Raw genomic sequence first — 114346 nt, forward strand, 5'->3', positions numbered from 1 at the left:
ATTGCAAAAAACTTTTCAAGCGTTCAAATAATCACCAAAAACGGCTTTTTAGGATATTTATTAGTCAAAAAATACCGGTTCTAGCACAGTAATAGCGGCAAACCCTGTAAATAGGGGCAAACGAAGATAAAGAAAAGGGAGCGGTCACCCGCTCCCTTTCATCTTTATTACGCTTAACTGTCGTTATTGGCGTGCAACGATATGGTCGTTTTCCACATCCAGCGTTACCAGCTTGCCGGGGATCAGCTTGCCAGACAGGATTTGCTGCGCCAGCGGGTTCTCGATCTCCTGCTGAATAGCACGTTTCAACGGACGCGCACCATACACAGGGTCGTAACCGGTTTTGCTCAACAGTGCCAGGGCCGGTTCGGTCATGGTCACTTCGTAACCGCGCTCTTCCAAACGTTTGTACAGACGCGACAGCTGAATCTTGGCGATCGCAGCGATGTGTTTCTCGCCCAGCGGATGGAACACCACCACTTCGTCGATACGGTTGATGAACTCCGGACGGAAGTGGTGACTCACCATCTCCATCACCGACTCTTTCATCTGCGCGTAGTTCATCTGACCGAAATGCTCCTGGATCAGATCGGACCCCAGGTTGGACGTCATGATCACCACAGTATTGCGGAAATCGACGGTGCGGCCTTGACCATCGGTCAGGCGGCCATCATCCAACACCTGCAACAGAATATTGAATACGTCCGGGTGCGCTTTCTCGACTTCATCCAGCAGAATCACCGAGTAAGGCCGGCGGCGCACGGCTTCCGTCAGGTAGCCGCCCTCTTCATAACCGACATAACCCGGAGGCGCGCCGACCAGACGCGAAACGGAGTGTTTCTCCATAAACTCGGACATGTCGATACGCACCATGGCGTCGTCGCTGTCGAACAGGAACGAAGCCAGTGCCTTGCAGAGCTCGGTTTTCCCCACCCCGGTCGGGCCAAGGAACAGGAACGAACCGATCGGCCGGTTAGGATCGGACAACCCGGCGCGGCTGCGGCGGATAGCGTTAGAGACCGCGCTGACCGCTTCGTCCTGGCCAATCACTCGCGAATGCAGCTCTTGCTCCAGACGCAGCAGCTTGTCGCGCTCGCCTTCCAGCATTCTGGCCACCGGGATCCCTGTGGCGCGCGCCAGCACTTCAGCAATCTCCGCATCGGTCACCCGGTTGCGCAGCAGCTTCATGCTCTTGCCTTCGGCCTGCGTGGCGGCGGCGAGCTGTTTCTCCAGCTCAGGGATCTTGCCGTACTGCAGTTCCGACATCCGCCCCAGATCGCCGACGCGGCGCGCCTGCTCCAGGGTGATTTTGGCCTGCTCGAGTTCCGCCTTGATGTTCTGAGTACCGGAGAGCGACGCTTTTTCCGCTTTCCACTCTTCTTCCAGCTCCGAATATTCGCGTTCTTTCTGCCCCAGCTCATCGCTGAGCATGTCCAGGCGTTTCTTACTGGCGTCGTCCGACTCTTTATTCAGCGCCTGCTGTTCCAGCTTCAACTGAATGATGCGGCGCTCAAGCCGATCGAGCGATTCAGGCTTGGAGTCCATCTGCATGCGAATGCTGGACGCCGCTTCGTCGATCAGGTCGATAGCCTTGTCCGGCAATTGACGATCGGCGATATAACGGTGCGAAAGCGTTGCCGCCGCCACGATGGCCGGATCGGTGATCTGCACGTGGTGGTGCAGTTCGTAACGCTCTTTCAGGCCGCGCAGAATAGCGATAGTGTCTTCCACGCTCGGCTCCGCCACATACACTTTCTGGAAACGACGCTCGAGCGCCGCATCCTTCTCTATATATTGACGATACTCATCCAGCGTGGTGGCACCGACGCAGTGCAGCTCGCCGCGCGCCAGCGCCGGCTTGAGCATATTACCCGCATCCATCGCGCCATCCGCCTTACCGGCGCCAACCATGGTGTGCAGTTCGTCGATAAACAGGATAACGCTGCCTTCCTGCTTGGCCAGATCGTTGAGCACGCCTTTCAGACGCTCTTCAAACTCGCCGCGGTATTTGGCGCCGGCGATCAAGGCGCCCATATCGAGGGACAATACGCGCTTGTGCTTCAGCCCTTCCGGCACTTCGCCGTTGATGATGCGCTGCGCCAGGCCTTCGACGATGGCGGTTTTACCTACGCCAGGTTCACCGATCAGCACCGGGTTGTTTTTGGTGCGGCGTTGCAGCACCTGAATGGTGCGACGGATCTCTTCGTCACGGCCGATCACCGGGTCAAGCTTGCCCTGCTCGGCGCGTTCGGTCAGATCGATCGTGTATTTCTTCAATGCCTGCCGTTGGTCTTCGGCGCCTTGGTCTTCCACGCTGTCACCGCCTCTCATTTGTTCAATGGCTTTGCTGATTTTGTCGGCCGTCGCGCCGGCCGCTTTCAACAAGTCGGTCAACGAGCCGCGGTCTTCCAGCACCGCAAGCACAAACAGCTCGGAAGAAATGAATTTGTCCGCGCGCTTCTGCGCCAGCTTGTCGCACAGGTTCAAAACGCGCACCAGCTCATGGGACGGTTGAACGTCGCCACCGGTGCCTTCTACCTGCGGTAAACGGGACAGCGCCTGTTCGATTTCGGTGCGCACGCGCCCGGCATCGATACCTGCGGAAGTTAATAGTGGACGAACCGTGCCCCCTTCCTGATTGAGCAGGGCGCTCATCAGATGTAGCGGTTCAATAAACTGGTTGTCGTGCCCAAGGGCTAGTGACTGGGCATCGGCGAGGGCAAGCTGGAATTTGTTGGTAAGACGATCCAGACGCATAACACCTCCAAGATGGGTCGAAATTGCTACTGGAGATTAAATGAGGTCATCCCTCAAATTTTCAAGGTTATCTCGACGCTAAATTTTCGGTACAACGCCATGCGTCGTTGGATCGTCCTAATTCAATAGGTTATATCAGCCAGATTAAACTTGCCAGACGTCCGGTTATTCCGTCGCGCCGATAGGAGAAAAAATGGCTCATTTCGTTAACCGTACAGCGGTCGCCGCCGTAGATGGCCTGAACGCCCGCACGCAACAAGCGTTGGCGAGCCAGCAAGTAGATATTAGCCAAAAACTTATCGCCGTGCGGGGTAAATGCCGCTGCGGCCTCAGCGTCTTCCGCCATGAAAGCGGCGCGCACCTCCGGCCCGACCTCAAACTGCTGCGGGCCGATCGCCGGCCCCAGCCAGGCGCTAATTTGGCCCGGCGCGGCGCTGAACGCCGCCACGGTTTGCTCCAGCACGCCGTGGCATAGCCCACGCCAGCCGGCGTGAGCGGCGGCCACTTCGTCGCCGTGCTGCGAGCAGAACAGCACCGGCAGACAATCCGCCGTCATCACGGCACACACCTGCCCCGGCACGTTGCTGTACACCGCATCCGCCCGCAGATCGGCGGGCGCTTGTCCCGTCAACGTCACCACGCGAGTGCCGTGCACCTGCTCGAGCCACACCGGCATCTGCGGCAAGCCGGCGGCGATAACCAATCGTTCCCGATTGCGCTTCACCGCTTGCTCCTCGTCACCGACGTGAGCGCCGAGGTTCAGCGAGTCATAAGGCGGCAGGCTGACGCCGCCGTGACGCGTGGTGCTGCAGGCCTTAACGCCGGCAGGCAACGGCCAGTCAGGCAGAATGAGCGAGCTCATTACCAGTCCATCTGATCTTTGAATTCTTCGGTGTCCGCCTTCAGCGCGTTGATCAGATCGACCATGTCCTGCGGCAGCGGCGCATGCCACTCCATCTGAATACCGCTAATCGGATGATACAAACGCAGCATAGTGGCGTGCAGCGCCTGACGGTCAAAACCGCGCAGCGTATTGATGAAGGCTTCCGAAGCGCCTTTCGGCGGACGCGGACGACCGCCGTACAGCGGATCGCCCACCAGCGGATGGCTGATATAGGCCATGTGCACGCGGATCTGGTGAGTACGGCCGGTTTCCAGGCGCAGGCGCAGGCGGGTGTGTGCGCGGAAGTGTTCCATGATGCGGTAGTGCGTTACCGCCGGTTTACCCATCGGGTGCACGGCCATATGGGTACGCTTGGTGGAATGACGCGCGATAGGCTCTTCTACCGTGCCGCCGGCGGTCATGGTGCCGATCGCCACTGCTTCGTATTCACGGGTGATTTCACGCGCCTGCAGCGCTTCCACCAGCCGGGTTTGGGCCGGCACGGTTTTCGCCACCACCATCAGGCCGGTGGTGTCTTTGTCCAGACGGTGCACGATGCCGGCGCGCGGCACGTCGGCGATTTCCGGGTAATGATACAGCAGCGCATTGAGCACCGTGCCGTCCGGGTTACCGGCGCCAGGGTGCACCACCAAATCGCGCGGTTTGTTGATCACCAGGATGTCGCTGTCTTCATAGACGATATCCAGCGCGATATCCTGTGGCTCCCAACGCGCCTCTTCTTCAATCTGTGCATCGATGGCGACGGTCTCTCCGCCCAGCACCTTCTCTTTCGGTTTGTTTGACGTTTTGCCATTGACCTTCACCCGATCGCCCAGGATCCACTCTTTTATGCGAGATCGTGAATAATCAGGGAACAATTCGGCCAAAGCCTGATCTAAACGTTGTCCGAGTTGAGATTCGGCCACCGTTGCGGTGAGTTGTACTTGTTGTGCCATATGCAGCTTCTTCGTTAACGTTGGGTTTTCACGGCGATGCCGTTTAATATAATGTGCTATTGTACCTGGTCTTTGTCGGGAGCTTAACGGACAGTCTCCCGGAATAACACCCTGAGGATAATCAAAACGTCATGACGCGTATGAAATATCTGGTGGCGGCAGCCACGTTGAGCCTGGCGCTGGCAGGTTGCTCCACATCCAAGGATGCGGTTCCCGACAACCCACCTTCGGAAATCTATGCTACCGCGCAGCAAAAACTGCAGGACGGTAACTTCAAGGGCGCGATTACGCAACTCGAAGCGTTAGATAACCGCTATCCTTTCGGGCCGTATTCCCAGCAGGTCCAGCTGGATTTGATTTACGCCTACTATAAGGCCGCCGACTTGCCGATGGCTCAGGCATCCATCGATCGCTTCATGCGTCTGAACCCGACGCACCCGAACATCGATTACGTGATGTACATGCGCGGCCTGACCGACATGGCGCTTGATGACAGCGCGCTGCAGGGCTTCTTCGGGGTTGACCGTTCTGACCGCGATCCTCAGCACGCTCGCGCTGCGTTCCGCGACTTCAGCCAGTTGATTCAGCAATACCCGAACAGCCAATACGCGACCGACGCCAACAAGCGTTTGGTGTATCTGAAAGACCGCTTGGCCAAGTATGAGCTTTCGGTGGCGGAATACTACACTAAACGCGGTGCTTACGTCGCGGTCGTTAATCGCGCCGAGCAGATGTTGCGTGAATTCCCGGATACCAAAGCGACGCACGACGTGTTGCCGCTGATGGAAAATGCCTACAAGCAGCTGCAGCTGAACGGCCAGGCAGACAAAGTGGCCAAAGTGATCGCCGCCAACCCGCAATAAGCGCGCGTCGGCAACGGCAGAAAAGCAAAACGGCAGCCTCGGCTGCCGTTTTCATTGGCGTCGACCTGGTTTTCACTGGAAAAATACACAAGTAAAAACACGGTGTTAGCTAGTGCTCCTCACCGGTCAACTCATCAATAATGCGCCATCCGGCGACAACTCTCAAGCATTAGATAGCCAATTCAAATGCTGAATCACAGATTGAACTAACTTTGCAAAAAGTGACAAAAAATCGTGATTTACATCACGCATTTAAACAAAAAGCGGGGTATGCTGAATTCACCAAGACGGAAAGACAGAGAGGTAAGTTATATGACATTGAACATTACCAGCAAACAAATGGATATCACTCCCGCAATCCGCAATCACGTCGAAGACCGTCTCACCAAACTGGAAAAATGGCAGACCCAGCTGATTAACCCGCATATTGTCTTATCCAAAGAACCGCAAGGGTTTGTCGCCGATGCTACCATTACCACGCCTAACGGCCCGCTGGTCGCCAGCGCCAAACATGATGACATGTATACCGCCGTTAATGAGCTGATCGCCAAGCTGGAGCGCCAGCTGAACAAGGTGCAGCACAAAGGCGAAGCGCGCCGCTGCAATGCCAGCGTGAAAGACATCGTGCCGGAAGTCACGCAAGAGCAGGAATAACCGTCCGAATGCGGTTGCCGCATCAAACGCGCCCGAGGGCGCGTTTTTTGTCGGGTATTTTTGTTGACGGGGTAAAAGCCAGCGGTTACTTTAAAACCTGTTCGCATTAACCTTAGGTAGACCATGCCACGCACACCGTTTTTCTTCGCATTCTTTTTTACCTTCCCCTGACTGGGAGGCGTTTCGTCGTGTAAGAAAGAATGCGAAGACGAACAACAAGGCCTCCTGGAAACAGGAGGCTTTTTTTATGGCTGTTTTACAACGAATAAGAATTGAAGGCGGAAGCTGATTATGACTGACAACCCGTTATTGGTGCTGCGCGAGCGCATCAGCGCACTGGACTTGAAACTGTTGGCCCTGCTGGCGGAACGCCGTGAACTGGCGATCGAAGTCGGCAAGACCAAGCTGCACTCTCACCGTCCGATCCGCGACAAAGAGCGCGAACGCGATCTGCTGGATGCGCTGATCGCCGCCGCCAAACCCTACGACCTGGACGGCTTCTACGTCACCCGCCTGTTCCAACTGATTATCGAAGATTCCGTCCTGACCCAGCAGGCGCTGCTGCAGCACCAGCTCAACCCTGTCAGCCAACACGCCGCACGCATCGCCTTCCTCGGCCCGAAAGGCTCTTATTCACATCTGGCGGCACGCCAATATGCCGCCCGCCATTTCGATCGGCTGATCGAATGCGGTTGCCAGAAGTTTCAGGATATCTTCGCCCAGGTGGAAACCGGCCAGGCGGACTACGCAATTTTGCCGATCGAGAATACCAGTTCCGGTTCGATTAACGAGGTGTACGATCTGCTGCAGCACACCAGCCTGTCGATCGTCGGCGAACTGACCAACCCGATCGACCACTGTGTTCTGGTGGCCGGCGATAGCGACCTGAGCCAGATTGAAACCGTCTACAGCCATCCGCAGCCGTTCCAACAGTGCAGCCAGTTCCTTAACCGCTTCCCGCACTGGAAAATCGAGTACACCGAAAGCACCGCCGCGGCGATGGAGAAAGTCGCCAAGCTGAATTCGCCGAAGGTGGCGGCGCTGGGCAGCGAGGCCGGCGGCGCGTTGTACGGGCTGCAGGTGCTGGAACACAACCTCGCCAACCAGCAGCAGAACATCACTCGCTTCATCGTCCTAGCGCGCAAAGCGATCGACGTATCTGAACAGGTGCCGGCCAAAACCACGCTGATTATGGCGACCGGCCAGCAATCCGGCGCATTGGTCGAAGCGCTGCTGGTTCTGCGCGACAACGGCATCATCATGACCAAACTGGAATCACGCCCGATCAACGGCAATCCGTGGGAAGAGATGTTTTATATCGATGTGCAAGCCAATCTGCGTGCCGACGCGATGCAAAAAGCGCTGCGCGATCTGGCGCCAATCACCCGCTCGCTGAAGGTACTGGGCTGTTACCCAAGCGACACCGTGGTGCCGGTCAACCCATCCTGAAACCATAAAAAAGGTTCGGCCAAGCCGAACCCTTTACGTTTACCGCCCGCGTTTTACTGTCGGCTGTCGTTAGCCTGCCGCAACAGCGTGCGGCTCTCCACCAGGAAGCGTTGGGCGTAATCGCCGAACCAGTGCTCCACCTTGCGGAAACTGTCGATAAACGCCTGTTTGTCGCCATGCTCCAACAGCTTGATCGCCTCGCCGAAGCGCTGGTAGTAACGCTTAATCAGCGCCACGTTTTCTTCCGACGACATGATGATATCGGCGTAAAGTTGCGGATCCTGCGCAAACAGGCGGCCAACCATCGCCAGCTCCAACCGGTAGATCGGCGAGGAGAGCGCCAGCAACTTCTCCAGTTGCACGTTCTCTTCCGCCAGATGCAACCCGTAGGCGAAGGTGGCGAAGTGCCGCAGCGCCTGAATAAACGCCATGTTCTGATCGTGTTCGACCGCGCTGATGCGATGCAGCCGCGCGCCCCACACCTGCAGCTGCTCAAGCAACCATTGGTAAGCCTCCGGCTGGCGGCCGTCGCAGTAAACCACTACCTGCTTCGCCACGCTGCCCACGTCCGGGCCGAACATCGGGTGCAGACCGACCACCGGGCCGCTGTGCGCCGCCAACATCGCATGCAGCGGACGGTTCTTCACCGACGCCAAATCCACCAGAATACAGTCGGCAGGCAGCGTCGGCAGGCGGCTTATCACCTGCTCGGTCACATGGATCGGCACGCTGACGATCACCATGCCGGCGTCTGCCAGCAGCTGTTCCGCCTGCGGCCAATCTTCCTGATCCAATACCCTGACCTGATAACCCGACAGCGTCAGCAAGCGGTTGAACAGCCGGCCCATCTGGCCGTTGCCGCCGATGATGACGATCGGCCGCAGCTGCGGACACAGAGTTTTAAAGCCTTTATCATTCTCGCTGACGTACGATTCGCGCATCACGCGGCGCAAGACGTCCTCGATCAGATCCGGCGGCACCCCGAGGTTTTCCGCCTCCTGGCGACGCGAGGCCAGCATCGCGGCTTCGCGCTCCGGTACGTAAACCGGCAGGCCATGACGGCTTTTGACTTCGCCCACTTCCGCTACCAGATGCAGGCGTTTCGCCAGCAGATCCAGCAGCGCTTTATCCACCTCATCGATTTGATCGCGCAGCGCGGTCAGTTCAGCCACCATAACTTACTTTTCTCCCGTGCGAGCCGTCAGCGCAGCGCCGAGTTCCTGATGCATATGACGCAGCAGAGTTTCCGTGCTCTCCCAGTTGATGCAGGCATCGGTGACGGACACCCCGTAACGCATGTCTGCACGCGGCTGTTCGGAAGACTGGTTGCCCTCATGCAGATGGCTCTCCAGCATGATGCCGGTGATCGAACGGTTACCCGCCTTGATCTGCTCCACCACGGACTCGGCAACCGCCGGCTGACGGCGATAGTCTTTATTCGAGTTGCCATGGCTGCAATCTATCATCAAGGACGGATGGAGTCCCGCCTCAAGCATCTGTTTTTCACAGGCCGCAACGTGCTCAGCGCTGTAGTTCGGGGTTTTGCCGCCGCGCAGGATCACGTGTCCGTCCGGGTTGCCCTGCGTCTGCAGCAGGCAAACCTGGCCTGCCTGGTTGATGCCGACGAAGCGGTGCGGCATAGCGGCGGCGCGCATGGCGTTGATGGCGGTACCCAAGCTGCCGTCGGTGCCGTTTTTGAAGCCGACCGGCATCGACAGGCCGGAGGCCATTTCGCGGTGCGTCTGAGATTCGGTGGTGCGCGCACCGATCGCCGACCAGCTGAACAAGTCCCCCAGGTACTGCGGGCTGTTCGGATCCAACGCTTCGGTAGCCAACGGCAAGCCCATGCCCACTAAATCCAGCAACAGGCGACGCGCGATATGCAAGCCTGCTTCAACGTCAAACGAACCGTCCATGTACGGATCATTGATCAAACCTTTCCAGCCGACAGTGGTTCTGGGTTTTTCAAAGTAGACGCGCATAACGATATACAGCTGATCGCTCAAGTCAGCCGCCAGGGTTTTCAAACGACGGGCGTAGTCCAGCGCCGCGTCCGGATCGTGGATCGAACAAGGCCCGCATACCACCAACAGGCGATGATCGCGCCCCTGCAAAATGTTGGCGATAGTGTTGCGCGCAGTGGCGATCTCATTTTCGTCGTCGGCGCTGAGCGGGAATTGGTTCTTCAGCTCCTCCGGCGTGATGAGAATCTGTTCTGCACTGATGTGTACGTTATTGAGCGCGTCTTTTTGCATGATGCTATTCCTGTCGTTTGGCGTTATGCGTTGAAATGGAACATTGAGCGTTTCAGGGCTCTACCCTATCACGATATGTAAAGTTTTCAATCCATTTTCCGTAAATAAAAAATTACCGCAATTATCCTGATTAAATCACCTTTGAAAAAGAGTTGGGAAAACCAATTAAAATACAATAAATACATGAACTTAATAAATCAAAAAAACCTTCACCACACCTTAACCATCCGGTCTAAGAAAAATGAATATATGTAAATTTATTTGTACACATGATTTTACAGCGAAGATACGCCCCCGATCTCGGCACCGACGCCTGTGCGAAGCAGGATCAGCACGAAATGCCGCCAAAAGCGATGATTTTAAGTAGAAGAAAAGCGAATAAATGAGGGATAAAAATTAAAAACTTAAGCTAATGGCGGCTATTTTTGTCGCCGAAATGAACCGATATAATGTGATCGTCATCAACAATAATTCCCCTTAACAACTGGATCCAAGATGCTCTCTTCTCGCGCTCGTCGCGCTTTTCCGCTGTATATTTGCTGCTTAACGACTTTCACCAGTGTTTCAGCCCTTGCCGACAATACGCTTTTCACCGCGATGGACGATCCGGCCACCGCCAAGAAACCGTTCGAAGGCAACGTGCAGGCGGGCTACAACGCCCAGTCAGGCAACTCGCAGAGCTCCACCCTGTTGGCCAACACCAACATGACCTGGTTCAATAGCGACGCGGCGTACAGCCTGTGGGGGGCGGCCAACAACACCACCTCCTCCAACGTGCGCTCGTCCGAAAAATACCAGGCCGGTGGCCGTACGCGCTATAACCTGACCGATCGCAACTACCTGTTCGGTCAGGCCAGCTGGCTGAGTGACCGTTTCAACGGTTACGACTCACGCTCCACGCTGACCGGCGGCTACGGCCGTCAACTCCTTAACGGGCCGCTCAGTGACCTGCGGGTGGAATTCGGTCCCGGCGTGCGCCATGACGAGTACCATGGCGGCGGCCGTGCGACCAAGGGGCTAGCCTATGGTGCGGCCAACTATTCCTATCAGTTGACCGATAACACCAAGTTCATTCAGGGCGTTTCCGCGCTGGCGAACGAAGAAACCACGCTGAACTCGGAAAGCGCGTTGAACGTGGCGATCAACGATCGCTTCTCATTGCGCGTGGCTTACACCGTGACCTACAACAGCAAACCGCCGGCCTCGGCGCCGAAGAACACCGACACGACGACCTCGGTCACGCTGGTCTACGGCCTGTAATCTCCCCCCATTATTTCTCGAAGCCCATCATCGATGGGCTTTTTTTATGCCGGCCGCCCTCTTTTGCACAATCTGCTAAAAATATTCATCCCACCCATTGACGACTTTAGCAAATAGCTTAATACTGTATGCATATACAGTAATTATCATACAGACCAGGAGCATGATGGATATCGATAGCGAGCTCTCACGCATCGATGCCTCCGGCTCCCGAGATTCTGTAAACGAAGCGAGCATAAGGCTATGGAGAAAATCACCTCATTCATCACCTACGCCATGGCGCTGTTTCTCGCCTGGCTCGGCAAGCTGTCTCCGCAGGACATTGCCTTTTTAGTCGGTGCGGCGGTAGGCATCGGCACGTTTCTGGTGAACTGGTACTACCGACGTAAAAGCCTGCAGATCTTGAAGGCCATTGAGCGCAATGCGACATCTCGGAGGAACATTTACGATGAGTGCAACCGTTAAGCGCTGCAGCGTCGCCGCCGTTTTGGCCAGCGCCGTGCTGTTGCCGTCATTTGGCGAGCTGCAAACCTCAGAAGCCGGCCTCAGGCTGATCGCCGATCTCGAAGGTTGCCGCCTATCGCCTTACCAGTGCAGCGCCGGGGTGTGGACGCAGGGCATTGGGCACACCGCTGGCGTCATCCCTGGTAAAGCGATCGATGAACGCAAAGCCGCGATGGATTTGGTCGACGATGTTCGCCGCACCGAGCGCGGCATGGCCGCCTGCCTGCCGGATACGCTCTCGCAACAAACCTATGATGCGGTGATCGCTTTCGCCTTCAATGTGGGCGTCAGCGCAGCCTGCCGCTCTACGCTGGTCGCGCTGCTGCAACAGCGCCAGTGGCGGCAGGCCTGCGATCAGCTGCCACGCTGGGTTTACGTAAACGGAAAGAAAAACAAAGGGCTGGAACAGCGACGCGCCATGGAACGCGCACTGTGCTTGCAAGGCATTGCCTCATCATGACGGGCTCGCTCGCCTAAGTGGTGATGCCACACCAATTTCACTTAATTTGTTCAAGGGGGTTCTTATGATGCACTGTCCATTATGCGGTCACGTGGCCCACACTCGCTCCAGCCGCTATTTGAGCGAGTCGACCAAAGAGCGTTACCATCAATGCCGCAACATCAATTGCAGCTGCACGTTCGCCACGCACGAATCCGTCGCACGGGTGATCGTCAAACCTGGCGATGACATTATCCCGGCGCAGCCTCACCCGCCGGAGAGTCAGCAGAAACACAGCGCCGTAGCGCTGTAATGCAAAAAGCCTGCTTATGCAGGCTTTATTATGTTGGCGGTGCGCAGACGAAATCTCGCAAATGCAACCTGTCGAGGTTTTAAGATAAAAAAAGGGGTTGGCATAGGCCAACCCCTGATAACTATTAACTTTTGGATGCAGCGTTAGTTAACGCGGTTCAGACGCTCTTTGATACGAGCAGCCTTACCAGTACGTTCACGCAGGTAGTACAGTTTAGCTTTACGAACGGCACCACGACGTTTAACAGTAATGCTGTCGATTACTGGGGAGTGAGTCTGGAATACGCGCTCAACACCTTCGCCGTTGGAAATCTTACGAACAGTGAATGCAGAGTGCAGACCGCGGTTACGGATAGCGATAACCACGCCCTCGAATGCCTGCAGACGTTTTTTGCTACCTTCAACGACCCATACCTTCACTTCCACGGAATCACCCGGACGGAATGCAGGTACGTCTTGTTTCATCTGCTCTTGTTCAAGTTGCTTAATAATGTTGCTCATAATATGTCTCTTACCCTAGGTAAACTGATATATCGGTCCCGTCTGATGTCAGACGTTTCCTTCATAGTCCTGTTGCCTGGCCTGATGTTCCCGTTGGAACTCAGCCAGCAACACCGCTTGCTCGTCAGTCAGAGCTAGGCTTTCTAGAAGTTCAGGTCTTCTAAGCCAGGTTCGGCCCAGCGACTGCTTTAAGCGCCAGCGACGTATCTCGGCATGGTTGCCCGACAGCAGAACCGGCGGTACCTCCATCCCTTCCAACACCTCGGGGCGGGTATAGTGCGGGCAGTCCAGCAATCCGTCGGCGAAGGAGTCTTCCTCCGCTGAGGCCTGATGGCCCAGCACACCCGGTATGAAACGGGCGACTGAATCAATCAGGGTCATCGCCGGCAGTTCCCCGCCGCTGAGAACGTAATCGCCGATTGACCATTCTTCGTCAATTTCGGTTTGGATTACGCGCTCGTCTACCCCTTCGTAACGGCCGCACACCAGAATCATCTTCTGATTGGCCGCCAGTTCGCACACGCCGGTTTGATCCAGCTTGCGCCCCTGAGGTGACAGATAAATCACCTTTGCTCCCTCGCCTGCCGCTGCTTTCGCCGCATGAATGGCTTCCCGTAAAGGTTGCACCATCATCAGCATTCCCGGGCCGCCGCCGTAAGGGCGATCGTCCACGGTGCGATGCCGGTCGTAGGTGAAGTCGCGAGGACTCCAACACTGCACGCTCAGCAGGCCATTTTTTACTGCCCGGCCAGTCACCCCGTAATCGGTGATAGCGCGGAACATCTCAGGAAACAGGCTTACAATACCGATGAACACAAGCCAATCCCCTTACCGTTATTCCACTTGCTTCGACCGTTTGATCCGGGGGTCAAAAACCAGGATCCCAATCTGCCTCAATCACGCGGGCAGTGAGATCGACTTTCTTGATAACCTGCCCATGAAGAAACGGAATCAACCGCTCCTTCATGCCGAACGCATCTTTCAGGTTCGCTTTCACAACCATCACATCGTTCGAGCCGGTTTCCATCATATCGATGACTTTACCCAGCTCGTAGCCGGCGGTGGTGACTACCTGGCAGCCCATCAGGTCTTTCCAGTAGTAATCGTCACCCTCCAGCGGAGGAAGTTGCTCAGAATCCACCATAATCTCGCGATTAGTCAGCAGATTCGCCGCGTCCCGATCGTCAATGCCTTTGACCTTGATGATCAGATCCTGACTGTGGCGCTTCCAGTCTTCCAACTCGATATGCTGCCACTGACCCGCCTGCTGGATAAACCACGGCTGATAGTCAAAAATGCTTTCGGCGTTCTCGGTGGATGAAAACACTCTGAGCCAACCACGAATGCCGTAAGCGGACCCCATTTTACCGAGTACAATCGGCTGCTTAGGCGCTACCGGTTTGAGTTGCTTGCTCATTGCCACCACCGCGACAGATTAAGCTGCTTTCTTAGCGTCTTTGATCAGCGCGTGAACGCGATCAGAAACGGTTGCACCCAGACCAACCCAGTGCTCGATGCGGTCCAGGTCCAGACGCAGTGCTTCAGCCTGACCGGAAGCGATCGGGTTGAAGAAGCCTACGCGCTCGATGAAACGACCATCACGAGCGTTGCGGCTGTCGGTCACTACTACTTGATAGAACGGACGCTTTTTAGCGCCGCCACGTGCCAAACGAATTGTTACCATAACATCCTCTTTAGTTAATAAAACAGCCGGGCCCCATTGAGGGACGGGGCCCGGTTGCAATATAAAAAGCCCGAAAATTTTACTCATTTTGGCGCAAAAAGCAATCTAAAGCGTCGATCGCAGGGGACAACTTTTGCAGCCTGTCAAATTCCGGGCGGTTTTCACCGCGAACGGCGAATGCTGAAAGCGCCCGCACTCAGCGTGCGGGGGCCCGTCAGCGGCCTGGGAAGCCCGGCGGCATCATGCCTTTCATGCCGCGCATCATCTTCGCCATACCGCCTTTCTTCATCTTCTTCATCATACGCTGCATTTCGTCGAACTGCTTCAGCAAGCGGTTGACGTCCTGCACCTGCATGCCGGCCCCCATCGCGATGCGGCGCTTGCGCGAGCCCTTGATGATTTCCGGTTTGGCGCGCTCTTTCAGCGTCATCGAGTTGATGATCGCCTCCATGCGCACCAGCACTTTGTCGTCCATCTGCGATTTGACGTTGTCCGGCAGTTGGCCGGCGCCCGGCAGCTTGCTCAGCATGTTGGCCATGCCGCCCATGTTGCGCATCTGCTTGAGCTGCTCCAGGAAGTCGGTCAGATCGAAACCGTCGCCCTTCTTCAGCTTGTTGGCCAGCTTCTCCGCCTGCTCGCGGTCGACCTTGCTTTCGATATCTTCGATCAGCGACAGCACGTCGCCCATGCCCAGGATGCGCGATGCCACGCGATCCGGGTAAAACGGCTCCAGCGCTTCGGTCTTCTCGCCGACGCCGAGGAACTTGATCGGCTTGCCGGTGATATGGCGGATGGACAACGCGGCACCGCCGCGCGCATCGCCGTCGACCTTGGTCAGCACCACGCCGGTCAGCGGCAGCGCTTCGTTAAACGCCTTGGCGGTATTGGCGGCGTCCTGGCCGGTCATGGCGTCGACCACGAACAGGGTTTCCACCGGCTTGATCGCCGCGTGCACCTGTTTGATCTCGTCCATCATCGCTTCGTCAACGTGCAAGCGGCCGGCGGTATCGACAATAAGGACATCGTAGAACTTCAGCTTGGCCTGTTGCAGCGCGCGATTGACGATGTCGATCGGTTTTTCTTTGACGTCAGACGGGAAGAAGTCGATGCCGACGCCTTCCGCCAGCGTTTCCAGCTGTTTGATCGCCGCCGGGCGATAAACGTCCGCGGAAACCACCAACACTTTCTTCTTCTGTTTTTCTTTCAGGAACTTGCCGAGCTTACCGACGCTGGTGGTTTTACCGGCGCCCTGCAGGCCCGCCATCAGCACCACCGCCGGCGGCTGAGCCGCCAGATTCAGCTCGGTGTTGACTTCGCCCATCGCGGCGATCAGCTCGCCTTTGACGATCTTGACGAACTCCTGCCCCGGCGTCAGGCTCTTGTTGACTTCATGGCCAACCGCGCTCTCTTTGACGCGGTTGATGAAGTCGCGCACCACCGGCAGCGCGACGTCCGCTTCCAGCAATGCCATACGCACTTCACGCAGGGTTTCCTTGATATTCTCTTCGGTCAGCCGCCCGCGGCCGCTGATATTGCGCAACGTGCGCGACAATCGATCGGTTAAATTTTCAAACATCGTCTCATGCTCAACGTGTAATGACAGGCCGCTCCGGCGACACAATTGCGCCGATGATAACACGAAGCGCGCAGGATCTCTGCCTCAGCGTTGGAGATAGGTTGGAGTGAAACGCGCGCAACGCTATACTGACACTCCAATTAACCACGCCGAAGCAAAATTAAACGTTATGCCAGTTTTCTCCATTGTGGCTTTGATGGCCTACCTGCTCAGCCTTGGACTGATCATTCCCAGCTTGTTGCGGAAGAACAGCGCATACCGTCGGCTCGCCCTCGTCTCGGCGGTGGTGGCGTTGATTTGCCACGCCATCGCGCTGCAGCAGCGCATCTTTGACGTCAGCGCTGGGCAGAATCTCAGCCTGCTGAACATTGGTTCTATCGTCAGCCTGATCATCTGTTCGGTGATGACCTTCGTCGCTTCACGCGATCGCGGCTGGTTCCTGCTGCCGATCGTCTACAGCTTCGCGATGATCAATCTGGCCTTCGCCAGCTTCATGCCCGGCGAGTTCATCACTCACCTGGAAGCCAGCCCGGAATTGATGGTGCATATCGGCCTGGCGCTATTCTCTTACGCCACCCTGATCATCGCCGCGCTCTACGCCTTACAGCTCGCCTGGCTCGACTACCTGTTGAAAAACAAGAAGCTGACCTTCAGCGCCGACATGCCGCCGCTGATGAGCATCGAGCGCAAGATGTTCCATATCACCCAGATCGGCGTGGTGCTGCTGACGCTCACCCTGTGCACCGGCCTGCTGTACATGGATAATCTGTTCAGCAAAGAAAACGTGCATAAAGCCGTGTTGTCGATCATGGCCTGGTTCGTGTATATCGTGTTGCTGTGGGGCCATTACCATGAAGGCTGGCGCGGCCGCCGCGTCGTCTGGTTCAGCTTCGCCGGCGCCTTCCTGCTGACGCTCGCCTACTTCGGCAGCCGTCTGATTCAACAGGTGATGGTGCGCTGAGCCAGCCCGGTTCAACTTTCCCTCTCTATAAGGAATACTGCATTGGAGCATGTGTCGACGGGGACTCTCATCATTATCCTGGTGATCATGATCGTGGTCTCCGCTTACTTCTCCGCTTCCGAAACCGGCATGATGACGCTCAACCGTTATCGCCTGCGTCACCTGTCCAAACAGGGCAACCGCTCGGCGCGCCGGGTGGAGAAGCTGCTGCAAAAACCGGATCGGCTGATCGGCCTGGTGCTGATCGGCAACAACCTGGTCAACATCCTTGCCTCGGCGCTGGCGACCATCGTCGGCATGCGGCTGTATGGCGATCTGGGCGTGGCGATTGCGACCGGCATACTGACTTTCGCCGTGCTGCTGTTCGCCGAAGTGCTGCCGAAAACCTTCGCCGCGCTCTATCCGGAACGCATCGCCTTCCCCAGCAGCGTCTTGCTGGCGCCGTTGCAAAAGGTGATGTTCCCGCTGGTCTGGCTGCTCAACGGCATCACCAGCCTGACCTTGCGCCTGTTCGGCATTCGCACCAACGTGCGCATCAGCGACGCCGTCAGCAAGGATGAGCTGCGCACCATCGTGCGTGAATCCCAGTCGCAGATCTCCCGCCGCAATCAGGACATGCTGATCTCGGTGCTGGATCTGGAAAAGGTGACGGTCAACGACATCATGGTGCCGCGCACCGAGATCGTCGGCATCGACGTCAACGACGACTGGAAGTCGATCATGCGCCAGCTGACCCACTCGCCACACGGCCGCATCGTGCTGTATCGCAGCTCGTTGGACGATGCGATCGGCATGCTGCGCGTGCGCGAAGCCTATCGCCTGATGACCGAGAAAAAAGAGTTCAACAAAGAGAACCTGCTGCGCGCCGCCGATGAGATCTACTTCGTACCGGAAGGCACGCCGCTCAACGTGCAGTTGGTGAAGTTCCAGCGCAATAAAGAGAAGGTCGGCATCGTGGTCGACGAGTACGGCGACATTCAGGGCCTGGTCACGGTGGAAGACATTCTCGAAGAGATCGTCGGCGATTTCACCACCTCGATGTCGCCGACGCTGGCGGAAGAAGTCACGCCGCAGAGCGACGGTTCGGTCTTGATCGACGGCACCGCCAACGTGCGGGAGCTGAACAAAGCCTTCAACTGGACCTTGCCAGCCAATGAAGCCCGTACCGTCAACGGTATGCTGCTGGAAGAACTGGAAGAGATCCCCGAAATCGGCACACGGGTGCGTATCGGCCATTACGATATCGACATCCTCGACGTGCAGGGCAACATGATCAAACAGGTGCGAGTCACGCCGATCACCTCGCTGCAGTCCAGCGTCGGCCATCACTGACCGCCGGCCAGAACGTAAAAAAGACGCGAAATCGCGTCTTTTTTGTTTCTGCGGGAAACGTACGGTCAGATATGCAGCTCCTGCAGCTTCTCTTTCGGCAGCGCCAGCTCGTCGTTGTGGTTCACCACCACGCCGTTATCCAGAATGTGCTTGGCGATTTCCTGCGCTTCTTCCAGCGAGTGCATGTGGTAGGTACCACACTGGTACTCGTTCAGCTCAGGGATCTTGCGCTGGTCGGTCACTTTCAGCACGTCGGCCATCGCCGCTTTCCAGGCATCGGCAACGCGCTGCTCTTCCGGCACGCCGATCAGGCTCATGTAGAAACCGGTGCGGCAGCCCATTGGGGAGATGTCGATAATCTCCACGCCCTGGCCGTTCAGGTGGTCGCGCATAAAGCCGGCGAACAGGTGTTCCAGCGTGTGAATGCCGCGTTCGGGCATCACTTCCAGGTTCGGGCGGCAAAAGCGCAGATCAAATACCGTGATGGTATCGCCATGAGGCGTTTTCATGGTTTTCGCAACGCGGACAGCCGGGGCTGCCATACGGGTATGATCGACGGTAAAGCTATCCAGCAATGGCATTTCGCTACCTCCTCGTAAAAGAGCATTTATTTCGAAACTTTTTTTCCTAACCGGGAAACCTTTTCCAACCCTGCGAGTCTGAGTATGTGAAAGACGCGCATTTGTTATCATCATCCCTGTCATCAGAGATGCATATTTGGCCACATTGATGTGGCCTTTTTCTTTTTCAGCTTCCGCCGTTTTGCTTCAGGAACGCTTCAAAGCTTAGCGTATCATTGGCTTCTATGTCGCGTTGACGCTGCCAAGAAGCTTCCCGCTCTTTATCCAGCTCGGCTTCGTTCAGGATTTCCAACGGCTCTTCCAGCAATGTCTGGCGATACTGCTCCGCCAGCTGCAGACCGACGCGCCCGGTGCCTTCCGCCTTCATCGCCTTCAGAATGCGCGCGGAGAAGGTCAGCTCAGGGTCGTCAAATGCGGCGACCAGCTCATCGCACACCTGCTGGTATTGACGGTTGCCGGCTTCGCCGTCCAACACTTCCGCGACCCGACGCAGATCGGCGAACAGCGCCTTGCCCACGTTTTCCAGCGGTTCATGGCTGGCGCCACAGCCGATGCCGATGGTCTGGCCCGGCTTGCGTCCTTCCAGAATCACCCGGTTCCAGTTCTTGCGCGTGCACAGCAGTTCATCGCTGCTCATCTCCGGCGCATCGGCCAGCGCGCACCACACCAGGAACAGATCCAGGAAACGCGCCTGCACCGCATCCACGCCGATCGGCGAGAACGGGTTGATATCCAGCGAACGCACTTCGATGTATTCGATACCGCCGCGCAGCAGCGCGTCTGACGGCGTCTCGCCGCTTTTGGTCACGCGCTTCGGCCGGATCGGCGCATACAGCTCGTTTTCGATTTGCAGCACGTTACTGTTCAACTGCAGGTAGCGGTCACCCTCTTTCACGCCCAGCTTGGCGAACTCTTCGGAAGGCGTAACGATCGCCCGCTTCAAACCGGCCACATAGCTGTGCAGATCGTTGAAGGTGATGCCCAGATTACTCTGCGACTTGTTGGTGTAACCCAGGTCGCTCAGACGCAGCGAGGTGGCGTACGGCAGATAGCACATCCCCTGCTCGGTGCGTTCGAACGGCAGAGTGGTCTCGCGTCCTTTGAGGAACGAAGAACAAATGGCCGGCGATGCGCCGAACAAATACGGGATCACCCAACCGAAACGGTAATAGTTGCGGATCAGGCGGAAATACCCCGCCGAGATCTGCTCTTTACCACTTTCTGCGTCCTGCACGCCAGCCCAGGCCTGCCAAAACTCCAGCGGCAGCGAGAAGTTGTAGTGCACGCCGGAAATGGTCTGCATCAACGCGCCATAGCGATTCTTCAACCCTTCGCGGTACAGCGTCTTCATGCGGCCGATGTTTGAAGAACCGAACTGCGCCAGCTCAATATCCTGCTCGGCTTCGATAAAGCACGGCATGCTGAGCGGCCACATGCGCTCATCGCCAATATTGCGCGCCACGTAGCGATGAATATCGCGCAGGAACGTCAGCAGGTGATCGATATTGTCATCAACCGGCGTAATGAACTCTAACAGCGCCTCGGCGAAATCCGTGGTGATCCAGTGGTGCGTCAATGCCGCCCCCAGCTTTTCCGGATGCCCGGTAGTCGCCAAGGTGCCGTTCGGCGTGACTCGCAGCGTTTCACGCTCGATGCCGCGACGAATGCCTTTTAATGCCTGAGGATGGGCTTCCAACCAAGAAAGCGCCTGTGATACGTCCGGGATCAAATTGACCTCCCGCTTCTAAAAACAATAACTCGTAAGCATACTGAATCCGCACCCGAGAGAATATTGAGTTATATTCACTTGGTTACTGCCACCAGGCGATGCCCTGTACCGTTATCATAGTCAAAACGATGTAACGCAGCGCCTTTCCGATACACAGAAACAGCGCGACAGAGCCCCAGGGCATGCGCAGCCAACCTGCCAACACGCACAACAAATCGCCCACCACCGGCACCCAACTGAGCAACAGCGCAGCCGGGCCGAAGCGTTGCAGCCACCCGAGCGCCGTTGCCAGCCCCCGCTGTGGTTTCAACGCCGGTAACAGGCGCCCGATAATGACATTGGTCAAGCCGCCCAGCGTGTTGCCCAGGGTCGCGGCCAGCACCAGCAATTCCGGCGAGACGCGACTCTGGGTCAGCAAAGCGACCAGAACGATTTCTGAATTTCCCGGCAGCAGCGTCGCACTGAGGAAGCTGCTGCCAAATAACGATATTACGGCTAGCGTACTACTCACAGCGTGCGAACGTCTACCACGTCCATACCGGCGCTTTTTGCCGCCTGGATGCCGAACTCGGCGTCTTCAAACACCACGCACTTCTCTGGCGGCACGCCGATAAGTTCGGCGCAGCGCAGGAAGGTGTCCGGCTCCGGTTTATGGCGCTGTACGTCGTCCGCACCGACGATCGCGTCGAAGCAGTTGAACAGGCCGAGATGACGCAGCAGCATTTCCGCCATGCGGTGCTCGCTGCCGGTACCGACCGCCATCGGACGGCGACCGTGATAGGATTTTACCACCTCGATCAGCGGCAACGGGCGCACGCTGTCCAACAGCATCGCCTCCACCGCGCGGGTTTTCTCCGCGGCCAGATGATGGGGATCGAGTTCGGCCTGGTGGCTGGCGATAATCGCCTGAGCGATGCGCCAGGTCGGTGAACCGCTCAGCGCCACCATAGCCGCTTCATCAAACGTCATGCCATAACGCGACAGCACTTCACTCCACGCTTTGCGGTGCGTTGGCTCGGTGTCCAGAATCGTGCCGTCCATGTCGAAAATAAGACCCTGATAGCGGTCGTACATCGTTACTCCATGATCGTTGAGGAAAGAAAACTACTTTAGCGTAAAGCCGTTGGGTTGTCGCTGACTGCGTCATAGCGGAATGTGCTGTGATCGATCGGGTGCAAAGAAGGAAAGGGGTGAAGAGAGAATGGCTAAATGCTGAAAAGCGAAAAACCCGCCAAGGCGGGTTTCTCTTAGATGGTGCATCCGGGAGGATGATTCGGGACCAACGCCTCACCCTGCGGGCCGTTGCTAAAGCAACGTTATCCTCCCCAAGGACACTTTCCTTTCTCCCACCCGCTTGAAGATTTCTCTTCGCGATACGGGGAGTTAAACATGGTGCATCCGGGAGGATTCGAACCTCCGACCGCTCGGTTCGTAGCCGAGTACTCTATCCAGCTGAGCTACGGATGCATGACTGTTTGCCGCTTGCCTGTTTCACGAATAACAGAAAAGCAAAAACCCGCTAAGGCGGGCTTCTCTTAGATGGTGCATCCGGGAGGATTCGAACCTCCGACCGCTCGGTTCGTAGCCGAGTACTCTATCCAGCTGAGCTACGGATGCATTACTATTTTTACCGCGTGCCGGCTTTGCTAATAAAGCCAGACTTGAAGAATGGTGCATCCGGGAGGATTCGAACCTCCGACCGCTCGGTTCGTAGCCGAGTACTCTATCCAGCTGAGCTACGGATGCACAGGAATTCTTTTTTGATACCGTATGGTACGTTGTTACTACCCCACCATACTGCAAAATATGGTGCATCCGGGAGGATTCGAACCTCCGACCGCTCGGTTCGTAGCCGAGTACTCTATCCAGCTGAGCTACGGATGCAAATGGCGGTGAGGCGGGGATTCGAACCCCGGATGCAGCTTTTGACCGCATACTCCCTTAGCAGGGGAGCGCCTTCAGCCTCTCGGCCACCTCACCAAACGCTTCTTTCGAATTGTGCCTGACTTGCTTTAGAGAAGCTCATCGGCACTGCGTGGCGCACATATTACTTTCTCCGACTTTTAAGTCAAACAATTTTTCCCAACTCATGCGCGTTTGCACAATTCACACCCAACATGGGCGATTTCACGGCAAAAAGGGCGTTTTATCAACAGGCAACCGCGGCGTCCATAGCAACAAAGCAGGAAACTCACCGGGAAAATAATCACGAAAAAGAAGAGGGAGAGCGAAGGAAGTGGTTAAAACGATGCAGTAGCGTCTCGTCAGGCAACGAGACGCTGCTTCGGAATCAGTAAGTCGTCTGCTGAGACTTCTCTGCCTGAATGCGCTGATAGATTTCTTCACGGTGAACTGAAACCTCTTTGGGGGCGTTCACACCAATACGCACCTGGTTGCCTTTTACCCCTAGCACAGTGACCGTGACCTCATCGCCAATCATGAGGGTTTCACCAACTCGACGAGTCAGAATTAACATTCTTTGCTCCTTGAAAGATTAAAAGAGTCGGGTCTCTCAGTTTCCCCGTCATTATCCATCATATGTGGTGAAAACGTAAGCCGCGCAATCCACAATAAGTGTAAGCAGACTTGGTCCCACCTCAGATAACGGTAAGTTTAGCCGACCTGAAAAACTTTGTTCCCGCAATTGTAACTAAATTGTGTTAGCACAGTATGAAAACGCCATAATCAACAAAGTATTATGGCGTTTGTGCGTGCTATTTATTTATGTTCACAGCTTCGAGGCCACCCAGGCTTCTACACTGTTTAACGCCGCTGGCAGGGCGTTGATATCCGTCCCCCCCGCCATCGCCATATCAGGGCGACCACCGCCCTTGCCGCCGACCTGCTGCGCCACGTTGCCGATCAACTCGCCGGCTTTCACGCGGTCAGTCAGATCCTTGGTCACGCCCGCGACCAGGCTGACTTTGTCATCAGCCGTCGTTGCCAACACGATAATGGCCGAACCCAATTGATTTTTCAGGTCATCCACCATGGTGCGCAGCATTTTAGCTTCGACATTGTCCAACTGGCTGACCAACAGCTTCACGCCGTTAACCACTTTCGCCTGGCTGGACAGCGACGCGCTTTCCTGCGCCGCCTGCTGATCTTTCAGCTGCTGCAGTTCTTTTTCCAGCGCGCGGGTGCGATCGAGCACCGAGCGCACTTTATCGGTCAAGTTGTTGCTGTCGCCCTTCACCAACTGCGCAACGTCTTGCAACAAATCGCTTTGCTGGTGCAGCGTGGCGATAGCGCCAGCGCCGGTTACCGCTTCAATACGGCGGATGCCCGCCGCGGTGCCCGACTCGCTCAGAATGCGGAACAGGCCGATATCGCCGGTGCGGCTGGCGTGGGTGCCGCCGCACAGCTCGGTGGAGAAGTCGCCCATGGTCAGCACGCGCACGTTGTCGTCGTACTTCTCGCCGAACAGCGCCATCGCCCCCTTCTCTTTGGCATCTTCCAACGCCATCAGCTCGGTCTGCACCGGCAGGTTACGACGCACCTGCTGGTTAACCAGATCTTCCACCGCGCGAATTTGTTCCGGCTTCATCGCTTCAAAATGCGAGAAGTCGAAGCGCAGGTATTTGTCGTTAACCAGAGAGCCTTTCTGCGCAACGTGCTCGCCCAACGTTTGGCGCAGCGCGGCGTGCAGCAGGTGGGTCGCGGAGTGATTCAGGCGGATGCTGTTGCGGCGCTCGGCGTCGATCTGCGCATCCACGCGATCGTTCAGCTTCAGCGAACCTTGCGCCAGCTTGCCTTGATGGCCGATAGCCTGACCGTATTTCTGGGTGTCGTTGACCACAAACTCGGCGCCGGCGGCTTTCAGCACGCCTTTATCGCCGACCTGGCCGCCGGATTCACCGTAGAACGGCGTCTCGTCCAGCACCACCACCGCCTCTTCGCCGGCGTTGATCTGATCGACAGGCTGGCCGTCGCGGAACAGTGCGATGACCGTCGCCTGCTGCTCGTCGTGATCGTAGCCGCTGAACTGGCTGCTGCCGTCCACGCGGATCAGGCTGTTGTAGTCGGCGCCGAAGCCGCTGGATTCGCGCGCGCGGCGACGCTGCGCTTCCATCGCTTCTTCAAAGCCCGCTTCGTCGACTTTCAGACCGCGTTCGCGGCAGACGTCAGCGGTCAGATCGACCGGGAAACCGTAGGTATCGTACAGACGGAAAGCGGTTTCGCCGTCCAGAGTATCGCCCTGCAACTTGGCCAGCTCTTCGTCCAGCAGCGCCAGACCACGCTCCAGCGTGCGGGCAAACTGCTCCTCTTCGGTTTTCAGCACCTGTTCCACCAGCGATTGCTGGCGTTTCAGCTCGTCGGCCGCCGGGCCCATCACTTCGATCAGCGGCGCTACCAGCTTGTAGAAGAAGGTATCTTTCGCGCCCAGCATGTTGCCATGGCGGATCGCGCGGCGAATGATGCGACGCAGCACGTAGCCGCGGTTTTCGTTAGAGGGGATCACGCCGTCAGACACCAGGAAAGCGCAGGAACGGATGTGGTCGGCAATAACGCGCAGAGATTTGTTGTCCAGATCGGTCGCGCCGGTCACTTTCGCCACGGCGGCGATCAGGGTGCGGAACAGGTCGATCTCATAGTTGGAGTTCACATGCTGCAACACCGCCGCGATGCGTTCCAGACCCATGCCGGTATCCACCGAAGGTTTCGGCAGCGGCAGCATGGTGCCGTCGGACTGACGGTTGAACTGCATGAAAACGATGTTCCAGATCTCGATGTAACGGTCGCCGTCTTCTTCCGGGCTGCCTGGAGGGCCGCCCCAGATGTGATCGCCGTGATCGTAGAAAATCTCGGTGCACGGGCCGCATGGGCCGGTGTCGCCCATCTGCCAGAAGTTATCGGAAGCGAAAGGCGCGCCCTTGTTGTCGCCGATGCGGATAATGCGCTCCGCCGGTACGCCGATTTGCTTCTGCCAGATGTCGAACGCTTCGTCATCGGTTTCATACACGGTGACCCACAGTCTCTCTTTCGGCAGGTTGAACCAGTTTTCACCGGTCAGCAGTTCCCACGCGTAGCTGATCGCGTCGTGCTTGAAGTAATCGCCGAAGCTGAAGTTGCCCAGCATTTCAAAGAAGGTGTGGTGACGAGCGGTATAACCGACGTTTTCCAGGTCATTATGCTTGCCGCCTGCGCGCACGCAGCGCTGCGAGGTGGTGGCGCGGGAATAGGCGCGTTTGTCGAGCCCCAGGAAAACATCCTTAAATTGGTTCATGCCGGCATTGGTAAACAGCAATGTCGGATCATTGTTAGGCACCAGGGAGCTGCTTGCTACAACCTGATGACCCTTACTATGAAAGAAATCGAGAAACGCTTGACGGATCTCAGCGGTGCTCTTGCTCATAATTTTCCTGGAAAGGCTAGAATAACGACACGTGAGCCGGTGGCGCGTCATCCCGACGATGACAACCAGCTCACGAACAAAAAGTGGGGATAAGATAAATTTTCTTCAGAGGGAAGTAAAACCCCGTGTGCGCTCATTGCGCAAAATCACGGTAAATTGACTGAATTTCTTCCTGGAAGAAGCCGCGATAGAGCAGATAACGCTGCACTTTGGCTTTCTCTTTCCAGTCGGTTGGCAACGCATCGCCAAATTTTCGCTGCGCCACCTGTTTCGCCTGTTCGCACCAGTCGATATCGCATTCCGCCAGCGCGTCCTGCACCAGCGCTTTATCCACGCCCTTTTGCATCAGTTCGCTGCGGATGCGCTGCGCGCCATAACCTTTGCGGCTGCGGCTGCCGATGTAGCTGTGGGCGAAACGCTTATCGTCCAGCCAGTTGTGCTGGTAACAGTAGACGACAACCTGATCGATCAGCGCAGGATCCACCGGCTCTTCGGCCACCGTCGGCGCATGCGGCCCCTTGCCGCCAAACTGGGCTTTCGCCACAAACGGCTGCGCCGCAAGTTTGCGGCGCAGTTCAGCTTCACTATGATCGCGTTGCGACAGCAGGCGCATGGCGCGGCTTAGCAAGTCATTCATCATTCAAGCCTGAATTCAGAGGATATGCGCCACATAAACGGCGGCGCACATCTTCAGCGATTAGAACTGCTCGCTGGTTTCCGCTTCGTCATCTTCGAAGTCGTCACCGGAGGCAGCCACCAGCTCACCGCCGCTGTGCAGCAGCAGGTCGCGCAGCTTCTTATCCAGCTCGGCGGCGATAGCCGGGTTTTCTTTCAGGAAGTTACAGGCATTCGCCTTGCCCTGACCGATCTTCTCGCCGTTATAACTGTACCAGGCGCCGGCTTTTTCGATCATCTTGTGCTTCACGCCCAGATCGACCAGTTCGCCACGGCTGTTGATGCCTTCGCCGTACATGATTTGGAACTCAGCCTGTTTGAACGGCGCAGCGATTTTGTTCTTCACCACTTTCACGCGGGTTTCGCTGCCCACCACTTCGTCGCCTTCTTTGATGGCGCCGATACGACGGATATCCAGACGCACCGAAGCGTAGAACTTCAGGGCGTTACCGCCGGTCGTGGTTTCCGGGTTGCCGAACATCACACCAATTTTCATACGGATCTGGTTGATGAAGATCAGCAGGGTATTGGCATTTTTCAGGTTGCCGGCCAGCTTACGCATCGCCTGGCTCATCATGCGCGCCGCCAACCCCATGTGCGAATCGCCGATTTCACCTTCGATTTCCGCCTTCGGCGTCAGAGCTGCCACGGAGTCGACGATGATGACGTCAACCGCGCCGGAGCGGGTCAGCGCATCACAGATTTCCAGCGCCTGCTCGCCGGTGTCCGGCTGGGAGCACAGCAGGTTGTCGATATCGACGCCCAGCTTTTTCGCATAGATAGGATCCAGCGCGTGCTCGGCATCGATGAACGCACAGGTTTTGCCTTCGCGCTGCGCGGCGGCGATCACCTGCAGCGTCAGAGTGGTTTTACCGGAGGATTCCGGGCCGTAAATTTCGACGATGCGGCCCATTGGCAGGCCGCCGGCGCCCAGAGCGATATCGAGTGACAGTGAGCCGGTGGAGATCGTTTCCACGTCCATGGAGCGGTCTTCACCCAGGCGCATGATGGAGCCTTTGCCGAACTGTTTCTCAATCTGGCCCAGTGCCGCAGCTAACGCCTTTTGCTTGTTCTCATCAATAGCCATTTTTGCTCCTTCGTTTCGCAATGCCGGTGTTACCCCACACTGCCACTGAATGTATGTTGTGCAGGAAATGTCACTAATTATACTGTATGGTCATACAGTATCAAGCCTAATTTACAAAAATTCGTCGATGGCGGTTTGCAGCGCGAAAATCGTCGCCTGCAGCCGCACCGCGTCGCGGTCGCCCTCGAATTGCATCTTGCGCGACAGCCCCCGGCCATCGCTGCCGGCGAAGCCGAACCACACGGTGCCGACCGGCTTTTCCGCGCTGCCGCCGTCCGGGCCGGCGATGCCGCTCACCGACAGCGCCAGATCGGCCTGCGCCGCCCGCAGCGCCCCAATTGCCATCTCGCGCACCACCTCTTCGCTGACCGCGCCGTGCGCCGCCAACGTCGCTTCGCTCACCCCCAGCAGATCATGTTTCGCCGCATTGCTGTAGGTGACGAAACCGCGATCGAAATAGGCGGAGCTGCCGGCGATATCGGTAATGGCCTTGGCGATGCCGCCGCCGGTGCAGGATTCCGCGCAGGTGATCCAGCGGCCCTGAGCCTTCAGTTTCTCCCCTGCCAGCACGCTGAGCCGGCGCAGTTGGTTTTCACTCATAACCCCTCCCTTGCGAATTCAGATATATGCGCCCGATAGTAGCATTTATCAAGGCGCTGCAGCGGCTGGCGCGTGGAAATGCGCAGCGTCTCGCAAGAGGTGCGGTTTTAAGCGCCCGGCCAAGCTGCTAGTATCAAAAGAAGCGCCCCATCGAGCGGCGGCGCACCAGCACAAGGAACATCACGGAGGCGGCACGCTGCGGCGGCCTCAGGGCGCACCAGAAGAGATTAGGATGATAGTGTGAAAAAAACGTTGGGCGTATTCTTGCCGTTGTACACCACCACCCTGCTGCTGCTGTTGGGCTCGGGCCTGCTCACCACCTACGTCTCGCTGCGGCTGACCTCCATCCACGTCAGCAGCGCGCTGATCGGCGCCATCATCGCCGCCAACTACATCGGGTTGGTGATCGGCGGCAAGGTCGGCCACTTTCTCATCGCCCGCGTCGGGCATATCCGCGCCTACGTGGCCTGCGCCGGCATCATCACCGCCGCGGTGCTGGGGCACGGCCTGACGGCGTTCATTCCCGCCTGGGTTGCGCTGCGTCTGGTGATCGGGTTGTGCATGATGTGCCAGTATATGGTGCTGGAAAGCTGGCTGAATGACCAGGCGGAATCCAACCAGCGCGGCATGGTGTTCGGCTTCTATATGGCGGCGACCTATCTCGGCATGTCGCTGGGTCAGATCGTGCTGATGCTGCAAAGCAACCTGGGCATCACCACGCTGCTGGTGATCGCGCTGTGCTTCGCGCTTTGTCTGGTGCCGATCGCGCTTACCACCCGCACCAATGCGCGCCACATGTCGCCGGCCCCGATGGAGCTGCGTTACTTTGTCGGCGCCATTCCCAAGGTGCTGGCCACCACGCTGGTGATCGGCATGGTGGTAGGCTCGTTTTACGGCCTAGCGCCGGTCTACGCCAGCCTGCAATCCTTAACCACTCAGCAAACCGGCCTGTTCATGGCGCTGGCCATCTTCGCCGGGTTGGTGGCGCAGTTCCCGCTCAGTTGGCTGTCGGATCGCTATAATCGCCCGTTGCTGATGCGCCTCAACGCCATTTTGCTGATCGTGGCTGCACTGCCGCTGGCGCTGCTGCCGCACATCGATTTCCCGCTGCTGCTGGCGGTCGGGTTCATCGTCAGCATGTTGCAATTTACGCTCTACCCGCTGGCGGTGGCGCTGGCCAACGATCTGATCGAGCCGGAACGCCGCGTCTCGCTGGCCGCCTGTCTGCTGATGGCGTTCGGCGTCGGCGCCAGCATCGGGCCATTGGCGGTCGGCGCGCTGATCGAACCACTGGGCGGCAATATCCTGTACGCCTTTTTCGCCCTGTGCGGCGTGCTGCTGGCGGCCCTCAGCCGCACGGCGAAAGCGGAAGAACCGCAGCTGGCGCAGGACGCGCCGGTGCCCCACATCCCGCTGCCAGACAGCCTCGCCAGCTCGCCGCTGTCGCCGGCGCTCAATCCGACCTTCGATGAGCAGATCATTCACGACACCATGCCGCCGCCGGAAGCGGCCCCCGAGGTCGACGAGCCACAGCCTGAAGCACAAGAGGCGGAGCCCTTGCCTCAGGGCGCCGATCCTGAAGAAGACACCGGCCTGAAAAAGGCGCACGCCATGCTGTAAACGGCGGTGTTACAGATCCTGGAAGGAGCCCAACAGAAAACCGCGTTCGGCGATCGCCGCTTTCAGCGTCGGCGCGGTCAACACATCCAGCTCGACGAGGCGCGGGTGGCAGTATTTGCTCTGCAGGATCGTCGCGTCGAGGAACGCAGGGTGGCACATCATTTCCAATGACTCTGCGCCCTGCTCGTCGGCGCGCGCCAACCGCTGCAAGAACAAGGCTTCGGAAATCATTTCACCGTAGAATCCCGCGTCAAACGCGTCGGTACTGCAGGGAGTCTGCAACGCCAGTTCGCGCCGTTTCGCCTCTTCGCGATCGAGACGCAGCGGCAGACCCTGCGCTTGCGCGAACGCCTCCACCAGCGGATAAATTTGCGGCTGCATATGCACATGGTGATGGCTGTCGATATGCGTCGGCGGGCGGCCGAACAGCGTCACAAACCGCGCGAACTGGCGCTGCAGCTCCTCGTGAATTTCGTCCAGCGGCAGCTCGCCGGCCTCGGCGCGGCGCCACAGCCATTTGCCCAGTTCGCCATGTTCGTTGACCAACGAAGGCATGGCGCCCAGCGGCTTGCCATGGGTCAAAACGAAATGCAGCCCGATCGGCAACCCCGGATATTGCCGGCTGAGCGCCGCCGCGTGCTGCGCGCCGCCGCCGTTCACCATCGCCGTGGTGGAGGAAACGACGCCATGCTGATACGCCTCGATGACGCCATAGTTCTGCCCTTTGCTCAGGCCGAAATCGTCGGCATTCACGATCAGTAGTTTTTCCATAGAGGCTCCCGCGGGATAGATTTTTGGCAAGAGAAGGCCGACCGCTCAGCGCGGCATTCCCCCTCGTTAAGGTAAAAATCAAATGATTAACCGACCGGCGCCCTGAAGCTCATTGGCATATCGGCGTTGATACTGATCGGGAGCGGCCCTAAAGAGGGCCGTAACACTTTTTTCGGTAATTGCCCGGGGTCACGTCGGTGAGCCGCTTGAAGTTTTTAATGAACAGGCTGACGTCGCCATAGCCGGAATCGAAGGCGATATCGGAAACCGAATAGTTGGTGACCTCCAGCTGCGTCTTGGCGAAGTTGATGCGGATCTCATTGATCACCTGCATCGGCGTTTTATGGTAGTAACGCCGCATCGCCCGGGTCAGGTACTCCTGGGTTTTCCCCGACAGCGCCACCATGTTCGCCAACGCCTTTTCGCCGAACATCGCCTTGTCATGCATGCCGGCCAGGGTGTTCTTCAGCCACTGCGGGATATCATCGCCGCCGTCGTTTTCTTCTTTATGGTGACGAATGCGGCTGATCACGTAGAAGGTCAATGTTTCGAGGAATTCGGCGAAGTCGTCCTCACGAAACTGCGGGGAACTCACCACCGATTCGATATAGGCCAAAAACTCGCTTCTCAGGCTGTAGGCCTGCGAGGCGACAAAGCAGCGCGGCAGCTGTTGCAAGTAATGCTCTTCAAAGAACGCTTTGCTGACCGCCACGTTGAAAATTTTCGTCGCGCCGAACTCGTAAAAGCTCTGGTGGTAGGAACCGATAGGGATAAAGACGAAATCCCCGCGTTCCAGCAGCACCCGCTTGCCGTTGATCTCCTGATAGCATTTTCCGCTCAGCACGATGGTGAACTCGTAATAGTCGTGCTGATGCAGCCCGGTGGCGCTTTCCACCTTGTTGTAGATGAACAGGTGAAAGTCTTTGCAGTTAAAGAAATCCTGCTCGCGAATCAGCTTCACGTCGTTGGCACTCAGCGAAATTCGGTTATCGGACACGGCGCCGGCCTCCCGTTAGTCAAATCCGTTGCGTCTGGCCGCCTCGGCAAACCAGTAACCGCTTTTTTTGATGGTGCGCTGCTGATCCGCCCGATCCAGCCGCACCAGCCCATAACGATTCTTGTAGGCGTTCAGCCAGGACCAGCAGTCGATAAAGGTCCACAGATGATAGCCTTTGCACTGCGAGCCTTCCGCCAGCGCGCGGTGCAGCCACTTCAGGTGCTCGCGAATAAAGTCGATGCGGTAATCGTCCTCCACCCGCCCATCGGCGCCGATAAACGCCTCTTCGCCCTCGACGCCCATGCCATTTTCCGAAATATAACAGGGCAGATTGCCGTAGTTCTCTTTCAGATCCATCAGGATGTCGTACAGCCCCTTCTCGTAGATCTCCCAGCCGCGGTGCGGATTGATTTTGCGGCCCGGCATTGCATAGTAACTGAACAAATCCTCCGGCGATGCGATCGGCCCCTCGGCGCGCCGTCCCGCTTTCGCCTGCACCCTGCGCGGCTGGTAATAGTTGACGCCAAGGATATCCACCACGCCGCCTTCGATCAGCTGCGCGTCCTGCGGTTCGCAATAGGGCATCAGCCCATGCCGCTCCAACAGGTGCAGCAATGCGGCCGGGTAACGCCCTTTGGCGACCGGATCGAGGAAACTGCGGTTGAGCAGCAGATCGGCGTCGTGTGCGGCCAGCCGATCCTCCGGCGCGTCGGATCGCGGATAGGTTGGGCTTAGGTTCAAAATGATGCCGATGCTCCCCGGCAGCCCCCGCGCTCTGAAACGCCGCACCGCCATGGCATGCGCCAGCACGCTGTGATACGCCACGGTGACCGCCCGTTTGAAGTCCACCACGCAAGGGTAGTGCAGGTCATTCAGGTAACCGGCTTCCACCGGCACGATCGGCTCGTTGAAGGTGAACCAGTGGGTGACCCGATCGCCAAACAGGCCGAAACAGGTATCGGCGTAACGCGCATAGGCTTCGACCACCGCCCGGCTTTCCCAGCCGCCGCGCTGTTGCATGCACAGCGGCATATCGAAGTGATAGAGATTGATAAACGGGGTGATGCCCTGCGCCAGCAGCTCGTCGATCATCGCGTTATAGAACGCCACCGCCTGCGGGTTCACCTCACCGTCGCCGTCCGGGATCAACCGCGACCACGAGATCGAGGTTCTGAAAGTATTATGGCCCAGCGTTTTGAGCAGCCCGATATCGGTGCGGAAATGGTCATAAAAGGTCGAGGCCTCGGTCGGCCCCACCCGTCCGTGAAAGCGCTCGGGCGCGATCTCGTACCAATAGTCGAAGATGTTGCGACTCTTGCCGTCCCGCGCGGCCGCCCCTTCAGACTGCGGCGCGGAGGTGGCGCTGCCCCACCAGAACCCGTCGGCAAATTGATATTCCATACTCGCGTCCCTCGCGGGGCGGCCGCGCCGCCCCGTTCCACAGTTAGAATTTCAGCGCCTTGGCGATGTCTTCTTCGCTTTCCGTCGCCGCGTCGATCTGGCTCTGCGCCTTGTTGGAGATCGCCACGAACGGCAGATAGATCACGGTGGCGACCGCCAGGTTGAACAGGCTCAGCAACATGGCCATGATGCTGCCGTTGGTGTTGAAGAACGCCCCCAGGCCGACCGGCATGGTCCAGGGCGCGATGTTGGTGATCGGCGGGATCAGCCCGGAGTAGTAGGCCAGGGAGGTGATAATAGTCAGCACCGGCTGCACCAGGATGAACGGAATGAACATCACCGGGTTCATGATCACCGGCAGGCCGAACAGTATCGGTTCGTTAATCTGGAAGATGCCGGATGGCGTCGCCAGTTTGGCGACCTGGCGGTAATCTTCGCGGCGCGAGGCGATGAAGATGGCGATGATCAAGCCCAGCGTCGAGCCGGTGCCGCCGAGGTAGATGTAGGAATCGACGAACGGTTTCGCCCACATGTGGAACTCTTTTCCGGCGGCTACCGCCGCTTCGACCGAACCGTATTTGTTGTACAGCTCCACGTTTTCCAGCGCGAACGGCGTCATGATGCCGCTGTCCAGCGCCGCCAGCGCCATGGAGCCGTGCACCCCAAAGAACCACAGCAGCGAGGAGAACAGCACGTACACCCAGCCCACCACGCTGCCCATCTTGGCCAGCGGCGCCGAAATGCCGTCCATGATGATCTGGTGAAAGTTGGTGCCCCAGTGCGCCAGCGCGAACGCCACCAGCCCCATGATGGAGAGGATGATGAAACCGGGGATCAGCGCCGAGAAGGAACGCGACACCGAGGCCGGCACGCTGTCCGGCAGGCTAATCACCCAGTTGCGCCGCACGATGAAGGCAAACATCTCGGCCACCGCCAGCCCGATCACCATACCGGAAATGATGTTGGCGCCGCCCAACCAGTTGGCCCCCACCGCATAGGCCTCGCCGACATTGAACGGCGTGACGGTCATAAAGGCCGCCACCGCCAGCAGCGCCGAAGCGAGCGGATCGACCTTGCGCTCTTCCGCCAACGCCATGCTGATAAAGAACGGCGTCATCAGGGACATGATCCCCAGCGTGCCGTTATAAACGCTGCCGCCGATGCTCTTCAGACTATTCAGCGTCTCTATGGTAGAGGCATCTAACCTTACGCCCAGAGAATAGAAGAACGATCCTTCGCCGAAGCTCAGAAACACGTTGTTGATCAACACGAACATCGCCCCGGTCAAGGTCAGCGGCATCAGGCGGATAAAGCCATTCTTGATGGCGTTGACGTGGGGCTGCTTACCGATTTTTACGGCGAAAGGCAGGATAACCTTCTCGAGCGAGGCAATGAGGGTATTCACGGCGGCCTCCTGTTATTGATTGGCTTTCTTGATGGCGGCCACCGCGGCCTTCAGCACGCCCAGCCCATCGACCTTGCCGTACAGCAGCGGATCGATGACCTCAACGGGTTTATTGGGCAGCTGTTTTTGCACTTCCGGCAAGGTGTAGGCGATCTGCGGCCCCAGCAGGATCAGATCCGCTTCAACGCCCTTCTCTGCGGCCAACGCTTCCGGATAGGCGGCGATGATCACCGGCACTTCATATTTTTCGGCCTGCGCCTTCATTTTTGATACCAACAGGGAAGTGGACATACCGGCAGAACAAAACAGATAGATTTTTTTCTTTTCCATACCAAGCACCTCAGATAATCAAAAAAACCCCGTGTTATTTGTATGCCAGATGCAATCACGATTGCTTCACGCACATTCCTTATGAAAATTTCCGTCACGTTGCCCTGGTTACGGACAGTATACGGAGCATGAAAAACGGATCGGTAAGCCAGGAGGAGACATAACCGTCTCTCATTGACCTGATGGATTGACCCCCTTCACATTTCGCACAAAAAAATAGTGTGACCAGGCTCTCAAATAACCGATAAAAACTCGGAATATTCGCAATGGATATTCAAATAACAATTATAAACAGTAAGTTACAAACTCACCGAGAATTTAAGGGTTTATTTGCGCCTGAACAAACGAAAAGGGAATAAAAATAGTTCAAGCTTGATTCGGCTGCTGCCATCCGAACGCGAGAGCCGGTGAAGAGGATTAGGTGGGCAGACGCAGCAACTCGATCACCGTGCTCAGCGCCACGGAATGATTCCTGCGGTTGGGGTAATAGAGATAAAAACCGGTAAACGGCGCGCACCAGTCGGTCAACACCCGCCGCAGCCGCCCACTCGCCAGGTGTTCTTCTACTTCTTGTTCGATGGCGAAAGCGATGCCGACGTGCGCCAGCGCCGCCTGCACCATCATCCTGCCGTCATCGAGTATCAACGGGCTGTTAACCGCCACGGAAAACCGCTGCTCGCCCTGCTGAAATACCCATTTGTAGCGCTCGCCCGATGAGGCCTTACGCCAACCGATGCAGCGGTGCTGCAGCAAATCCTGCGGATGCGTCGGTTCGCCGTGCCGTTGAAAATAATCCGGCGTGGCGACGATGGCGAAACGCAGATCCGGCGTCAGACGCACCGCGCGCATATCGTTGTGCAGATCCTCGCCGAGCCTAATGCCGGCGTCAAAGCCCTGCTCGACAATGTTGGCGAACCCCTCGTCCGCCACCACTTCCAGCGTAATGCCGGGGTACTCGCAGGCCAACCGCCCCAGATGCGGCACGATGGCGAGCTCGATGGCCGAACGCGGCGCGTTGATGCGCACCAGGCCTCGCGGCCCTGCGCGAAACGCATTCAGGCTCTCCAGCGCGGCGTCGATGTCGGTAAAAGCCGGCACCAACTGCGCCAGCAGATGCTCTCCGGCCTCCGTCGGCGAGACGTTGCGGGTGGTGCGATTCAGCAGGCGAATGCCCACCTGCGCTTCCAATTCGCGCAGGGTGTGGGTGAGCGTCGGCGGCGTCACGCCCAATCGGGCGGCGGCGCGGCGGAAGCTGCGTTCACTGGCGATAGCCACAAAGGCCGCCAGGCCGGACAGTTCAGGTTTTTTCATGCTATTGATATAAATTATCTAATAGTGAGATGAATTTTTAGCGGATAGTTATCCGTCATCTAACAACATAGCATTGCGATCGACCCCATTACCAGGTATCGATACGATGATTAATGCTACAGCTCCAACTCATGAAACGCCGCGCCGTCTGGCGGGCAAAGTCGTACTGGTGAGCGGCGGCGGCACCGGCATCGGCCGCGCCGCCGCGCTGGCCTATGCCCGCGAAGGCGCCAAAGTCGCGCTGGCCGGCCGACGCGCGGCGGAAATCGAAGCCACGGCGCGCGACATCGCGCTGGCCGGCGGCGACGCCCTGCCCATCGTGGCCGACGTCTCCCAGGAAGACGATATCCGCCAACTGATCGCCACGGTGACCGCCCATTACGGCCGGCTCGACGTCGCCTTCAACAACGCCGGCATCATCGGCAACTTCGCCCCCATCACCGAACAGAGCAGCGAGGATTTTGACCGGGTAATCGCCATTAACCTCAGAGGCGTCTGGCTGGCGATGAAATACGAGATTGAAACCTTTCTGGCTCAGCGCTCGGGCGGCGTGATCATCAACACCTCCTCCTGGCTGACCCACGGCGCGCTGGCCGGCTCATCCAGCTACTCCGCCAGCAAGGGCGCGCTCGATGCGATGATCCGCGCGGTGGCGCTCGAATACAGCGGCCAGGGCATCCGCGTCAACAACATCAACCCCGGCATCATCGACACGCCGATGGCGCGCGGCAGCGTGGCTGACAGCGCGGCCTTCGCGCCCTTTATCGCCCACACGCCCGCCGGCCGCCTGGGCGAATCGGAAGACATCGGCGATGTGGCGCTGTGGCTGGCGACGGACGAAGCCCGCTTCATCACCGGCCAAAGCCTGCTGGTGGACGGCGGTTACACCATCGCCGGCATGCGTTGAGGAGACGAGGCCATGAACTACGTTCGGCTTGGCGACAGTGGCCTGAAAGTGTCTCGCCTCTGCCTGGGTTGCATGACCTACGGCGATCCGGCCTGGCGGCCCTGGGTGCTGAAGGAAGACGAAGCGCGCCCCTTTATCCGCGAGGCGCTGGAAGCGGGCATCAATTTTTTCGATACCGCCAACATTTACTCCGGCGGAGAAAGCGAGCGCATTCTCGGCCGCGCGCTGAAGGCGTTTGCCCGCCGTGAAGACGTGGTGATCGCCACCAAGGCCTATTTTCCAATCGACGCGCAGCCGAACAGCCGGGGGCTCTCGCGCAAGCACCTGCTGCACAGCGTCGACGCCTCCTTGCAGCGGCTGGGAACGGATTACCTCGATCTGTTCGTGCTGCACCGCTTCGACACCGAAACGCCGCTCGAAGAAACCGCCGACACCCTCGACGGCCTGGTGCGGGCGGGCAAGATCCGCTATCTCGGCGCCTCCTCGCTGCACGCCTGGCGCCTGATGAAAATGCTGGCCTTTCAACGTCAGCACCGCCTGGCGCCGTTTATTTCGCTGCAAAGCCAATACAACCTGGTGACGCGTGAAGATGAAGAGGAACTGATCCCGCTGTGCCTGGAGGAGGGGCTTGGTCTGACGCCCTGGTCGCCGCTGGCCCGCGGCGTGCTGGCCGGCTCCGGCAGCGGCGGCACGCTGCGCGCCGCCACCGACGAGCAGGCGCCCCGTTGGTACGGCGGCAGAAACGAGGTAGAACGCACCGTCGCGGCGGTCACGGAGGTGGCGGCCGCGCGCGGCGTTCCACCGGCGCAAATCGCGCTGGCCTGGCTGTTGGCCAAACCCGGCGTGGCGTCGCCGCTGGTGGGCATGTCCAAGCCGCACCATCTGCAAGATGCGCTGGCGGCGCTCGAGCTCAGGCTATCACCGGAAGACGTGGCCGCGCTGGAGGCGCCAATGGCGCACGCTGCCCGCCCTGAGCGCTGGTAGCCCCCTTTCCCCCATTCCCGGAGATAAACATGTCATACGCTGTTACCGCGCGAGCGGCGTTGCTCGCCCTCGCTGCCGCATTCACCCTTAGCGCTCCGGTGCAGGCCGCCGCCAGCGCAGACTGCACAGAAAGCAGCATGACGCTGCCGCCTGGCGCGCTTTACCCCAACGGCATCGCCCGCGCGACGGACGGTACGCTGTATGTCGGCCTGATCACCAGCGGCAACGTGCTGCGCAAGCGGCCGGGTCAAGCGTGGGAAACCTTTTTCCCCGGCGCCGACACGGTGTTCGCCTCAAACGCGCTACGGCTGGACGAACGGCGCGGGCTGCTGTGGGGCAATTCGCCGGACTTTCTCTCCGGCGGCAAAACGCGCGCCAACCGCATCTATGCGCTGAACGTCGCGGATGGCACGCTCAACCGCAGCCTGGCGCTGCCGGCGGGAGAAATGGGCAACGATATCGTGCTCGGCGCAGACGGTACGGTGTATGTGACGGAAACCCGCGGCGGCGGCATCCTGCGCCTGCGGCCAGGCGAAGCGGCATTCCGTACGCTATATCAGGATCCGCAACTAGCGGCCCCCAGCGGGCTGGGGGCCGCCGGGATCGTGCTGCTCGACGACCGGCTGATGGCAGTCGCCAATTTCGGCACCGGTAAGCTCTACACCCTCAGTTATAACGCTCCAAAGCCGCAGCTGACGGAAATGCGGCTGCCGCGCCTGATTGAAAACCCGGACGGGATGGGATTGGCGCCGGACGGCGCGCTGATTGTGCTGGAGAACGGGATCCAAAGCGGGCAGGGGCGGATCCTGCGGATCCCGTCTCCCAAGGCGGCAGGCACGCACCGGATTGAGGTCTTGCGCGAAGGCATGGAATCGCCGGTCAACCTCACTATCACTCCGCAAGGCTGCGCCTTCGTCAGCGAGTCGCGCATCCGCCACCGCCTGCTGCCCGGCCATGAAACCGAAGTGCCCGACAGTTTCCGCCTCTATCAACTGCCCTTGCCTCTCACCGCCGCAAAATAAACTCTACGCCGCCTCAACGGGCGGCGACACTTGCGTTGTTGCCCGCAGGCGAACGACAATCTCGCTTCGTTGCAAACCGGCCTTGCGCAGCACTTCCCATTTTTACCTGTGACAGCCGATTGCCCGCTGGGCTAGTATAAGCGTCTGTGCAAACCTCGGGTTTGAGCGCGCCGTTTGGCGTTTTGATGATTTGATTTGCGCCGCCCGCCAAGCGCTGAATGGGGCGACGCCTGCTGAAACAATGTGATAGCGAATGACGACAATGAAAATCACAGTTCCCTTTACATTCAATGGATTGGAAAAATAATCGCATGAATAGCACCGATAAACTCGATTCGCACACGCCGATGATGCAGCAGTACCTGCGCCTCAAGGCCCAGCATCCTGAAATCCTGCTGTTCTACCGCATGGGCGACTTCTACGAGCTATTTTACGACGACGCCAAGCGCGCTTCTCAACTGCTGGATATCTCGCTGACCAAACGCGGCGCCTCGGCGGGCGAGCCGATCCCGATGGCCGGCGTGCCGCACCACGCGGTGGAGAACTACCTGGCCAAGCTGGTGCAGCTCGGCGAATCCGTCGCCATCTGCGAGCAGATCGGCGATCCGGCCACCAGTAAAGGGCCGGTCGAGCGCAAAGTGGTGCGCATCGTCACCCCCGGCACCATCACCGACGAAGCGCTGCTGCAAGAGCGCCAGGACAACCTGCTGGCGGCGATCTGGCAGGACGCGCGCGGCTTCGGCTACGCTACGCTGGACGTTAGCTCCGGCCGCTTCCGCGTCGCCGAGCCGCAGGATCTGGAAACCATGGCCGCCGAGCTGCAGCGCACCAATCCGGCCGAGCTGCTCTATCCGGAAACCTTTGAACACATGGCGCTGATCGAACAGCGCCACGGCCTGCGCCGCCGCCCGCTGTGGGAATTCGAGCTGGAGACAGCGCGTCAGCAGCTCAACCTGCAGTTCGGCACCCGCGACTTGACCGGCTTCGGCGTCGAACAGGCGCACCAGGCGCTGCGCGCCGCCGGCTGCCTGCTGCAGTACGTCAAAGATACCCAACGCACTTCGCTGCCGCACATTCGCGGCATCACCATGGAACGCCAGCAGGACGGCATCATCATGGATGCCGCCACCCGCCGCAACCTGGAGCTGACGCAGAGCCTGTCCGGCGGCAGCGACAACACGCTGGCGGCGATCCTCGATCGTACGGTCACGCCGATGGGCAGCCGCATGCTGAAACGCTGGCTGCACATGCCAACCCGCGACATCAAGGTCCTGACTGCCCGCCAGCAGGCGATCGGCGCATTGCAGGAGCTGTTCGCGGATCTGCAGCCTTCGCTGCGTCAGGTAGGCGATCAGGAACGTATTTTGGCGCGTCTGGCGCTGCGCACCGCCCGGCCGCGAGATCTGGCGCGCATGCGCCATGCTTTCCAGCAACTGCCGGGCATCCGCGCGCTGCTGCAGGATGTGAAAACGCCGCACGTGCAGCAGCTGCTGTCGCAGGTAGGCCAGTTCGACGAACTGCGCGAGCTGCTGGAACGCGCGGTCATTGAATCACCGCCGGTGCTGGTGCGCGATGGCGGCGTGATCGCCCCCGGTTACAACAGCGAACTGGACGAGTGGCGGGCACTGGCCGACGGCGCCAGCGACTATCTCGATCGGCTGGAAATCCGCGAGCGTGAAAAGTTGGGGCTGGATACGCTCAAGGTCGGCTTCAACGGCGTACACGGCTATTATATTCAGGTCAGCCGCGGTCAGAGCCACCTGGTGCCGATCCACTATGTACGCCGTCAGACGCTGAAAAACGCCGAGCGCTACATCATCCCGGAACTGAAAGAGTACGAAGACAAAGTGCTCACCTCCAAGGGTAAGGCGCTGGCGATCGAGAAAAGCCTGTACGACGAGCTATTCGATCTGCTGCTGCCGCACTTGGCGGAACTGCAACAAAGCGCCGCCGCGCTGGCCGAGCTGGACGTGCTGGCCAACCTGGCCGAGCGCGCCGATACCCTGAACTACGCTTGCCCGACCATGAGCGAGCAGCCGGGGATCCGCATTACCGAAGGCCGCCATCCGGTAGTGGAGCAGGTGCTGAGCGAGCCGTTTATCTCCAACCCGCTCACCCTGTCGCCGCAGCGCCGCATGCTGATCATAACCGGTCCGAACATGGGCGGTAAAAGCACCTATATGCGGCAAACGGCGCTGATTGTGCTGATGGCGCACATCGGCAGCTACGTGCCGGCCACCAAGGCCACCATCGGCCCGGTGGATCGCATCTTCACCCGCGTCGGCGCGGCGGACGATCTGGCTTCCGGCCGCTCCACCTTCATGGTGGAGATGACCGAAACCGCCAACATTCTGCACAACGCCACCGAGCACAGCCTGGTGTTGATGGATGAAATCGGCCGCGGCACCTCCACCTACGACGGCCTGTCGCTGGCCTGGGCCTGCGCCGAGAACCTGGCCAACCGCATCAAGGCGATGACGCTGTTCGCCACCCACTACTTCGAGCTGACGACCCTGCCGGAGAAAATGGAAGGCGTGGTCAACGTGCATCTGGATGCGCTTGAACACGGCGACACCATCGCCTTCATGCACAGCGTGCAAGACGGTGCCGCCAGCAAAAGCTATGGCCTGGCGGTCGCCGCGCTGGCCGGCGTGCCGCGCGACGTCATCAAACGCGCCCGTCAGAAACTGCGCGAGCTGGAGTCTATTTCCAGCCACACCGCATCGGGCAGCGTCGACGCCACCCAGATGACGCTGCTGCAGGAAGAGACCTCGCCGGCGGTAGAAGCCCTGGAGGCGCTGGATCCGGATTCCCTGTCGCCGCGACAGGCGCTGGAATGGATCTACCGGCTGAAAAATATGGTGTAGTCAGGCGCCAAACGCGGGCATAAAAAAACGGTGAGCATCATGCTCACCGTTTTTATTTGATGCGGTTCAACAACCGGCGTTATTCGCGGAACAGCGCCTCAATGCTCAGGCCCTGCATCTGCAAAATCTCACGCAGACGGCGCAGACCTTCTACCTGAATCTGACGGACGCGCTCGCGCGTCAGGCCAATCTCCCGGCCTACGTCTTCCAGCGTCGCCGCTTCATAGCCCAACAGGCCGAAACGACGCGCCAACACTTCACGCTGTTTGGCGTTCAATTCGAACAGCCATTTGACGATGCTTTGCTTCATATCGTCATCTTGCGTGGTGTCTTCAGGCCCGTTGTCCTTCTCGTCGGCCAGAATGTCCAGCAGCGCTTTCTCCGAATCCCCGCCCAGCGGCGTATCCACCGAGGTGATGCGCTCATTCAGGCGCAGCATGCGGCTGACGTCATCCACCGGCTTGTCGAGTTGCTCGGCAATTTCTTCAGCGCTCGGTTCATGATCCAGCTTGTGAGAAAGCTCGCGCGCGGTGCGCAGATAGACATTCAGTTCTTTGACGATATGGATAGGCAAACGAATGGTACGGGTTTGGTTCATGATCGCCCGTTCAATCGTCTGACGGATCCACCAGGTTGCATAAGTGGAGAAGCGGAAACCGCGTTCCGGGTCGAATTTTTCCACTGCGCGAATCAGACCGAGGTTACCCTCTTCGATCAGATTCAGCAGCGCCAGACCGCGGTTGCTGTAGCGGCGAGCGATTTTCACCACCAGCCGCAGGTTGCTTTCAATCATGCGGCGGCGGGACGGCACGTCACCGCGCAGAGCACGCCGCGCAAAATAGACTTCTTCCTCTGCGGTCAGCAGAGGTGAATAACCGATCTCACCCAGATAGAGCTGCGTCGCATCCAATACGCGTTGCGTAACGCCTTGAGACAACAGCTCTTCTTCCGCTAAATCGTTCTCGCTGGTCTCTTCTTCTACCAGCGCTTTTTCATCAAACGACTCGGCCTCAGCTCCATTCTCGTCGAAATCCGCATCATCATGTAACTCGTTAACTTTCAGCGTATTTTGGCTCATATGCTGCTCCTACCCGTGATACCGCGAGCAGAATCTCAGCGTATTCTGCCCAATCTATCGCTGCGGAAGATAACGCAGCGGGTTTACGGATTTCCCCTTGTAACGAATTTCAAAATGCAAACGTACTGAACTGGTACCGGTGCTACCCATGGTGGCTATTTTTTGACCCGCCTTCACTTCTTGTTGTTCCCGGACCAGCATTGTGTCGTTATGAGCGTAGGCGCTCAGGTAATCATCATTATGTTTGATGATGATTAGATTACCGTAACCCCGTAAAGCGTTGCCTGCATACACTACGCGGCCATCGGCGGTAGCGAAGATAGGCTGCCCACGGGAACCGGCGATATCGACACCCTTATTCCCACCTTCTGATGAGGAAAAGTTATCAATAACCTTACCGTCAGTCGGCCATCTCCAGGTACTGACCGGAGCGCTGTTGCTGACGGTGCTGCTCACAGGTGGAGCGGCTTCCGGCGCGGTAACAGGCGCAGTCGCGGTCCCAACCGCTGCGGCACCTGCTGCAGGTAACATCTTACCTACATTCTGTTTACCCGAGTTTTCAGAATACGCGTTAGTTGATTGAGAATCAACCGTTGCCGTCTGGATCTGGGAGCTGGAAGGTGGCTTCGGAACGCCGCCTTTGGTCGCGTCTGTCGTCGCCAACATGCCGCCGCCGCCATTGGCAGAACCATTACCAAGCTGAATGGTTTGGCCAACATTCAGGCTGTATGGCTCGGGAATATTGTTGCGCTGCGCCAGGTCGCGGAAATCATTGCCGGTGATCCAGGCAATATAAAACAGCGTGTCGCCGCGCTTGACCGTATAAGTTTCGCCGCCGCTGTAGCTCCCTTTGGGGATGGCGTTATAACTGCGGTTATAGACAATGCGGCCCTCTGGGCTGGCCTGCTGCACTCCGCCATTATTATTGCCGGATGGAGCGGCACCGCCGCCCCCCACGCTGCTGATAGGAGCCGACGTCGAGGCCGTATTCGTACAACCCGCCAACCACAAACTTACCATCGTACACACCGCTACCCGGCGTAACGTAATCATTGGGCTTCCCGTGCTCATGCTTCCCCCATGACAGCAATATCAGTGATATATCCAAAATACCCTTTACATCGTAGCCGAGCTTTTGCCACTTCCCAGTTTCTGCGATGTAAAGGCGCCGCCGGCCGATCCCTGAACGCCAGGTCATCTCGCGCCGGAGCATCAAAACGCGCGCCAATGCTAACCACATTGGCGTTGCCGCACCATAAGACAACTACGTAGAAAGGCCAATTCTAGTGAAAATTAGCCTGATTGGAACGAGAAAACCTTATCCGGCCATGATGAAAGTGCAACAGATTTTGCAGACGGTCGAAAATTCAGACAATCGCTAGGCCAATTCGCCTTTCACCAACGGCACAAAGCGCACTGCCTCTACCGCATCGATAACGAAATCGTTGCCATGACGCTGAATGCGTTTGAGGGTTTGAGCCTGCTCACCCACCGGCAACACCAAAATGCCGCCATCGTCCAGCTGCTCCACCAGCGCCTGCGGGATCTCCGGCGGCGCGGCAGTGACGATGATCGCATCGAACGGGCCGCGCGAGGCCCAACCCTGCCAGCCGTCGCCGTGGCGGGTGGAAACATTGTGAAGATCGAGCTGTTTCAGGCGGCGCTTGGCCTGCCACTGCAGCCCCTTGATGCGTTCGACGGAACAAACGTGTTGCACCAGATGTGCCAGGATAGCGGTTTGATAACCGGAACCGGTGCCGATCTCCAACACCCTTGAGGTGGGCTTCAGATTCAGCAGCTCGGTCATCCGCGCCACCATATAAGGCTGGGAAATGGTCTGACCGGAACCGATCGGCAATGCGGTGTTTTCGTAGGCTTTGTGATCCAGCGCTTCATCGACAAAACGCTCGCGCGGCACCGCTTCGATCGCCCGCAGCAGCTTTTCGTCCCGGATCCCCTGCTGCCGCAGCTGCGTCAGCAATGTTTGCATGCGCTTATTCACCATTCCCCGCTAACCTCTGCCTTGGTTAACCATGTTTTCACGACTTCTTGCGCCGCGTAGGCGGTTAAATCCACCTGTAGCGGCGTTATCGCCACATAGCCTTGTTCCACCGCCGCAAAGTCGGTATCCGGCCCGGCATCAAATTTATCACCAGGCGGCCCGATCCAGTAGATATTTTGTCCGCGCGGATCCTGCTGGCAGAAGACCTTGTCGGCAGGATGGCGGCTGCCGCAGCGAGTAACGCGCAGGCCTTTGATCTCAGCCAGCGGCAGATCCGGTACGTTAATATTCAGGATTTTTCCGGTACGTAACGGTTCACGCTGCAGCGCGCGCAGGATGCGGCAGGTAATGGCCGCTGCGGTCGCGTAGTGTTGGTGACCGTTCAGAGACACCGCCAGCGCTGGCAGCCCCAGGTGCCGGCCCTCCATCGCCGCCGCGACAGTGCCGGAATAGATAACGTCGTCACCCAAATTCGGCCCGGCGTTAATGCCGGAGACCACGATATCGGGCGCCGGGCGCATCAATGCGTTGACGCCAAGGTAAACGCAGTCGGTCGGCGTCCCTTGCAACACCGCAATATCCCCGTTGGCCAGCGTCTGCGTGCGCAACGGCGACTCCAGCGTTAAGGCGTTGGAAGAGCCGCTGCGGTTACGATCCGGCGCCACGACCTGCACTTCGGCGAATTCCCGCAGCGCCGCCGCCAGCGCCTGAATGCCTGGGGCGCTGACGCCGTCATCGTTACTCAGCAATATCCGCATCACTGTCATCCTGCTGCATAATTTCACGCACCACGCTGGTCGCGAAGCTGCCTGCCGGCAGCCAGAAGCGCAATTCTACGGTAACGTCATCCCACCAGTTCCACTGCAAATTTTGCGGCTGCAACAGCAGGGCCCGGCGAGCGGGGTCGACACGCTCGCGCTTTAAAAGCGTAAGCAATTCCGGCTGTTCCGCCAAGCATTGTTGTTCAAAAGCCAAGGCTTTGCCGGCGGTTCCTGGCTCACCGTCGCCCGGTAAGGGAGCCGTAACCACCAGCTCACCGGCATCCAGCCGCTGCTGCAATGTCTCCAGCTCATCGGCTTTGGCGACGAACCAGCTGCCGCGGCCGCTCAGCTGCAGGGCGTCCCCCTCCAGCGCGGTGCGCTGCAGGCCGTCGGCCAGGCGTTGGCTCGCGATCAGATTGAACAGCGCGCTGCGGCTGGCGGACAGATAGAAACTGCGCTTGCTGCGCTCTTTGACACGAATTTCATCATTCGCCCAGCGGCGCGCCATCGCCAGATTGTTGCCGCCGCGGCCGAAACGCTGGCTGCCGAAGTAGTTCGGTACGCCCTGCGCAGCGATGGCCTGCAGGCGACGTTCCACGTCCTGCCGATCGGAAATCTGGCGCAGCACCAACGTAAAGTGGTTGCCCTTCAGGTTGCCGATGCGCATTTTACGCAGGTGGCGGGCAGACGAGAGCACCTCGCAGCCTTCCAGCGTAAACCGGGAGAAATCCGGCGTGTCCTTACCCGGCATATGCAGGCAGAACCACTGCTCGGTCACCGCGTGGCGATCCTTCAAACCGGCATAGCTGACAGAACGGGCGTGAATGCCGGCGAAGCGCGCCAGGTAATCGGCCACAAACTGGGTATTGCAGCCGTTTTTACGGATATTCACCAGCACGTGCTCGCCTTCGCCGTCCGGCGCAAAGCCCAGATCTTCGACCACCACGAAATCTTCCGGATTGGCTTTCAACACCCCGGTGCTCTGCGGCCGGCCATGCAGCCACGTCAGATTCGCCATATCCATGCGGTTATTCCTTGATCAGCAAGGCGACCGCTTCGCACGCGATGCCCTCGCCGCGCCCGGTGAAACCGAGCTGCTCGGTGGTCGTGGCCTTCACGTTGACGTCATCCATATGGCACTGCAAATCTTCCGCCAGGAAGACGCGCATCTGCGGGATGTGCGGCGCCATTTTCGGCGCCTGGGCAATAATCGTGATGTCGAGATTGCCCAGGCGGTACCCTTTGGCGCGGATGCGTTTCCAGGCTTCGCGCAGCAGCTCGCGGCTGTCCGCGCCCTTGAAGGCCGGATCGGTATCGGGGAACAGCTTGCCGATATCGCCCAGCGCCGCCGCCCCCAACAGGGCGTCGGTGGCGGCATGCAGCGCGACGTCACCGTCGGAGTGGGCCAGCAAGCCTTTGTCGTAAGGGATGCGAACACCACCGATCACCAACGGGCCTTCGCCGCCGAATTTATGTACATCAAAACCGTGACCGATACGCATGATGCGCTCCTTAATTGTCTAACTGGGTCAAATAGAACGCCGCCAGCGCCAAATCCTCCGGCCGCGTTACTTTAATGTTGTCCGCCCGGCCGGCGATCAGCAGCGGATGATAGCCGCAATGTTCCAGCGCCGAGGCTTCGTCGGTGACGTTCGCGCCTTCATCCAGCGCGCGCTGCAGGCACTGCTTGAGCAGCGGCAGCGGAAACAGCTGCGGCGTCAGCGCATGCCACAGATCCTGCCGTTCGACGGTGTGGGCGATGGTTTCGCGGCCGGGTTCGGCGCGTTTCATGGTGTCGCGCACCGGCGCGGCGAGAATGCCGCCGACCTTGCTATGTGCGGTGATCGCCAGCAGGCGCTCGAGATCGTCGGCGTGCAGGCAGGGGCGCGCGGCGTCGTGCACCAGCACCCAGTCCGCATCACCCGCCAGTTTCAGCCCGGCCATCACCGAATCGGCGCGCTGCTTGCCGCCTTCGGTGACGATCACCCGCGGATCCTGGGCGATCGGCAACTGTTCGAACTGGCGATCTTCGGGGCCAATCGCCACGATCACCCGTTCAATGCGCGGGTGGCGCAACAGGGCGTGAATGGCGTGTTCGACGATGCTGTGCCGGCCGATGGTTAAATATTGCTTCGGGCATTCCGCCTGCATGCGGCTGCCGATACCGGCAGCGGGCAGGACGGCAATCACCGAGGGAAAGGTACCTGCGGAGTGATTCATGCGTTATTTTTGTGCGTTGTTTTGCGAAGAAGACGCCGCGTTGCGTCTGGATTGGTCAGGAACCAGACGATAGAAAGTCTCACCGGGCTTGATCATGCCCAGCTCATTACGCGCACGCTCTTCGATCGCTTCCTGTCCGCCGTTCAAATCATCGATTTCGGCAAACAGCTGATCGTTACGCGCTTTCAACTTGGCGTTGTTGCCCTGCTGGACCGCAACGTCTTCATTGACCCGCACGTAATCGTGAATACCATTTTTGCCCAGCCACAGTGAATACTGTAACCAACCGAGCAATGCCAGCAATAGCAGCGTAAGTTTTCCCATCTCCGCCCCCTGAAAAACCGACCAATCATCCCACAACTTCTCGTTGGACTCCACACTGAGAGCGGCATTTCAGCGCCAAATTCAGAATACGGATGAAGGGTTCCCGTGTTTATCGCCTAATTCCGCTGCGAAAGCGGCAAAAAACGCCCCTTTGGCTCGGCGCGCGCGCCGCGTTTTCCAATGAGACACACGCTGCCCCACCTCCATTATGCAGCAAGAATCACTGCATCACCGCTTCCTGGCCCATCGCTTACGCCACAGCAAAGCAAAAAGTGAATATTTAACACCATAGAGAGAATAATCCTCATGCAGCGGTTGCACTTTCATTCATTGAAGCTTATTTTTATGCACTCATAGTGCATAAATAATTCCAATATATAACCATTCATTATCGGGGATCGCGATGTTAAAACGTTTAGTTCTGATCGGCGCCTGCCTGGCCGCCACCTTCTCTATCGCCGCGTTGGCGGCTGAACCAACCTACGTCGTCGGCTCCGGCGGCACCTATCGGCCGTTCGAATTTGAAAACAGCCAAAAGCAGCTGGAAGGTTTCGACATCGACATCATCAAGGCGGTGGCCAAGGCTGAAGGCTTCCAAATCAAACTGATCAATACGCCGTGGGAAGGGATCTTCGCCACGCTGAACTCCGGCGATCGCGACATCATCATTTCCGGCATCACCATCACCGACAAGCGCAAGCAAATGGTTGATTTCTCAGCACCTTACTTCCCGGCTGAGCAGGCTATCGTGGTGCCGCAAGACTCGACGGTGGACTCCATCGCCGCGCTGAAAGCGCTGAAGGTCGGCGTGGTAAACTCCAGCACCGGCGACATCGTGGTGTCCGACGTGCTGGGTAAAAACAGCACCGCCATCAAGCGCTTTGACAACACCCCGCTGATGCTGCAGGAGTTGTATGAAGACGGCATCGGCGCGGCGGTCGGCGACGTCGGCGTGGCCAAGTTCTATATCAAAACCCACCCTGAGAAAGCCTTCAAGCTGGTGCCCGACGCCAAGTTCGAGCGCCAGTATTTCGGCATCGCCGTCGCCAAAGGCAACGATGAACTGCGCAACAAGATCAACGCCGGCCTGAAGAAAATCGTCGCCGACGGCACCTACGCCAAGATCTACCAAACCTGGTTCGACAGTAACGTACCGACGCTGCCGGCAGAATAATCCCCAGTCGCCGGCGCCCGCAAGAGCGTCGGCGCGCCACCGTTTCAGCCTACCAAGAAGGAATACCCCTTGAACTTCCGCTGGGAGATCATCCAGGAATACGCGCCGCTGTTTATGGAAGGCGCCTGGATGACCATCAAATGCACCATTATCTGCGTGCTGCTGGGCACCACCTGGGGCTTGATCCTCGGGCTGGGCCGCTTGGCGCAGGCGCCGCACGGCATCTGGAAACCCATCCTGCATTACGGCGTTCAGTGGCCGGTGCGCATCTACATCAGCGCCTTTCGCGGCACGCCGCTGTTCGTGCAGATCATGGTGGTGCACTTCGCGCTGGTGCCGCTGTTCATCAACCCGCGTGACGGTCTGCTGGTCACCAGCGGCCTGATGAGCGTCGATTTCGCTCGCGCGCTGCGCGCCGACTACGGCGCCTTTCTCTCCTGCGTGGTGGCGATCACGCTCAACGCCGGCGCCTATGTGTCGGAAATCTTCCGCGCCGGGATCCAGTCGATCGATCGCGGCCAGATGGAGGCATCGCGCTCGCTGGGCATGAGCTATGGCAAGACCATGCGTCAGGTGATCCTGCCGCAGGCTTTCCGCCGCATGCTGCCGCCGCTGGGCAACAACGCCATCGCCATCGTCAAGGATTCGTCGCTGGCCTCCGCCATCGGCCTGGCGGATCTGGCCTATGCCGCCCGTACCGTCTCCGGCGCCTACGCCACCTACTGGGAGCCCTATCTGACCATTTCGCTGGTCTATTGGGTCATCACCTTCCTGCTCTCGCTGCTGGTGCAGCACATGGAAAAGAGGTTCGGTAAAAGTGATTCGCGTACATAACCTGCAAAAACAGTTCGGCGAAAGCCACGTGCTGCGCGGCATTTCTTGCCAGATCGCCGCCAACGAAGTGGTGTGCGTCATCGGCCCTTCCGGCTCGGGAAAAAGCACCTTCCTGCGCTGCATCAATGCGCTGGAAACGCTCTCCGGCGGCGAGATCGAGGTGAACGGCTTCGCCGTCCACGATCAGAAAACCGACCTGAACAAAATGCGTGAAAGCGTGGGCATGGTGTTCCAGCGCTTCAACCTGTTCCCGCACATGACGGTGTTGGAAAATATCATCATGGCGCCGGTGAGCGTGAAGAAACAGCCGCGCGCTGAAGCCATCGCACAAGCCGAGCAGCTGCTGCTCAAGGTTGGCCTGCTCGACAAGATCGACGCCTATCCCAACAGTCTGTCCGGCGGCCAGCAGCAGCGGGTGGCCATCGCCCGCGCGCTGGCGATGGAGCCGAAGATCATGTTGTTCGACGAACCGACCTCCGCGCTCGATCCTGAGCTGGTGGGCGAAGTGTTGGCGGTGATGAAATCACTGGCCCTCGAGGGCATGACCATGGTGGTGGTGACGCATGAGATGGGCTTTGCCCGCGAGGTGGCCGACCGGGTGCTGTTTATCGATCAGGGGATCATTCAGGAGGAGGGTGCGCCGCAGCAGATCTTCAGCCAGCCGGCCAATCCGCGCACGCAGGCGTTTCTAAGCAAAGTTTTGTAACCTTCGGCATCGCTTTACCCCTCTTCGGGCGCCGGCATCGGCGCCCGTTCTCTCACCACCCAGTCAGGAAGCTGAACACCAGCCAGAACAAGCACAGCACGACGGCGCCGGTCAGCAGCAGAGTCAGGATCAAACGACCGCGCAGCAGCATGCTGAGAGTGATGCCGATCAGCACCGACAGCGGCATCAGCGCCAGGAAAAACGGCCAGGTATAGAGCAGGAAAAACAGCGTGTTGGAACCGTAAACCAGAAACGGCAACGCGAACGCCAGCCAGTAGAAAACAAAGCCGCTGACGCCGCCCAGGAAAGAATAAGAAGGCTCCTCTCTCTCCTGTTTTGACTGCTTGGAGTCGATCAAGATAGGCGTGACATTTTGCATAGTGATCCCTGGTTATTCGGCTCGCTCTGCGGCGGCTTAGAGTAAAAAGCGCATGGCGAAAAACGCCACACGCTTTTTTTGAATTCAGGGTTTGATAATAGCCTGACCACGCAACACGTCTAACAATTGCGCAATCAAATTTGTTACCAATTGTTGGCCGTCGAGGTGGATTTCCGGCTGCTGCGGCGCCTCATAAACCGCGTCGATACCGGTGAAATTGCGCAGCTCGCCGGCGCGCGCTTTCTTATACAATCCCTTCGGATCGCGCGCCTCACAGATCGCCAACGGCGTGTCGACGAAAACCTCGATAAAGCGATCGTCGCCGAGCATCTCGCGCACCAGTTGCCGCTCGGCGCGGTGCGGCGAAATGAACGCGGTCAGCACCACCAGCCCGGCATCCACCATCAGTTTGGCCACTTCCCCCACACGGCGGATGTTCTCGCGCCGATCCTCGTCGGAAAAACCGAGATCGCGGCACAAACCGTGGCGCACGTTATCGCCGTCCAGCAGATAGGTGCTGACGCCAAGCCCATGCAGCGCTTGCTCCAGCGCGCCGGCGACGGTGGATTTGCCCGAGCCGGACAGCCCGGTAAACCACAGCACCGCGCCGCGGTGGCCGTTGCGCGCTTCGCGATCCGCGCGCGTGACCGCGTGCGGATGCCAAACCACGTTCTCATCGTCCGGCCCGGTCGCCCTCAGTTCAGCGGCCACCTTATCGGCCACCGAGCAGATCGCGGACGCCCCAGTGCGGGAAGTGCTTGCGCACCAGCGCATTCAGCTCCAGCTCGAAGGCGCTGAATTCTCCGCGCGCCGCCGATGCGGCCTGCAGCGTTTCACGCACCAGACCGGCGCCAACCGTGACGTTGCTCATGCGATCGATGAAGATCAGCCCGCCGGTGTCGTGATTGCTCTGATAGCTGTCCAGCACCAGAGGTTCGTCGAAGGTCAGCTCCACCAACCCGATGCCGTTGAGCGGCAATGTGTCGGCCGGGTGTTGCGCCAGCGTGTTGATCTCCACCTGATGGCGGATGCTCTCCACGCGGGCGCGGGTCTTTTTGCCGGCGATCTTGATGTCGTAGCTCTGGCCCGGCACCAGCGGCTGCTCGGCCATCCATACCACGTCCACCCGCGCGCTCTGCGCCGCCTGCAGGTTTTCGCCGGCGTCGACCAGCAAATCGCCGCGGCTGATGTCCACTTCATCTTTCAGCACCAGCGTAATCGCCTCGCCCGGCACCGCTTCTTGCAGATCGCCGTCAAAAGTCACGATGCGCGCCACGCTGGACTCCACGCCGGAAGGCAGCACTTTGATGCGTTGCCCCACCCGCACCACGCCGGCGGACAGCGTGCCGGCATAACCGCGAAAATCGAGGTTCGGGCGGTTGACGTACTGTACCGGGAAACGCAGCGGCTGGTTTTCTCGCTCGCTGATCACATCAACGCTCTCCAGCACTTCCAGCAGCGTCGGGCCGCTGTACCACGGCATATGGGCGCTTTCGCTCGCCACGTTGTCGCCGTCCAGCGCCGACAACGGCACGAACTTGATGTCCAGATCGCCAGGCAACTGCTGGGCGAAGGTCAGGTAATCCTGTTTGAACTGCTCAAACACCGCTTCCTGATAGTCCACCAGATCCATTTTGTTTACCGCGACCACCAGATGGCGAATGCCCAGCAGGGTCGCGATAAAGCTGTGGCGGCGAGTCTGATCCAGCACCCCTTTGCGCGCGTCGATCAACAGGATCGCCAGATCGCAGGTCGAGGCGCCGGTGGCCATGTTGCGGGTGTACTGCTCATGCCCCGGGGTATCGGCGATGATAAATTTACGTTTTTCGGTCGAGAAATAGCGATAGGCCACGTCGATGGTGATGCCCTGCTCGCGCTCGGCCTGCAGGCCGTCCACCAGCAGCGCCAGGTCGAGCTTTTCGCCCTGAGTACCGATGCGTTTGCTGTCGCTGTGCAGCGTTGACAGCTGATCCTCGTAGATCTGGCGGGTATCGTGCAGCAGGCGGCCAATCAGGGTGCTTTTGCCGTCATCGACGCTGCCGCAGGTCAGAAAGCGCAGCAGGCTCTTGTGCTGCTGCGCGTGCAGATAGGACTCGACGCCGCCCTGGTCAGCGATTTGTTGTGCAATTGCGTTGTTCATCCGGCGGCTCCTTAGAAATACCCTTGACGCTTTTTCAGCTCCATCGAGCCGGACTGATCGCGATCGATCATCCGCCCCTGGCGTTCGCTGGTGGTGGAGACCAGCATCTCTTCGATGATCTCCGGCAGGGTTTGCGCCTGCGAATCCACCGCGCCGGTCAGCGGCCAGCACCCCAGGGTGCGGAAACGCACCATGCGCTGGCTGATCACTTCACCCGGCTGCAGATCGATGCGATCGTCGTCCACCATCATCAGCATGCCGTCGCGCTCCACCACCGGGCGAGGTTTCGCCAGGTACAGCGGCACGATGTCGATCTTTTCCAGGAAGATGTACTGCCAGATATCCAGCTCGGTCCAGTTCGACAGCGGGAACACGCGGATGCTCTCCCCTTTGTTGATCTGGCCGTTGTAGTTGTGCCACAGCTCCGGCCGCTGGTTTTTCGGATCCCAGCGGTGGAAGCGATCGCGGAACGAATAGATGCGCTCTTTGGCGCGCGATTTCTCCTCGTCGCGCCGCGCACCGCCGAAGGCAGCGTCGAAACCGTACTTGTTCAACGCCTGCTTCAGGCCCTCGGTTTTCATGATGTCGGTATGCTTGGCGCTGCCGTGCACGAACGGGTTGATGCCCATCGCCACCCCTTCCGGGTTTTTATGCACCAGCAGCTCGAAGCCGTACTCCTTCGCGGTGCGATCGCGGAATTCGTACATTTCGCGGAACTTCCAGCCAGTATCGACATGCAGCAGCGGGAACGGCAGCGTGCCGGGGAAGAACGCCTTGCGCGCCAAATGCAGCATCACGGAAGAGTCTTTGCCGATGGAATACAGCATCACCGGGTTGGCGAATTCAGCGGCGACTTCACGGATGATATGGATACTCTCCGCCTCCAATTGCCGCAAATGAGTGAGTCGTTTTTCGTCCATAACAGATCCTTAAAAGCCTTGCCTATGCCAAATTCACGACGGCCGGGCGCGCGGCCCCTTCCGTCTGCGATTGATGCCCGAACCAGGCGATTTGATGGTGCAGTTCCACCACTTCGCCAATCACCAGCAGCGCCGGCAGCGGCGCCCGTTGGGCCAGGTATTCCAGGTGTTCCAGCGTGCCGATCTGCACCTGCTGATCGGCGCGCGTGCCGCGGCTGATCACCGCTACCGGCGTCGCGGCGTCGCGACCGTGGGCGATCAGACGTTGGCTGATGTCCGCCGCCTTCATGGTGCCCATGTAGATAGCCAGCGTCTGCCGCGCCCGGGCCAGATCGGCCCAGTCCAGACCATCGCCGTCCGGGCGGCAGTGGCCGGTGATAAAGGTCACGCTCTGCGCGTGATCGCGATGCGTCAGCGGAATGCCGGCGTAGGCGGTCGCCCCCGCGGCGGCCGTGACGCCCGGCACCACCTGGAACGGAATGCCGGCGGCGGCGGCCACCTGCAGCTCTTCGCCGCCGCGGCCAAAGATGAACGGATCGCCGCCCTTGAGGCGCACCACGCGTTTGCCCTGCTGCGCCAGCTCCACCAGCAGCCGGTTGGTCTCTTCCTGGATCACCGAGTGCGCGCCGGCGCGCTTGCCCACGCAGATGCGTTCGGCGTCGCGGCGCACCAGATCGAGGATCTCGCCGCTGACCAGATGGTCATACAGCACCACGTCCGCCTGCTGCATCACCTGCAGCCCGCGCAGGGTCAACAGCCCCACGTCGCCCGGCCCGGCGCCCACCAGGGCGATCTCGCCCTGTGCGCCTTCATCGCTTGCGGCGAAGCGGTGTAAATCCTGCTCCAGCTGCCGTTCCGCCTGCGCCGTCTGGCCGTTGGCCACCAGCGTGGCGAAACGGCCGCCGAAGGTTTTCTCCCAGAAACGGCGACGTTCGCCGATCGAAGCCAACCGCCGTTTGACCTGGCCGCGCCAACGGCCCGCCACCTGCGCCATCTGCCCCAAACTGGCGGGCAGCAACGCCTCCAGCTTTTCGCGCAGCAGTCGCGCCAGCACCGGCGCCTGGCCGCTGGACGACACCGCCACCACCAGCGGCGAGCGATCGATGATCGACGGGAAAATGAATGAGCAGCGCGGCTGATCGTCCACCACGTTGGCCAACACCCGGCGTTTATCCGCCTCGGCGAACACCGCGGCGTTCAGCGCGTTGTCGTCCGTGGCGGCGATCGCCATAAACACGTCGTCCAACTGCTGCGGATCAAAGCTTTTCCCCAGCCAGAGCACCTGCCCTTGCTGACGTTGTTGTTCCAGTTCCGGTGAGAGCGACTGCGCAACTATCCGTATTTCAGCCCCGGCGCGCTGAAGCAGATCGACTTTGCGCGCAGCCACGTCACCACCGCCAACGACCAGTACCGGGCGTTGTTTCAGGTCGGCGAATATTGGTAGATAGTCCACAACAGCCTTTTCATATAACAGAAAGATAGTGTGACTATACGGGCTGAGATTTAGCCTCTGAAATGACGAAAAGGAATGATTAGTTCCTTTATGGAATATAGGCCGCAACGCAGGAGGCAAACGGTAATACTCACGGCGGCGGTTTGCGCGTTCGTACGAAATTAAGAGACAGGGAAATTGTGTAATGCCGCCCGGCGTCTCATACTGGGTGCCGAAGAAAAATGATCGGCAGCGCCGATAGCAAAGAAGGATTTTTCGGTATGTTTTCCCGTTTTTACCTGAAGACCAGCCTGCTGGCCCTCGCACTCGGCGGCGTCTTCAGCGTTTGTGCCGCACAGCCCGTAAAAGACGCGCCAATGGGCCGTTTCGCCGCAGAACAGACCCGCCACATCGCCACTTACTTCCCCGGCCGCATGGCGGGCAGCCCGGCAGAATTGCTCACCGCCGACTATCTGAAGCAGCAATTCAGCAAGATGGGTTACCAAAGCGACATTCGCAGCGTCAATACGCGCTATCTCTACACCAGCAAAGACGGCAAGAAGAATTGGAACAACGTCACCGCCAGCTCGGTGATCGCCGCCCGCAACGGCGACAGCCCAAAACAGATCGTGGTCGTCGCCCACTTCGACACCTATACGCCGCAGAGCGATGAGGATCTGGATAACAACCTCGGCGGCCTGACGCTGCAGGGCGTCGACGACAACGCCTCCGGCATCGGCGTGATGCTGGAACTGGCGGAACGCCTGAAGAACATTCCCACCGCCTACGGCCTGCGCTTCGTCGCCACCAGCGCCGAAGAGATCGGTTCACTGGGGGCGCAGAACTACCTGCAACGCATGAGCGCGGAAGAGAAAAGCAACACCGTGCTGGTGATCAACCTCGACAGCCTGATCACCGGCGATCGTCTGTATTTCAACGCCGGTCGCAACACGCCGCCGCAAATGGCGAAGCGTTCCCGCGATCGCGCGCTGGATATCGCCCACCGCTACGGCATCGCCGCCGCCACCAATCCGGGCAGCGCACAGCATCCGAAAGGCACCGGCTGCTGCTCCGATCAAGAGGTGTTCGACGCCGCTGGCATCCCGGTGCTGTCGGTGGAGGCCACCAACTGGTCGCTGGGCGACAAAGATGGCTACCAACAGCGCGCCGTCAGCCCGCACTTCCCGCAGGGCATCACCTGGCACCGTCCGCAGTATGACAATCTGCAGTATCTGGATCGCTACCTGCCGGGGCGGATCGACAAACGCAGCCGCGACAGCGTGCAAATCCTGCTGCCGCTGATCAAAGAGCTGGCGCAGGCGCACCCGCCGAAAGCGCAGAAGAAAAAGTAGCCCGCAAAAAAACAGGGCCCAGCATTACTGAGCCCTGTCATGTTGATCGCGCCGTTTAGCCTTCGTGCAGGCCGCACTCGCGCTTCAGGCCGAAGAAACGCGTCTCTTCCTCGCTCATGCCCGGCTCCCACTTCTGGGTGGTGTGGGTATCGCCGACCGACAGGTAACCCTGCTCCCACAGCGGGTGATAACTCAGCCCGTGTTCGGTCAGATACTGGTAAATCTTGCGGTTGTCCCAGTCGATGATCGGCAGGATCTTGAACACCCCACGCTGCACCGCCAGTACCGGCAGATTGGCGCGGCTGCCGGACTGCTCGCGCCGCAGGCCGGCGAACCAGCTCTGCGCGCCCAGCGTTTCCAGCGCGCGGTTCATCGGCTCGACCTTGTTGATCTGGTTGTATTTTTCAATCCCTTCCACGCCCTGCTCCCACAGCTTGCCATAGCGCGCCTCTTGCCAGGCGGGAGACTGCTCCGCGCGGAACACCTGCAGATTCAGCTTCAGTTGGTCGGTCAGTTGATCGATAAAGCGATAGGTTTCCGGGAACAGATAACCGGTGTCGGTCAGGATCACCGGGATATCCGGCCGGATACGCGTCACCAGGTGCAGGCATACCGCCGCCTGAATGCCGAAACTGGACGAGAGTACGAATTCGCCGGGCAGATGCTCCAGCGCCCATGCAACGCGCTGTTCGGCGCTGAGGGTCTCCAGTTGGCCATTGACCACCGCTAATGCCAGCGCCTGCCCGGATTTGGGCAACGCGTTCAGCGCCGCCAGATCGAATTCAGCCATGTTGTCTCTCCTGATACTTGAAATGACCTGTGCGGCCCCTCTGCCCAGGGGCCGCCGGCCTCACTCCCAAAAATCTCGCGCCGGATCCAGCACCGGTTTGACGATGCCCGCGCGAACGGTGAAGTCGCCGAAACCTTCGCCGGCGTTGCGCTCCTTCGCCCAGCGCCCCACCAGCAGATCGATCTCGCTCAGGATCTCATCTTCGTTGATGTTCTCGCGGTACATGCGCGGAATGCGCGTGCCTTCACGGTTGCCGCCCAAATGCAGGTTATAGCGGCCGACCGCCTTGCCCACTAGCCCCAGCTCCGCCAGTAGCGCGCGGCCACAGCCGTTCGGGCAGCCGGTGATGCGCAGCACGATATGCTCGTCACCCACCCCGTGCCGATGCATGATCCCTTCCACCTTGGTGACAAACTGCGGCAGGAAACGCTCGGCCTCCGCCATCGCCAGCGGGCAGGTCGGGAACGACACGCAGGCCATCGAGTTTTTGCGTTGCTCGCTGATCTCGTCGTCGATCAGGCCATGATCGCGCGCCAAGGCTTCGATCTTCGCCTTTTCGCTTTCCGGCACGCCGGCGATGATCACGTTTTGGTTCGCCGTCAGGCGGAAGTCGCCTTTATGGATCTTGGCGATCTCCGCCATGCCGGTCTTCAGCGGGCGCCCCGGATAGTCCAGCAGGCGGCCGTTCTCAATAAACAGCGTCAGGTGCCACTGATCGTCGATGCCCTTCACCCAACCGATGCGATCGCCGCGGCCGGTGAATTCATACGGCCGAATCGGCGCAAAAGTGATGCCGGCGCGCTTTTCCACTTCGGCGCGGAAAACGTCCACCCCGACGCGCTCCAGCGTGTATTTGGTTTTGGCGTTCTTGCGATCGGTGCGGTTGCCCCAGTCGCGCTGCGTGGTCACCACCGCTTCCGCCACCGCCAGCGTATGCTCGAGCGGAATGTAGCCGAACTCGCTGGCCTGACGCGCGTAGGTTTTCTTGTTGCCGTGCTCAATGGACAGCCCGCCGCCCACCAGCAGGTTGAAGCCCACCAGCTTGCCGTTTTCGGCGATCGCCACGAAGTTCATGTCGTTGGCGTGCAGATCGACGTCGTTCTGCGGCGGGATCACCACCGTGGTTTTGAATTTGCGCGGCAGGTAGGTCGGCCCCAGAATCGGCTCTTCGTCGGTAGTGGCCACCTTCTCCTGATCCAGCCACACCTCTGCGTAGGCGCGGGTGCGCGGCAGCAGGTGTTCGGAGATCTTCTTCGCCCACTCGTAGGCTTCCTGATGCAGCTCGGACTCCACCGGGTTGGAGGTGCACAGCACGTTGCGGTTCACGTCGTTGGCGGTCGCCAGCGCGTCCAGCCCCAAGCGGTTCAGCAGCTGGTGCACCGGTTTGACGTTGCCTTTCAGAATGCCGTGAAACTGGAACGTTTGGCGGTTGGTGATGCGAATGCTGCCGTACAGCGTGCTCTCCTGCGCGAACTTGTCGATGCCCAGCCACTGCTGCGGGCTGATGATGCCGCCCGGCAGGCGACAGCGCAGCATCATGGCGTGGCGCGGCTCCAGCTTCTGCTCGGCGCGTTCGGCGCGAATGTCGCGGTCATCTTGCTGGTACATGCCGTGAAAACGGATCAGCAGGAAGTTGTCGCCGTTGAAGCCGCCGGTCAGGCCGTCGTTCAAATCTTCGGCGATGGTGCCGCGCAGGAAGTTGCTTTCCTTCTTCATGCGCTCCGCATCGGCCAGTTTGCCTTCGACTACCAAAGGCCCGGGGTGTTTATCACTCATCAGTAAACATCTCGCTGATAACGGCGCTCAAGGCGCAGCTCACTTAAAAATTCATCCGCCTGCTCGGTATCCATGCCACCGTGCTCGGCCACCAGTTCCAGTAATGTGTTTTCCACGTCTTTCGCCATGCGATTGGCATCGCCGCAGACGTAAATGTGCGCGCCTTCCTGAATCCAGCGCCACACTTCCGCGCCCTGTTCGCGCAGTTTGTCTTGTACGTATATTTTATGTTGCTGGTCGCGGGACCAAGCCAGATCGATGCGGGTCAGCAGGCCGTCTTTCACGTAGCGCTGCCATTCGACCTGATACAGGAAATCTTCGGTAAAGTGCGGGTTGCCGAAGAACAGCCAGTTTTTGCCGCCGGCGCCGTCCGCGTCGCGCTGCTGCATAAAGGCGCGGAACGGCGCGATGCCGGTGCCCGGGCCGATCATGATCACCGGCGTTTCCGGGTTGGCCGGCAGACGGAAGTTGTCGTTGTGCTCGATAAACACCCGCACGTCGCCGTCCTCCTCCAGGCGATCCGCCAGGAAGCTGGAGGCGCCGCCGCTGCGGGCGCGCCCGTCGATGTCGTAACGCACCACGCCCACGGTGATGTGCACTTCGCTTTCGTTCTCCGCCTGCGAAGAGGCGATGGAGTACAGGCGCGGCGTCAGCGGACGCAGCAGGCCGATCAGCTGTTCGGCGCTCAGATCCGCCGGCGCCTGGCGCACCATGTCGACGATCGGCGTGTTGTGCGCGTAATGCTGCAGCGCGGCTTTATCCGCCAGCAGGCCGATCAGCGTTTCGTCGCGCGACAGCGCGGCGTATTTATCGACGATCGGCGTGGTGTTCTGCGTCAGCTCGAAATGGCTGCGCAGCGCCTGCGCCAGCGGCAGGGTCTGCCCTTCCACCTCAACCGGCTCGTCGCCTTTCAGCCACAACAGCTGCACCAGTTCGTCCACCAGCGCCGGATCATTGTCGAACCATACGCCGAGCGCATCGCCCGGCTGATAGCGCAGGCCGGAGTCGCCCAGATCGATCTCGATATGGCGCACGTCTTTATCCGACGCGCGGCCGGTAATTTTCTGCTTGACCGCCAGTTGGGCGGTGAGCGGTTGTTCCTTGCTGTACGGACTGCTGTCGATCAGGTCAACCGCGCCGCTGGCCAACACGCCCGGCGCGGCGCTTTCCGCCGGCGCGCGCGCCTTCAGCACCGACACCACCTGTTTGCGCCAGGCGGCGGCCAGCTCTTGGTACTCCACGTCGGCATCCACGCGCTCCACCAGGCGCTCGGCACCCAGCTCGGCCAGCTTGCCGTCGAAATCTTTACCTGACTGGCAGAAATTCTCATAAGAGGTGTCGCCCAGCCCGAACACCGCAAACGCGGTGTCATTGAGCTTCGGCGCCTTCTTCGAAAACAGGAATTTATGCAGCGCCACCGCTTCTTCCGCCGGCTCGCCTTCCCCTTGCGTGGAAGCGACGATCACCAGCAGGCGCTCTTGAGCTATCTGCTTGAACTTGTAGTCGCCGGCGTTGATCAGCGTGGCGCTCAGATTGGCGGCCAGCAGATCGTCGCGCAGCTGCTCCGCCAGGCGGCGCGCATTGCCGGTCTGCGAAGCGGAAATGATGGTGATGCCGGCGGCAGCCGCAGGGGCGACAGGCGCAATGGCCACGGCTCCGGGCTGTTGATTGACCATGCCCCAAAAATAACCGGACAGCCACGCCAGCTGCGTCGGCGAATAGTCGCCGATCGTCGCCTGCAGGCGCGCCAGCTGTTCGGGCGTCAGCGGGAGCAAAGATGTTGGAGGAGCCTGAGTCGTCATTGCTGTACTTATTTCCTATACTTAGCGCCTTTCCTGCCAGGCGCGCGCCAGTGCCAGTCGCTGTCTCTTCGCTGCGTCGGGTGTGCGGAAAAGATCAGGAGAGTTTGTAAGGTTACCGAGCAGAATAGCAACGATTAAATAAGGGATAGCAATAAATCATAACCAAAATGACTAAGCTGTTTTTCTGGTAAGGGATAACGCTTAAACCGTTAAACAAAGTTTTTTATCCAGATGAAATTAAAGCGCTTTTTTTCATCATTTTTTCACCGTTCAACATTTCGACTCATAACCCCAGCCGATAGGTGCCGCAAACACCAAACAAAAAAAGTGTTAACCGGGCGCGGTTACCGCGGCGGTAGACCATAACGGTATAAATGGCAAGCAGACGCGCTTTCCGGTACTATGCGGCGGTTTTTGAGTCAATGAGGCCGTAATAATGGCAACCACGCTGTTTAAAGATTTTCAGTTTGAAGCCGCACACCGCTTGCCGCACGTGCCGGAGGGCCATAAATGCGGCCGTCTGCATGGGCATTCGTTTATGGTGCGTCTGGAAGTGACCGGTGAAGTGGATCCCCACACCGGTTGGGTGATGGATTTCGCCGAGCTCAAGGCTGTGTTTTCCCCGATCTGGGAACGGCTGGATCACCATTATCTGAACGATATTCCAGGATTGGAAAATCCCACCAGCGAAGTGCTCGCCGCCTGGATTTGGCAGCAGCTCAAGCCCCAGCTGCCGGAATTGACGGCGGTGATGGTGAAAGAGACCTGTACTGCGGGATGCGTATATAAAGGTTAAAAGAAAGGGCGCCGCAATGGCGCCCTGATTTTAGGCGATGTTCAGATACTTGTGGGTCTGCATCGACAGCCGCCAATTGCGCGCGATACAGGTTTCAATACACAGACGGGTCGCCTCTTCTTTCTGGCTGATCGGCTGCAGCGCGATAATGCGCGCCTTGTCATCCTGCAACGTCGCCAGCAGCGCATCCAGCGCCTCGATGTCGCGCTCGCGCGCCACCGGATGCTTCACCTCGTCGGCGCGCCGCAGCGCCTGATCCAACACCTTCATGCCGCCGCGCATATTCACCTTGGGCGAAACCGTCACCCAGGTGTTGGCGGAGCAGCGAATTTCGTGGGTGCCGCTGGTTTCAATCTGGCAACGGTAGCCGTGCTGTTCGAACAGCTCGGTCAGCGGCGCCAGATCGTAAATGCAGGGTTCGCCGCCGGTGATCACCACATGGCGCGCGGTGTAGCCTTGTTGGCGCATCACCGCCAACAGCTGCTCGGCGCTGGCATTGCCCCAGGCGTCGCTCTCTTCTGTTTTGACCAGGATCCGTTGCAGGTCTACTTCCCGATGGGCTTCCTTTTCCCAGGTATGTTTGGTGTCGCACCAGCTGCACCCTACCGGGCAGCCCTGCAGGCGGATGAAAATGGCCGGCACGCCGGTGAAAAAGCCTTCGCCCTGCAAGGTTTGGAACATCTCGTTGATCGGGTACTGCATCGGTTTCTCAATCTGGAAAAGTAAAAAACGATTATCGCAGATTCCGGCCCGGCGACCAAACGGCCAAAATTGTATTAAATTTTTTCCTCCGCGCCGCCGCCAGCATATCTCACCGCCAATGGCGTTCATTTAATTTGTTAACCGGTCTTAGGCCTTTCATTCGCGGTGCAACCTGCTCCACAGAAAACAACACGCAGTTAACAAATAAGATAATTATATTTGACATAAAGCGCCGACGCGCAGATGTATATACAAGCAAACACAAGCCGAGCGTCAGTCTCGGCCACGTACTATTCATCACGACTACATCTGCGTTTAGAGGGTGCCATGACTCATTCCACCAGCGAGTTAAATATTCAACAGGCCATCGACGACAGCAAGTTTTCGCTGTTTCACTGGACACTGATCATTCTCGGATTCCTGATCCTCGCCATCGACGGTTTCGATACCGCCGCCATGGGCTATATCGCCCCCTCGGTCGCCAAAGACTGGGGCATCGTGAAGCAGGATCTGGGGCCGGTGCTGAGCGCCGCGCTGCTGGGGCTGTCGCTCGGCGCGCTGATAGCCGGGCCAATCTCCGACCGCATCGGCCGCAAGCGCGTGCTGGTGTTTTCCTGCCTGTTCTTCGGCCTGTCGAGCCTGGCCACCGCCTACGCCGGCTCGCTCAATAGCCTGACGCTGTGGCGTTTCCTCACCGGCCTCGGGCTGGGAGCGGCGATGCCCAACGCTATCACGCTGATCTCCGAATACGCGCCGCAGCGCTGCCGTTCGCTGGCGATCAATACCATGTATTGCGGCTTTCCGCTGGGCGCGGCCGGCGGCGGCGCCATTTCATCGTGGCTGATCCCGAGCTACGGCTGGCACAGCGTGCTGTTGCTCGGCGCCATTGCGCCGCTGGCGTTGACGGTTTTGCTGATCCTGCTGCTGCCGGAATCGGTCAAATATATGGTCAACCGCGGGCAGGATGCGGCGAAGATCAAACGCATCGCGCAACGCTTCGTCAGCCAGAGCCTCGACGGCGTGACGCGTTTTTACCTGTACGAAGAGAAGCTGACGCAGGCCAAGACCAGCGTCGGCCTGCTGTTCAGCCGCCCTTACCTGCTCGGCACGCTGATGCTGTGGGTGACCTACTTCATGGGGCTGGTGATCTACTACGTGTTGCTGAGCTGGATGCCAATCCTGATGCAGGGGCTGGGCTATCAGCTGGAACAGTCGGCGATGCTCACCTCGCTGTTCACCTTCGGCGGCACGCTGGGCATCCTGGTGGCCGGCTGGCTGATGGACCGCTGGAATGCGCACAAAGTGGTCTCGAGCGGCTTTGTCGTCACCGCCCTGCTGATCGTGGCGATGGCCACCGAAGACAAGCAGATCGTGCTGCTGGGCGCCTTCATCTTCCTGATGGGCGTCACCATGAACGGCGCGCAGTCCGGGCTGCAAACGCTGGCGGCCACCTTCTACCCGACCCACAGCCGCGCCACCGGCATCGCCTGGATGCAGGGCATCGGCCGCTTCGGCGGCGTCGCCGGCACCATGATGGGCGCCCAACTGCTGGCGATGCAGTGGGAAGTGCAGAGCATCCTGATGTTCCTGTGCGTACCGGCGCTGATCGCCGCCATCGCCACGGTGTGCAAGATGAGCCGCAAGCCGATGCTGCAACCGGCCGCCTGAGTCTGGCAAGCCCGCCCACGGCGGGCTTTCTTCCCGCGGTGATAGGGCTTGTTTATCCTCCGCCGCCAACTGTAATCAGTCTGTAAAAATATTGTGACTAGCCGCCCAAAAATGAGTCAATTTTAATTCATTTTTGCCGAACAGCTCACTTTTCTCCGGCTTTTCGCATATGAAGCCGGTGATAAAAAATCGCATATCAATCTGATATAAAAAGAAAATAACTTTTTCTTATGCCACTTTTCAGCGGCAACTGGTCAGTGTTGCATATGCTTGTACATACAAGTATATGTTAATAAGCCCTACGCATTGTTATGCCGTGGTACTCATCCCCACCGCGGCATGGAATCTGCACCGATACTGTTTGAGGAAAATGCTGTGACTACAAATAACAAAGTTCGCAATGTCGATGTACGCGCGCCACGCGGCACACAATTAAACGCAAAAAGCTGGCTGACCGAAGCGCCGTTACGCATGCTGATGAACAACCTCGATCCTGAAGTTGCGGAGAACCCACATGAGCTGGTGGTGTACGGCGGCATCGGCCGCGCCGCGCGCGACTGGGATTGCTACGACAAGATCGTCGAAACCCTGAAAACGCTGGAAGAGGACGAAACCCTGCTGGTGCAGTCCGGCAAGCCGGTCGGCGTATTCAAAACCCACAGCAACGCGCCGCGCGTGCTGATCGCCAACTCCAACCTGGTGCCGCACTGGGCGACCTGGGAACACTTCAACGAACTGGACGCCAAAGGCCTGGCCATGTACGGCCAGATGACCGCCGGCAGCTGGATCTACATCGGCAGCCAGGGCATCGTTCAGGGCACCTATGAGACCTTCGTCGAAGCGGGCCGCCAGCATTACGACGGCAGCCTGCAGGGGCGCTGGGTGCTGACCGCCGGTCTGGGCGGCATGGGCGGCGCGCAGCCGCTGGCCGCGACGCTGGCGGGCGCCTGCTCGCTGAACATCGAATGTCAGCAGAGCCGCATCGATTTCCGTCTGAAAACCCGCTACGTCGATGAGCAGGCCAAAGATCTGGACGACGCGCTGGCCCGCATCAAAAAATACACCTCAGAAGGCAAAGCCATCTCCATCGCCCTGTGCGGCAACGCGGCGGAAATCCTGCCTGAGCTGGTGCGCCGCGGCGTGCGCCCGGACATGGTCACCGATCAGACCAGCGCCCACGATCCGCTGAACGGCTACCTGCCGAAGGGCTGGAGCTGGGAAGAGTATCGCCAGCGCGCCCAGACCGAGCCGGCCAAGGTGGTCGCCGCCGCCAAGCAGTCGATGGCCGATCACGTCAAAGCCATGCTGGCGTTCCAGCAGATGGGCGTGCCGACCTTCGACTACGGCAACAACATTCGCCAGATGGCGAAAGAAACCGGCGTCGACAATGCCTTCGACTTCCCGGGCTTCGTGCCGGCCTACATCCGTCCGCTGTTCTGCCGCGGCATCGGGCCGTTCCGCTGGGCGGCGCTGTCCGGCGATCCGCAGGACATCTACAAAACCGACGCCATGGTGAAAGAGCTGATCCCGGATGACGAACACCTGCACCGCTGGCTGGACATGGCGCGCGAGCGCATCAGCTTCCAGGGCCTGCCGGCGCGCATCTGCTGGGTTGGCCTCGGCCAACGCGCCAAGCTGGGTCTGGCGTTCAACGAGATGGTTCGCCGCGGCGAACTGTCCGCCCCGATCGTCATCGGCCGCGACCACCTGGATTCCGGCTCCGTTTCCAGCCCGAACCGTGAAACCGAAGCGATGAAAGACGGTTCCGATGCGGTTTCCGACTGGCCGCTGCTGAACGCCCTGCTGAACACCGCCAGCGGCGCCACCTGGGTTTCCCTGCACCACGGCGGCGGCGTCGGCATGGGCTTCTCCCAACACTCCGGCATGGTGATCGTCTGCGACGGCACCGACGAAGCCGCCGAGCGCATCGCCCGCGTGCTGCACAATGACCCGGCTACCGGGGTCATGCGTCACGCCGACGCTGGTTACGATATCGCTATCGACTGCGCCCGCGAGCAAGGCCTGAACCTGCCGATGGTTGCCGCGACCCAAGGAGAAAAAGCATGAAAGCGCTGACTATTCGCCCGGGCAAACTGACGCTGGCCCAGCTACGCGACGTGTATCAACACCCGGTGACGCTGACGCTGGACGACAACGCCTATGCCCCAATCCAGCAAAGCGTGGCCTGCGTCGAACGCATCGTTGAAGAAAACCGCACCACATACGGCATCAACACCGGGTTTGGCCTGCTGGCTTCGACGCGCATCGCCCGCGACGATCTGGAAAATCTGCAGCGCTCGATCGTGCTGTCACACGCCGCCGGCGTGGGCGAGCCGACCGACGACAATCTGGTGCGCCTGATCATGGTGCTGAAGATCAACAGCCTGTCGCGCGGCTTCTCCGGCATTCGCCTGGAAGTTATCCAGGCGCTGATCGCGCTGGTCAACGCCGAAGTCTATCCGCATATCCCGCTGAAAGGCTCAGTCGGCGCCTCTGGCGACCTGGCGCCGCTGGCGCACATGAGTCTGGTGCTGCTGGGCGAAGGCCAGGCGCGCCATCAGGGCCAATGGCTGCCGGCGACCGAAGCGCTGGCCAAAGCCGGCCTGAAACCGCTGACGCTGGCGGCGAAAGAGGGCCTGGCATTGCTGAACGGTACCCAAGTCTCCGCCGCCTTCGCGCTGCGCGGCCTGTTCGACGCGGAAGACCTGTTCGCCGCCGCGACCGTGGCGGGCAGCCTGACGGTGGAAGCGGCGCTGGGCTCCCGCAGCCCGTTCGATGCGCGTATCCACGAGGTGCGCGGCCAGCGCGGCCAGATCGACGCCGCCCTCGCCTATCGCCACCTGCTCGGCGCGCGCAGCGAAGTCTCCGACTCGCACCGCAACTGTGAAAAAGTGCAGGATCCTTACTCCCTGCGCTGCCAGCCGCAGGTAATGGGCGCCTGCCTGACGCAGATCCGTCAGGCTGCCGAGGTGCTGGAGATCGAAGCCAACGCCGTCTCCGATAACCCGCTGGTGTTCGCCGAGCAGGGTGACGTGCTGTCCGGCGGCAACTTCCACGCCGAACCGGTGGCGATGGCCGCCGATAACCTGGCGCTGGCATTCGCCGAAATCGGTTCGCTGTCCGAGCGCCGCATCTCGCTGATGATGGACAAACACATGTCGCAGCTGCCACCGTTCCTGGTGGAGAACGGCGGCGTGAACTCCGGCTTCATGATCGCTCAGGTCACCGCCGCGGCGCTGGCCAGCGAAAACAAAGCGCTGGCGCATCCATCGAGCGTCGACAGCATTCCGACCTCCGCCAACCAGGAGGACCACGTTTCCATGGCGCCGGCCGCCGGCCGCCGTCTGTGGAGCATGGCGGACAACGTGCGCGGCATTCTGGCGGTCGAGTGGCTGGCCGCCTGCCAGGGCCTGGATTTCCGCAACGGCCTGAAGACCTCGGAAGGTCTGGAGCAGGCGCGCCGTCTGCTGCGCGAGCATGTCAGTTTCTACGACAAGGATCGTTTCTTCGCCCCCGACATTGAAGCCGCCAGCCAGCTATTGGCGGCCGGTCACCTGACATCGCTGCTGCCTGCGGCGCTGCTGCCTAGCCAGGCATAATCATCACACACTGAATCACGCAGTTTGTTCTGCCCCGCCGGGTGCGTTCCACCCGGCGCGGGCAGCGCGTGCCTGTTCGGCAAACACTTAACGGGAAGCAACATGCGTAACGAAACGACACAACTCAGACGCGGACTAAACGCGCGGCATATCCGTTTCATGGCTCTCGGCTCGGCGATCGGCACCGGCCTGTTCTACGGCTCCGCCGGCGCCATCCAGCTGGCCGGCCCGGCGGTGCTGCTGGCCTACCTGGTGGGCGGCGCGGCGGTATTCATGGTGATGCGCGCGCTGGGTGAAATGGCGGTGCACCAGCCGGTTTCCGGCTCGTTCGGCCACTACGCCAGCCACTATCTCGGCCCGCTGGCCGGATTCCTTACCGGCTGGACCTACACCTTTGAAATGGTGATCGTCGCCCTGGCGGACGTCACTGCCTTCGGCATCTATATGGGGCTGTGGTTCCCGGACGTCGCCCAGTGGGTCTGGGTGCTCAGCATCATCCTGTTTATCGGCGCGCTCAACCTGTGCAGCGTCAAGGTTTTCGGCGAGCTGGAGTTCTGGCTGTCGCTGGTCAAGGTCGCCGCCATCGTAGCGATGATCGTCGGCGGTGCGGCGGTGATGCTGTTCGGTTTCGGGCAAGCCCAGCACGCCACCGGCATCAGCAACCTGTGGCAGCACGGCGGCTTTATGCCTAACGGCATTGGCGGCGTGGTCGCGTCATTAGCGGTAGTGATGTTCGCCTTCGGCGGCATCGAGATCATCGGCATCACCGCCAGCGAGGCGAAAGACCCCGCCAAAGTGCTGCCGAAGGCGATCAACGCCGTACCGGTGCGCATCTTGCTGTTTTACGTGCTGACGTTGATGGTGCTGATGGCGATCTATCCGTGGAACAGCATCGGCCAGAACGGCAGCCCGTTCGTTGAGATCTTCAGCAACCTCGGCATCAGCTCCGCCGCCAACGTGCTGAACGTGGTGGTGATCACCGCGGCCATTTCGGCCATCAACAGCGACATCTTCGGCGCCGGCCGCATGATGTACGGCATGGCGCAGGACGGCCAGGCGCCGCGCAGCTTCACCAAGCTGACCGCCAGCGGCGTGCCGTGGATGACGGTGCTGGTCATGTCAATCGCCCTGCTGCTGGCGGTGGTGCTCAACTACCTGATCCCGGAGAAGGTCTTCATGATCATCGCCTCGATCGCCACCTTCGCCACCGTCTGGGTGTGGCTGATGATCCTGCTGTCGCAGATCGTCATGCGCCGCACGCTGTCGCCGGAAGAAACACGTCAGTTGAGCTTCCCGGTGCCATGGTGGCCGGTGGCGCCGGCATTGGCGACCGCCTTTATGGCGTTCGTCATCGGCCTGCTCGGCTACTTCGAAGAGAGCCGCATCGCGCTGTACGTCGGGCTGGTGTGGATCGCGTTCCTCACCGCGGCTTACTGGCTGTGGGTGCGCAAAAAAGGCGGCGGTTCGCCGGTGACCACAGCGACGCAACAGATGTAACGCTCGCTTCGGCCAAAACCCGCTGCGGCGGGTTTTTTTATTGCGCCTGCGCCAGCGCCTGCAGGATATCCGCCTGCAGATCGTCAAACGTCTCCAGCCCGGCGGACAGCCGCACCAGCCCCTCGCTGATGTGGTGCCGTTTCCGCTCTTCCGGCATGTAGGCCGAGTGCGTCATGCTGGCCGGGTGTTGCGCCAGGCTTTCGCAATCGCCCAGGCTGACCGCGCGCAAGATGAGCTGCAGCGCATTGAGGAAGCGAATGCCCGCACGCATTCCGCCCCGCAGTTCAAACGCCAGCATGCCGCCGGGGCGCGCCATTTGCCGCTGCGCCAACGCATGTTGCGGGAAGTTCGCCAGGCCGGGGTAATACACCCGCTCGATCGCCGGATGCTCCGTTAGCATCTCCGCCAGGCGCTGCGCGTTATCGCAATGACGATCCATGCGCAGCGGCAAGGTTTTCATCCCGCGCAGCACCAGCGCGGCATCCTGCGCCGACAGTACCGCCCCGTTCATGTCCTTTAGCCCCTCCAGACGGATCGCCTCGGCCAACGCCTGACGCGTCACCGCTATCCCGGCCAGGAGATCGCCGTGCCCGCCGAGGTACTTGGTCGCCGAGTGCACCACGATATCGGCGCCTAACGCCAGAGGCCGCTGCAGATAGGGCGTACAGTAGGTGTTGTCCACCAGCAGCAGCGCCTGATGCCGATGGGCGATCTCCGCCACGGCGGCGATATCGATCAAGCGCATGTTGGGATTGGCCGGCGTTTCGCAATACACCAGCCGGGTATGCGGCCCCATGGCCGACGCCAGCCGCTCCGGCCGGGTCAGGTCAACGTGGGTTATCTTGACGCCAAAGCGCGCCAGACCATGATGAAAGTAGCTGAAGGTGCAACCATAGACGGTTTCATCGACAATCAGCTCATCACCCGGTCTGAGCAGCGTCCAACAACACGCGGTGATCGCCCCCATGCCGGAAGCGAACGCCACCGCCGCCTCCCCCTCCTCCAGGTTGGCGATGCGTTGCTCGAGCAGGTTTAACGTCGGGTTGGCGATGCGCGAATAAAAGTACCCCGGCTCGGTGCCGGCAAAGCAGGCGCCGCCGTATTCCGCCGTGGGAAAAGCAAACGTAGAGCTCATAAACACCGGTGGAGACAGTGCACCCTGATACCGCTGAGGATCGTAGCCGTAATGAATAGCCCGGGTGGCAAAGTCGTGGCCAACTGCTGTAGCGGACATAACACAACTCCTTACCTGAGTGGGTGAAGCTTAATTCGACGATTCATCTGGAAGGGCTGACGGCAACGCGCTGTCTCGCGCGCGCTTGCCGATGATTTGTAAAGTACGCAGCAGCAGCGTTAACCCCAGCAGGGTATCCGGCTGCTTCAGCAAGGCGTACAGCGCGCGAAAACTGGCCGGCGGAGGATTCAACTGCAGCTCGCTGTGCGCCATCTGCAGCGCCGTTCCGCCTTCCCAGCCGAGGGTCACCAAACCTTCAAAGACGCCGGCCAGTTTCTCCACCAGCGCGTTGTCGGCAATATCCACCACGTCCGACAACAGCGACAACAGATCGACCACGTTATCCAACCGGCCGCCCGCCAGCAGCGGCTGCAGTTTCTCGAGCAACGCCGCCAATGATTGCAGGTCCGCCGCATGCACCGTGCTTTCCGTCATATCAGCCCCCTTACCGTGGCCCAGTAAAGGCCGCGGTTAAACCCATTGCGCAGCATGCCGCCCACCTTGGTGGCGGGCGTCGGCAGCACGTCGTGACGATAGTCGTACACCAGCGGCATGCCGGCATTCAGCCCCATTTGCGCGACCGCCTGCACCTTGCCGTCATAATGGCTCACTGTGTGGCCCAGCCGTATTTCCGCCACGATGTTGTCGGCAATGACCGGCGCCTGATTATGGCAAGAGCCGCCGGCCTTGCTGACCGGCAAATCCACGGTATCGCCTATGACATACACGCCCTGCTGGCCGTAGACCTGCAGCGTTTGATGATCGGTCGGCAGCCAGCCTTCACCGTTTTGACTCTCGCTCAACCCGGTGTTGCGCACCGCCTCGACTGCGCGAATCGGCGGCGTCGCCATCAGAATGTCGAACGGCTGCTCTTCCCCCTCAGCGGAATAGGCGACGTTACGCTGGGCGTCTACCCGGCTGAGGGTAAACCCTCGCTGGTGGCGAATGTCGCGCGCGGCAAAAATGGCGGGCAGCGCTTCGCCGGTCGGGCGCTGTAAAAACAGGCAGTTACGCAAGAGTTGAGAAATGGTCGGATAGGTGTACACAATCTCCACCGCCTTGCGCACGCCGCGCCGCCGCAGGTAGTCATCCAGCATCAGGGTGGTTTCGATCGGTGCAATGCCGCACTGATGGGGCACGTTGGGCGTTTCAGGGAAGGACACGGTGATGAAAATGCGGCCTTTCTCGATCGTCGCCAATTTATGCGCTAACCGCCTGGCGGCCTGATACTGGTAAAAATGATCGCCCGCCTGCGCCAGTCCTTCGATGCGCTCTGGCCAAGGTACGCAGCCGGTGGCGAAAACCAGAAAATCATAGGAATAAAATTTACCGCTTTGCGTAGCTATGCTTCGCTGTTTTAAATCGAAAGATTCCGCCTTATCAATAATAAACTGTATTTCTGGCCGCAATAAACTCCGCTGTGAGCGCGTGAGCTCTTGCTTGAAAAAAGTATTGAACGCCACATACATAAACGCCGGCTTGTAATAATGCAGCGGTGAATCCGATATCATTAATAACTCGACTTTATTATTAATAATTTCCCGGTGCAATTTTGCGGCCAATAAATTGGCCAGGATGGTGCCGCCGGTTCCGCCGCCGACAATGATGATTCGCTGTCGCATCAAGCCCTCGCTCAACCGGCCAGCAAGCCGGCAGTATTAAGGTATGGTGATGATGAAGGTCTACGGCAGAACGGCGAAAAATAAACTGCCTTATTGGCAGTCTAGTAACGAATAGTTATAAAGCAAATAAAATGGGAATATAAAATAAACGCATTTACTATCTTTAATGAAATTATCGGGTTAAACAAAACTACACATTCAATGAAAAACTTATTATTAAACTGACAATCATCACGAATTTAAAACATAAAAAAACCCGCCGCAGCGGGTTTTTATTTAGCAACCGAATAGGTCGAACTTATTGGCCTTTAACTTCTTTCAGGCCGTTGAACGGCGCACGGTCACCCAGCGCTTCTTCGATACGGATCAGTTGGTTGTACTTGGCAACGCGGTCAGAACGGCTCATGGAACCGGTTTTGATCTGGCCAGCCGCAGTCCCTACCGCCAGGTCGGCGATGGTCGCGTCTTCGGTTTCACCGGAACGGTGAGAGATCACCGCGGTGTAGCCGGCGTCTTTCGCCATCTTGATAGCTGCCAGGGTTTCGGTCAGAGAACCGATCTGGTTGAACTTGATCAGGATGGAGTTAGCGATGCCTTTCTCGATGCCTTCTTTCAGGATCTTGGTGTTGGTTACGAACAGATCGTCGCCCACCAGCTGGATTTTGTCGCCCAGAACTTTGGTCTGGTAAGCGAAGCCTGCCCAGTCGGATTCATCCAGGCCATCTTCGATAGACACGATTGGGTACTGTTTGGTCAGCTCTTCCAGGAAGTGAGTGAACTCTTCGGAAGTGAAGGCCTTGTTGCCTTCGCCGGCCAGCACGTATTTACCGTCTTTGTAGAACTCGGAAGCCGCGCAGTCCATCGCCAGAGTGACGTCTTTGCCCAGCTCGTAGCCCGCCGCTTTTACCGCTTCAGCGATAACCGCCAGCGCTTCGGCGTTGGAACCCAGGTTTGGCGCGTAGCCGCCTTCGTCGCCCACGGCGGTGTTCATGCCTTTGGCTTTCAGAACTTTCGCCAGGTGGTGGAACACTTCGGAACCGATGCGCACCGCTTCTTTCAGGGTTTTCGCGCCAACCGGCTGAATCATGAATTCCTGAATGTCGACGTTGTTGTCAGCGTGCTCGCCGCCGTTGATGATGTTCATCATCGGCAGTGGCATGGAGAATTTGCCTGGGGTGCCGTTCAGTTCAGCGATGTGCTCGTACAGCGGCATGCCTTTAGAGGCTGCGGCCGCTTTCGCTGCTGCCAGGGAAACCGCCAGAATGGCGTTGGCGCCGAAGTTGGATTTGTTCTCGGTGCCGTCCAGCTCGATCATGATCTTGTCGATGTTCGCCTGGTCTTTGGCATCTTTACCCAGTACTGCCTGAGCAATCGGACCGTTTACTGCGGCAACGGCTTTCAGTACGCCTTTACCCAGGAAACGAGACTTGTCACCGTCACGCAGTTCCAGCGCTTCGCGGGAACCGGTAGAAGCACCTGACGGCGCAGCAGCCAGGCCTACGAAACCGCCTTCCAGATGAACTTCGGCTTCAACAGTCGGGTTACCGCGGGAGTCGATGATTTCACGACCGATGACTTTAACGATTTTGGACATTAGGTTTTCCTCAGTACAAGTTAAACTAAAACTCCAGACAAACAGCGCGCGGTTCTCACCGCGCGCCGCCTACCAAATATGTTATTTCACCTGGCGCTTCTGATGCTCGCCTGCGGCTTTCACGAAGCCGGCGAACAGCGGATGCCCATCACGCGGCGTAGACGTAAATTCCGGGTGGAACTGACAGGCTACAAACCACGGGTGATTCGGCAGTTCAATGATCTCAACCAGCTTGTTGTCGGCGGAACGACCGGCGACACGCAGCCCTGCGGCTTCGATCTGCTTCAACAGCATGTTGTTAACTTCGTAACGGTGACGGTGACGCTCGACAATGGTCGGTTCGCCGTACAGCTGACGCACCAGGCTGTTGTCGCTCAGGTTGCACTGTTGGCCACCTACGCGCATCGTGCCGCCCAAATCGCTTTCTTCGCTGCGCACTTCGACGTTGCCGTCTTCGTCGCGCCATTCGGTGATCAACGCCACCACCGGGTACTTACAGTCTGGCATAAACTCGGTGGAGTTGGCGTTTTCCATCCCCGCCACGTTGCGAGCGAACTCCATCAACGCCACCTGCATGCCCAGGCAAATGCCCAGGTAAGGAATGTTGTTCTCGCGCGCATAGCGCGCGGTCATCACTTTGCCTTCCACGCCGCGGTAGCCGAAGCCGCCCGGGATCAGGATCGCATCCAGCCCTTTCAGCACTTCCACGCCGCGCGTTTCCACGTCCTGCGAGTCGATCAGCTTGATGTTCACGGTCAAACGGTTTTTCAGCCCGCCGTGCTTCAGCGCTTCGATTACCGACTTGTAGGCGTCCGGCAGCTCAACGTATTTGCCGACCATACCGATGGTCACTTCGCCGCCCGGATTGGCTTCTTCGTAGATCACCTGTTCCCATTCGGCCAGGTTGGCTTCCGGCGCGTTCAGGCTGAATCGTTTACAAATATAATCGTCCAGCCCCTGAGATTTCAATAGGCCTGGGATTTTATAAATAGAATCAACGTCTTTCAGAGAGATAACCGCTTTTTCCGGCACGTTGCAGAAAAGCGCGATTTTAGCGCGTTCGTTAGCAGGAACCGCGCGATCGGAACGGCAAATCAGCACATCAGGCTGAATACCGATGGAAAGCAGCTCTTTTACGGAATGCTGGGTCGGCTTGGTTTTCACTTCGCCCGCCGCCGCCATGTACGGCACCAGCGTCAAGTGCATGTACAGAGTGTGCTCGCGGCCCACTTCCACCGCCATCTGACGGATGGCTTCGAGGAACGGCAGCGATTCGATATCGCCGACGGTGCCGCCGATTTCCACCAGCACCACATCGTGGCCTTCGCCGCCTTCGATGATGCGCTCTTTGATCGCGTTGGTGATGTGCGGAATGACCTGCACGGTCGCGCCCAGATAGTCGCCGCGGCGTTCTTTACGCAGCACGTCGGAGTAGATGCGGCCGGTGGTGAAGTTGTTGCGACGCGACATTTTGGTGCGGATGAAGCGCTCGTAGTGACCCAAATCCAGATCGGTTTCTGCGCCGTCTTCGGTGACGAAAACTTCCCCATGCTGAATCGGGCTCATGGTGCCCGGATCCACGTTGATGTACGGGTCCAGTTTCATGATGGTAACGTTGAGGCCACGGGCTTCAAGAATAGCCGCCAGAGAGGCTGCGGCAATGCCTTTACCCAGAGAGGATACGACCCCGCCGGTCACAAAAATATAATTAGTTGTCATGCTGAACCTGAGAGTTTAGGTTTAAAGACGATGGAAGAACCAGGACGGGAAAGTAGTATACCCGAACCTCTCCTGACCTACAAACGATCGTTTTGCTGTCCATCATCTCGGCCGCCCTCCCGTGTTCATCAGGGTTTACTCCGCCGGCGCCGCCTAAACCCTCCAGGAAATACAAAGAGTTAGCGGAGAAAATTTCTTTTTACCGCCCCTCAGGAGCGATAAAACGCCTTAGATTTCAGTTTGTTGGCCTTTTGCTGCCGACGGCAGCCATGCGCCTGTGACCTGACCGCAAGCTTAACCGTTTCAGCTCGAGTGAACCTTGTTTGCGATCAACATTGTCGTCGCAGCGATTCAACTTTCCTGGCGCTTCACCTGCTGCCAGGCGTCTTCCATCTGCTCCAGCGTGGCGTCTTCAAGCCGCAGCCCGCGTTGCTGGACGATCGCTTCCACCTGGCGGAAGCGACGTTCGAACTTGCGGTTCGCCGCCTGCAGCGCATTCTCCGCCTTGTGCCCCAAATGGCGCGACAGGTTCACCGTGGCGAACAGCAGATCGCCGATCTCCTCTTCCAGCTTGCTCTCATCGACCACCGCCTGGCGGGCTTCGTGCATCACTTCGTCGATCTCTTCATACACTTTGTCCAGCACCGGCCCCAGAGTGTTCCAGTCGAAGCCGACCGAGGCGCAGCGTTTTTGGATCTTGTGCGCCTTCATCAACGCCGGCAGCGCCTGCGGAATGTCGTCCAGCACCGAGTGCAGCGCTTTTTCGGCGCGCTCGCCGGCCTTCAACTGCTCCCAGCGCGCCGCCACGGCTTCGCTGTCTCCCGCCTCGGCGTCGCCGAAGATATGCGGGTGACGGCGCTCCAGCTTGTCGCTGATGGCGGTGCACACCTCATCGAAATCGAACAGCCCCTGCTCCTGCCCCATCTGGGCATAGAACACCACCTGGAACAGCAAATCACCCAGTTCGTCGCGCAGATCGGCGTAGTCCTGCCGCTCGATGGCGTCCAGCACTTCGTAAGTCTCTTCCAGCGTGTAGGGCGCGATGGTGGCGAAAGTTTGCTTGCGGTCCCATGAGCAACCGACCTGCGGATCGCGCAGCGTTTTCATGATGTTCAGCAGGCGCTGCAGCGGAGTGGATTGGGTCATAAAAAATCTCTGAGAAAGAATGAGGGCGCATGGGAGCGCCCACCGAATTCATGGATCTCGGGCCGTATCGATGGCGCATACGGCCCGAAAGGCGATGTGGGCTTAGTTGCCGTGCAGACGCTTGGCGTCTATCACGTCCGGCAGCTGGTTCAGCTTCGCCAGCACCCGACTCAGCACCTGCTGGTTGTAGATTTCGATATCCATGTCGATGGTGGCCAACTGTTTCTTGGTGTCGCTGCGGCTGGCGACGCCCAGCACGTTGACCTTTTCGTTGGCCAAAATGGTGGTAATGTCGCGCAGCAGCCCGCTGCGATCGTTGGCCATCACGCGCACCACCAGCGAATAACCGCTGGAGTAGCTTTCGCCCCATACCGCATCGACGATGCGCTCCGGCGCGTGCGATTGCAAATCGACCAGCTGATCGCAGTCCGCACGGTGGATCGAAATACCGCGCCCCTGGGTGATAAAGCCGACGATGTCGTCGCCCGGGATCGGCTGGCAGCAGCGGGCGATGTGGTGCATCAGGTTGCCCACGCCCTCCACCACCACGCGGCCGTTGTCCTTGTTGCGGGCCGGCGGCGGCGCTTTCTGCTGCACCAGCTGGCGCAATGCCTCGCGATCCTGCTCTTCGGCGCTCGGTTTGTTGAACTTGCCCTGCAGGTAATTCACCATCTGGTTCAGGCGAATGTCCCCGCCGCCGATCGCCGCCAACACCTCGTCCAGCGAGTTCATGTTGTAGCGCGGGATCAGCAGCTTTTCGGCCTCTTTCAGACTGATGCCGAGGTGTTCCAGTTCGTTGTCCAGCATCTGGCGGCCGGCGAGAATGTTCTTGTCGCGATCCTGCTTGCGGAACCAGTTGTGGATCTTCGAGCGCCCGCGGCTGGTGGTGACATATCCCAGGTTCGGGTTCAGCCAGTCGCGGCTCGGGTTCGGCTGTTTCTGGGTGATGATCTCAATCTGATCGCCCATCTTCAGCTGATAGGTAAACGGCACAATGCGGCCGCCGATCTTGGCGCCGATACAGCGGTGACCGACGTCGCTGTGAATGTGGTAGGCGAAATCGAGCGGCGTGGAGCCGGCCGGCAGATCCACCACGTCGCCTTTCGGGGTAAATACATAGACCCGATCGTCGAACACCTGGCTGCGCACTTCGTCGAGCATCTCGCCGGAGTCCGCCATTTCTTCCTGCCAGGCGATGAGCTTGCGCAGCCAGGCGATGCGTTCTTCGTAGCCGGAGCGCACGGTTACGCCCGCGCCCTCTTTGTACTTCCAGTGCGCGGCCACGCCCAGCTCGGCGTCTTCGTGCATTTGCCGGGTGCGGATCTGAATCTCGACGGTCTTGCCGCGCGGCCCCAGCACCACGGTGTGGATCGACTGGTAGCCGTTGGGTTTCGGGTTGGCGACGTAGTCGTCGAACTCATCCGGCAAATGGCGGAAGTGGGTATGCACGATGCCCAACGCCGCGTAGCAATCCTGCAGGCGCTCCGCCACGATGCGCACCGCGCGCACGTCGAACAGTTCGTCGAACGCCAGGTGTTTTTTCTGCATCTTGCGCCAGATGCTGTAGATGTGTTTCGGCCGGCCGTAGATCTCCACCCGAATGCCTTCGTTGGCCATTTCTGCGCGCAGCCCGGCGACGAAATCGTCAATGAACTGTTCGCGATCGATGCGGCGCTCATGCAACAGCTTGGCGATGCGCTTGTATTCTTCCGGATGCAGGTAGCGGAAGCAGAAATCCTCCAGCTCCCACTTCAGCTGGCCGATGCCGAGCCGGTTGGCCAGCGGGGCGTAGATGTTGGAACACTCTTTCGCCGCCAGCACGCGTTCATCTTCCGGCGCGTCTTTCACCTCACGCAGGTGGGCGATGCGCTCCGCCAGCTTGATGACCACGCAGCGGAAATCCTCCACCATCGCCAACAGCATGCGGCGCACGTTGTCGACCTGTTCGGAGGCCATCGAGTCGTTTTGGGTGGCTTTCAGTTGGCGAATGGCGTCCATATCGCGCACGCCGTGCACCAGCGCGACGATCCCCTTGCCGAACGCTTCGGTCAGGGTCTCTTCCTGCACGATGCCGGCGTCCACCAGCGGGAACAGCAGCGCGGCGCGCATGCTGTCATTGTCCATGCTCAGCGTCGAGAGAATTTCCACCATCTCCAGGCCGCGCCACAGCAGCAGCGAGGCGTCGGGATGGTTTTGGGTCTGCTGCTCACAATAACGCCAGGTTGCGGCCAATCGCTCACATGACTGCGGGTTAGGTAGCCCCAAGCCGGCGATCCACTCATCGAGAGCGAACTCACCCGCCGTATTCAGATGTGCACTTCTTACCGCAACCATAACTTCTCCCTACTTTGCAGCGACCTCTGGCGCACGCTCGTTGATAAACAGCGCCATTGATTCAAGATGCCCCGTGTGCGGAAACATATCCAACATCCGCACGCGCGCAAGACGATAACCGGCGTTCAACAGCACGTTGCTGTCGCGAGCCAGCGTGGTGGGGTTACAGGAAACATACACCACCCGTGCCGGCGCCAGTTTTACAATGTGTGACATCACCCCGGCCGCACCGGCGCGGGCGGGATCCAGCATCACCTTATCAAACCCTTGTGCTGCCCAAGGTTGCCGCGCAACGTTGTCCTCCAGATTCTCATGGAAGAACGACGCATTATTCAGCTTATTCTTATGTGCATTATATTGCCCATTCGCTACCAGCGTGGCAACACCTTCGATGCCCACCACCGCGGCGGCGCGGCGCGCCAACGGCAGGGTGAAGTTGCCCATGCCGCAGAACAGGTCCAGCACCCGATCATTGGGTTGAATATCGAGCCATTCAAGGGCCTGCGCCACCATTTGTTGGTTTACGGCGTCATTGACCTGAATAAAGTCGCGCGGACTGAAGTCTAAGCGTAGCCCGTCAACCTGATAATACGGCGTTTCACCGCACAGTTTTTCCACCCGATCGCTGTCCGGCGCCAGATAAACGGCGACCTTTTCCCGCTCGCCAAACGCCAACAGCGCCTGCCGATCCGCCTCTTTCAGCGCGTCGAGATGGCGCAGCACCAGCAGCGGGCCGTTATCCGCCAGCACCAGCTCCACATGCCCCAGCCGCCGCACCGCCTGCAGCCCGCTCAGGCAGGCGCGCACCGGCGCCAGCAGCTGTTCCAGCTCCGGCCGCAGCACCGGGCAGTGCTCCACCGCCACCAGCTCGCTGGAGGCCGCCTGGCGAAAGCCCATCATCAGGCGCTGCAGCTTCGGCTGCCATGCCAGGCTCAGGCGGGCGCGGCGGCGATAGCCGTATTCCGGGCCGGCGATCACCGGTTCCTGTTGCGGGGTTACGCCGGTTTCGCGGGCGATCATGCGCACCAGCGCCGCCGCCTTGCTCTGCTGTTGCAGCGCCTCATCCGCATGTTGCTGCTGGCAGCCGCCGCACACGCCAAAATGCGGGCAGCGCGGTTCTACCCGCTGCGGGCTGCGGCTCAGCAGGCGTTTGAGCTTGCCTTTGGCGAACTGGCGCTTGTCTTCGGTCAACTGGATTTCCGCCTGCTCGCCCGGCAATACGCCCGGCACGAACACCGCTTTGCCGTCGTGGCGCGCCACGCCCTGGCCAAAAGGATCGAGATCGCTCACCGTCACGGTGAAGATTTGTGAGCTCTGCCGGGTCGTCACGCGGCGTTTGGGAGAGTAGAATTGCGCCATATTTGTCGATTGTGTGCTGGTTCATTAAGCTAGTGTCAGCTGTCAATTCTCCCACATTGGAATCCCATGACCAAATACAGCCTGCGTGCGCGCATGATGATCCTGATTCTGGCCCCGACCTTGCTGATTGGTTTGCTGCTCAGCACCTTCTTCGTGGTGCACCGCTATAACGAGCTGCAGGAGCAACTGGTCGACGCCGGCGCCAGCATCATCGAGCCGCTGGCGGTGGCCAGCGAGTACGGCATGACGTTCCGCAGCCGCGAATCGGTCAGGCAGTTGGTCAGCCTTTTGCACCGCCGCCATTCGGATATCGTGCGTTCGATCACCGTGTTTGATGCGCAGAACAACCTGTTCGTCACCTCAAATTATCACCACAACTTCGCTCAGTTGCAGTTGCCGAAAGGCGTGCCGTTGCCCACCGAGCTGATGCTCACCCGACGCGGCGATTCGCTGATCCTGCGCACGCCGATCCTGTCGGAAAGCCAGTATCCGGATGAAACCGCCGACGGCGGCAGCCATCCCGACAACAACCTGGGCTATGTGGCGATCGAGCTGGATCTGCAGTCGGTGCGGCTGCAGCAGTATAAAGAGGTCTTCGTCTCCACCTTGCTGCTGCTGCTGTGCATGTGCATCGCCATCCTGTTCGCTTACCGGCTGATGCGCGACGTGACCGGCCCGATCCGCAATATGGTGAACACCGTCGACCGCATCCGCCGCGGCCAGCTCGACAGCCGCGTGGAAGGCTACATGCTCGGCGAGCTGCACATGCTGAAAAACGGCATCAACTCGATGGCGATGTCGCTTACCGCCTATCACGAAGAGATGCAGCAGAACATCGATCAGGCCACGTCAGACCTGCGCGAAACGCTGGAGCAGATGGAGATCCAGAACGTCGAGCTGGATCTGGCGAAAAAACGCGCGCAGGAGGCGGCGCGCATCAAGTCCGAATTCCTGGCCAACATGTCGCATGAGCTGCGTACTCCGCTCAACGGCGTGATCGGCTTCACCCGCCAGATGCTGAAAACCGATCTGAGCGCAACCCAGACCGACTATTTGCAGACCATCGAGCGCTCGGCCAACAACCTGCTGACCATCATCAACGACGTGCTGGATTTCTCCAAGCTGGAGGCCGGCAAGCTGGTGCTGGAGCATATTCCGTTCGCCCTGCGTGAAACGCTGGACGAAGTGGTGGTGCTGCTGGCGCCCAGCGCCCACGACAAGGGCCTGGAGCTGACGCTGGATGTGCACAACGACGTGCCGGAGCAGGTGATCGGCGACTCGCTTCGCCTGCAGCAAATCATCACCAACCTGCTGGGCAACGCCATCAAGTTCACCGAAACCGGCAATATCGACATTCGCGTCGAGCTGCGCAAACAGCTGGATCGCCGGGTGGAAGTGGAAGTGCAGATCCACGATACCGGCATCGGCATCTCCGAACGCCAGCAGTCGCAGCTGTTCCAGGCATTCCGCCAGGCGGACGCCAGCATCTCCCGCCGCCACGGCGGCACCGGGCTGGGGCTGGTGATCACGCAAAAGCTGGTGAAAGAGATGGGGGGCGATATCTGCTTCCACAGCCAGTTGAACCGCGGCTCGACCTTCTGGTTCCACATCACGCTGGATCTGAACGAGGGCATGCTGTCGCTGGCGCCGAGCCTGCCGGATCTGAACGGCAAAACGCTGGCCTATATCGAGTCCAACCCGACGGCGGCGCAGGCGACGCTCAACATGCTCAGCGTCACGCAACTGGTGATCACCCACTCGCCGACGCTGGGCCAGTTGCCGCCAAGCCACTATGATTTCCTGCTGGCCGGCGTGCCCATCCCGTTCCGCGACAACATGGCGCAGCACGAGGACAAATTACTGGCCTCGCTGAAGCTGGCCGATCGGGTCATTCTGGCGCTGCCGTGCCAGGCGCAGATCGATGCCGAGCTGCTTAAACAACAAGGCGCGCTCGGCTGCCTGATCAAGCCGATCACCAGCACCCGACTGTTCCCGATGCTCCGGATGGAGGCGCCGGCACGCCTCACCGCGCAGCCTGAGCGTAAACGCCTGCCGCTGACGGTGATGGCGGTTGACGACAACCCGGCTAACCTGAAGCTGATCGGCACGTTGTTGGGGGAACAGGTAGAAAAAACCCTGTTGTGCGAGAGCGGCGAGGAAGCGCTGGCGCTGGCACGCGACAACGTGCTGGATCTGATCCTGATGGACATTCAAATGCCGAAGATGGACGGCATTCACGCCAGCGAGTTGATCCGCCAACTGCCGCATCACAACTCCACGCCGATCGTCGCCGTCACCGCCCATGCAGCCAGCGGCGAGCGCGAGCACCTGTTGCAGGCCGGGATGGACGACTACCTGGCCAAGCCGATCGACGAGAAAATGCTGACCCGCGTGCTGTCGCGCTATCACAGTGGCGAAATGGAAAACGCCGTCGCCGACGACGCGCCGCTGTCGCTCGACTGGCCGCTGGCGTTGCGTCAGGCGGCCAATAAACCGGATCTGGCGCGCGATCTGCTGCAAATGCTGCTCGATTTCTTGCCGCAGGTGCGCGAACGGGTGCAGGCGCTGCTCGACGGCCAGCATGACGACGAAATCCTCGATCTGGTCCATAAGCTGCACGGCAGTTGCAGCTACAGCGGCGTGCCACGCCTCAAGCAGCTGTGTTTCTACCTCGAGCGGCAACTGCGCCAGGGCGTCACCAACGACGAACTGGAGCCGGAATGGCTGGAGCTGCTGGATGAGATTGAACTGGTGATCCACGCGGCGCACGCACATCTGACGCAGCCTGCCTGAATTCGCAGGCCGTTACGCAAAAAGGCACGCCGCAGCGTGCCTTTTTCTTTTAGCGCCTGACGTTTATCACTGCGCCAGCAGGTACAATTGGCTCTCGCCGCGCTGAATATTCAACGCCAGCACCGACGGCTTGCTGTCGAGAATCTTACGCAGCTCGCCCAGGTTCTGGATCGGCTGTTGGTTCACGCCCAGGATCACATCGCCTTTTTTCAAGCCGATGCGCGCCGCGGCGCTGCCGGCTTTCACGCTGTCGACCTTGACGCCTTTCTGGTTGCCGACCTGGGTGTTGCTCAGCTCGGCGCCCTCGATGCCGGTGTAAATATTGCCCGAGGCCACCTGGGTCTGCGCGCTTTGCTCCAGCGTGACATCAATGGTCACCGGTTTGCCGTCGCGGATAATGCCCAGCGACATTTTGCTGCCGACGGGCAGCGTGCCGATCTCCGCCCGGAATGAGGCGAAGCTGGAGATGGCCTTGCCGTTCATGGTGACGATCACGTCACCGGCTTTAATGCCCGCCTTCGCGGCGGAAGACTTCGGCATCACCTGGCTGACAAAGGCCCCGCGCTGCGCATCAACCTTCATCGCCTTGGCCAGCTCAGAGTTCAGCTCGGTGCCCATGATGCCGAGCTCGCCGCGTTTCACCTGGCCATACTCGACCATTTGCGCCGTCAGGTTTTTCACCATGTTGCTCGGAATGGCGAAGCCGATACCGATGTTGCCGCCGTCCGGCGCCAGGATCGCGGTGTTGATGCCGATCAGCTCGCCGTTCAGGTTAACCAGCGCGCCGCCGGAATTGCCGCGGTTGATCGCCGCATCGGTCTGGATAAAGTTTTCGTAGTTTTCGATGTTCAGGCCGCTGCGCCCCAGAGCGGAAACGATGCCCGAAGTGGCGGTTTCGCCCAGCCCGTACGGGTTGCCGATCGCCACGGTGTAATCGCCGACGCGCAGCTGATCGGAATCCGCCATCTTGATCGCCGTCAGATTCTTGAAGTCTTTCAGCTGGATCAGGGCGATGTCCGAGCGCGGATCCTTGCCGATCACCTTGGCGTCGAAGCGGCGGCCGTCACTCAGCTGCACCTGGATCTTGTTGGCGTTATCCACCACGTGGTTATTGGTCACCACATAGCCCTTGGCGGCATCGATGACCACCCCGGCGCCCAGCGCCTGGAATTTCTGCTGCGTGCCCTGCGGCTGGCCATCCGGCCCAGGCTGTTCACCGCCCTGACACATCGGCGAGCCCTGGAACGGCGAACCGTCCTGGCAGAACGGCGAATCTTCACCGAAGAACTGTTGGAACTGCTGCGGCATGCGCGGCGTGTTGACCGTGGTGCTGCCCTCAACGTTAATGCTCACCACGGAAGGCATCACCTTTTCCAGCATCGGCGCCAGGCTCGGCAGCTGTTGGGTGGAGGAAGAGGCGGTTTCAGCGGCGCTGGCCGTCACCGGGCCCATCGCCATGCCGATGCTGAATGCCAATGCGCTCAGAACTAATGCGGTTTTTTTCATCTGTGTGTCTCTTATAAAGTCGTTCAAAAAAGAATGGCCGTCTTGCGTGCTTATTCAGAGTTAATTAATAGCCTGAAGTTCCGGCACAGATGATTGGCAATAGTAAACAAATATTGTCCGTCTTTACAAAAATCAAGACAGCCAACCGGTTGGAATTGCTGATAATTATTCCTCAGCTTAATTATTCCGCCGCCATTAATCGACGATATTCATCATAGGCATAAAGGTCGGTCATTCCGCTGATATAGTCCTGCAATAAACGCGCGCGGAAATAATATTCCCGAATGGCTTGCTGCTCCGGCGATAAATGCTGCAGCCCTTCTACCGCCTCCGCATACGCCAGCCGATGCTTGGTGGACAGCTTGTGGAACAGACGCGTTTCGATCGGGTACGCGCGGTGGCTGTCCTCACGCACCAGCAGGGTGAAGTCCGCCAGCGACATCGCCAACAGCGGGCTGTAAATGTCCAGCAGGCCGCTGATCACCCGGTAACCTTGCAGCTCGAGCTGCTCGACCTCCGGGTGGTTGAACACGTGCTTGAACGCCACATTTTTAAATATTTTCAGCAGCCGGTAGGCCGGGCTGGAATCCTCCAGCAGCGCCTGATTGAAGCTGCCCTGATAAACCGCGTCCAGATTGTCGATAAAGCGCTGCGCCGCGTGCGGCACCAGCCGCGCCACGGTAAACACCCGCAGATACATGAAGAACTGATCTTCCGCGCTGCGCCGCGCGCCGCCGCGATCGATCTTGCGAAACGCGCTGGCGACGGTCTTGTCGAACAGATCGCCCGGCGCCACCTCGCCCCATTCCTGAATCAGGTGCTGATACAGCTGCTCGACGGTGAAAATGCTCTTCTCCACCGCGTCTTCCAGATCGGCCACGCAGTACGAGATATCGTCGGCGGCCTCCATAATGTAGGTCAGCGGGAAACGATCGAACTCGCCCATATGCAGCTCACGCCGCAGCCGATCGACGAAGGCTTCTTCCGCCAGATAGTAGCCGGGCTTTTTCATCAGGTAACTGTGGCTGGCGGGGATGTCGCTCGCCCAGTAGGCCGGGCGGGTGTATTTCAAAATGCAGCCGACCTGCGCGTAGGTCAGGTTGAGCTTGAGCAGGCTGTACACCATGCGGATCGCCTGGGCGTTGCCCTCGAAGTGGCTGAGATCCTGACGGATCCGGCTGCGCAGCCGGTTCAGATCGCTCTCCCCTTCATGCAGGCGCAGCGTCGCCACCTGGCAGCGATCGTGGCTGCCCGGCTCGCTGCCGCAGCTGGCGGGATCGAGCCGCTGGGCGAACCAGTCATTGATCGCCGATTCGCCGAAATGACCGAACGGCGGATTGCCGATGTCGTGCATCAGGCAGGCCATTTCCACGATGCTTTCAAACGGATCGAGAAGCCGGGTCAGGCCGAGTTCGTCGATCTTCCCCGCCTGTTTGAAGCGGTTGAGGATCTCTTTGGCGATATGGCGCCCGACCTGCTGCACCTCCATCGAGTGCGTCAGGCGGCTGCGCACCGCCGCGTTGCGCTCCAGCGGAAACACCTGGGTTTTTTGCTGCAGACGGCGAATGGCGGCCGAGTTGACGATGCGCCCGCGATCGCTCTCGAACTGCCGCACGATGTCGTACTCTTCCTCAGCCTCGATCGGTTTGCTGAAAGGCCGTTGGAAGCTGATTTTTTGCTTGAAGTCGATCCCGGACATCTGTTTCTCCGCCGTTGCGCCCTGCCCCCGTGATAACAATTCCCGGCAGCGGATGCAACGCATTATCTCTGATACACAGCCATGATAGACTATGCCGCAATTCTCACGGCCAATCAGCGAGTGTTATTTATGAAAGTAGGCATCATCGGCGCAATGGAGCAGGAAGTCACCCTGCTGCGCGATCAAATCGAAAACCGTCAAACCATCCAGCGCGCGGGCTGCGAAATCTACACCGGCCAGATCGGCGGCGTTGACGTGGCCCTGCTGAAATCCGGCATCGGCAAAGTCTCTGCGGCCATGGGCACCACCCTGTTGCTGGAGCACTGCAGCCCCGACGTGGTGATCAATACCGGCTCCGCCGGCGGCCTGGCCAGCACGCTGCGCGTGGGCGACATCGTGGTGTCGGAAGAAGTGCGCTACCACGACGCCGACGTCACCGCCTTCGGCTACGAGCCGGGCCAGATGGCCGGCTGCCCGGCGGCGTTCGTCGCCGATGATGCGCTGATCGCGCTGGCGGAAAGCTGCATCAAACAGCTGGATCTGCACGCGGTGCGTGGCCTGATCTGCAGCGGTGACGCCTTCATCAACGGCGCCGAGCCGCTGGCGCGCATCCGCGCCACCTTCCCGCGCGTCGCCGCCGTGGAAATGGAAGCCGCGGCGATCGCCCACGTCTGCCATCTGTTCGGCACGCCGTTCGTGGTGGTGCGCGCCATTTCCGACGTCGCCGACAGCGAATCGCACATGAGCTTTGACGAGTTCCTGGTGGTAGCGGCCAAGCAGTCCACGCTGATGGTCAACGCCATGCTGCAAACCCTGGCCAAGCGCGGTTGATGTGAGGCTGCGCTTCACCTCGATGCTCTGTCTGTTGGCGCTCTGGCTGGCCCTGCCGGTCGGCGCCGCCCAGCGGGTGATCAGCCTGGCGCCCAACGCCACCGAACTCGCCTATGCCGCCGGCATGGGCGATGTGCTGGTGGCGGCGAGCGCCTATTCCGATTACCCGCCGCAGGCCGCCAGGCTGGAGCAGGTAGCCTCCTGGCAGGGCATCAATCTGGAGCGGGTGCTGGCGCTCAAGCCGGATCTGATCCTCGCCTGGCGCGGCGGTAATCCACAACGCGCGTTGGATCAGCTCGCCGCGTTCGGCATCCCGATCTTCTATGCGGACGCCGACAATCTCGAAGGGATCGCCGGCTTGCTGGACAAGCTGGCGCGCTATAGCCCGCACCCGGAGCAGGCGCATCAGGCGGCGGACGGCCTTCGCCGCCAGTTCGCCGCTCTCAAGCAACAGTACGCCGCTAACTCGCCACGGCGCGTGCTGCTGCAGTTCGGCACCCAGCCGCTGTTCACCAGCTCCGGCGCCACATTGCAAAGCCAGGTGCTGGCGCTGTGCGGCGGGCAGAACGTCTTCGCCGACAGCCGCACCCCTTGGCCGCAGATCAGCCGCGAGCAGGTGCTGGCGCGTCAGCCGCAGGCCATCGTCATCACCGGCGGCGAGAAAGAGGCCGCCAATGTGAAAGCCTTCTGGGCGCCGCAGCTGCAGGTGCCGGTGATCGCGCTGAACGAAGACTGGTTCAATCGCGGCGGGCCGCGCATCCTGTTGGCGGCGCAGCAGCTGTGCAGCCAGCTGGCGGAGATCCGCTGATGCTGGTGTTCTGGTTGGATATTCTCGGCACGGCGGTGTTCGCCGTCTCCGGCGTGCTATTGGCCGGCAAGCTGCGCATGGATCCGTTCGGCGTGCTGGTATTGGGCGTGGTCACCGCGGTCGGCGGCGGCACCATCCGCGACATGGCGCTGGCCAACGGCCCGGTATTTTGGGTCAAGGATCCCACCGATCTGGTTGTGGCGATGATCACCTGCGTCTTGACGCTGCTGCTGGTGCGCCAACCGCGCCGTCTGCCGAAGTGGGTGCTGCCGGTGCTGGACGCCGTCGGGCTGGCGGTGTTCGTCGGCATCGGCGTCAACAAGGCCTTCGCGGCCGGCACCGGCCCGCTGGTGGCGATCTGCATGGGGGTGATCACCGGCGTCGGCGGCGGCATTATCCGCGACGTGCTGGCGCGCGAGATCCCGATGATCCTGCGCACCGAAATTTACGCCACCGCCTGCATCATCGGCGGCATCGTGCACGCCACGGCGTTCTACACCTTCAACATGCCGCTGCAACAGGCCATGATGCTGGGCATGCTCATCACCCTGGCCATTCGGCTGGCGGCCATTCGCTGGCATCTCAAGCTGCCCGCCTTTATTCTCGAACGCTGAGCAGCCGCGCATCACTCGCGGCCGTCCGGCGCAGGAGAACGGCACGGAAGTGATCCTCGTGGAAGGGTAGGCATAAAAAAACCCGCCGGCCGTAAGGCGAGCGGGTTGATGTTCTGACAGGCAAACTCAAATGCTGAACGACGAACCGCAACCGCAGGTGGTTTTGGCATTCGGGTTGGTCACCACAAAGCGCGATCCTTCCAGCCCTTCGGTGTAGTCCACCGAACCGCCGACCAGATACTGCAGGCTCATCGGATCGACCACCAGCGCCACGCCCTGCTTCTCGATGGTCATGTCGCCATCGTTGACCTTGTCGTCAAAAGTGAAGCCGTACTGGAATCCGCTGCAGCCGCCGCCGGTAATGTAAACCCGCAACTTCAGGTTCGGATTTTCTTCGTCAGCAATCAGGTACTTGACCTTGTTTGCTGCTGCCTCGGTAAATTGCAGGGGCAGTGCCGTTTGATCACTCATACTCTTTACTCCCAACATTGTTCAGCATCAGATCGCGACTATGGCTGCCTGATTAATATTAACGATTATCCGATACCTGAGTGTTGCGTTCAAGTATTCACCGCATTTGTTGTATTTTCTTTACTTGTTTTCTCCGCCGCCTCCCGCGCCAACTGCGCCTCCTGCCGTTGCAGGGTGCGCGCCAGGATCGACGAATACAGCGGCTTGCCGCCGAGCAGCTGCGCCACCACCGTAGCGCCGAGGCAGGTGATGATCATCGGTAAAATCAGCTGGTAGTTGTCGGTCATTTCCAGCACCAACACGATGCCGGTCAGCGGGGCGCGCACCGTGGCGGCGAACAGCGCCCCCATGCCGGCGATGGCGAAGGTGCCCGCCTCGATGCCGTACTGCGGGAACAAATGCGCCCCCGCCAGCCCGAAGGCGGTGCCGAACAGCGTGCCCAGCGCCAGCATCGGCGCAAAGATGCCGCCCGGCGCGCCGGAACCGAAGCACAGCAACGTGGTGAATATTCGGGTAATGAAAATGAACATCAACATGCCGACGCTGTAATTGCCCGCCGCGGCGATCGGGATCAGCCCAAAGCCGCCGCCCGCCGCCTCCGGCTGGATCAGCCCCAGAATGCCGCACACGCCGCCGAGCAGCCCGCCCATCAGCAAGACATTGCGCATTCTGCCGCCGTGCAGGCGCGCGAACATGTCTTGGGTGCGGAAGATCAGCGCGTTGAACCCCACGCCCACCGCGCCGAAGATTGCCCCCAACACCAGATAGAGCCACAGGGTATTGATGGGCGCCGAAGAAAGTTTGTCGACCGCGATCACCGCCCCCTGGCCGTTAAACAGCTGGAACACCACGCTCGACATGATAACGCCGATAAACACCGCTTTGATCGAGATCAGGTTGTAGCGGAACTGCGGCCGCATCTCTTCGATGATGAACAAGATGCCGGCCAGCGGCGCGTTGAACGCGGCGGACAACCCGGCGGCGGCCCCGGTCGCCAGCAACGTATGACGCGCCTCGGCGCCGCGAATGCGCAGCGCGTCCAATACCATGCGCCCGACGTTGCCGCCCATTTGCACCGTGGGCCCTTCGCGCCCCAGCACCATGCCCGCCCCCAGCGTGCCCATACCGCCGATGAATTTTACCGGGATCACGCGCCACCAGCGTACCGGCCGCAGCTCTTCCAGCGCGCCTTCGATTTCCGGAATGCCCGAGCCGCCCGCCTCAGGCGCAAAGCGCCGCACCAGGTAATAGCCCAGCGCCGCCAGCGCGGCGGACAGGATAAACGCCAGGGGCCACACCAGAAGCCAGGAGTCGGCGACCTGCGCCAGCGAAGCCAACCGCTGCTGCTGCACCCACTCCACCGCTTTATCGAAGGCCACGCCGAGCAAACCGGCCAGCGCCCCCACCAGCGCGGCCATCACCAGGATCGCCACCGGGGTTTTATCGCGGCGAATAAACTGACGCACCGCATCGCTGCGGCGCAGACGCGGGCTCAATGTCCCGACTGGCTGTGATTGTGATTCTGTCATCGCGAGTGATTCGTCAGGTAATTTGTAATACAAATAGGCAGGGCGATAATTCTACCCCAACCTGGCGGCGGACGCTGCCGTTAATGGTATCTGACTGTGATCGTTTCATAACGCGGCGCTCTCCTCTAGAATAGCGCGGTCAAATCATTCAAAAGAGAATCCAGGAGCCGATTTATGAGCCTACACAGCAAGTCCGAAAGTCTGTACGCCCAGGCGCAACAGTTGATCCCCGGCGGGGTAAACTCTCCGGTGCGTGCATTCACCGGCGTGGGCGGTGTGCCGCTGTTTATCGAGCGGGCAGACGGGGCTTACCTGTTCGATGCCGACGGCAAGGCCTATATCGACTATGTCGGTTCCTGGGGGCCGATGGTGCTGGGGCATAACCACCCGGCGATCCGCGACGCGGTGATCGAAGCGGCGCAGCGCGGCCTGAGCTTCGGCGCGCCGACCGAGATGGAAGTCAAAATGGCGCAGTTGGTCACCGAGCTGGTGCCGACGATGGATATGGTGCGCATGGTGAACTCGGGCACCGAAGCCACCATGAGCGCCATCCGCCTGGCGCGCGGCTACACCAACCGCGATAAAATCATCAAGTTCGAAGGCTGCTATCACGGCCACGCCGACTGCCTGCTGGTGAAAGCCGGCTCCGGCGCGCTGACCCTCGGCCAGCCGAACTCACCGGGCGTGCCGGCCGACTTCGCCAAGCACACTCTGACCTGCACCTATAACGATCTGGATTCGGTGCGCGCCGCCTTCGAACAGTACCCGTCCGAGATCGCCTGTATTATCGTCGAGCCGGTCGCCGGCAACATGAACTGCGTGCCGCCGCTGCCGGAATTCCTGCCGGGCCTGCGCGCCCTGTGCGACAAGTACGGCGCGCTCTTGATCATCGACGAAGTGATGACCGGCTTCCGCGTCGCGCTGGCCGGCGCGCAATCCTATTACGGCGTCGAGCCGGATCTGACCTGCCTCGGCAAAATCATCGGCGGCGGCATGCCGGTGGGCGCCTTCGGCGGCCGTCGCGAGGTGATGGACGCGCTGGCGCCCACCGGCCCGGTCTACCAGGCCGGCACCCTGTCCGGCAACCCGATCGCCATGGCGGCGGGCTACGCTTGTTTGACCGAAGTCTCACAGGTAGGCGTGCACCAGACGCTGACCGAACTGACCGAGATGCTGGCCGCTGGCCTGCTGCACGCGGCGCAGGAGGAGAATATTCCGCTGGTGGTCAACAACGTTGGTGGCATGTTCGGCCTGTTCTTCACCGACGCGCCGGCGGTCACCTGCTACCAGGACGTGATGCAGTGCGACGTGGAACGCTTCAAGCGTTTCTTCCACCTGATGCTGGAAGAAGGGGTGTATCTTGCGCCGTCCGCCTTCGAAGCGGGCTTCATGTCCGTGGCGCACAGCAAGGAAGACATCCAGCGCACCATCGACGCCGCGCGTCGCTGCTTCGCCAAGCTGTAATCCCGGCCGAATGGCCAAACAAAACGGGCGCCTCGGCGCCCGTTTTGTTTTGCTCAGCGGCTTAAAGCAGCGTGCCGTAAATGGTCAACAGCGCCACCACCACCACGATGATCATCGTCACCTTGCGCGCCAGCGTCACCGCCGCCCGCGGCGTTTGCACCGGATCCATATGCGGATCGCGCGCCAGCGAGAACTGGGCCAGCCGCGTCAGCACCTGATACGACGACGAATGCCGATCCCCCAGCGAGGCGAACCAGGCCGGCAACGCGCGTTCGCCGTGGCCGAACAGCGCATAGGCCACCCCGGCCAAACGCACCGGGATCCAGTCCAGCCAGTTCAACAGGTGATCGATGCCCGATTGCGAACGCTCCAGCGGCGTATTGTGGCGCGCCAGCCAGGTTTGATAGGCGCGCAGAAAGGCATACCCCGCCAACGCGATCGGCCCGTACGGCCCAAAGACCACGAACCAGAACAGCGGCGCCAGGTAATAACGGAAGTTAATCCACAGCAGCGCGTTTTGCAACTCGCGCAGGCGCAGCTCTTCGCTGCAGTCCACCGGCAAGCCGTGGATCAACGCCAGCTCTTCCGCCATCTGATCGCTGGCGTGGATATCCCCCTGCCGCGCCGCTTTCAGGTAGGCGCGGTAGTGTTTGCGCTTGATGCCGGCGCCGACACACAGCAGATCGATGACGATCCACAGCAGCAGCGTCACCACGCCGAAGAACAGCCCGTGCGACAGCCACAGAACGCCCCAGACGATCACCATCCAGGCGGCGGTCATCGCCAGTGTCTGCGCCAGCGAAACCCGATGCAGCCGCTGAAATACCACTTCGAGGCGATGATCCAGCTGCCAGTGCTCTCCCAGCTTGAACAGGCGTTCCCAGGCCAAAACCAGCAACAGCGTAAACAGCGTCATTAGCGATTCCTCTCCCTTTTTCTTGTCTCAAGCATAGCGTCGGCGGGCGCGCCGCGTTGTTCCAGAGATGCCAGATAGCGATCCCAATCGAACGCCGGCCCGGGATCGGTCTTGCGGCCGGGGGCGATATCGCAATGCCCGGCGATATGGGCCGCCAGCGGTGGATAATGTTCGGCCAGCAGCACGGTGACCGCCTGCAGCGTGCGATATTGCGCCTCGGTGTAGGGCAACTGGTCAGTCCCTTCCAGCTCGATGCCGATGGAGAAATCATTGCACCGATCGCGCCCCTGATACAGGGAAACGCCCGCGTGCCAGGCGCGTTGGTCGAAGGGCACATACTGCACGATCTCTCCGCCGCGGCGAATCAGGCAATGCGCCGACACCCGCAGCTGATGGATATCGGCAAAATAAGGGTGCTGCGCAGGGTCGAGCGTGCCGGTGAACAGCTGGTCGATATAGGGGCCACCGAATTCGCCGGGCGGCAAGCTGATGTTGTGGATGACCAACAGCGAGGGCGGCTCGTCATCCGGGCGCCGATCGCAGTGCGGCGAGAGCACTCGCGTCACCCCGACAATCCAGCCATTTTCCAACTGCATCAGACACCTCTCTGCGGTGGTACTTATTCCTGCAACAGAGTAGCATGTTCCCCTACGATCTAACCGTCCATTTCGGAGTTTTCCATGCCGACACGCCGCTACAGTGCCGACAGTCGCCGCACCGAGCTTCTTGAACGAATTGAAAGTGATATTCCCTATGCCGTCGCCCAGGCGCTGCGCGAAGACCTGGGGGGGGAAGTCGACGCCGGGCGCGATATTACCGCGCAATTGTTACCGGCAGACAAACAGGCCGAAGCCACCGTCATCACCCGCGAAGCCGGCGTGTTCTGTGGCCGCCGCTGGCTGAACGAAGTCTTTATTCAGTTGGGCAATCAGGTGCAGGTGGAGTGGCTGGTGGCGGACGGCGACCGTTTGACGCCGAACCAACCGCTCTGCCGGCTGCGCGGCCCGGCGCGGGTGATGCTGACCGGCGAGCGCACCGCGCTGAACTTCGTGCAGACGCTCTCCGGCGTGGCGACCGAGGTCAGCCGCTACGTGGCCCTGCTGGAAGGGACCCGGACTCGCCTGCTCGATACCCGCAAAACCTTGCCCGGCCTGCGCACCGCGCTGAAATACGCCGTGCTGTGCGGGGGCGGCAGCAACCACCGGCTGGGGCTGTCCGATGCCTTCCTGATCAAGGAAAACCACATCATCGCCTCCGGTTCTATCAAGAACGCGGTGGAAAAAGCCTTCTGGCTGCACGCCGACGTGCCGGTGGAAGTGGAAGTCGAGTCGCTCGATGAACTGCAGCAGGCGCTGGATGCCGGCGCCGACATCATCATGCTGGACAACTTCAGCGTAGAGATGATGCGTCAGGCGGTCGCACAAACCCAGGGCCGCGCCCAGCTGGAAGTGTCCGGCAACGTCACCAGCGAGACGCTGCGCACCTTCGCCGAAACCGGCGTGGATTACATTTCGGTCGGCGCGTTGACCAAGCACATCACCGCACTCGATCTGTCGATGCGCTTCAAATGATCCCCTCGCCCCCGGCCGCCGCCGGGGGCGTCACCGTAAAATTGCGAACCCCCTCTCACCGTTTTTTTCACCGCTGCAAACCACATCATTACTGATGGAGGCGCGCCGAGAAACGCGCAAAAGCCCCTCGCCGTGCCCCCGAGCAAGCCGCTACCGTTGTCTTCCACCCCCCAATGGAGGAAACAACGCATGGAAACGCAACGCGGCTTTACCCTGATAGAACTGATGGTGGTGATCGCCATCATCGCCATCCTCAGCGCCATCGGCATTCCCGCCTACCAGCGCTACATCCAGAAAGCGGCGATGACCGACATGCTGCAAACCATGGCGCCGTATAAAATGGCGGTCGAGCTGTGCGTGCTGGACGAAGGCACGCCCGCCGGCTGCGAGGCCGGCAGCAAAGGCATTCCCACCGGCGGCACGTCGCGCTATGTCAGCGGGGTGAAAGTCGTCAAAGGCGTGATCACGCTGACCGGCAGCCAAACGCTGCAGGGCCTGGCGGTGGCATTAACCCCCAAGTCGAACGCCGATGGACTGACCCGCTGGACCCGGCTGTGCAGCAGCGAAAACGCGACGCTGGTTGAGGTGTGCCAGGAAGTCTTCCGCTTCGACAACGCGGCGGAGTAACGGCGATGAATGCGCAAATCAGCGAAGAGGTTCACGCCCTGTGCCGGCGCTATCAGGCGCTGGCGCTGAGCGAAGACCCGACCACCCTGACGGTCGCGCTCAGCGAAGAAGCGCCGCAGGGGCTGCTGGCGGCGTTGCGTTTCGCCACCGGCAAGCGCATCCATTTGGAACAATGGCCGGCGGCCAGGCTGGAGATGGCGCTGAACCAGCGCCACGAGCCGCTCCCGGCGCCATTGACGGCCGAAGAGGACACGACCGACATCGCCTACCCCGACGACGGCGATGCGCCGGTGGTACAGTTCATCAACCAGACGCTGCGCCTGGCCATTCAGCGCCGCGCCTCGGACATCCACTTCGAGCCCTTTCGGCAGCATTTTCGCATTCGCCTGCGCATCGACGGCGTGCTGCAAACCCTCGCCTCACCGCCGCCGCAGCTGACCGCGCGCCTCATCGCCCGGCTGAAGATCCTCGGCCAGTTGGATATCGCCGAGCGCCGTCAGCCTCAGGACGGGCAGCTCAGCCTGACGCTGGACAGCGCGCGCTATGCCATGCGTATCGCCACCCTGCCGACGTTGCACGGCGAAAAAGTGGTGCTGCGCGTTCAGCAGGGCGAGCAGCAAGAGCTGCCGCTGGATCAACTGGGCATGAGCCGGACGGATCTGGCGCGCTACGCGGCGGCGTTAACCTGCCCGCAAGGTTTGATCCTGGTGACCGGCCCGACCGGCAGCGGCAAGACGGTAACGCTGTACAGCGGTATGCGCCAGTTGAACGATGCGCAAAGCAACCTGTGCAGCGTCGAGGATCCGGTCGAGATCCCGCTGTTCGGCATTAATCAGACCCAGATCAACGCCAAAACCGAGCTGAGCTTCGCCCGAGTGCTGCGCGCCCTGCTGCGCCAGGATCCGGACGTCATCATGATCGGCGAGATCCGCGATGCGGAAACCGCCGAGATCGCGGTCAAGGCCGCGCAAACCGGCCACTTGGTGCTGTCGACGCTGCATACCAACTCCACCGGCGAGACCCTGACGCGGCTGATGCACATGGGTATCCCCGGCTACCTGCTCGCCGGCTGCCTGAAGCTGGTCGTCGCCCAGCGGCTGGTGCGCAGGCTGTGTCACCACTGCCGCTACCCGCACAGCCAGCCGACGCATTTTCCCACCGCGATCTGGCCGGAACCGCTGACCGCCTGGCGTGCCGACGGCTGCGAGCACTGCTTCGGCGGCTACTATGGGCGCATCGGCGTGTACGAACTGTTGGCCATTACGCCGGAAATTCAGGCAGCATTGCTGGCGAACGCCGCTCCCAGTCTGCTGGCGGATATCGCCCGCGAACAGGGGCAGCTTTCGCTGCTGCAGGCGGGTCTGGCGCTGGCCGCCGAAGGCACGACCTCGCTGGAAGAACTGTACCGCGTCATCGACGTCGTCCGGCTCGGCGTAACCACGCCATGAAAGCGCGCCGGTTGTTTCTGTGGCAGGCCTTCGACGCTCAGGGCGCCTTACGCCGCGGCGAACTGATGAGCGATGAAAAACGGCAGGTGAGCAGGTTGCTGATCGAACAAGGCCTGCAACCTTGGCGGATCGGGCACGGCAAACGCGTCACGCCCGGCCAATGGCGCGGAGAACCCTTAATCCACTTCACCCGCCAGCTCGCTACCTTGTTGCAGGCCGGGCTGCCGCTGGTCAATACGCTGCAGCTTCTGGCGGCAGAGCACCCTTCGGCAGCCTGGCGTTGCCTGTTGCGCCTGTTGGCAGAACAGGTGCGCGAAGGGCAGCCGCTCTCCGAAAGCCTTGCCGCGCAACCAGGCGTTTTTCCACCGATCTATCGCCAACTGATCGCCATCGGCGAACTGACCGGCAACCTCGATCGCTGCTGCCTGCAGTTGGCGCAACAGCAGGAGGCTCAGCACCTGCTACGCCGCAAAGTGACCAAAGCGCTGCGGTATCCCCTTTTCATCTGTGCGGTGGCGCTGTTGGTCAGCGTGCTGATGCTGGTGATGGTGCTGCCGGAATTTGCCAAGGTTTATCAGTCGTTCGATGCGCCGCTGCCCTGGTTTACCCAAGGGTTATTGGGGCTGTCCGCTCTGCTGATCGCCGTTGGCCCCTATTTGGCGCTGCTGCTCGGCGCGTCGCTGTTCGGCTACTTCCGCTGGTTGCATCCGCGCCCTCCGTGGCGCCAACGCGAACAGGCCGCCTTGCTGCGCCTGCCGCTGATTGCCCGGCTGGTGAACGGCGGCGCGCTGAGCCAAACGTTTCGTATCCTGACCATGACCCAACGCGCGGGGCTGACGCTGGTGGAAGGCTTGAACGCGGCGGCGCTGGCGGCGGATCATCTGCTGTACCGGCAGGCGCTGGAGCAGGCGCAACGGCAGATCGCCGAAGGCGAAGCGTTTCATCAGGCCCTGGGTCTGCAACCGCTGTTTCCGCCACTGTGCCGGCAGCTGGTGCGGGTGGGCGAGGAGTCCGGTTCGCTGGACGCCTTGCTGGATAAGTTGGCGCAGTGGTATGAACGGCAGACGCACGAGCTGGCCGATACGCTGGCGCAAACGCTGGAGCCGCTGCTGATGCTGGTGGTGGGCGGGATTGTCGGCGCTTTGGTGATCGCCATGTATCTGCCTATCTTTCAACTGGGCAGCGTGCTGGGATAAAGAAGAGGATAGCGGGCGCCGCGGTGCGCGGCGCCCGAATGCAAGCTGCGGCTTATTTGCTGCCGAAGACGCGGTTTTCCTGCTCCGCCACGCGGATAAAGGTGGTGCGCTTGGTCAGCTCTTTCAGACGCTCGGCGCCGACGTAGGTGCAGGCGGAACGCAGGCCGCCGAGGATATCGCGCACGGTAAACTCCACCTCGCCCCGCAGCGGCAGCTTGACGGTTTTCCCTTCGGCCGCGCGATACTCCGCTACGCCACCGACGTGGCGCTTCATCGCCGACTCGGAGCTCATGCCGTAGAACAGCATGAACTTCTCGCCGTTCTCTTCCACCACGGTGCCTTCGCACTCGTCGTGGCCGGCCAGCATGCCGCCCAGCATCACGAAGTCCGCGCCGCCGCCGAAGGCTTTGGCGACATCGCCCGGCACCGAGCAGCCGCCGTCGCTGACGATTTGGCCGCCCAACCCATGGGCCGCGTCGGCGCATTCGATCACCGCCGACAGCTGCGGGTAGCCCACGCCGGTCTTCACGCGGGTGGTGCATACCGACCCCGGGCCGATGCCGACTTTAACGATGTCGGCGCCGGAGAGGATCAACTCTTCCACCATCTCGCCGGTGACCACGTTACCTGCGCAGATGACGTGATCCGGGCAGGCTTCGCGCGCTTTCTGCAGGAAGGCGACAAAGTGTTCCGAGTAGCCGTTGGCCACGTCGATACAGATGAATTTCAGCGCCGGAGACAGGGCCAGGATCTGCTGCATTTTGGCGAAGTCGGCTTCGGAGGTGCCGGTAGAGACCATCACGTGGCGCAGCACCGATTCCGGCATGCGCTGCACGAAGTCAGCCCATTGCTCGACGCTGTAATGTTTGTGTACGGCGGTGAGAACGTCGAAAGAAGCCAGGGCCTCGGCCATGCGGAAGGTGCCCACCGTGTCCATGTTGGCCGCGATAATCGGCACGCCGGACCAGCTGCAACCTGAATGCTTGAAGGCAAACTGACGTTCCAGTTCAACCTCGGAGCGGCTTTTCAGCGTGGAGCGCTTAGGGCGGATCAACACGTCTTTAAAGCCCAACTTCAAATCTTCTTCAATACGCATGACTTATGATTTCCTGGTTAATGGCGACGGATCGCAAGGAGGATATTCGAACCTCTGCCCGACGGCTTTCCAGTGGCGCAAAAAGACGGCGGCGAGATTAATGCCAGTTCCAGTGACGTTATAATACGCGCTAATAATCGCCGAACAAGACTGCGAATTCGCCTTTATTTACGCTACAATCCGACAAATTTACCTGCATAATCGCAGTGTGATTGCCCGCTCATTTTTGCCGTGCCGCTGCGTTTTTTCTCGCCACCCGATCGGTGCCGATGCGCAAGCGCCGCCTGCCGACTTGCACTTCTGCGCGATCGCTTTATGATTCGACTATTATTTTTTTATGAACATCGGATGCACCTAACACCATGGCCTACATTGTTGCGTTGACCGGGGGCATAGGCAGCGGCAAGACGACCGTCGCGAACGCCTTTGCGCGCCACGGCGCAACCCTTGTCGACGCCGACGTGATCGCCCGTCAGGTCGTCGAGCCGGGCACCCCTGCCTTGGCCGCGATCGCCGAACGATTTGGTAATGAAATGTTGCTGCCGGACGGCGCGTTGAACCGCGCTGCGCTGCGTCAGCGCATCTTCAGCCATCTCGATGACAAAACCTGGCTGAACCAGCTGCTGCACCCGCTGATACACCGTGAAACCCAGCGCCAACTGGCGCAGGCCACCAGCCCGTACGCGCTATGGGTGGTGCCGCTGCTGGTGGAAAACGGTCTGCAGGATCGCGCCGATCGGGTGCTGGTGATCGACGTCGACGCCGAAACCCAGCTGGCTCGCACCATCGTGCGCGACGGCGTCAGCCGTGAGCAAGCGCAGAGCATTCTCGCCGCCCAGGCCACGCGCCAGCAGCGCCTCGCCGTGGCGGATGACATTATTGACAACAGCGGTGCCGCTCAGGGGATAGAGCCACAGGTCGCCGCACTGCATCGTCGCTACCTTGAACTGGCGGCAACAGCGCCCCAACAGGATTAAACTGCATGAGTGATGTTTCCCCAACCGTTCTCTTTGAACACCCGCTGAACGAAAAAATGCGCACCTGGCTGCGCATCGAATTCCTGCTGCAACAGCTGCACGGCCAACGCGCCCTGAGCGAGACCGCCATCGCCCTCACCTTCTTTCGCACCGTCTCCGACTTGCTGGACGTGCTGGAGCGCGGCGAAGTACGCACCGAACTGCTCAAAGAGTTGGAACGCCAGCAGCAGAAACTGTTGGCCTGGGCCGATGTGCCGGGCGTGGATATGGCGCTGATCGACCAGCTGCGCGGTCAGCTGAAGTCGCGCTCATCGGCGCTGATGGCGGCGCCGCGCCTCGGCCAGGCGCTGCGCGAAGACCGGCTGATCGGCCTGGTGCGTCAGCGGCTGAATATTCCCGGCGGCTGCTGCAGCTTCGATCTGCCGACCCTGCACATGTGGATGCACGCGCCGCAGCAGGATCGCGATGCCGACGTCGCCGCCTGGCTGCAGTCGCTGGATCCGCTGAACCAGGCGCTGATCATGGTGTTGGATCTGATCCGCCAATCCGGGCCGTTCCGCAATCAAATCAGCCTGAACGGTTTTTTCCAGGACAACGCCGAAGGGGCGGATCTGCTGCGCTTGCGCCTCCATCTGGCGCCGCAGCTTTATCCGCAGATTTCCGGCCATAAGACGCGCTATGCCATTCGTTTCCTGCCGCTGGATAGTGAAAATGGCGCGGTGCCTGAACGCCTGACGTTCGAACTGGCCTGTTGTTGAACTTGTGAAAGAAAGCCTTCTCAGCACAGACAGAAGGCGTAAGGAACCGTTATGACGACCGTAGTAAAATGCCCAACCTGTGGCACCGGCGTGGTTTGGGGTGAAGTCAGCCCATTCCGGCCGTTTTGCAGCAAACGCTGCCAGCTGATCGATCTCGGCGAGTGGGCCGATGAAGAGAAGCGCATTCCGAGCAACAGCGATCTGTCGGAAAGCGAAGACTGGAGTGAAATGGACGATCGCTGATCGCCCGCTATTGGCCTGGCGGACGCCAGGCCAACCTTGTTATTGCGCGGCGTTCGCCTGCGCCACCAGCAGTTGAATAATGCCGACATTGGCTTCCGGGAACTCGTCTTCACGCAGATCCGCCTGTTTTACCCAGCGCATCGGTTGCCCCTCACGGCCGAACGGCTCACCCGCCCAGGCTTCTACCAGATAAAAATTCAGCGTCACGATACGATCGCTGAAGCGGTGCTCCACCACCTCCAGCAGTTCGGCGCGTTCGGCTTCGATACCGGTCTCTTCCCGCAGCTCGCGGCTCAACGCCTGTTCCGGCGTTTCACCCTGTTCGATCTTGCCGCCGGGAAACTCCCAGAATCCGGCCATGTGCGCGTCAGCGGCGCGGCGGGTAATAAAAATTTCCCGCTGAGCATTACGGATGATGCCCACGGCGATATTCAGATGTTTCATCTCACCCTCCTGATGGGTGTCAAAAAAACAGGGGCTCAGCAAGCTGAACCCCTGGGTGTTATCGGTCAACCGCGGCCGGCATTACTGCAGGCGACCGTGGCACTGCTTGTATTTCTTGCCGGAACCGCATGGGCAAGGATCGTTGCGGCCCACTTTACGCTCGGCGGTCGCCGGCGCGTTCGGATCTTCAGTCGCCAGCGCGTTCTCGTCGTGGTGGCTCAGCTGTTGCTGCTGCGCCAGACGCTCGGCCTCTTCACGGCGCTGCTGTTCCAGCGCTTCCACCTCTTCCGGCATCCGCACCTGTACCTTGCTCAGCACGCTGATCACTTCATATTTCAGCGATTCCAGCATGGTGGCGAACATGTTGAAGGATTCACGCTTGTACTCCTGCTTCGGATCCTTCTGCGCGTAACCGCGCAGGTGGATACCCTGGCGCAGGTAGTCCATCGCCGCCAGATGCTCTTTCCACAGAGAATCCAGCGTCTGCAGCATCACGCCCTTCTCGAAGTTGCGCATCATCTCGCTGCCGACCACTTCTTCCTTACGCTGATACTGCTCTTTGGCGTTCTCCAGAATGCGTTCGCGCAGCGTCTCTTCGTGCAGCTCCGGCTCTTTGTCCAGCCACTGGGCGATCGGCATCTCCAGATCGAAGTCGTTCTTCAGGCGCTCTTCCAGCCCCTGAATGTCCCACTCTTCTTCCAGCGACTGCGGCGTGATGTAATTGTCGATGGTGCTCTTGAACACGTCCTCGCGGATGCTGGCGATGGTTTCGCTCACGTCGGACACGTCCAGCAATTCGTTGCGTTGGCTGTAGATGGCGCGGCGTTGATCGTTGGCGACGTCGTCGTATTCCAGCAGCTGCTTACGGATGTCGAAGTTGCGGCTCTCTACCTTGCGCTGAGCATTGGCGATCGCCTTGGTCACCCACGGGTGCTCAATCGCTTCGCCTTCTTTCATACCCAGTTTACGCATCATGCCGGACACGCGATCCGAGGCGAAGATACGCATCAGGGCATCTTCCATCGACAGGTAGAAGCGGGATGAACCGGCATCGCCCTGACGACCGGAACGGCCGCGCAGCTGGTTATCGATACGGCGTGATTCATGGCGCTCGGTGCCGATAATATGCAGGCCGCCCGCCGCCAGCACCGCGTCGTGGCGCTCTTTCCAGGCGGCTTTGATAGCTTCGATCTGCTCTTCGGTCGGTTCTTCCAGCAGCGCCACTTCGGCCTGCCAGCTGCCGCCCAGCACGATATCGGTACCACGGCCCGCCATGTTGGTAGCGATGGTCACCGCACCGCTTTGGCCGGCCTGGGCGACGATGTCCGCTTCCATGGCGTGGAATTTGGCATTCAGCACCTTGTGGTCGATGCCCGCTTTGGTCAGCTCACGGGACACCACTTCGGATTTCTCGATTGAGATGGTACCCACCAGCACCGGTTGGCCTTTGGCGGTACGCTCGCGGATGTCTTCAATGATGGCGCCGATCTTCTCTTTCTCGGTCATGTACACCAGATCCGGCATATCCTTACGGATCATCGGACGGTTGGTTGGCACCACGATCGTGTCCAGCTTGTAGATCGAGCTGAATTCGAAGGCTTCGGTATCGGCGGTACCGGTCATCCCGGCCAGCTTCTCGTACAGACGGAAGTAGTTCTGGAAGGTGATCGAAGCCAGCGTCTGGTTCTCGTTCTGGATCTCCACGCCTTCTTTGGCTTCCACCGCCTGGTGCAGACCGTCGGACCAACGGCGGCCCTGCATGGTACGGCCGGTGTGTTCATCGACGATGATCACTTCGCCGTCTTTCACGATGTAGTCCACGTCGCGGGTGAACAGCACGTGGGCGCGCAGCGCGGCGGTAACGTGGTGCATCAGCATGATGTTGGTCGGCGAGTACAGCGATTCGCCTTCATCCATGATGCCGGCGTCCACCAGCATCTCTTCGATCAGGATCAGACCGCGTTCGGTCAGGTGGACCTGACGCGCCTTCTCGTCCACCGAGAAGTGCCCTTCACCCTTGAAGGTGTCGGAGTCTTCTTTTTCCTGGCGGATCAGTTTAGGGATCAGCTTGTTGACCTTGATGTACATCTCAGAGCTGTCTTCGGCCGGGCCGGAGATGATCAGCGGCGTACGCGCTTCATCGATCAGGATGGAGTCCACCTCATCCACCAGCGCATAGTGCAGTTTGCGCTGCACGCGCTCTTCCGGGCTGAACGCCATGTTGTCGCGCAGGTAGTCGAAGCCGTATTCGTTGTTGGTGCCGTAGGTGATGTCGGCGGCGTAAGCTTCGCGCTTGGCCGGCGCCGGCATGCCCGGCAGGTTGATGCCGATGCTCAGGCCGAGGAACTCGAACAGCGGACGGTTGTTTTCGGCGTCACGCTGCGCCAGATAGTCGTTGACGGTCACGACGTGCACGCCGCGGCCGCTCAGGGCGTTCAGGTAGGCCGGCAGCGTCGCGGTCAGGGTTTTACCTTCACCGGTGCGCATCTCCGCGATGCAGCGGTCGTTCAGCACCATGCCGCCCAGCAGCTGCACGTCGAAGTGACGCATGCCGAACACGCGCTTGCTCGCCTCGCGCACCACGGCGAAGGCTTCAGGGATCAGGCTGTCCAGCGACTCGCCTTTCTCCAGGCGTGCGCGGAACTCGTTGGTTTTCGCTTTCAGCTCGTCATCGGACAGTTTTTCCATGTCCGGTTCCATCCGGTTGATCTGCTCAACCACTTTGCGCATGCGGCGCAGGGTACGATCGTTACGGCTGCCAAAAACTTTGGTTAATAATTTCACTAACATGATGTTTGATATCTCTGTCATGACCGCCGAACACGGCAGTCAACTTGCTATTATTTATGGTTTTTGTGCCCGAAGGGCGAGATCAGACGAGGGCGGCGGGCCCGGCGCGAATGCCCTGCACCTGCGCCACCCACAGGCCGGTCTGGTGGCGCGCCAGCGTGGGCAGCACCTCAAGGTGAGTGTGGCGAATGATGGTCGGCGGCTTCGGCTCGTGCGTCAGCAGCGCATTGAGGGTAGACAGCAGCGCCAGTTGCGCTACCTGCAAAGGGGGTTCCGCTTCGGCTTCGCTCTCCTGCACCCGCGCATAAACCGCCTGCGGCGCCAACGCGAAAGAGAGGTGACGAATGACGGTGCGCAGCGCATGTTGCTGCCAGTAATCTACGCTGAAGGTAGGACGGCGATGCGCGTCCTGCAGCAAGGCCAGGCTGTTGAACGTGCCATTGGCCGAATTTTGCCGGTTAAGGCTGGACGACGTATTCGGCAATGCGGCCTGATCGGGGGCGCCGGACAAATTGGAAGACGCGCCAAGCGTGGCCGCAACCATCCCTAACAGGAGATGGGGCCAGAAATAACGTCTGCCAAATTGTCGCCAACGATTTAGAATACCGATCACGAGTTTATAATCCGCCGGAGCCCATTATGCGCGATAGCCGTCCACAATTATTAGATGTCCTGTTCGACGACGCGTCTGCCGGCAGCAAAGGGCCGCTGCATAACGTCCAGCAACGCGCGGTGGCGCTGCTCAAGCTTAACCGTGCAGTGAAGGGCCTGTTGCCCGCTCCCCTGCATCCCTGGTGCCGCGTCGCGAATTTCCGACAGGGTATTTTAGTGCTCGAAACGGCAAATGCCAGTTGGATGATGCGCTTGCGCTACGAACAACCCGCTTTGCTGTCTGCACTACGAGCGCAAATTCTACCATCATTGTCGTCAATCGACATCAGGATTAATCCGGCCTTGATGGCGAAAGGCAGCAACCAGGTGCAAAACGCAGAGAAAGCGCCGGAAAAACCCGTGCCGATGCGGCATTTGAGTCTGGAAAGTGCGGAAGAGCTGAGAGGGTTGGCGAGCCGTAGCCCGGAGAAACTGCGCAAGATATTGGAACGGCTGGCTGCATTGGCCGGAGAGGGTACCAACACAACCAGTCGTGGTAAGTAATCAGCGACACAAACTGCAAAACAGCCGACATCACGAGCCTGAATGATCAGGCTCTCAGGGGATGCGCCTGCCGTTATTCGCAGGCGAGGAATTCGGACCTTACGCCAATACGGTAGACGGCGCCTTGAATGCCAACGGCATTTCGGCTTCGTCCTGGAAGGTCACGTATTCCCACGCTTCCTGCTTGGCCAGTACGGCCTGCAGCAGTTTGTTGTTCAGCGCGTGGCCAGACTTGAACGCGGTGAACGCGCCAATGATGTTGTGGCCGCACATGAACAGGTCGCCGATGGCGTCCAGCATTTTGTGACGTACGAATTCGTCTTCGAAACGCAGACCGTCTTCGTTCAGCACGCGGTAGTCATCTACCACTATGGCGCAATCGAAGCTGCCGCCCAGGGCCAGGCCGCGGGACTGCAGGTATTCAATGTCGCGCATGAACCCGAAGGTGCGCGCGCGGCTGATTTGACGCACGAACGACTCAGCCGAGAAATCAAGACGGTAGCGCTGAGAGCTGGCGTCGATAGCCGGGTGGTTGAAGTCGATGGTGAAGTCCAGGCGGAACCCGTTGTGCGGGGACAGCTCGGCCCATTTGTCGCCGTCTTCAACGCGTACGGTCTCTTTCAGACGCAGGAATTTCTTCGCCGAGTTCAGCTCTTCGATGCCGGCATCCAGCAGCAAGAACACGAACGGACTGGCGCTGCCGTCCATGATTGGGATTTCAGCGGCGTCGACTTCAATGACAATGTTGTCGATGCCCAGCCCAGCCAGCGCGGCGTTGAGGTGCTCAACGGTCGAAATACGCACGTCATGCTCATTCACCAGGCAAGTACAGAGCATGGTATCACGCACGGATTTTGCATCAGCCGGAAAATCAACCGGTGGATTCAAGTCAGTGCGACGATAGATGACCCCGGTATTAGCCGGCGCTGGGCGCATTGTCAGCGTGACTTTCTTGCCGGTATGCAAACCGACGCCAGTCGCCTGAACAATACGTTTTAATGTCCTTTGTTTGATCATCGTTTTATCTCGCAATGTTATCCATCCTACCAGCCAAGCATACAGCATGGCCGGCGGGACAGTTTAGCACAAAGAGCGGAGATTCCAAATTCTCAGGATATTCTTAGTCTGCCTGTTTACGCAGGAAGGCTGGAATATCAAGATAGTCGGGCTCTTTATTCGGCTGCGCAGCTTGGTCGTTGACCACCTTGGCGGCAGGTTTCACTTCCTGCGGCAGAGGCGACATGCCGTGCTGCTGATAACGGTGATCCATCACTGGCTGGCTGGCCTGCTTATTGGTCACCAGAGTGATTTCTGGACGCTTGTCCATACCGATACCGGTTGCAACCACGGTTACGCGCAGTTCGTCGTTCATTTCCGGATCCAGCGAGGTACCGATAACCACGGTAGCGTTGTCGGAAGCGAACGCACGGATGGTGTTACCCACGGTTTCGAACTCATCCAGACGCAGATCGAAGCCAGCGGTAATGTTGACCAGCACGCCGCGCGCGCCGGACAGGTCGATGTCTTCCAGCAGCGGGCTGGAGATCGCCATTTCGGCCGCTTCTTCGGCGCGGTCTTCACCGCAAGCCACGCCGGAACCCATCATCGCATAGCCCATTTCGGACATCACGGTGCGCACGTCGGCGAAGTCGACGTTCATCAGGCCCGGACGGGTGATCAGCTCGGCGATACCCTGCACCGCGCCTTTCAGCACGTCGTTGGCCGCACCGAACGCGTCCAGCAGAGAGATCCCGCGCCCCAGCACTTTCAACAGCTTGTCGTTCGGGATGGTGATCAGCGAGTCCACGTGTTTGGACAGCTCAGCGATACCCTGCTCCGCGAATGCCATGCGCTTCTTGCCTTCGAAGTTGAAAGGCTTGGTCACCACGGCCACGGTCAGAATACCCAAATCTTTAGCCACTTCAGCCACCACTGGCGCCGCACCGGTACCGGTACCGCCGCCCATGCCGGCTGCGATGAAGACCATGTCTGCGCCGTCCAGCGCTGCGCGCAGGGCTTCGCGGTCTTCTTCCGCTGAATTGCGACCCACCTCAGGGTTCGCGCCCGCACCCAGACCTTTGGTAATACCGCTACCAATCTGGATGGTTTGGCCAACCGCCGTTTTGCGGAGCGCCTGGGCGTCCGTGTTCACAGCGAAGAATTCAACACCTTCGATGCGCTCGCGCACCATGTGTTCAACGGCGTTGCCACCGCCGCCGCCGACGCCGATGACTTTAATCACCGCGTCATTGGTTAGTTCCATTGGTTCAAACATAGTTTCTCTCCGTTTTGTGCCTGTCGCTGCGAGATCATAAAAAGATTACTCAGCATGATCTCTTTGTTGAAACATTAAAACTCTTTTCTCAGCCAGCTATTGATGCGTTTAAACCAATTGCCCACCGAGGCGCGTTTTTCTACTTCCGTCTCACCGCTCAGGTGAGACTCTTTTCCATAGTGCAGCAAACCTACCGCCGTCGAGTAGTAAGGCTCCTGCGCATAATCCGTCAGACCTGTGATGTTCAAGGGTTGGCCGATGCGTACCTGAGTGTGGAACACCCGTTGCGCACAGGCTGCCAGGCCATCAATCTGGGCGGCGCCACCGGTCAGCACGATACCTGCCGCCAGATGATGCTTCACCCCTTGCTGACGCAGTTGCTCCTGCAATTGCAAAATTTCATCGTTAACCAGATTCAACAGTTCGGTGTAGCGTGGCTCAATGACTTCAGCCAGCGTCTGTCTTTGCAGACTGCGCGGAGGACGTCCCCCGACGCTAGGCACCTCTACATTCTCATCCTTGCTAACAATCGACCCAAGCGCACAACCGTGTCGAACTTTAATCGCTTCCGCGTCGGTCGGCGGCGTGCCAAAGGCGTAAGCGATGTCGCTGGTGACCACGTTCCCGGCGTAAGGGATCACTTTGGTGTGGCGCAGCGCGCCGCCGGTGTACACCGCCATATCCATAGTGCCGCCGCCGATATCCACCACGCAAACGCCGAGTTCGCGTTCATCTTCGGTCAGCACCGCGTAGCTCGCGGCCAGACCGGCGAAAATAAGTTGGTCAACTTTCAGGCCGCAACGTTCCACGGCCTTGACGATGTTCTTCGCCATATCGTTATGGCAGGTAATCAGATGCACCTTGGCCTGCATGCGCACGCCGGACAGCCCAACCGGGTTTTTGATGCCTTCCTGATAATCGATGGCGTATTCCTGAGGAATCACATGCAGGATGCGGTGTTCGTCGCGCACTCGCACCGATTTGGCGGTATGCACCACGTTCTCCACGTCGTCCTGCGTCACTTCCTCTTCCGAGATCGGCACCATGCCGATTTCGTTCTGGCAGCTGATGTGCTTGCCCGACAGCGCCAGATACACCGACGAGATCTGGCAGTCCGCCATCAGCTCGGCCTGATCGATGGCGCGCTGTACGCACTTCACCACCGACTCCAGGTCGTTTACGCCACCCTTATCCATGCCGCGAGACGGGCAGCTGCCCACCCCGATAATGTTGACCATGCCATCGGGCAGAACTTCCCCTACCAACGCGGAGACTTTTGCAGTACCGATCTCCAGTCCAACTACCAGTTTTCTGTCCGTCGACTTGATCATTGTTGTTTTGCCTGTGCCTGATTCTGTTGCTGATTACTGTTTTGCTGACCGCCAAGCGCCTGCGGATCGACCAACACCGGAGCCCACCCTACCGAAGCGCCGGACTCGTAGCGCAGATCGACATAGCTGACACGCTTGCTCTCCGCCTGGCCCTGCTGTTGCAATACCGGGTAAAGCTCGATAAACCGCTGCAAACGCCCGTTGCGGTCATCGCGCCCCAGCTCAAGCCGAACATCGTTGTCCAGCGCCAGCTGCCAGGAATGGCGCGCGGTCATCGCCGCCATTTTCAGCGTATATTTGCTGGCCGCCAACGTGGCGCTCATCGCCCGATAGCCCTCCAGCACATCCTGCTCGCTCCCTTCCGGCCCGTAGAGCAGCGGCAACTTCTGCTTGCCCGCCCGCTCCGCCGGCACGCTGAACGCTTTGCCCTCGGCGTCCACCATGTGCAAATCGTTCCAGCGCGCCACCGGGACGTACTCCACCAGATGGATCTTCAGCTCATCCGGCCATTGTTTGCGCACGCTGGCCTGCTTGATCCACGGCAGACGTTCGATCTGCTGCTGGATGACGTCCACATCCTGCGTCATAAAGGTGCCGGGTGCGCCCAGCGCCAGGATCGCCTGACGAATATCATCGTTGGTGGTGTAGTGGCGTTCGCCGGTCACCACCAGCCTTGAGAGCGGCAGGCGGCTGGCGTCTTTCATCCAGCCAAGCACCGCCCAACCGCTCCACACGACCGTTCCCAACACCATCAGCAGGAAAATCATTCCCGCCAACTGGGTTCCATTGCTGCGGCGCGGGCCGTTATCCACCTCGCGATCGCGCGCATTCAGGGCAGCTTGCGACATATCAGTCGGCCAACTCCAAAATTCTCGCCACTAGCTGCGAGAAGCTTAATCCAAACTGGCGCGCTGCCATCGGCACCAGGCTATGACTGGTCATGCCCGGAGAGGTGTTCACCTCAAGCAAATAGAAGCTGCCATCGCTGTCTTGCATCACGTCGACGCGGCCCCAGCCGCTGCAGTCCAGACCGCGGTAGGCGCGCAGCGCCAATGCCGCCATCTCGGCTTCCTGCTCGGCGCTCAAACCGCTCGGGCAGAAGTACTGCGTATCGTCCGAAATGTACTTGGCCTGGTAGTCGTAAAACACGCCGGCCGGCTGGATGCGGATCGACGGCAGCACCTGGTCGCCCAGCATCGCCACGGTGTATTCCGGCCCGCTCAACCACTTCTCCACCAACACATCGTCGTCATGGCGGAAGGCTTCTTCCAACGCCGCTTCCAACGCAGCGCTCTCGGTGACCTTGCTCATGCCGACGCTGGAGCCTTCACGGCTCGGCTTGACGATCAGCGGCAAACCGAGATCCGCCACGCGCGCCAGCAGCGCCGCTTTTTCGGCGCCGAAGTACAGCTGGCGATTCAACGCCACGTAAGGCGCCACCGGCAAGCCCATCGACTGCCACACCATCTTGGTGCGCCATTTGTCCATGGTCAGCGCCGAGGCCATCACGCCGCTGCCGGTATAAGGCAGCTCGAGGAACTCCAGCAGCCCCTGCAGGGTGCCATCCTCGCCGCCGCGGCCGTGCAGCGCGATAAACACTTTGGTGAACCCCTGCTCTTTCAGCTGGGTCACCGGGAAATCGCGGGTATCGACGCCGTGCGCATCGATACCGGCTTCGCGCAACCCGGCCAGCACCGCGGCGCCGGATTGCAGAGAAACGTCACGTTCAGCGGAGGTGCCGCCCAGCAGAACTGCAACTTTATCAGCCATGGTGCTCCTCCTCTTTCTTCGGCGGCTGCAGCTTCAGCTCGGCCAGTTTACGGGCGATTTTGCCCACGTTACCGGCGCCCTGCACCAGCACCAGGTCTTCATCCTGCAGCAGCTGCGCCAACGTTTCCGGCACGCTATCGGCATCGGAAACCAGGATCGGATCCAGCTTGCCGCGGCTGCGGATGGTGCGGCACAGCGAGCGGCTGTCCGCGCCCGGGATCGGCGCTTCGCCGGCGGCGTACACGTCGAGCATCAGCAGCACATCCACCTGCGACAACACGTTGGCGAAATCGTCATACAGATCGCGAGTACGCGTGTAGCGGTGCGGCTGGAAGATCATCACCAGACGCTTGTCCGGCCAACCGGCGCGCGCCGCCTTCAGCGTGGCGTCCACTTCGGTCGGATGGTGGCCGTAGTCGTCCACCAGCATCGCGCTGCCCGCTTTGCCGTTGACCGGCTCCAGCGGGAACTCGCCGAGGAAATCGAAGCGGCGCCCGGTCCCCTGGAAACCCGCCAGCGCGCGCAGGATATCTTCGTCGTCGATGCCTTCTTCGGTCGCTACCGCTACCGCCGCCGCCGCGTTCAACGCATTGTGGCGGCCCGGCGCGTTCAGCGTCACCGTCAGCAACGGCTTGTCCTGACGGCTCAGGGTAAAGTGCCCCTGCGGCCCAATCTGCCGGTAGTCTTCGATGCGCACGTCGGCATCTTCACTGAAGCCATAAGTGGTGATATGGCGACCCACGCGCGGCAACAGCTCGCGCACTACCGGATCGTCGATGCACATCACCGCACGGCCGTAGAACGGCAGGTTGTGCAAGAAATTGATAAACGTCTGCTTCAGGTTCTCGAAGTCGCCCTGGTAAGTGTCCATATGGTCGGCTTCGATGTTGGTGACCACGGCCACCATCGGCTGCAGGTGCAGGAACGACGCATCGCTCTCATCCGCTTCCGCGATCAGATAACGGCTGGACCCCAGTCGTGCGTGGGTGCCTGCCGCCTTCACCAGCCCGCCATTGACGAAGGTCGGGTCCAGGCGGGCTTCGGCATAAATGCTCGAGACCATCGCCGTGGTGGTGGTTTTGCCGTGCGTGCCGGCGATAGCAATGCCGTGGCGAAAACGCATCAGCTCCGCCAGCATTTCAGCGCGGCGGATCACCGGGATGCGCGCTTCACGAGCGGCGACGATCTCCGGGTTGTCGGCGGAGATGGCGGTAGACACCACCACCACGCTCGCATCCAGCACGTTTTCCGGACGGTGATTGAAGTAAATCGTCGCCCCGAGCGCGCTCAACTGTTGGGTCACCGGATTCGGCGCCAGGTCGGAGCCGCTGATCTGATACCCTTCGTTTGCCAACACTTCGGCGATACCACCCATGCCGGCACCACCGATGCCGACAAAGTGAATGTGCCGGACGCGACGCATCTCGGGCACGATAGTACGTAGTTTCGCCAGTTGTTGTGTATTCATCACTCTCTCTAATCCGGATCCGGTACCCCGGCCCTACATCACATTGCTTTTATTCAGGTTCGGCGCGCCGAACCCCTGCACTCGTTACCTGGCGAGCCGCACCAGCTCCGCCGCCACGCGCTCGGTGGCGTCCGGAATGGCGACCGCGCGCGCTTTCTCGGCCATGGCCAGCAGCGTCTTGCGATCCCAGCTCGCCAGCAGTTCGGCCACCACATCGGCGTTGAACTGCGGCTGTTCGATAATCTTCGCCGCGCCGGCTTCTTCCAGCGGGCGTGCGTTCCAGTACTGTTGACGATCCTTGTGCATGAACGGCACGAAGATCGCCGGCAGCCCCGCTGCCGCGATTTCGCTGACGGTCAACGCGCCGGAGCGGCAGACCACCACGTCGGCCCAGGCATAGGCGGCGGCCATGTCGTCGATGAACTCGGTCACCTTGTGCTGCGTCTGCCCTACCCTCTCGTAGTCGCGCAGCACCGTTTCCAGCGCGCCCTTGCCAACCTGGTGCCAGAGCGTAATTCTATCGCCCAAACGCGCCGCGACTTCAGGAACTGTCTGATTCAGCACGCGCGCGCCCTGACTTCCGCCAATCACCAACACACGGATCGGGCCTTCGCGCCCTTGCAACCGCTCCGCCGGCAACGGCAGCGCCAACACGTCGGTACGCACCGGGTTGCCCACCACCTCGGCGTTCGGGAACGCGCCGGGGAAGGCCTGCATCACTTTGGCGGCGATGCGCGCCAGCCAGCGGTTGGTCAAGCCGGCGATGCCGTTCTGCTCGTGCAGCACCACCGGGATGCCGCACTGCCAGGCCGCCAGGCCGCCGGGGCCGGAAACGTAACCGCCCATCCCCAGCACCACATCCGGCTGATAGCTGCGCATAATGGCTTTCGCCTGCCGCACCGCCTGCCAGATCCGCAGCGGCGCCGTCAACTGGGCCTTCAGGCCCTTGCCGCGCAGGCCGGAGATGCGGATAAAATCAATCTCGATCCCGTGCTTCGGCACCAGATCGGCTTCCATTCGGTCTGCGGTTCCGAGCCAGCGCACCTGCCAGCCCTGCACCATCAGATGATGCGCGACCGCCAGCCCCGGGAACACGTGCCCGCCGGTACCGCCTGCCATCACCATTAAACGCTTAGGTTTCCCGCTCATCCCTTACCTCTTCACAAACGCCTGAGCCTTGGTCAGGCGCGTTTCATAATCAATTCGCAGCAACAGCACGATCGCCGTCGACATAATCAGCAAGCTCGAGCCGCCGTAACTGATCAGCGGCAGCGTCAGACCTTTGGTCGGCAGCATGCCCGCGGCGGCGCCGACGTTAACCAGCGCCTGGAAGCTGAACCACACGCCGATCGCGCAGGCCAGGAAGCCGGAGAAGCGTTGGTCGATCTCCAGCGCGCGGCGCCCGATGGACATCGCGCGAAAAGCGACGAAGAATACCATTAACAGGGCTAAAACCACACCGATATAGCCCAGTTCTTCACCCAAAATGGAGAAGATGAAGTCGGTATGCGCTTCCGGCAAATACTCCAGTTTCTGCACCGAGTTGCCGAGCCCCTGCCCCCAGAACTCACCGCGGC

The 114346-nt window shown here is 59.9% G+C and carries 106 protein-coding genes, 5 tRNA genes and 1 other annotated feature (1 of these 112 cut by a window edge); of the genes, 38 read left to right on the forward strand and 73 right to left on the reverse strand.

Annotation, left to right across the window (positions count from 1 at the left end):
• Positions 1–183: 183 nt before the first annotated feature.
• The 3 genes from clpB to rluD all read right to left on the reverse strand — a co-directional run bounded on the left by clpB (position 184) and on the right by rluD (position 4596).
• Positions 184–2757, reverse strand: coding sequence for an ATP-dependent chaperone ClpB (gene clpB, locus ACP39K_RS13490; protein ID WP_025301647.1), 2574 nt, complete (start codon positions 2755–2757; stop codon positions 184–186).
• Between the two features lie 130 nt (positions 2758–2887).
• Positions 2888–3619 carry a purine nucleoside phosphorylase YfiH gene (gene yfiH, locus ACP39K_RS13495; protein WP_147882777.1) on the reverse strand — a complete coding sequence of 244 codons (732 nt, stop codon included), beginning with the start codon at positions 3617–3619 and terminating at the stop codon, positions 2888–2890.
• Positions 3619–4596: a 23S rRNA pseudouridine(1911/1915/1917) synthase RluD gene (gene rluD / locus ACP39K_RS13500; protein WP_028127833.1), complete on the reverse strand. Its 978-nt coding sequence runs from the start codon at positions 4594–4596 to the stop codon at positions 3619–3621. The genes yfiH and rluD overlap by 1 nt, the downstream gene beginning before the upstream one ends.
• A 131-nt stretch (positions 4597–4727) precedes the next feature.
• Between rluD and bamD the strand changes: the two genes are divergently transcribed.
• The 4 genes from bamD to pheA all read left to right on the forward strand — a co-directional run bounded on the left by bamD (position 4728) and on the right by pheA (position 7562).
• Entirely contained in the window at positions 4728–5459 is a 732-nt protein-coding gene (gene bamD, locus ACP39K_RS13505) for an outer membrane protein assembly factor BamD (RefSeq protein WP_004932456.1), read from the forward strand.
• A 312-nt stretch (positions 5460–5771) separates the two neighbouring features.
• On the forward strand, positions 5772–6113 hold the full coding sequence (gene raiA, locus ACP39K_RS13510) for a ribosome-associated translation inhibitor RaiA (protein WP_004932457.1): 342 nt from the start codon (positions 5772–5774) through the stop codon (positions 6111–6113).
• A gap of 122 nt (positions 6114–6235) precedes the next feature.
• Positions 6236–6362, forward strand: a sequence feature (Phe leader region).
• Complete coding sequence (locus ACP39K_RS13515) at positions 6237–6284, forward strand: hypothetical protein (RefSeq protein WP_101428074.1); 48 nt, start codon at positions 6237–6239, stop codon at positions 6282–6284. Its footprint overlaps the feature before it by 48 nt.
• A gap of 42 nt (positions 6363–6404) precedes the next feature.
• Positions 6405–7562: a bifunctional chorismate mutase/prephenate dehydratase gene (gene pheA / locus ACP39K_RS13520; RefSeq protein WP_033641293.1), complete on the forward strand. Its 1158-nt coding sequence runs from the start codon at positions 6405–6407 to the stop codon at positions 7560–7562.
• Positions 7563–7615: 53 nt separating this feature from the next.
• On the opposite strand, the gene tyrA is transcribed toward pheA, so the two are convergent.
• Together tyrA and ACP39K_RS13530 are read right to left on the reverse strand one after the other, a co-directional pair.
• The gene (tyrA, locus tag ACP39K_RS13525; RefSeq protein ID WP_497008579.1) at positions 7616–8737 is read right to left on the reverse strand and encodes a bifunctional chorismate mutase/prephenate dehydrogenase; all 1122 of its coding nucleotides are present in this window, start codon (positions 8735–8737) and stop codon (positions 7616–7618) included.
• 3 nt (positions 8738–8740) lie between these two features.
• The gene (locus ACP39K_RS13530) at positions 8741–9817 is read right to left on the reverse strand and encodes a 3-deoxy-7-phosphoheptulonate synthase (RefSeq protein ID WP_033641291.1); all 1077 of its coding nucleotides are present in this window, start codon (positions 9815–9817) and stop codon (positions 8741–8743) included.
• Positions 9818–10312: 495 nt separating this feature from the next.
• Between ACP39K_RS13530 and ACP39K_RS13535 the strand changes: the two genes are divergently transcribed.
• The 4 genes from ACP39K_RS13535 to ACP39K_RS13550 all read left to right on the forward strand — a co-directional run bounded on the left by ACP39K_RS13535 (position 10313) and on the right by ACP39K_RS13550 (position 12333).
• Positions 10313–11077, forward strand: coding sequence for a DUF481 domain-containing protein (locus ACP39K_RS13535; RefSeq protein ID WP_028127834.1), 765 nt, complete (start codon positions 10313–10315; stop codon positions 11075–11077).
• A gap of 243 nt (positions 11078–11320) precedes the next feature.
• A complete protein-coding gene (locus tag ACP39K_RS13540; protein ID WP_016929019.1) occupies positions 11321–11542 on the forward strand; it encodes an HP1 family phage holin in 222 nt (73 codons plus the stop codon).
• Positions 11526–12041: a lysozyme gene (locus ACP39K_RS13545; RefSeq protein WP_497008580.1), complete on the forward strand. Its 516-nt coding sequence runs from the start codon at positions 11526–11528 to the stop codon at positions 12039–12041. Before ACP39K_RS13540 ends, ACP39K_RS13545 begins: the two co-directional genes overlap by 17 nt.
• 64 nt (positions 12042–12105) lie before the next feature.
• Positions 12106–12333, forward strand: coding sequence for an ogr/Delta-like zinc finger family protein (locus ACP39K_RS13550; protein WP_048795269.1), 228 nt, complete (start codon positions 12106–12108; stop codon positions 12331–12333).
• A gap of 143 nt (positions 12334–12476) precedes the next feature.
• Here ACP39K_RS13550 and rplS read toward each other — a convergent pair whose 3' ends face one another.
• The 5 genes from rplS to ffh form a co-directional block, all read right to left on the reverse strand.
• Entirely contained in the window at positions 12477–12833 is a 357-nt protein-coding gene (gene rplS / locus ACP39K_RS13555; RefSeq protein WP_015376707.1) for a 50S ribosomal protein L19, read from the reverse strand.
• Positions 12834–12881: 48 nt separating this feature from the next.
• Positions 12882–13649: a tRNA (guanosine(37)-N1)-methyltransferase TrmD gene (gene trmD / locus ACP39K_RS13560; RefSeq protein WP_033641288.1), complete on the reverse strand. Its 768-nt coding sequence runs from the start codon at positions 13647–13649 to the stop codon at positions 12882–12884.
• A gap of 52 nt (positions 13650–13701) precedes the next feature.
• Positions 13702–14250: a ribosome maturation factor RimM gene (gene rimM, locus ACP39K_RS13565; protein ID WP_019455135.1), complete on the reverse strand. Its 549-nt coding sequence runs from the start codon at positions 14248–14250 to the stop codon at positions 13702–13704.
• 18 nt (positions 14251–14268) lie between these two features.
• On the reverse strand, positions 14269–14517 hold the full coding sequence (gene rpsP, locus ACP39K_RS13570; RefSeq protein ID WP_004932501.1) for a 30S ribosomal protein S16: 249 nt from the start codon (positions 14515–14517) through the stop codon (positions 14269–14271).
• A 214-nt stretch (positions 14518–14731) separates the two neighbouring features.
• Complete coding sequence (ffh, locus tag ACP39K_RS13575) at positions 14732–16093, reverse strand: signal recognition particle protein (RefSeq protein WP_004932504.1); 1362 nt, start codon at positions 16091–16093, stop codon at positions 14732–14734.
• Between the two features lie 169 nt (positions 16094–16262).
• On the opposite strand from ffh, the gene ACP39K_RS13580 reads away from it, so the two are divergent.
• Positions 16263–17054, forward strand: coding sequence for a cytochrome C assembly family protein (locus ACP39K_RS13580; protein ID WP_004932506.1), 792 nt, complete (start codon positions 16263–16265; stop codon positions 17052–17054).
• A gap of 42 nt (positions 17055–17096) precedes the next feature.
• Positions 17097–18386, forward strand: coding sequence for an HlyC/CorC family transporter (locus ACP39K_RS13585; protein ID WP_016929024.1), 1290 nt, complete (start codon positions 17097–17099; stop codon positions 18384–18386).
• Positions 18387–18451: 65 nt separating this feature from the next.
• Here the strand turns inward: ACP39K_RS13585 and luxS are convergent, their stop codons facing one another.
• The 11 genes from luxS to alaS form a co-directional block, all read right to left on the reverse strand.
• The gene (luxS, locus tag ACP39K_RS13590; RefSeq protein WP_004932513.1) at positions 18452–18967 is read right to left on the reverse strand and encodes an S-ribosylhomocysteine lyase; all 516 of its coding nucleotides are present in this window, start codon (positions 18965–18967) and stop codon (positions 18452–18454) included.
• Between the two features lie 166 nt (positions 18968–19133).
• Complete coding sequence (gshA, locus tag ACP39K_RS13595; RefSeq protein ID WP_025301637.1) at positions 19134–20696, reverse strand: glutamate--cysteine ligase; 1563 nt, start codon at positions 20694–20696, stop codon at positions 19134–19136.
• 82 nt (positions 20697–20778) lie between these two features.
• Complete coding sequence (locus ACP39K_RS13600) at positions 20779–21207, reverse strand: YqaA family protein (protein WP_025159656.1); 429 nt, start codon at positions 21205–21207, stop codon at positions 20779–20781.
• Positions 21204–21770 carry a fructose-1-phosphate/6-phosphogluconate phosphatase gene (yqaB, locus tag ACP39K_RS13605; RefSeq protein ID WP_497008581.1) on the reverse strand — a complete coding sequence of 189 codons (567 nt, stop codon included), beginning with the start codon at positions 21768–21770 and terminating at the stop codon, positions 21204–21206. The genes ACP39K_RS13600 and yqaB overlap by 4 nt, the downstream gene beginning before the upstream one ends.
• A gap of 316 nt (positions 21771–22086) precedes the next feature.
• Positions 22087–22163: transfer RNA gene (locus ACP39K_RS13610), tRNA-Arg, on the reverse strand.
• A gap of 73 nt (positions 22164–22236) precedes the next feature.
• Positions 22237–22313: transfer RNA gene (locus ACP39K_RS13615), tRNA-Arg, on the reverse strand.
• A gap of 52 nt (positions 22314–22365) precedes the next feature.
• A tRNA-Arg gene (locus tag ACP39K_RS13620) sits at positions 22366–22442 on the reverse strand.
• Positions 22443–22503: 61 nt separating this feature from the next.
• Positions 22504–22580, reverse strand: a tRNA-Arg gene (locus ACP39K_RS13625).
• A gap of 3 nt (positions 22581–22583) precedes the next feature.
• Positions 22584–22676: transfer RNA gene (locus tag ACP39K_RS13630), tRNA-Ser, on the reverse strand.
• A gap of 310 nt (positions 22677–22986) precedes the next feature.
• Positions 22987–23172 carry a carbon storage regulator CsrA gene (gene csrA / locus ACP39K_RS13635; RefSeq protein WP_004091602.1) on the reverse strand — a complete coding sequence of 62 codons (186 nt, stop codon included), beginning with the start codon at positions 23170–23172 and terminating at the stop codon, positions 22987–22989.
• A 252-nt stretch (positions 23173–23424) separates the two neighbouring features.
• Positions 23425–26052 carry an alanine--tRNA ligase gene (alaS, locus tag ACP39K_RS13640; RefSeq protein WP_033641287.1) on the reverse strand — a complete coding sequence of 876 codons (2628 nt, stop codon included), beginning with the start codon at positions 26050–26052 and terminating at the stop codon, positions 23425–23427.
• Between alaS and ACP39K_RS13645 the strand changes: the two genes are divergently transcribed.
• A complete protein-coding gene (locus ACP39K_RS13645) occupies positions 26002–26145 on the forward strand; it encodes a hypothetical protein (protein ID WP_162180460.1) in 144 nt (47 codons plus the stop codon). The two genes, alaS and ACP39K_RS13645, sit on opposite strands and share 51 nt — an antisense overlap.
• A gap of 40 nt (positions 26146–26185) precedes the next feature.
• On the opposite strand, the gene recX is transcribed toward ACP39K_RS13645, so the two are convergent.
• From recX to pncC, 3 genes are all read right to left on the reverse strand, one after another.
• A complete protein-coding gene (gene recX, locus ACP39K_RS13650) occupies positions 26186–26689 on the reverse strand; it encodes a recombination regulator RecX (RefSeq protein WP_497008582.1) in 504 nt (167 codons plus the stop codon).
• 60 nt (positions 26690–26749) lie between these two features.
• On the reverse strand, positions 26750–27814 hold the full coding sequence (recA, locus tag ACP39K_RS13655; protein WP_004932541.1) for a recombinase RecA: 1065 nt from the start codon (positions 27812–27814) through the stop codon (positions 26750–26752).
• 111 nt (positions 27815–27925) lie between these two features.
• A complete protein-coding gene (gene pncC / locus ACP39K_RS13660) occupies positions 27926–28414 on the reverse strand; it encodes a nicotinamide-nucleotide amidase (RefSeq protein WP_048794685.1) in 489 nt (162 codons plus the stop codon).
• A 240-nt stretch (positions 28415–28654) separates the two neighbouring features.
• On the opposite strand from pncC, the gene ACP39K_RS13665 reads away from it, so the two are divergent.
• Positions 28655–30034 (forward strand): MFS transporter, encoded by a 1380-nt coding sequence (locus ACP39K_RS13665; RefSeq protein ID WP_048794684.1) that lies wholly within the window; start codon positions 28655–28657, stop codon positions 30032–30034.
• Positions 30035–30043: 9 nt separating this feature from the next.
• On the opposite strand, the gene chbG is transcribed toward ACP39K_RS13665, so the two are convergent.
• The 6 genes from chbG to ACP39K_RS13695 form a co-directional block, all read right to left on the reverse strand.
• The gene (chbG, locus tag ACP39K_RS13670) at positions 30044–30805 is read right to left on the reverse strand and encodes a chitin disaccharide deacetylase (protein WP_060444881.1); all 762 of its coding nucleotides are present in this window, start codon (positions 30803–30805) and stop codon (positions 30044–30046) included.
• 148 nt (positions 30806–30953) lie between these two features.
• Entirely contained in the window at positions 30954–31802 is an 849-nt protein-coding gene (chbR, locus tag ACP39K_RS13675) for a transcriptional regulator ChbR (RefSeq protein ID WP_048794682.1), read from the reverse strand.
• A gap of 15 nt (positions 31803–31817) precedes the next feature.
• Positions 31818–33203, reverse strand: a complete 1386-nt coding sequence (locus ACP39K_RS13680) for a glycoside hydrolase family 1 protein (RefSeq protein WP_497008583.1) — start codon at positions 33201–33203, stop codon at positions 31818–31820.
• Between the two features lie 43 nt (positions 33204–33246).
• Entirely contained in the window at positions 33247–34608 is a 1362-nt protein-coding gene (gene chbC / locus ACP39K_RS13685; RefSeq protein WP_016929034.1) for a PTS N,N'-diacetylchitobiose transporter subunit IIC, read from the reverse strand.
• A gap of 12 nt (positions 34609–34620) precedes the next feature.
• Positions 34621–34938 carry a PTS sugar transporter subunit IIB gene (locus tag ACP39K_RS13690; RefSeq protein WP_004932561.1) on the reverse strand — a complete coding sequence of 106 codons (318 nt, stop codon included), beginning with the start codon at positions 34936–34938 and terminating at the stop codon, positions 34621–34623.
• 417 nt (positions 34939–35355) lie between these two features.
• Positions 35356–36249, reverse strand: coding sequence for a LysR family transcriptional regulator (locus tag ACP39K_RS13695; protein WP_060444880.1), 894 nt, complete (start codon positions 36247–36249; stop codon positions 35356–35358).
• A 106-nt stretch (positions 36250–36355) separates the two neighbouring features.
• On the opposite strand from ACP39K_RS13695, the gene ACP39K_RS13700 reads away from it, so the two are divergent.
• The 4 genes from ACP39K_RS13700 to mutS all read left to right on the forward strand — a co-directional run bounded on the left by ACP39K_RS13700 (position 36356) and on the right by mutS (position 42029).
• A complete protein-coding gene (locus tag ACP39K_RS13700; RefSeq protein WP_049300195.1) occupies positions 36356–37156 on the forward strand; it encodes an SDR family NAD(P)-dependent oxidoreductase in 801 nt (266 codons plus the stop codon).
• 12 nt (positions 37157–37168) lie between these two features.
• Complete coding sequence (locus ACP39K_RS13705) at positions 37169–38140, forward strand: aldo/keto reductase (protein ID WP_497008584.1); 972 nt, start codon at positions 37169–37171, stop codon at positions 38138–38140.
• Between the two features lie 29 nt (positions 38141–38169).
• Positions 38170–39162 carry an NHL repeat-containing protein gene (locus ACP39K_RS13710; RefSeq protein ID WP_497008585.1) on the forward strand — a complete coding sequence of 331 codons (993 nt, stop codon included), beginning with the start codon at positions 38170–38172 and terminating at the stop codon, positions 39160–39162.
• A gap of 311 nt (positions 39163–39473) precedes the next feature.
• Positions 39474–42029: a DNA mismatch repair protein MutS gene (gene mutS, locus ACP39K_RS13715; RefSeq protein WP_497008586.1), complete on the forward strand. Its 2556-nt coding sequence runs from the start codon at positions 39474–39476 to the stop codon at positions 42027–42029.
• A 79-nt stretch (positions 42030–42108) separates the two neighbouring features.
• Here the strand turns inward: mutS and rpoS are convergent, their stop codons facing one another.
• The 8 genes from rpoS to ftsB form a co-directional block, all read right to left on the reverse strand.
• Positions 42109–43107, reverse strand: coding sequence for an RNA polymerase sigma factor RpoS (gene rpoS / locus ACP39K_RS13720; RefSeq protein WP_497008587.1), 999 nt, complete (start codon positions 43105–43107; stop codon positions 42109–42111).
• 54 nt (positions 43108–43161) lie between these two features.
• Positions 43162–44160, reverse strand: coding sequence for a murein hydrolase activator NlpD (nlpD, locus tag ACP39K_RS13725; RefSeq protein ID WP_015376692.1), 999 nt, complete (start codon positions 44158–44160; stop codon positions 43162–43164).
• Positions 44161–44485: 325 nt separating this feature from the next.
• Positions 44486–45112, reverse strand: coding sequence for a protein-L-isoaspartate(D-aspartate) O-methyltransferase (locus ACP39K_RS13730; RefSeq protein ID WP_033641281.1), 627 nt, complete (start codon positions 45110–45112; stop codon positions 44486–44488).
• Positions 45106–45867, reverse strand: coding sequence for a 5'/3'-nucleotidase SurE (gene surE, locus ACP39K_RS13735; RefSeq protein ID WP_161544409.1), 762 nt, complete (start codon positions 45865–45867; stop codon positions 45106–45108). The genes ACP39K_RS13730 and surE overlap by 7 nt, the downstream gene beginning before the upstream one ends.
• Positions 45848–46894: a tRNA pseudouridine(13) synthase TruD gene (truD, locus tag ACP39K_RS13740; RefSeq protein WP_161544408.1), complete on the reverse strand. Its 1047-nt coding sequence runs from the start codon at positions 46892–46894 to the stop codon at positions 45848–45850. The genes surE and truD overlap by 20 nt, the downstream gene beginning before the upstream one ends.
• 4 nt (positions 46895–46898) lie before the next feature.
• Positions 46899–47372, reverse strand: a complete 474-nt coding sequence (ispF, locus tag ACP39K_RS13745) for a 2-C-methyl-D-erythritol 2,4-cyclodiphosphate synthase (RefSeq protein WP_004932594.1) — start codon at positions 47370–47372, stop codon at positions 46899–46901.
• Between the two features lie 10 nt (positions 47373–47382).
• Positions 47383–48090 carry a 2-C-methyl-D-erythritol 4-phosphate cytidylyltransferase gene (ispD, locus tag ACP39K_RS13750; RefSeq protein ID WP_028127843.1) on the reverse strand — a complete coding sequence of 236 codons (708 nt, stop codon included), beginning with the start codon at positions 48088–48090 and terminating at the stop codon, positions 47383–47385.
• Positions 48091–48093: 3 nt separating this feature from the next.
• Positions 48094–48414, reverse strand: coding sequence for a cell division protein FtsB (ftsB, locus tag ACP39K_RS13755; RefSeq protein ID WP_016929043.1), 321 nt, complete (start codon positions 48412–48414; stop codon positions 48094–48096).
• Between the two features lie 403 nt (positions 48415–48817).
• Here ftsB and ACP39K_RS13760 point away from each other — a divergent pair, with 403 nt between their 5' ends.
• The 3 genes from ACP39K_RS13760 (at position 48818) to ACP39K_RS13770 (ending at position 51128) form a co-directional block, all read left to right on the forward strand.
• On the forward strand, positions 48818–49588 hold the full coding sequence (locus tag ACP39K_RS13760) for a basic amino acid ABC transporter substrate-binding protein (protein WP_016929044.1): 771 nt from the start codon (positions 48818–48820) through the stop codon (positions 49586–49588).
• Between the two features lie 114 nt (positions 49589–49702).
• The gene (locus ACP39K_RS13765; protein ID WP_042706788.1) at positions 49703–50422 is read left to right on the forward strand and encodes an amino acid ABC transporter permease; all 720 of its coding nucleotides are present in this window, start codon (positions 49703–49705) and stop codon (positions 50420–50422) included.
• Entirely contained in the window at positions 50406–51128 is a 723-nt protein-coding gene (locus ACP39K_RS13770; protein WP_161544405.1) for an amino acid ABC transporter ATP-binding protein, read from the forward strand. Before ACP39K_RS13765 ends, ACP39K_RS13770 begins: the two co-directional genes overlap by 17 nt.
• Positions 51129–51180: 52 nt before the next feature.
• Here the strand turns inward: ACP39K_RS13770 and ACP39K_RS13775 are convergent, their stop codons facing one another.
• The 5 genes from ACP39K_RS13775 to cysG all read right to left on the reverse strand — a co-directional run bounded on the left by ACP39K_RS13775 (position 51181) and on the right by cysG (position 56020).
• On the reverse strand, positions 51181–51507 hold the full coding sequence (locus ACP39K_RS13775) for a DUF3561 family protein (protein ID WP_016929047.1): 327 nt from the start codon (positions 51505–51507) through the stop codon (positions 51181–51183).
• Positions 51508–51591: 84 nt separating this feature from the next.
• On the reverse strand, positions 51592–52281 hold the full coding sequence (gene cysC, locus ACP39K_RS13780; protein WP_497008588.1) for an adenylyl-sulfate kinase: 690 nt from the start codon (positions 52279–52281) through the stop codon (positions 51592–51594).
• The gene (gene cysN, locus ACP39K_RS13785; protein ID WP_497008589.1) at positions 52220–53647 is read right to left on the reverse strand and encodes a sulfate adenylyltransferase subunit CysN; all 1428 of its coding nucleotides are present in this window, start codon (positions 53645–53647) and stop codon (positions 52220–52222) included. The genes cysC and cysN overlap by 62 nt, the downstream gene beginning before the upstream one ends.
• A gap of 11 nt (positions 53648–53658) precedes the next feature.
• On the reverse strand, positions 53659–54567 hold the full coding sequence (gene cysD / locus ACP39K_RS13790) for a sulfate adenylyltransferase subunit CysD (protein WP_004932620.1): 909 nt from the start codon (positions 54565–54567) through the stop codon (positions 53659–53661).
• Between the two features lie 22 nt (positions 54568–54589).
• The gene (gene cysG, locus ACP39K_RS13795) at positions 54590–56020 is read right to left on the reverse strand and encodes a siroheme synthase CysG (protein WP_330765106.1); all 1431 of its coding nucleotides are present in this window, start codon (positions 56018–56020) and stop codon (positions 54590–54592) included.
• Positions 56021–56280: 260 nt separating this feature from the next.
• Between cysG and ACP39K_RS13800 the strand changes: the two genes are divergently transcribed.
• Complete coding sequence (locus ACP39K_RS13800; protein ID WP_028127845.1) at positions 56281–57351, forward strand: aminopeptidase; 1071 nt, start codon at positions 56281–56283, stop codon at positions 57349–57351.
• 55 nt (positions 57352–57406) lie between these two features.
• On the opposite strand, the gene ACP39K_RS13805 is transcribed toward ACP39K_RS13800, so the two are convergent.
• Genes ACP39K_RS13805 through cysJ form a run of 3 tightly spaced genes read right to left on the reverse strand, consistent with a single transcriptional unit; the run spans position 57407 to position 61719 of the window.
• Positions 57407–58141, reverse strand: coding sequence for a phosphoadenylyl-sulfate reductase (locus tag ACP39K_RS13805; protein WP_016929052.1), 735 nt, complete (start codon positions 58139–58141; stop codon positions 57407–57409).
• Positions 58142–58201: 60 nt separating this feature from the next.
• Entirely contained in the window at positions 58202–59917 is a 1716-nt protein-coding gene (gene cysI / locus ACP39K_RS13810; protein ID WP_016929053.1) for an assimilatory sulfite reductase (NADPH) hemoprotein subunit, read from the reverse strand.
• On the reverse strand, positions 59917–61719 hold the full coding sequence (gene cysJ / locus ACP39K_RS13815) for an NADPH-dependent assimilatory sulfite reductase flavoprotein subunit (RefSeq protein WP_497008590.1): 1803 nt from the start codon (positions 61717–61719) through the stop codon (positions 59917–59919). Before cysJ ends, cysI begins: the two co-directional genes overlap by 1 nt.
• A gap of 436 nt (positions 61720–62155) precedes the next feature.
• On the opposite strand from cysJ, the gene queD reads away from it, so the two are divergent.
• Positions 62156–62515 (forward strand): 6-carboxytetrahydropterin synthase QueD, encoded by a 360-nt coding sequence (gene queD, locus ACP39K_RS13820; protein ID WP_004932638.1) that lies wholly within the window; start codon positions 62156–62158, stop codon positions 62513–62515.
• A 30-nt stretch (positions 62516–62545) separates the two neighbouring features.
• Here the strand turns inward: queD and queE are convergent, their stop codons facing one another.
• The gene (gene queE, locus ACP39K_RS13825; RefSeq protein ID WP_004932641.1) at positions 62546–63217 is read right to left on the reverse strand and encodes a 7-carboxy-7-deazaguanine synthase QueE; all 672 of its coding nucleotides are present in this window, start codon (positions 63215–63217) and stop codon (positions 62546–62548) included.
• Between the two features lie 327 nt (positions 63218–63544).
• On the opposite strand from queE, the gene ACP39K_RS13830 reads away from it, so the two are divergent.
• From ACP39K_RS13830 to ACP39K_RS13845, 4 genes are all read left to right on the forward strand, one after another.
• Positions 63545–64885, forward strand: coding sequence for an MFS transporter (locus tag ACP39K_RS13830; protein ID WP_015376678.1), 1341 nt, complete (start codon positions 63545–63547; stop codon positions 64883–64885).
• 375 nt (positions 64886–65260) lie between these two features.
• Positions 65261–66952 (forward strand): urocanate hydratase, encoded by a 1692-nt coding sequence (gene hutU / locus ACP39K_RS13835; protein WP_025159649.1) that lies wholly within the window; start codon positions 65261–65263, stop codon positions 66950–66952.
• Positions 66949–68484 (forward strand): histidine ammonia-lyase, encoded by a 1536-nt coding sequence (hutH, locus tag ACP39K_RS13840; RefSeq protein WP_019455102.1) that lies wholly within the window; start codon positions 66949–66951, stop codon positions 68482–68484. Before hutU ends, hutH begins: the two co-directional genes overlap by 4 nt.
• A 102-nt stretch (positions 68485–68586) precedes the next feature.
• Complete coding sequence (locus ACP39K_RS13845) at positions 68587–69981, forward strand: amino acid permease (RefSeq protein WP_033641276.1); 1395 nt, start codon at positions 68587–68589, stop codon at positions 69979–69981.
• A 37-nt stretch (positions 69982–70018) separates the two neighbouring features.
• Here the strand turns inward: ACP39K_RS13845 and ACP39K_RS13850 are convergent, their stop codons facing one another.
• The 8 genes from ACP39K_RS13850 to rlmD form a co-directional block, all read right to left on the reverse strand.
• Positions 70019–71215, reverse strand: a complete 1197-nt coding sequence (locus tag ACP39K_RS13850; protein WP_497008591.1) for a methionine gamma-lyase — start codon at positions 71213–71215, stop codon at positions 70019–70021.
• A 30-nt stretch (positions 71216–71245) separates the two neighbouring features.
• Positions 71246–71650 (reverse strand): hypothetical protein, encoded by a 405-nt coding sequence (locus tag ACP39K_RS13855; protein ID WP_079450094.1) that lies wholly within the window; start codon positions 71648–71650, stop codon positions 71246–71248.
• On the reverse strand, positions 71647–72837 hold the full coding sequence (locus tag ACP39K_RS13860) for an NAD(P)/FAD-dependent oxidoreductase (RefSeq protein ID WP_049300184.1): 1191 nt from the start codon (positions 72835–72837) through the stop codon (positions 71647–71649). Before ACP39K_RS13860 ends, ACP39K_RS13855 begins: the two co-directional genes overlap by 4 nt.
• 298 nt (positions 72838–73135) lie before the next feature.
• Entirely contained in the window at positions 73136–74431 is a 1296-nt protein-coding gene (gene eno / locus ACP39K_RS13865; RefSeq protein WP_004932670.1) for a phosphopyruvate hydratase, read from the reverse strand.
• Between the two features lie 81 nt (positions 74432–74512).
• Positions 74513–76150, reverse strand: coding sequence for a glutamine hydrolyzing CTP synthase (gene pyrG, locus ACP39K_RS13870; protein ID WP_004932674.1), 1638 nt, complete (start codon positions 76148–76150; stop codon positions 74513–74515).
• Positions 76151–76501: 351 nt separating this feature from the next.
• Positions 76502–77296, reverse strand: coding sequence for a nucleoside triphosphate pyrophosphohydrolase (mazG, locus tag ACP39K_RS13875; protein WP_033641273.1), 795 nt, complete (start codon positions 77294–77296; stop codon positions 76502–76504).
• Between the two features lie 102 nt (positions 77297–77398).
• Positions 77399–79630 (reverse strand): GTP diphosphokinase, encoded by a 2232-nt coding sequence (gene relA, locus ACP39K_RS13880; RefSeq protein WP_004932686.1) that lies wholly within the window; start codon positions 79628–79630, stop codon positions 77399–77401.
• Positions 79631–79639: 9 nt separating this feature from the next.
• Positions 79640–80989 (reverse strand): 23S rRNA (uracil(1939)-C(5))-methyltransferase RlmD, encoded by a 1350-nt coding sequence (gene rlmD, locus ACP39K_RS13885; protein ID WP_016929065.1) that lies wholly within the window; start codon positions 80987–80989, stop codon positions 79640–79642.
• A gap of 66 nt (positions 80990–81055) precedes the next feature.
• On the opposite strand from rlmD, the gene barA reads away from it, so the two are divergent.
• A complete protein-coding gene (gene barA / locus ACP39K_RS13890; protein WP_033641271.1) occupies positions 81056–83782 on the forward strand; it encodes a two-component sensor histidine kinase BarA in 2727 nt (908 codons plus the stop codon).
• Between the two features lie 66 nt (positions 83783–83848).
• Here barA and degP read toward each other — a convergent pair whose 3' ends face one another.
• Together degP and dgt are read right to left on the reverse strand one after the other, a co-directional pair.
• Positions 83849–85288 carry a serine endoprotease DegP gene (gene degP, locus ACP39K_RS13895; protein ID WP_033641270.1) on the reverse strand — a complete coding sequence of 480 codons (1440 nt, stop codon included), beginning with the start codon at positions 85286–85288 and terminating at the stop codon, positions 83849–83851.
• A 181-nt stretch (positions 85289–85469) separates the two neighbouring features.
• The gene (gene dgt, locus ACP39K_RS13900; protein ID WP_016929068.1) at positions 85470–86987 is read right to left on the reverse strand and encodes a dGTPase; all 1518 of its coding nucleotides are present in this window, start codon (positions 86985–86987) and stop codon (positions 85470–85472) included.
• A gap of 129 nt (positions 86988–87116) precedes the next feature.
• On the opposite strand from dgt, the gene mtnN reads away from it, so the two are divergent.
• From mtnN to ACP39K_RS13915, 3 genes are read left to right on the forward strand one after another with little or no spacing between them, the layout of a single operon-like run.
• Positions 87117–87818 carry a 5'-methylthioadenosine/S-adenosylhomocysteine nucleosidase gene (gene mtnN / locus ACP39K_RS13905; RefSeq protein ID WP_004932702.1) on the forward strand — a complete coding sequence of 234 codons (702 nt, stop codon included), beginning with the start codon at positions 87117–87119 and terminating at the stop codon, positions 87816–87818.
• Between the two features lie 22 nt (positions 87819–87840).
• A complete protein-coding gene (gene btuF / locus ACP39K_RS13910; RefSeq protein WP_115116622.1) occupies positions 87841–88626 on the forward strand; it encodes a vitamin B12 ABC transporter substrate-binding protein BtuF in 786 nt (261 codons plus the stop codon).
• Positions 88626–89240, forward strand: a complete 615-nt coding sequence (locus ACP39K_RS13915) for a TRIC cation channel family protein (RefSeq protein WP_015376663.1) — start codon at positions 88626–88628, stop codon at positions 89238–89240. Before btuF ends, ACP39K_RS13915 begins: the two co-directional genes overlap by 1 nt.
• 126 nt (positions 89241–89366) lie before the next feature.
• Here the strand turns inward: ACP39K_RS13915 and erpA are convergent, their stop codons facing one another.
• A complete protein-coding gene (gene erpA / locus ACP39K_RS13920; RefSeq protein ID WP_033641269.1) occupies positions 89367–89711 on the reverse strand; it encodes an iron-sulfur cluster insertion protein ErpA in 345 nt (114 codons plus the stop codon).
• An 89-nt stretch (positions 89712–89800) separates the two neighbouring features.
• On the reverse strand, positions 89801–91240 hold the full coding sequence (clcA, locus tag ACP39K_RS13925) for a H(+)/Cl(-) exchange transporter ClcA (RefSeq protein ID WP_033641268.1): 1440 nt from the start codon (positions 91238–91240) through the stop codon (positions 89801–89803).
• Between the two features lie 174 nt (positions 91241–91414).
• On the opposite strand from clcA, the gene hemL reads away from it, so the two are divergent.
• Positions 91415–92704 (forward strand): glutamate-1-semialdehyde 2,1-aminomutase, encoded by a 1290-nt coding sequence (hemL, locus tag ACP39K_RS13930; RefSeq protein ID WP_015376661.1) that lies wholly within the window; start codon positions 91415–91417, stop codon positions 92702–92704.
• A 61-nt stretch (positions 92705–92765) separates the two neighbouring features.
• On the opposite strand, the gene ampE is transcribed toward hemL, so the two are convergent.
• Both ampE and ampD read right to left on the reverse strand, forming a co-directional pair.
• Positions 92766–93620 carry a beta-lactamase regulator AmpE gene (gene ampE / locus ACP39K_RS13935; protein ID WP_004932714.1) on the reverse strand — a complete coding sequence of 285 codons (855 nt, stop codon included), beginning with the start codon at positions 93618–93620 and terminating at the stop codon, positions 92766–92768.
• A complete protein-coding gene (gene ampD / locus ACP39K_RS13940) occupies positions 93620–94216 on the reverse strand; it encodes a 1,6-anhydro-N-acetylmuramyl-L-alanine amidase AmpD (RefSeq protein WP_033641266.1) in 597 nt (198 codons plus the stop codon). The genes ampE and ampD overlap by 1 nt, the downstream gene beginning before the upstream one ends.
• Positions 94217–94300: 84 nt before the next feature.
• Here ampD and nadC point away from each other — a divergent pair, with 84 nt between their 5' ends.
• The 4 genes from nadC (at position 94301) to hofC (ending at position 98462) form a co-directional block, all read left to right on the forward strand.
• A complete protein-coding gene (gene nadC / locus ACP39K_RS13945) occupies positions 94301–95191 on the forward strand; it encodes a carboxylating nicotinate-nucleotide diphosphorylase (protein ID WP_049200299.1) in 891 nt (296 codons plus the stop codon).
• A 189-nt stretch (positions 95192–95380) separates the two neighbouring features.
• Positions 95381–95818 carry a prepilin peptidase-dependent pilin gene (ppdD, locus tag ACP39K_RS13950; RefSeq protein WP_016929075.1) on the forward strand — a complete coding sequence of 146 codons (438 nt, stop codon included), beginning with the start codon at positions 95381–95383 and terminating at the stop codon, positions 95816–95818.
• A gap of 5 nt (positions 95819–95823) precedes the next feature.
• Positions 95824–97266 (forward strand): type II secretion system protein GspE, encoded by a 1443-nt coding sequence (gene gspE, locus ACP39K_RS13955; RefSeq protein WP_289527635.1) that lies wholly within the window; start codon positions 95824–95826, stop codon positions 97264–97266.
• The gene (hofC, locus tag ACP39K_RS13960) at positions 97263–98462 is read left to right on the forward strand and encodes a protein transport protein HofC (RefSeq protein ID WP_497008592.1); all 1200 of its coding nucleotides are present in this window, start codon (positions 97263–97265) and stop codon (positions 98460–98462) included. Before gspE ends, hofC begins: the two co-directional genes overlap by 4 nt.
• A gap of 52 nt (positions 98463–98514) precedes the next feature.
• Here the strand turns inward: hofC and ACP39K_RS13965 are convergent, their stop codons facing one another.
• Positions 98515–99558, reverse strand: coding sequence for a GMP reductase (locus ACP39K_RS13965; RefSeq protein ID WP_033641262.1), 1044 nt, complete (start codon positions 99556–99558; stop codon positions 98515–98517).
• 362 nt (positions 99559–99920) lie between these two features.
• Here ACP39K_RS13965 and coaE point away from each other — a divergent pair, with 362 nt between their 5' ends.
• The 3 genes from coaE to yacG are packed head-to-tail and all read left to right on the forward strand — an operon-like array spanning position 99921 to position 101536.
• Positions 99921–100535: a dephospho-CoA kinase gene (gene coaE / locus ACP39K_RS13970; protein ID WP_497008593.1), complete on the forward strand. Its 615-nt coding sequence runs from the start codon at positions 99921–99923 to the stop codon at positions 100533–100535.
• A gap of 5 nt (positions 100536–100540) precedes the next feature.
• Positions 100541–101293: a cell division protein ZapD gene (gene zapD, locus ACP39K_RS13975; protein WP_016929080.1), complete on the forward strand. Its 753-nt coding sequence runs from the start codon at positions 100541–100543 to the stop codon at positions 101291–101293.
• A gap of 51 nt (positions 101294–101344) precedes the next feature.
• A complete protein-coding gene (yacG, locus tag ACP39K_RS13980) occupies positions 101345–101536 on the forward strand; it encodes a DNA gyrase inhibitor YacG (RefSeq protein WP_004932737.1) in 192 nt (63 codons plus the stop codon).
• Positions 101537–101575: 39 nt separating this feature from the next.
• Here yacG and mutT read toward each other — a convergent pair whose 3' ends face one another.
• The 3 genes from mutT to secM all read right to left on the reverse strand — a co-directional run bounded on the left by mutT (position 101576) and on the right by secM (position 105383).
• Positions 101576–101980 (reverse strand): 8-oxo-dGTP diphosphatase MutT, encoded by a 405-nt coding sequence (gene mutT / locus ACP39K_RS13985; RefSeq protein ID WP_028127851.1) that lies wholly within the window; start codon positions 101978–101980, stop codon positions 101576–101578.
• Between the two features lie 81 nt (positions 101981–102061).
• Positions 102062–104770 (reverse strand): preprotein translocase subunit SecA, encoded by a 2709-nt coding sequence (secA, locus tag ACP39K_RS13990; RefSeq protein WP_033641260.1) that lies wholly within the window; start codon positions 104768–104770, stop codon positions 102062–102064.
• Positions 104771–104852: 82 nt separating this feature from the next.
• Positions 104853–105383: a secA translation cis-regulator SecM gene (secM, locus tag ACP39K_RS13995; protein WP_033641259.1), complete on the reverse strand. Its 531-nt coding sequence runs from the start codon at positions 105381–105383 to the stop codon at positions 104853–104855.
• A 26-nt stretch (positions 105384–105409) separates the two neighbouring features.
• Here secM and ACP39K_RS14000 point away from each other — a divergent pair, with 26 nt between their 5' ends.
• A complete protein-coding gene (locus tag ACP39K_RS14000) occupies positions 105410–105925 on the forward strand; it encodes a DUF721 domain-containing protein (protein ID WP_060444866.1) in 516 nt (171 codons plus the stop codon).
• Positions 105926–106024: 99 nt separating this feature from the next.
• Here the strand turns inward: ACP39K_RS14000 and lpxC are convergent, their stop codons facing one another.
• The 8 genes from lpxC to ftsW form a co-directional block, all read right to left on the reverse strand.
• Positions 106025–106942, reverse strand: a complete 918-nt coding sequence (gene lpxC, locus ACP39K_RS14005) for a UDP-3-O-acyl-N-acetylglucosamine deacetylase (RefSeq protein WP_004932754.1) — start codon at positions 106940–106942, stop codon at positions 106025–106027.
• Between the two features lie 103 nt (positions 106943–107045).
• Complete coding sequence (ftsZ, locus tag ACP39K_RS14010; RefSeq protein ID WP_004932757.1) at positions 107046–108200, reverse strand: cell division protein FtsZ; 1155 nt, start codon at positions 108198–108200, stop codon at positions 107046–107048.
• A 74-nt stretch (positions 108201–108274) separates the two neighbouring features.
• Entirely contained in the window at positions 108275–109531 is a 1257-nt protein-coding gene (gene ftsA, locus ACP39K_RS14015) for a cell division protein FtsA (protein WP_004932758.1), read from the reverse strand.
• Positions 109528–110379, reverse strand: a complete 852-nt coding sequence (gene ftsQ, locus ACP39K_RS14020; RefSeq protein WP_004932761.1) for a cell division protein FtsQ — start codon at positions 110377–110379, stop codon at positions 109528–109530. The genes ftsA and ftsQ overlap by 4 nt, the downstream gene beginning before the upstream one ends.
• Before the next feature lies 1 nt (position 110380).
• Complete coding sequence (locus ACP39K_RS14025) at positions 110381–111301, reverse strand: D-alanine--D-alanine ligase (protein ID WP_048794657.1); 921 nt, start codon at positions 111299–111301, stop codon at positions 110381–110383.
• The gene (gene murC / locus ACP39K_RS14030; RefSeq protein ID WP_028127852.1) at positions 111294–112769 is read right to left on the reverse strand and encodes a UDP-N-acetylmuramate--L-alanine ligase; all 1476 of its coding nucleotides are present in this window, start codon (positions 112767–112769) and stop codon (positions 111294–111296) included. Before murC ends, ACP39K_RS14025 begins: the two co-directional genes overlap by 8 nt.
• Before the next feature lie 84 nt (positions 112770–112853).
• Complete coding sequence (gene murG, locus ACP39K_RS14035) at positions 112854–113918, reverse strand: undecaprenyldiphospho-muramoylpentapeptide beta-N-acetylglucosaminyltransferase (protein ID WP_497008594.1); 1065 nt, start codon at positions 113916–113918, stop codon at positions 112854–112856.
• A 3-nt stretch (positions 113919–113921) separates the two neighbouring features.
• On the reverse strand, positions 113922–114346 hold the end of the coding sequence (gene ftsW / locus ACP39K_RS14040; RefSeq protein ID WP_015376649.1) for a cell division protein FtsW. Its footprint extends 778 nt past the window's final position; the window shows 425 of its 1203 coding nt (coding positions 779–1203); its start codon lies beyond the right edge, outside the window — the gene reads right to left on this strand; it ends in the stop codon at positions 113922–113924.

This window comes from Serratia sp. EC4 (genome assembly GCF_059652115.1).

Excerpts from the sequence above, each read along its gene's own strand:
- ACP39K_RS13855 (WP_079450094.1), bottom strand. The coding sequence starts at position 71,650 with ATGACGGAAAGCACGGTGCATGCGGCGGACCTGCAATCATTGGCGGCG.
- csrA (WP_004091602.1), bottom strand. The coding sequence starts at position 23,172 with ATGTTAATTCTGACTCGTCGAGTTGGTGAAACCCTCATGATTGGCGAT.
- ACP39K_RS13710 (WP_497008585.1), top strand. The coding sequence starts at position 38,170 with ATGTCATACGCTGTTACCGCGCGAGCGGCGTTGCTCGCCCTCGCTGCC.
- nlpD (WP_015376692.1), bottom strand. The coding sequence starts at position 44,160 with ATGATTACGTTACGCCGGGTAGCGGTGTGTACGATGGTAAGTTTGTGG.
- yacG (WP_004932737.1), top strand. The coding sequence starts at position 101,345 with ATGACGACCGTAGTAAAATGCCCAACCTGTGGCACCGGCGTGGTTTGG.
- pyrG (WP_004932674.1), bottom strand. The coding sequence starts at position 76,150 with ATGACAACTAATTATATTTTTGTGACCGGCGGGGTCGTATCCTCTCTG.
- mtnN (WP_004932702.1), top strand. The coding sequence starts at position 87,117 with ATGAAAGTAGGCATCATCGGCGCAATGGAGCAGGAAGTCACCCTGCTG.
- ACP39K_RS13760 (WP_016929044.1), top strand. The coding sequence starts at position 48,818 with ATGTTAAAACGTTTAGTTCTGATCGGCGCCTGCCTGGCCGCCACCTTC.
- rpoS (WP_497008587.1), bottom strand. The coding sequence starts at position 43,107 with ATGAGCCAAAATACGCTGAAAGTTAACGAGTTACATGATGATGCGGAT.
- ffh (WP_004932504.1), bottom strand. The coding sequence starts at position 16,093 with ATGTTTGAAAATTTAACCGATCGATTGTCGCGCACGTTGCGCAATATC.
- surE (WP_161544409.1), bottom strand. The coding sequence starts at position 45,867 with ATGCGGATATTGCTGAGTAACGATGACGGCGTCAGCGCCCCAGGCATT.
- ispF (WP_004932594.1), bottom strand. The coding sequence starts at position 47,372 with ATGCGTATCGGTCACGGTTTTGATGTACATAAATTCGGCGGCGAAGGC.
- alaS (WP_033641287.1), bottom strand. The coding sequence starts at position 26,052 with ATGAGCAAGAGCACCGCTGAGATCCGTCAAGCGTTTCTCGATTTCTTT.
- ACP39K_RS13700 (WP_049300195.1), top strand. The coding sequence starts at position 36,356 with ATGATTAATGCTACAGCTCCAACTCATGAAACGCCGCGCCGTCTGGCG.
- ftsZ (WP_004932757.1), bottom strand. The coding sequence starts at position 108,200 with ATGTTTGAACCAATGGAACTAACCAATGACGCGGTGATTAAAGTCATC.
- ACP39K_RS13730 (WP_033641281.1), bottom strand. The coding sequence starts at position 45,112 with ATGGTGAATAAGCGCATGCAAACATTGCTGACGCAGCTGCGGCAGCAG.
- truD (WP_161544408.1), bottom strand. The coding sequence starts at position 46,894 with ATGGATATGGCGAATCTGACGTGGCTGCATGGCCGGCCGCAGAGCACC.
- mutT (WP_028127851.1), bottom strand. The coding sequence starts at position 101,980 with ATGAAACATCTGAATATCGCCGTGGGCATCATCCGTAATGCTCAGCGG.
- relA (WP_004932686.1), bottom strand. The coding sequence starts at position 79,630 with ATGGTTGCGGTAAGAAGTGCACATCTGAATACGGCGGGTGAGTTCGCT.
- chbG (WP_060444881.1), bottom strand. The coding sequence starts at position 30,805 with ATGGAAAAACTACTGATCGTGAATGCCGACGATTTCGGCCTGAGCAAA.
- ftsQ (WP_004932761.1), bottom strand. The coding sequence starts at position 110,379 with ATGTCGCAAGCTGCCCTGAATGCGCGCGATCGCGAGGTGGATAACGGC.
- raiA (WP_004932457.1), top strand. The coding sequence starts at position 5,772 with ATGACATTGAACATTACCAGCAAACAAATGGATATCACTCCCGCAATC.
- ACP39K_RS13550 (WP_048795269.1), top strand. The coding sequence starts at position 12,106 with ATGATGCACTGTCCATTATGCGGTCACGTGGCCCACACTCGCTCCAGC.
- mazG (WP_033641273.1), bottom strand. The coding sequence starts at position 77,296 with ATGACCCAATCCACTCCGCTGCAGCGCCTGCTGAACATCATGAAAACG.
- yqaB (WP_497008581.1), bottom strand. The coding sequence starts at position 21,770 with ATGTACGACCGCTATCAGGGTCTTATTTTCGACATGGACGGCACGATT.
- clpB (WP_025301647.1), bottom strand. The coding sequence starts at position 2,757 with ATGCGTCTGGATCGTCTTACCAACAAATTCCAGCTTGCCCTCGCCGAT.
- murG (WP_497008594.1), bottom strand. The coding sequence starts at position 113,918 with ATGAGCGGGAAACCTAAGCGTTTAATGGTGATGGCAGGCGGTACCGGC.
- lpxC (WP_004932754.1), bottom strand. The coding sequence starts at position 106,942 with ATGATCAAACAAAGGACATTAAAACGTATTGTTCAGGCGACTGGCGTC.
- mutS (WP_497008586.1), top strand. The coding sequence starts at position 39,474 with ATGAATAGCACCGATAAACTCGATTCGCACACGCCGATGATGCAGCAG.
- ACP39K_RS13695 (WP_060444880.1), bottom strand. The coding sequence starts at position 36,249 with ATGAAAAAACCTGAACTGTCCGGCCTGGCGGCCTTTGTGGCTATCGCC.
- ACP39K_RS13690 (WP_004932561.1), bottom strand. The coding sequence starts at position 34,938 with ATGGAAAAGAAAAAAATCTATCTGTTTTGTTCTGCCGGTATGTCCACT.
- ftsB (WP_016929043.1), bottom strand. The coding sequence starts at position 48,414 with ATGGGAAAACTTACGCTGCTATTGCTGGCATTGCTCGGTTGGTTACAG.
- ftsA (WP_004932758.1), bottom strand. The coding sequence starts at position 109,531 with ATGATCAAGTCGACGGACAGAAAACTGGTAGTTGGACTGGAGATCGGT.
- ACP39K_RS13860 (WP_049300184.1), bottom strand. The coding sequence starts at position 72,837 with ATGCGACAGCGAATCATCATTGTCGGCGGCGGAACCGGCGGCACCATC.
- rluD (WP_028127833.1), bottom strand. The coding sequence starts at position 4,596 with ATGGCACAACAAGTACAACTCACCGCAACGGTGGCCGAATCTCAACTC.
- queE (WP_004932641.1), bottom strand. The coding sequence starts at position 63,217 with ATGCAGTACCCGATCAACGAGATGTTCCAAACCTTGCAGGGCGAAGGC.
- ACP39K_RS13530 (WP_033641291.1), bottom strand. The coding sequence starts at position 9,817 with ATGCAAAAAGACGCGCTCAATAACGTACACATCAGTGCAGAACAGATT.
- degP (WP_033641270.1), bottom strand. The coding sequence starts at position 85,288 with ATGAAAAAAACCGCATTAGTTCTGAGCGCATTGGCATTCAGCATCGGC.
- ampE (WP_004932714.1), bottom strand. The coding sequence starts at position 93,620 with ATGACGCTGTTTACGCTGTTGCTGGTTTTGGCCTGGGAACGCCTGTTC.
- pncC (WP_048794685.1), bottom strand. The coding sequence starts at position 28,414 with ATGAGTGAAAACCAACTGCGCCGGCTCAGCGTGCTGGCAGGGGAGAAA.
- ACP39K_RS13680 (WP_497008583.1), bottom strand. The coding sequence starts at position 33,203 with ATGGAATATCAATTTGCCGACGGGTTCTGGTGGGGCAGCGCCACCTCC.
- cysI (WP_016929053.1), bottom strand. The coding sequence starts at position 59,917 with ATGAGTGATAAACACCCCGGGCCTTTGGTAGTCGAAGGCAAACTGGCC.
- nadC (WP_049200299.1), top strand. The coding sequence starts at position 94,301 with ATGCCGACACGCCGCTACAGTGCCGACAGTCGCCGCACCGAGCTTCTT.
- hofC (WP_497008592.1), top strand. The coding sequence starts at position 97,263 with ATGAAAGCGCGCCGGTTGTTTCTGTGGCAGGCCTTCGACGCTCAGGGC.
- clcA (WP_033641268.1), bottom strand. The coding sequence starts at position 91,240 with ATGACAGAATCACAATCACAGCCAGTCGGGACATTGAGCCCGCGTCTG.
- yfiH (WP_147882777.1), bottom strand. The coding sequence starts at position 3,619 with ATGAGCTCGCTCATTCTGCCTGACTGGCCGTTGCCTGCCGGCGTTAAG.
- rimM (WP_019455135.1), bottom strand. The coding sequence starts at position 14,250 with ATGAGCAAGCAACTCAAACCGGTAGCGCCTAAGCAGCCGATTGTACTC.
- ACP39K_RS13830 (WP_015376678.1), top strand. The coding sequence starts at position 63,545 with ATGACTCATTCCACCAGCGAGTTAAATATTCAACAGGCCATCGACGAC.
- ACP39K_RS13845 (WP_033641276.1), top strand. The coding sequence starts at position 68,587 with ATGCGTAACGAAACGACACAACTCAGACGCGGACTAAACGCGCGGCAT.
- ACP39K_RS13915 (WP_015376663.1), top strand. The coding sequence starts at position 88,626 with ATGCTGGTGTTCTGGTTGGATATTCTCGGCACGGCGGTGTTCGCCGTC.
- eno (WP_004932670.1), bottom strand. The coding sequence starts at position 74,431 with ATGTCCAAAATCGTTAAAGTCATCGGTCGTGAAATCATCGACTCCCGC.
- ACP39K_RS13965 (WP_033641262.1), bottom strand. The coding sequence starts at position 99,558 with ATGCGTATTGAAGAAGATTTGAAGTTGGGCTTTAAAGACGTGTTGATC.
- ACP39K_RS13850 (WP_497008591.1), bottom strand. The coding sequence starts at position 71,215 with ATGTCCGCTACAGCAGTTGGCCACGACTTTGCCACCCGGGCTATTCAT.
- ACP39K_RS13800 (WP_028127845.1), top strand. The coding sequence starts at position 56,281 with ATGTTTTCCCGTTTTTACCTGAAGACCAGCCTGCTGGCCCTCGCACTC.
- cysC (WP_497008588.1), bottom strand. The coding sequence starts at position 52,281 with ATGCGCTGGTGCGCAAGCACTTCCCGCACTGGGGCGTCCGCGATCTGC.
- ACP39K_RS13765 (WP_042706788.1), top strand. The coding sequence starts at position 49,703 with ATGGAAGGCGCCTGGATGACCATCAAATGCACCATTATCTGCGTGCTG.
- pheA (WP_033641293.1), top strand. The coding sequence starts at position 6,405 with ATGACTGACAACCCGTTATTGGTGCTGCGCGAGCGCATCAGCGCACTG.
- cysN (WP_497008589.1), bottom strand. The coding sequence starts at position 53,647 with ATGAACAACGCAATTGCACAACAAATCGCTGACCAGGGCGGCGTCGAG.
- gspE (WP_289527635.1), top strand. The coding sequence starts at position 95,824 with ATGAATGCGCAAATCAGCGAAGAGGTTCACGCCCTGTGCCGGCGCTAT.
- dgt (WP_016929068.1), bottom strand. The coding sequence starts at position 86,987 with ATGTCCGGGATCGACTTCAAGCAAAAAATCAGCTTCCAACGGCCTTTC.
- ACP39K_RS14025 (WP_048794657.1), bottom strand. The coding sequence starts at position 111,301 with ATGGCTGATAAAGTTGCAGTTCTGCTGGGCGGCACCTCCGCTGAACGT.
- hutH (WP_019455102.1), top strand. The coding sequence starts at position 66,949 with ATGAAAGCGCTGACTATTCGCCCGGGCAAACTGACGCTGGCCCAGCTA.
- zapD (WP_016929080.1), top strand. The coding sequence starts at position 100,541 with ATGAGTGATGTTTCCCCAACCGTTCTCTTTGAACACCCGCTGAACGAA.
- ACP39K_RS13580 (WP_004932506.1), top strand. The coding sequence starts at position 16,263 with ATGCCAGTTTTCTCCATTGTGGCTTTGATGGCCTACCTGCTCAGCCTT.
- rplS (WP_015376707.1), bottom strand. The coding sequence starts at position 12,833 with ATGAGCAACATTATTAAGCAACTTGAACAAGAGCAGATGAAACAAGAC.
- ACP39K_RS13775 (WP_016929047.1), bottom strand. The coding sequence starts at position 51,507 with ATGCAAAATGTCACGCCTATCTTGATCGACTCCAAGCAGTCAAAACAG.
- rlmD (WP_016929065.1), bottom strand. The coding sequence starts at position 80,989 with ATGGCGCAATTCTACTCTCCCAAACGCCGCGTGACGACCCGGCAGAGC.
- bamD (WP_004932456.1), top strand. The coding sequence starts at position 4,728 with ATGACGCGTATGAAATATCTGGTGGCGGCAGCCACGTTGAGCCTGGCG.
- queD (WP_004932638.1), top strand. The coding sequence starts at position 62,156 with ATGGCAACCACGCTGTTTAAAGATTTTCAGTTTGAAGCCGCACACCGC.
- luxS (WP_004932513.1), bottom strand. The coding sequence starts at position 18,967 with ATGCCATTGCTGGATAGCTTTACCGTCGATCATACCCGTATGGCAGCC.
- ACP39K_RS13705 (WP_497008584.1), top strand. The coding sequence starts at position 37,169 with ATGAACTACGTTCGGCTTGGCGACAGTGGCCTGAAAGTGTCTCGCCTC.
- ppdD (WP_016929075.1), top strand. The coding sequence starts at position 95,381 with ATGGAAACGCAACGCGGCTTTACCCTGATAGAACTGATGGTGGTGATC.
- ampD (WP_033641266.1), bottom strand. The coding sequence starts at position 94,216 with ATGCAGTTGGAAAATGGCTGGATTGTCGGGGTGACGCGAGTGCTCTCG.
- hemL (WP_015376661.1), top strand. The coding sequence starts at position 91,415 with ATGAGCCTACACAGCAAGTCCGAAAGTCTGTACGCCCAGGCGCAACAG.
- coaE (WP_497008593.1), top strand. The coding sequence starts at position 99,921 with ATGGCCTACATTGTTGCGTTGACCGGGGGCATAGGCAGCGGCAAGACG.
- rpsP (WP_004932501.1), bottom strand. The coding sequence starts at position 14,517 with ATGGTAACAATTCGTTTGGCACGTGGCGGCGCTAAAAAGCGTCCGTTC.
- recA (WP_004932541.1), bottom strand. The coding sequence starts at position 27,814 with ATGGCTATTGATGAGAACAAGCAAAAGGCGTTAGCTGCGGCACTGGGC.
- ispD (WP_028127843.1), bottom strand. The coding sequence starts at position 48,090 with ATGAATCACTCCGCAGGTACCTTTCCCTCGGTGATTGCCGTCCTGCCC.
- cysD (WP_004932620.1), bottom strand. The coding sequence starts at position 54,567 with ATGGACGAAAAACGACTCACTCATTTGCGGCAATTGGAGGCGGAGAGT.
- ACP39K_RS14000 (WP_060444866.1), top strand. The coding sequence starts at position 105,410 with ATGCGCGATAGCCGTCCACAATTATTAGATGTCCTGTTCGACGACGCG.
- ACP39K_RS13805 (WP_016929052.1), bottom strand. The coding sequence starts at position 58,141 with ATGGCTGAATTCGATCTGGCGGCGCTGAACGCGTTGCCCAAATCCGGG.
- secA (WP_033641260.1), bottom strand. The coding sequence starts at position 104,770 with ATGTTAGTGAAATTATTAACCAAAGTTTTTGGCAGCCGTAACGATCGT.
- ACP39K_RS13645 (WP_162180460.1), top strand. The coding sequence starts at position 26,002 with ATGAAAGAAATCGAGAAACGCTTGACGGATCTCAGCGGTGCTCTTGCT.
- barA (WP_033641271.1), top strand. The coding sequence starts at position 81,056 with ATGACCAAATACAGCCTGCGTGCGCGCATGATGATCCTGATTCTGGCC.
- murC (WP_028127852.1), bottom strand. The coding sequence starts at position 112,769 with ATGAATACACAACAACTGGCGAAACTACGTACTATCGTGCCCGAGATG.
- ACP39K_RS13545 (WP_497008580.1), top strand. The coding sequence starts at position 11,526 with ATGAGTGCAACCGTTAAGCGCTGCAGCGTCGCCGCCGTTTTGGCCAGC.
- ACP39K_RS13540 (WP_016929019.1), top strand. The coding sequence starts at position 11,321 with ATGGAGAAAATCACCTCATTCATCACCTACGCCATGGCGCTGTTTCTC.
- erpA (WP_033641269.1), bottom strand. The coding sequence starts at position 89,711 with ATGAGTGATCAAACGGCACTGCCCCTGCAATTTACCGAGGCAGCAGCA.
- tyrA (WP_497008579.1), bottom strand. The coding sequence starts at position 8,737 with ATGGTGGCTGAACTGACCGCGCTGCGCGATCAAATCGATGAGGTGGAT.
- ACP39K_RS13535 (WP_028127834.1), top strand. The coding sequence starts at position 10,313 with ATGCTCTCTTCTCGCGCTCGTCGCGCTTTTCCGCTGTATATTTGCTGC.
- btuF (WP_115116622.1), top strand. The coding sequence starts at position 87,841 with ATGCTCTGTCTGTTGGCGCTCTGGCTGGCCCTGCCGGTCGGCGCCGCC.
- cysJ (WP_497008590.1), bottom strand. The coding sequence starts at position 61,719 with ATGACGACTCAGGCTCCTCCAACATCTTTGCTCCCGCTGACGCCCGAA.
- recX (WP_497008582.1), bottom strand. The coding sequence starts at position 26,689 with ATGAATGACTTGCTAAGCCGCGCCATGCGCCTGCTGTCGCAACGCGAT.